The sequence below is a fragment of the Rhodopirellula sp. SH410 genome (genome assembly GCF_055811895.1).
On record NZ_CM147949.1, the window covers coordinates 6413871 to 6529213 of the forward strand.

The window sequence follows — 115343 nt, forward strand, 5'->3', positions numbered from 1 at the left end:
GCAAGTCCAGTTGTGGACGGAAACTCCATGCCGGGGACACAAGTCCCCGGACATGTGGGACAATCGCCATGACCTGCCCCCCACATAGCCCGAGAGCCGATGCCCTCCGAGCATCACGAAGTTCGCGGCGTGGAGACTGAATCGCTGGTCTGGCGAACTCAGGTTCATTCCGGTTGCAGTTCTTTCACGCGAACATTCTTCCACAGCACTTTTCCGGCGGTTCCCTTGTGGATCTGTAGGCCGAAGAAGCCGGTTGCGTAGGTGCCGTCGTCGTTCCAGTTCGCTACGGGAACGCCGTTGACCCACGTCTTGACGGTGTTCCCTTTGGCCTGGATCGTCAGGCGATTCCAACCCGCACGATCCAGGGCTGCTCGCGCGTCTTTGTGGTCGGTCAGCCACAGGGGGTAAAAGTATCCGCCACAACTCTGCCCATAGATACCGCCGTTCCAGTAGCGATCTCCGGTGATGCCTTCCATCTCGGCTTGCGGGCCGAATACCGTTTCCCTGTTTTTCTTGTCGTCGGTTTTGACTTGCGCGTGGAACATCACTCCGGAATTGCCGTCGACTTCCCATTTCATATCGCAAGAGAAAATGAAGTCGGTGTAGTCCGCTTTGTCGGTGCACAAGTAGGTACTATCGGAACCTGGAACGCATTGACCGACGACAAAATCACCCTTCACAACATAGGTACAGGTCCCCCCTCGCGGCGTCCAACCGGTCAAATCCTTGCCGTTGAATAGCGGAGTAAAACCTTCGCTCACATTCGGCTCGGGATCCGTGTTGAGCATCATCTCATCGGGTTGTGGTGCGTTCTGCTGGCCTTTGTACTTCGCATACCAAGCCGCCTGGGCTGGATCGATTTCCGCTGCACTGGCGCGGTGGTTGTCGGCGATATTGATCGCCGCGGTGCTCACGAGGACCAGTGGGCAGAGGGAGAAAAGCAACGTTCGCAACATGAAAGGGTTCCGATAGGTGTGAAGGGACAGGGTGAGAGAGATCGACTGGTTTGGCAGTCGCCTTGCGGGTGAACACGCTGATCTTAACTGGATTCAAATTCGCGTGTGCGCCGAATGAGGGGAGCCATGGGGCGGACTCTCACTTTGCTGGCGAGAGCTGAAGAGATGGCGTCTGGATCACCGATTGGGTGACAACCGAGTTGTCTTGAACGTAAGTCGCCTGGGTGTACGACGGAATCTGTCTCAGCAATTCGATCACGTTTCCGAACAGTTCGATCGTCTCGTCAATATTCGGTGCCTTCCCGGCCCCCGCGTCCTCTTTGGGTTGTTCCTGATAGCGATCGCTCTGTTTGATTATGGGCACGGCATAATCTAACCAAGCCTGCAACGCGTCGGCGAACTGCAGGAAATCGACGTGACTAGCCGCGATCAGCGGCCGACTGATGTCACCCAACGGCGGTGGGAGCTGGGGAGCATGCGGCTCGGCTAAGTCGATACCCTGCGAGGGAAACAAGGTGTAGATGGCCCACTCATCGGTGATGGCCAGTCCCGGTGCGAAACTGGGGTCGACACCCAGGGCAGAAACCCCTGGCAATTGCAGAAAAACGCCATCGGGTATCGACGTCTCCGTCGCCGCGGGCAACCCCTGCCCAGGGGGCAGCCCCATCACAGGGCCAAAGGGCGCAAGCAGGGGATTGATCGTATCATAGAACCGCTGCCACGCACGTCGATGCTGCTCGGCATCGGCAAGGTCATAGACGAGTGCGACGGCGGGCATCGGCAAGCCTTGCTGAGCGGCCGGCATGGCGGGATGCCACTGCTGGCTCCGGTGCTGAAAATCGAGCACGAATGCGGACTCGTTTCCAAGGGAGGGCAGCAGGTCATCCTTGGTCGCCCGAAAAAGCTCGGCGAGCCCCGCCGTCATCGCGGGGACAGGGCCGTCCGCCAATGGGGCACCCGACGACTCCGCATAGAGATCCATGACCTGCTCCGCCCGCCGCTCGATGCGGTTGAGCCACTTGTGCAGCGTACCATCGTCGTCCCAGTCCGCGACTGCGCTGAACAGTGCAGGATGTTCGCCGACGTGCTGCAAAGAAACCAGCGGTTGAGCCGAGACGCTGATGGGGTTGGTATGACGATGATAGTTATATCCGGCAATACCACCATTGAAAAAGAATGAGAACGCGAGTTGGTCGCCAGCGGGATTGTAGATCCGGTTCAAATCGGTGAGCATCATCTCCGTATCTTGCTCGACATCATCTAGAAACGGCTGATAGGACGATGGTTCCAACTCGGTATCTGAAAACACCGACGTCACCACGCCGGGTATCAGGCGTAGATAGACCGACAGCCGAGTGACCCACGACGTCTGCTGCTTCAGCAAACTGTTTTGATAGGCAATCGCTGAGAAGGTCTTGCTTCGATTCTCCAGCAACGGTTTGAACACGCCGCGTCGGTATAGCGGCCGGTCGGACTTGGACGGAGCGACTTCGTCGGGATCATGCCCAATCGATGCATACAGATATCCCTCGGCGAAACCAACGCTGACGACGAGCGACTTGTCAGCGACGAAATCACGAAACGCGGTGTATCGCCGCCGAATTTCGGCCGTTTGCTCCGGATCACCGTTGGCTTGAAGCCGTTCGATGGCCGCGTCCCAGGGATACTCGTCGCCTCGGAGATGCAGCACCCACCGCTGATCATTCTCTCCCGGGTTTTGATGTTGTAGCGAATCACGAATGTACGTGTTTTCAGCTTCGGAAAGATTCAGCAACTCGTTGCGGAACTTCGTTTCAAACATGCTCAACAGTTCGCTTGCCCGAGTTTGATCCTGCGGCCCTGATAGCTTGGCCCCCGCAACGATCCGGGGAATGTTCAAGTCACGGATGAACTTCTCGCTCCAGGGTGGGTCCACCGAGTCGTCTTCTGTGGCGACTCCATCCCCATCTTGTGACAGATCAAAACTCAATTTCGATAGTTGGGCTAGCAGTTCGGTGTTATAGGCAGTCAACTGCTCAGCAAAGTCTTGATCGGCCAAAATGAAGAGCTCGCCCGAAGCCAGGTTCGCCAGTGTGGGCAGATAAGATTGCCCCTTCTGTCCGGCCCAGAACCCATAGGACGATCGCAACCAAGCGGGAACCTCGCTGTCATTAAGATCCTGCTCGATATCAGCGGCAATCTGAGTGCGAGCATCCGCAATCGCCCGCTCGACGACAGGCATCGCAATCAAACGTTTGACGGCGGCGTTCTCGACCACCGCGTCCCACTTCAAGCGATTGTTCGTCAGCGCGTAGAAGAACGAAACGTCATCAGCGGCGAACTGCAAGGACGGCGGCAACCCAGCCTGGATTTTGACAGCGGTCGACTGAGCACCTGCGGTGGACGTCGCCAGCAGAGCCACGAGACATGAAATGACGAGCTTGGAAAACATCGACAGACATCCAGCAAGAGGGCAGTGGTGGTTACTCTGGGCGGCAAAAACTGCGGCGTCCCGAATCTCACGATCCAATGGCAGATTCGCCGCTCGGGAACGTCGCCGCTCGCCTGCCGATCGGTCTCGGACGGGACGAGGGTCCCATCCTACGAGATATCGGAAAGCCGGCCCCCAGTACAACCAAGGGATTCAAAAACACCTTCCCAGAGGACGATAAGATAAAACGACTGGCCCAATTCTAGCAAATCAGACAGCACGACAGGTGTCTGGGCAAAGTTGGTGCCTCCCATTATTCCGCACCAGGCCGCTGGGCGGCCAGAATTCAGTCCTCAAGAGGGGCGGATTTTCTTGCGTCAGACCGCTCGATCGGGTATATCTAAGCACAAAGATGTTATGTGTTTCCACACATTTCCCATCGCTTGTGAGTGAGTTCGTGCAAGTCTTCCGATCCCGAAGTCTGTTGACGCTCCTGTGTCTCGCCGTCTTGGCAGCGGCGATTCACCTACCGATCTCGGTGTACGCGGCGGATGGTTTCTCGTGGTCAACGCCCATGGGCTCGGTCACCCGTGAGACCGTAAACGATGCGTTAATCGTTGTATTGATCACCAATGATGTGGTTGCCGAGCCCACGACCACGCGACTCAGTGCGAGACGCGAGGCATGTTGGTGTGCGCGTCCGTTTCAGCGATCGGTGGCAAAAATCCCTGCCGGGTACTTCGATCCGTCCGCTCCGATTCAGTTTCAGCATTGGGCCATCGGGCTGCCGCCGATTGTTAACGGTGGTGACATCGCGAGCGATGCCGAGCGAGCGATTGTATTTGTGACGGATGGCCAATATCGAATTTTGGCAATGTCCGTGGGTGTTCCTGATGGCGAGGACCTCACGCATTTGATTGAAGACGCTGAGGACACGCGACTGCTGGTGCGGCGGCACCTCGCCGATCCGAATGAGATGATTCGACAACTCGCCGATCACACGCGTGGGCGACTGACCCGGATGTGGCAAATTGAACTCGATCAACAGCTCGCTGCGCTCGGTGACGCAGACATTGATCCGATCACGGATCTCTTAGAAGAGACGTCGCGGTTGACATCCAAAACAAAAGTGAAGCTCGGGCTGATCGCCTCGCAAGTGCAAGACGTCTACTTGAAAGACGTGCAGATGCGTTTTGGGTTGACCGACGCGAGTGATTTCAATCGACTCGTTATCCTGGAACAACATTCGGCCACGCGAGCGGCGTGGGTGACGACTTTACTGCCGTTCATCGTGGGCGCGGATCTGCGTTCGCTCTACACGGATCTCGTTGAGATCGTTTGGAATCGCTCGGTGATGCCCATCGAGCAACCTGGCGAGCTCGCCGAAGAGGAGACGACGTTGGCCGCGTGGGTGGCGCAGCGTGGCGATCAAAGCCCATTCGCATTTCGAATCAGCTCGCCGCTGCTGAGTAAACGCGATCAACCCCAGCGGTTTGAGGTTACCGATGTTGCCCGCCGCCGCGGCTTGGGTTGGCAAGACCTCGATGAGGTGATCAATGCGGGTCCCATCCGCCAGGTCACCCCCGGTGAACTGGCCCGCTGGTTGTCTCAAACCAATGGGAGGTCGCTGGATCTACGGCGGCCTAGCCGCGTACGCTTTTTGTATTTTCGATCTTCGAAAGATTCCCCTTACCCGATTCGTGATGGCAGCCCACCGGGCCGTGCGATCTCGATGATCCGACAGGTGCAAAAATGAAAGTCAATGTACTGGCAGGCGTCGTTCTTGCCCTCGTTCCAACAACTGGGTGGGCGGTTTCTCCGCAATCGATTGCAGGTGGCGCCCAGCTCTTCACGCAGCAGTGGCAGCCGCACAATTCCGCCCTCGGTGGAGATGGTTTGGGGCCGCTGTTCAATGCGGCATCTTGCGCCGAGTGCCACCAACAGGGAGGCATCGGCGGCAGTGGTGAGGCTGCATTCAATGCCAATTCCATCGGCATCGACACGATTGAGGTTTACGGAAATCGCGTCACCGCTAAGGTGCTCGCAAACCTGGTGTCGCAATTTCATCCAGGCTTCATTCAGTCCGGCAACAGTGTGTTGAATGTCCTGCCGCTGCCGCATCACGGGGGTACCTCAGCTTTCCGACAGCTTCACGACACACTGACGCAAAGCACGTCTGCCGAGTATGACGACGCCGGTGGAGCGACCTCAGCAGCCGAGGTTCGCATCGCCAACGGAACGTCCCTCAACTTCGATCGGTTTATCGATGGCTATCGAGTTCGGATCTCGGCGCGTTTATATAGCCGAAATACGACAGCTTTATTTGGCAGCGGCTTGATCGATCAAGTCACTGACAAGCAACTGGATCAGCAGGTGCGACTCCAGCAGCAGCACGCAGAGATCAGTGGCCGTCCTTCGACGTTGGCTGATGGCCGCTATGGCAAGTTTGGCTGGCGTGCCAACGTTGCCTCTCTGCATGACTTCAATGAACAAGCCTGTGCGAATGAGATGGGGCTGCAAACCAGTCGCAGGATGCAAACAAGCGATTCCACCAATCCCACCTACCAAAACAAGTCCGCTGACATCAGCGACAAACAAGTTCAGATGCTGACGCACTTCGTCGCTGCACTGCCGGCACCACGACAAGCCCTTTCGAACGATTCGCTATCCAACGCGTCAATAAGTCGTGGCGAGGTGATGTTCAATCAGGTTGGCTGTGGCGTCTGCCATGTTCGCAACATGCCGCCGGCAAGCGGGGTCTACAGCGATTTGCTGCTGCACGATATGGGGTCGGACTCGATCGATCTCAGTCACGCCGAACCCTACATCGTGCGCCGTGAGAGATTTACCGAAGAAGTCGAAGATACCCCTCCAGGATTCACTTTTCAAGTTGCATACTACGGCCCTGCGACGCTGGTGCCAATCGCCTCGAATGGTCCCGTGTTCAGTAGCCCCGGCGGCGCTCACTCAGACCGCCCCGCATTCACGTTCCGCGTTCCTGAAGGCCCTACGGACCTGGCTCCCACGCGGCTAATTGCGTCCAAGAAAAATCCAGATCTAGAGAATAACGCATTCACGATGGCCGCGACTGCTACTGCCCAGCAGAATGGGGGGTATGTAAACGAGCCAGAAATACCTACCAGAATCGAGCTCCGCGAAGAGATGCACCTGCAGCCGACAAACTTCAATCAAGAATGGCGAACCGCACCGCTGTGGGGGCTGCGTGATTCAGCTCCGTACTGGCACGATGGCCGGGCGGAAACCATTCTCGAAGCGATCGCGATGCATGACGGCGAATCAGCGGGAACACGCGATCGGTTTCTGCAGTTGTCCTATGAGGATCGACAAAATGTGTTGGCGTTTCTAGACTCTCTCGTGGCGCCATAGCCGTCACCCGTCCGCTGCACTCAACAGGTGCCTGAGCAATCACCGGACAGCGCAACTTTGTCATTCACCTCGGAAATGTTCATGACCACTCTCTATCGAAGTGTGTTCACCAGCCTGCTGGTTTTACTCGCATCGCATTCGCTGGCGCAGGACGTCGCGATTGCCGACCTCGATCCCGAAATGGCGGTGAGCAAGGAGACGGTCGATGGCCTGGATTGGTACGATGTGACTCAGTGGGGTGTCGAAGGACGCATTCTCCCCGACCAAGAGCGGCAGCAATGGTTCGATCGCTTACCCGCCTCAGCCCAGCAATCGGTGACCAAGAGCGTTTGGAGCCTCAGTCGCGACAGCGCCGGCATGATGGTGCGTTTCAAAACCAATTCGCCATCAATTCATATTCACTACAAACTCAAAAAATCAAATTTGGCCATGGTCCACATGCCCGCGACGGGGGTGAGCGGAGTGGATTTGTACGCTCGAGATCGCGACGGAAAATGGAGATGGGTTGAGGTCGCGCGCCCGAACTCACAAGAGGTGAAGGCGAGGGTCGTCAGTGGACTGGCAGCGGGAGAGCGAGAATATGCCGCTTACCTGCCGCTCTACAACGGCGTTGAATTCATGAGTATTGGCGTTGAGCAGGGAAGCGATTTCGAGGGCCTCGCCCCACGTCAAAATCCCATTGTGTTCTACGGAACCAGCATCACGCATGGAGCATGCGCCAGTCGACCGGGCATGGTTCACACCGCAATCCTGGGGCGACGATTTGACATGCCCATCGTCAATCTCGGTTTTTCCGGCAATGGCAGGATGGACAAAGAGGTCGGCGACTACTTGAATCAAATCGATGCCACCGCCTTCGTTATCGACTGCTTGCCGAACATGGGGCCTGCCGATGTCGCAGCAAAGTGCATTCCCCTGGTCAAGCAGTTGCGTGCTGCCCACCCGTCGACCCCGATCGTGCTCGTGGAGGATCGGCGCAACACCAACGACTGGATCCTGCCCAGTCGCCATGAACACCACACTCGCAATCATGCCGCCTTGCGAGCAGCCCATGCCGCCCTGGTCGAGGCGGGGATCGAGAACCTGCACTACATCCCCGGGGATCATCTCTATGGGGACGATGCTGATGGCGCGACCGATGGCTCGCACGCCAGCGACCTGGGCTTCATGCGACAAGCCAACTTGTTTGAGCCCGTCTTGCGAAACGCCATGGAAAGCACGGACGCCGATCGCAAAAAAACCAGTCCGAGTGCAGAGTAGTCATCCGGATGCACCCAGCCTGTTGGGTTCGAGAGGCATCGCGATCGGTAAAACTCACGGACGCATCCATTGCGGTACGTCGAAGCCGTACTCGCGATAGCGTGCCAAACCGTGATCAGGCGAGACCACGAAATCCACAAACTGCAAGGCGGCGGTGGCATGTTGCGAATTTGCGATCAGCCCCACGCCGAAATTGGATACCGCCGTGTTGAGTTCCGTCAGCTGCACGAAATCGAGGTTGGGATAGTTGTGTAGCACGCAGTCATAAACGATCGCTGCATCGGCCGAGCCGATCGCCACGTCGGCTGCCGCTTCGGTCACATTGCCGCGATAGGCTGCCGTCGCCGCATCAACGGCCTCCCATAAACCCAATCCCTGCAGAGCGTTTTTCGTGAGCTGACCGATCGCAGCCGCTTCCGGATTGGCTTGCACAAAACGCACGTCGTCGCGCAATAGATCGTCAAAGCGGTGGATCGATTTCGGGTTACCCTGCTGCACAAGGAGAACGGCGTGCATGGTTGCGATCGGAAACGTCTCGGAGATCAGCCCCTTGCTACGTGCCGCAGTGAGGTAGCTGTTGTCGGCGGGCAAAAACAGGTCTCCCGTGCGTGTGACTTCGATCTGCGATAGCAATCCCTGCGAAGGACCATAATTGACGAATACCTCGCGTCCCAACTCGTGTCGATAATCCGCCACAATCGCTTCCATCACGGCCTGGTTACTGGCAGCGCAAAAAACGGTAATCGCGTGGTCGCCTGCGTTGTCCCCATTGACCGCAACGGCTTGGCCGTCGTTTCGCGGAGGTTCGGTAGTCGCGAGCAAGTACAGCAGCGCCGGCACCACTGCGAGCAACCCGGCGAGAAAAATGATGGTACGATTCATGCCCGATAGCTTATCGCGAACCGAAGGTTTGTGAGATTGCGATACTGGTTTTAGGGGCCAAGGGTGGGCCACCAACACGTTGGTGGCTGCCGAGCCATCGCCATGGCGTTGGCTCCAACGCCTCAATGTCGTCGCGATCGCAACACAGGCAACCGAAACAAAATCACACCAAAATTGAAGCGAGTCCCCCAATCATGCCATTCCTTTCCCGTCGGCAATTCGTCGCCGCGTCCGCATCGACGGTGCTAGCATCTTCGCTCACCCATGCCAGCGAAAGTTCACCGAGTTTCACCGTCAGCGACATCAAAACCATCGGTTTCCAAACGGAACGCTACCATGGCTGGCCAACGCTTTGCCGATCTGCCAATGGCGATTTGCTGGTCGTTTGCTCGGGCGGGCGAGAGTCACATGTTTGTCCGTTTGGCCGCGTGGATTTCATTCGCTCTCGCGATGCCGGAAACTCATGGAGCTATGAACGTACCATCCTCGACGGACCGATCGACGACCGTGACGCGGGCATCCTCGAAACGGATCAAGGGACTTTGCTCGTGAGCACGTTCACGTCGCTGGCTTATGAACCCAGCCTGCAAAAGGCAATTGCGACGGCAGCGACCGCCACGCCCTCGATGTCGCCGCAGCGACTCGCTAAGTGGCAGGCAGCCCAACGCCGACTGCCCGATGGCGAGCATGCCAAACACCTCGGTTGTTGGATGCTACGTTCGGAAGATGATGGTTTGAATTGGTCACCGGCGTATCGCGTGCCGCTGAACAGTCCGCATGGTCCCATTCAGCTAAGTGATGGAAGCTTGTTCTATGCTGGCGTCGCCTTGTGGGAACCCGGCCGGAGCGTTGGCACCAGCCGCTCGGATGACGATGGACGCACCTGGACACCCCTGCAAAAGCTGCCCGTTCGTGAGGGTGATGATCCCGCGCAGTATCACGAACTCCACGCTGTCGAGGCCGCCGATGGTCGCATCGTCGTTCATATTCGCAACCACAACTCCGCGAATAAAAACGAGACACTGCAGACCCACAGCACCGATGGCGGCAAGACCTGGGCGACGCCGTACTCAATTGGCGTGTGGGGACTGCCCTCGCATTTACTGCGGCTGTCGGACGATCGCTTGCTCATGACCTATGGACATCGCCGTGCACCGTTGGGCAACCAAGCCCGGGTCAGCAGCGACCACGGCGAAACCTGGTCGGAGCCGATGGTCATCTACGGCGACGCAACGTCTGGTGATCTGGGGTATCCCTCTACCGCCGAAGTATCGCCCGGTAAGCTCGCTACGGTTTGGTACGAGCGACTCGAGGGTAACGCCAACGCCCAGTTGCGTCTTGCGACTTGGGAATTGCCGAAGTAAGACACTCGTCTCCTCTTCGCGGCGCCGTCTCACCGGGCCGAGGTCGTCGGGGCGATGGATTGATGTGCCAGCGGGGAGCCTTCCAGAGGGGTGAACTCCGCGTACACGGGCAGGAAGCTCGACACGGCTTGAGCCTGGGTGACGCTGAGATTGTACACGCGCAGGAAATCATAGACGCCGCCGCGACCAATCGCTTCCGCCGTGGTGTTGCGGTCGTACAAGATATTGCTGGTTTGATGCCGGCCAAAGACATCCGTCGGCGTGCTCGTGACCGTGGCCTGGATCTTTTCACCGGCGATGACGGGTAACAGATAGGCGTCATCGGCCTGGAATAATCCCGCGATGATCACGTCATCTTCGCCACGTCCATCCTCACGCACCGATTTGAACAGCTGCCCCAACAGCGCGACCTCTTGCGGAGCACGCGACAGGTCGACACGAACATTCACCAAACTGAATGTCCACGCCTCGTTGGCGTTTGGCTCGGAGGCGCGAAACCAGGCGACCAGCGGATCGTAGGCGAGTTGGTTGTCGGGGTCACTGATCGTATAAGTCTGTGTCCGATCAACGCGAACGCGCGCTGGATTAAACAGGACGACCATCAGTTCACGGTGGTCCTGGGGGCCGGTCGGTGGGCCCATCACATAATCATAGAGCGGGCCTCCACCGCCAAGCGAACTTTCATTGATGGCGTCGACTATCCGTGGCACAAGATCCATATGCAGCGACGAAACCTGCTGGAGAGCGATCACATCAAACTGCCGGACGACCCGCACCAGATTGGTCCGTGCCAAATCGCTAGCGAGCTTTGTGGGACCGAAGCCATCGAGCGCCCACGATGCGATGCGGATGTGATTGGGCGTGTGCCGCGAACCGCCCACCGCCCCAGAACTGGACCGTTGGGCGTGCAGGTCGCTCGGGCTGGAGATGATCGGATCGACTTCGTAGTCCGGATTGCCGGTCGCCGTCGAGACCAGTGACTTGATTTGGCTCGTGAACCAGTTTCCTCCGTCAGCGGCAGTTTCGGTGCTCGGCTTCGAACCACCGGCACCTTCCCCCTTGTTAGCGGTCGAGGACGCAAAGGTGAATGGATCTCCCATCTCCTCGATCTGGGGCGGCTGCTGAGCGGCCTGCTTTCGCATGATGGAGATGCCGTCGAGACCGTCGACATCGTAATTGCGAAGGAAATACCACCCGCCGCCGACCAGGCACAGCACGATCAGCCCGGCCTGAATCGGGTGTCCTCCACTGGATTCACTGGACATGAGATGGGATGGGTAGGTAGATAGGACAATAAGGTTTCAACCTCTTTATCGACTCAATCAGGCTAATCGATGCAACCAAATTTCATTAAAAAAACTCTTTGGCCCCCGGTACACTGACAGGTCGGCAGACGATCGTTATCCTAGGGGCGTCGTAACGAGCCCTCGCATTTTCCTTTTTGGTAGAAGACGTTTCCGTGAGCGAAATCATTCCAGTCGAAGTCCCGACCGTTGGCGAGTCCATCAGCGAAGTTCAAATCGGGACCTGGCTAAAAAACGATGGCGATTGGGTCGACAGCGGCGAAGATCTCGTCGAGATCGAAACCGAAAAGGCATCGGTCCAGATCCCCGCTCCGGCGAGTGGCTTCCTCACTGATATCCTCAAGCAGACCGAAGAGTTTTCCGCCGTCGGTGAGCAAATCGCCAGCATTCGTGCTGGTGAGCGGCCCGAGTCCACGGGTGGCGATTCCGGAACTCCGTCCGCGTCCCAAGAAAGCGGCCGTAGCAACGGCGCGTCGGCACCGCCGGCCGCTCCCGCCTCGGCACCTTCGGGTAACGCCTCAGCACCTTCGCAGCGGGGTGCAACGGGACCATCGTCACGACCTTCGGCCAGCGGGTTCGTGATGCCGGCGGCCCAGCGACTGCTCGATGAGCACCGGCTCAGCGCCTCCGACGTGCCCGCGACCGGGCCGGGTGGTCGATTGCTCAAAGAGGACGTGCTCGCCTATGTCCGCAGTGGATCCGCCCGAGCCCAGCAACCCTCCGCGCCTGCTCAGCAGCCCGCCGCAGCCCCCGCCCAACCCGCTCCGCGAGCCATCTCAGCACCGACCCCTTCGTATGAATCTCACTCGTTGGTCACCGAGGGAGCGTATCGCAGCGAAGAAATCAAACCGATGAGCATGCTGCGGCGGACAATCGCCTCGCGACTCGTCCAGGCTCAGCAAACGGCGGCATTGTTGACCACGTTCAACGAAATCAACATGCAGCCGGTGATGCAGATCCGCAGCAAGTACAAAGATGCGTTTGCAAAGAAACACGGCGTCAAACTCGGCTTCATGTCGTTCTTCGCCAAGGCTGCCGTGGAGGCACTCCGACGCTTCCCAGCGGTCAACGCGGAGATCCGCGGCGATGCGATGGCCTACAAAAACTACCAGGACATCGGCATCGCGATCGGTGGCGGCAAGGGCCTCGTCGTCCCCGTGCTGCGAAATGTCGAACGGATGTCATTTTCGCAAATCGAGGGCTCGATCGCCGAGTATGCCCGATTGGCGGGAGAGAATCGTCTGCAGCCAAGCGATTTGATGGGCGGGACGTTCACAATCAGCAATGGTGGCATCTACGGTTCGCTGCTGAGCACGCCAATCGTCAACCCACCTCAAAGCGGCATCCTCGGACTGCACACGATCCAAGAACGCCCCATCGCCGAGGACGGCCAAGTCGTGATCCGGCCGATGATGTACATCGCCTTGACCTACGATCACAGGATCGTCGACGGACGCGAAGCGGTCGGATTCCTGGTCGCAATCAAGGACATGGTCGAAGATCCATCGCGGTTGTTCCTGGAAGTCTAAGCCTCGACGGTTGCGATCCTAAGACAAACACGTGAGCCGATTGCCTTCTGGCATCGGCTAAGGAACGAGCGGAAAACAAGTGGCCGAACGCTTCTGCAGTTTGTTCAAAGCACAGGGCGGGAGCATTTGGATTCGATTCCGATGCTCCCGCTTTTTTTATTTCTCGCGAGAACCAGTGGGCCCCCGCTCCTCCTCTCTCTCTCTTGCAGCGCATCACGTGATACGGAATATTGGTAAATATCTCGCGTCACTGAACAGAGAAAACAAGAATTGAAAAGTGCGAAACACGAGTCCGATGGTGGACAATTTTGCATTTCTAAGTTTTCAATTTAGCTTTTTCATTTCACCAGTCCTGGGCCCAGTGCGTCCATGCCACTAACGAATTTGCCACCCCATGCCGACCACCTCCGTCGCTGACCTGAAGCTCCGCACCGATCGCTTGCTCGAGCGATTCCTTCGGTATGTCCGCCTCGATACTGCGGCGGATCCCAATTCTCAATCCTACCCGAGCAGCGCCAAACAACTCGTGTTAGGCAAACTTCTCGCGGACGAATTGACTGCGATGGGTATGGATGGCGTGGAGTTCACTCGTGATGGTTTGGTGATCGCGACCGTCCCAGCGACCGTTTCGGGCGATGTGCCGGTCGTGGCCGCAGTTGCTCACCTGGATACCTCACCCGAAGCCCCCAGCGATGGCGTCGAGCCGCAAGTCATCGAGAACTATGGCGGCGGTGACATCGAACTGCCGGATGGCTCCGTGATCACGGTCGCTGACTGCGCTGAAATGAAAGACATGATTGGCGACACGCTGATCACGACGGACGGAACGACCCTGCTCGGCGGTGACGACAAGGCGGGTGTTGCGATCATTATGGAAGTTGCTCACACATTGATGGAGCATCCTGAGATCCCGCACGGCCCGCTGCGAGTCGTGATGACCTGCGACGAGGAAATCGGCCACGGCACGGACAAAGTCGACTTGGCAGCGCTCGCGGCCACGGTCGCGTATACCATCGATGGTGGTGGTCGCGGTCAGATCGACGTGGAAACGTTCTCCGCTGATGCGGTCACGGTCACGTTCACCGGACACAACATCCACCCCGCGATCGCCAAAGACCGGATGGTGAATTCCACTCGCGCGGCCGCACGGTTCGTCGAATCTTTGCCCATCACTCATGAAACGCCGGAAACGACCGATGGCCGTGACGGCTTCATTCATGTCCACGATATCCACGGTGGGGTCGGTCAAACGCGAGTGGAGCTAATCCTGCGTTCATTCGATACCGAGCAGCTCGCCCAATATGCCGAGCGGGTGCAGCAACTCGCCGAGGCGGCGGCAGCGGATATTCCAGGGACGCGAGTGCAGTGTGTGGTGCGAAATCAATATCGTAATCTTCGGGACGGACTCGACCGCCTGCCCGAAGCCGTGTCGCTGGCGGAGATGGCATTCGCAAACATTGGCGTCGCGTGCTCTCGCGAGATCGTGCGTGGTGGCACCGACGGTAGCCAGTTGACTGAAAAAGGGCTGCCGACGCCAAATTTGTCCAGTGGCCAACACAACATTCACAGCGTCTTGGAATTCGCAAACTTGAGTGAAATGTGTGATGCGGCGAGACATTTGATCGAATTGTTGAGATTGTGGGGCGAAAAACGCTCCTGATTGGTCTGGTCACGCCCCCCCTCGACTTGATATCGCGGACATGTCTCGGATGCTTCTTCACGCAGGAGTCTTTTCACATGTTCGAGTTTTTTAAACGCTTGGTCTCAGGCACTAGTCGCCGCGGTGGCGACGACGTCGTGTTCCTGGTCAATCTGCCGGAAATTCCCGACCCTCCCACCACACTCGCGGTCCATCGCACCGCGAGTTCCATTGCGGCGGGCCCGGATGCAGCGGAGCGAAGCATTGCGACCCCGTCGAGTGCCCAGCATCTTTCTGCTCAAACAGGGCCGCCCGCTCGAACCCCGTCCCGGCACCGCAGAGCAGGTCGCCGCAAGATGGTTCTGACGCCCCATGAATCAACGCTCGCGTCGCACCGTGCCCGCTTGCTCGCCATGCAATTGGAGCATTTGAATCTGTGCCCGGCGACGCGTTGCCGCCAGCTTGCGGAGATCGGTATCCAGACGGCAGGTGATTTGATTTACGGCGATCTCAGCAAGATCGTCGAGAGCTTCCGTAGCCCGCAGCGCGCCGAGCGTGCGATTCGGCGATACCGGGCGGCGATCAAATTGGCCCTCGGCATCGAGTCCATGATGCCTCGCGACGCACTCCTCCTGGTGGCGATCCATCGTCGCAGCGTAGCCAGCTTGGCCCGCGAATCCGCCGCACAGTTGCACCGCGATCTCGAGCGGTTTTCGCTCAGCAGTCGTGGCAGCAAACTGATCGGCCACCGCAGCGTCCCAAGCCTGCGACGTGTGAAGACGTGGGTCGCCAGCTGCCGAGAGATGGTCGAATCCGCTTCGACGGGCCCGGCCCAGATCGCTCGGCAAGCAGCCTGAGAGTTGCGGCATTGTAACGTTGCCCATCCCGGGAAAATCGGAAACCTCTGTTTGCAACGCTGCTTTTAGATTTCCGAGGACTTCAGGGAGGGGCGATGGGAATCGCTCGGCTGCCTGTTGGGTCTGACGCCCGCATGTTGTTTCCGCATCTATCAGCACGACATTCGATCTAACAATTCAGTTTGGTGGTCGGGAAGCGGTTTGTGAGTCGCAAATGTCTGCTCCAGCGGGACCAACTCGCACCGACCGTTTCGTTGGCCAGCCATCGCGGCGGTCGCCCCGGTTGCCAACGAGCGCACAGCGAAGTCGCCCAAACGAGTCGCCAGAATCCGATCGGCGGGAACCGGCGAACCGCCTCGTTGGACGTGCCCGAGAATGACCGTACGTGTATCGTAAGGGCATCCGGTTTGTTTCAGTTTTTCGTTCAAGGCCACCGCACCACCTTCTTCGTCGCCTTCGGCCACAACGATGATGATCGACTGTTTCCCAAGCGATTTTAGATGTTGAACCCGAACGGCAATCTCCGCTGCGCTGACGGCGAACTCTGGCACACATGCGATCTCTGCACCAGCGGCCAACGCGGTGTAGAGCGCTAAGTGCCCACTGTGCCGGCCCATCACTTCGACCAAAAACATCCGCGAGTGGCTTTCAGCGGTATCTCTCAATTTGTCGATGCAATCGACCGCCGTTTGCACGGCAGTCGCAAACCCAATTGTCAAGTCGGTCCCGTTGAGATCATTGTCGATCGTTCCAGGACAGCCAATGACCTGACCGCTCCACGACTTCGACAATTCGAGCGCACCACGAAACGTGCCATCACCGCCAATCGGTATCAAGGCGTCGAAGCGATGCTTCTTCAAAACGGACGCAGCATGCTTCACTCCAGCGGCGGACATCAATTCTTGGCATCGCGACGAACTCAGGATCGTTCCGCCACGTTCCAAGATATGAGACACGCTGCGAGCTGACATCGCTCCGTCTTTGTCACCATAGAAATCTTCATCGAGCAATCCTTGATAGCCATGGCAAATACCAATCACGCGATGGCCATCACATACTGCCGCCCGCACGATGGACCGAACGCAGGCGTTCATTCCGGGGGCATCACCACCGCTGCAAAGGACGCCGATCTTCATCATTAGCCCATCACCTTGTCGCCACCGCTATCAAAACTTCTCGTCGCGCATTGGAACAAACCAACGACCACCTTCTTACCGCTACCGTCGGTCACTGTATCGTTCGCCAAGCAAGAAGTGTGCCGAAGAACACGAGCGTTTACGCATCGTTGCGTGAGTCTTGCCCGCGAACTGGAACCGCTCAACAGCGACGATGTGCGCCATATCGCTCGCCAGTGCACAAAACGCGTCAAAAACGCTCACCCTAATTCTAGCTTTGTCGCTGGCCGACGCACTGCGACTTCCAACGCACCGTTAGTTTGCATCGAATCACGCATCGAACACGATCAACGGCTTCAAAACACCGTCTTCCTTCGTCTCCATCAGGTGAAGCGCTTCGTCGACTCGATCGAATGCAAATCGGTGAGTCGTGAGCGGCGACGGATCGACGCGGCCTTGTTCGATTAATCGCAACAGTCGCGTCATGCGAACACTGCCGCCGGGACACAGGCCGGTGCGGATCACTTTGTCGCTCATACCGACACCCCATTCGACCCGGGGAATGTCGACGCTGTCGCCGTGGCCGAAGTAGCCTGCGACGGAGATCGTGCCGCCCGGACGAGTCGCTTTGACACACGCCTCGAAAGTCGCTTGCCCGCCCAAGCATTCGATCGCGGAATCGACGCCCACACCGCTTGTCAGTTCGCGAATCGCTTCGACCGGATCAACCTGTGTATAGTCGATCGTCTCATCGGCTCCGAAATGACGCGATAGCTCCAAACGCTTTGCGATTGAGTCGATTCCGATCACGAGTCCGGCACCGAGCAACCGTGCCCCGACCGTGGCCATCAGACCAACGGGGCCTTGGGCGAATACGGCGACGGTACCGCCCAGTGGGATATTGGCATGCTCGGCTCCCATGAATCCGGTCGACAGCATGTCGCACGCATAAACGGCAACATCGTCACTGATCGAATCTGGAATCGGCGTCAGGTTGGCATTGGCATCATTGACGTGAAAATACTCGGCGAAACTGCCGTCTTTGATATTCGCGAATTTCCAACCGCCCAGCATGGTCCCGCACTGCGATGGGTAGCCACGCTGGCAGTTCTCGCATTGAAAGCACGGCGTGATCGCGTTCACGGCGACTCGGTCGCCTTCGTTGAAACCACGCACTTCGCTACCGAACTTGGCAACCACACCGACCGCTTCGTGTCCGAGTGTTAAACCGTGTCGGTCACCGATGGCCCCCTTCAAGGTATGCACATCGGATGTGCACACGAGCGCGCGAGTGGTCTTGACGATCGCGTCGTTGGGTCCGGGCTCGGGAATCGGCTTGTCGGTGAACTGCACCTTGCCGATTCCTTGCATCACGAACGCTTTCATGGTTTTGGTCCTTGCGATTGCGGGGTTTCTCGAAACCACCAAGAGTCGCAATCGCTGTGCCGTGAGCCGCAAAAGCCGGTTCGATTCGGCGAGTCAAATCATTCGGACCCGTCGAAGGTTTTCGGATCATGCAGAACCGCTCGTGCGAACATACCACCGCGCCCCGTGGCCAGGTTCATGCAGGTGTGCTTTTCCTGTCCCCTCAAGACGCAGTTTGCAGAGAGGGAAAACGGCACAGAGATTGCGGTCAGAAATCCGTATCACAAACCGTTTCACCCAGGGAATCGCTGACATGAAATTCTGCTCCTTTGCCATTGGCTTGATAATCCTTGCCCAAGTCGGATGCATGCCCGACTCCAAATCCGGAAAAGGGTTCACGTTGCCCGAGGGTGACGTCCAACGTGGGCAGCAAACGTTTGCGAAATTGAACTGCCAGGCGTGCCATACCGTCACCAGTGTGACATTTGATGACGCCGAAACCTCCCCGGCTTCAGAATCACCGGATCAAAAGATGATCGCCCTCGGCGGTGCCAAAACGAGCGTTCAAACTTACGGCGATTTAGTCACATCGATCATTAACCCATCGCACCGCTTCGCCAAAGGATATGCTGAAGAAGACGTGGCCGTGGATGGGCAATCAAAAATGCGATCATATAATGACGAAATGACCATTCAACAACTGATCGACTTAGTAACGTTCCTAGAATCACACTACTCGGTCATCCAGTACCACCCCACGCCGTACGCACCCTATCACTATTGATTCAGCGAGTTTCCATACGAGGTGGACTCTCAAAATCACGCTACCGCTTCGCAGCTTTCGGAAACATTCGAGGTTGCTCCCTTGCCAGCGTGCAAGCAACGCTGAGCACTCGAACGGCCGTTAAAACCGTCTCCAAAGAACCGGCCAACGTCAGGGCAAAAAATCGTCGCGAGCATCGCAAGTGACGGCGCTCGGCGGAAGTCGGTCGCCTTAGTATCCCATGATGAATCGGTGGTTCATGATCTGGTGAATGTCCACAGGGAACCGCCCGCGGTCCCGGGTACGGTTCCAATCCTGATAGTAGATATCGACGGCTTTCAATACGTCGCGACGACTAACCATGCCGATCAGGTTTCCATCCTGGACCACAGGCAAGTGATGGAAGCGATGACTGGTGAAGATCGAAGTCAGCGTGAACAGATCGGTCTCGGGGCCGACACAGGTCGGATGTTTCCGCATGATGGTCGCGGCACGCTGCGGCGGACTTGGGTTTCCATAGAACAGCTCGTTGCCGACATATTCTAGACAGTCCCCTTCGGAGACGAAGCCGAGTAGCCGCCGCCCACCGTCCTGTTCCTCCACGACGGGCGCGCTCGATCGTTTATGTTCCAGCAAGAAGGTGATGATGTCGGCGAGTTTCACTTGCGGCCCGATGGTCTGCACATGGGAATCCATGATGTCCGAGGCAAGAGGCATGGGTTGAGTATGCATGAATGTCTCCTAAGTTGGATGCGTGAACTGCCTAAAGCAGGAGCAAACATTGCGCCAGAGCGGAAAAATGAGGCTCATCCGACGGAAGGGTGCGTGGGAGTACAGTGGAGGTTTTTTGGAGGCATAGCCAGTATCCAATCTGTTTTCAAAGAAGCGTCCCTGTCGAACGAACGTTCGGCAGGGACTGGCAACACCATGGGCGTACCATCGACCGGGAGATCCCTTGCCAACCCCGCACCTCTGCAGGGCTTCGCTCCGTTTTTCCCGGCAGGCCCCGTCTCATTTCCCGGCAGGCGCAGTCTCATTTCCCAGCAGACGCAGTCTAACGCTGTCAATCCAACCCCACCAATAAATCATCGGATACTTCAGACAGTACTCCAAAATCTCCGGCGCACGCTTCCGTCGGATGATCCAAAAATGAAAAATCCGTGAGAAATCGTGACGAATTCCGCGTAGAGCGGCATACTACTTCCACAATCATTCATCCTCACTTGTGGTACACCGATGCTCTGTATTCGCTTGGCTAGTCTTCTGATGTTCTTGGTAACGGCGACCGTGTGGGGGGCGGAGACGCCAGCGTTGCATCAACTGCTTGAGCGAGCGGACCCGGCTGATATCGCTACGGAGGCTCGTCGCCGTGGCGATCCGACCCGCGGAGCCCTGGTCTATTTCAAATCTGCTGCAGGCTGCGTTCAATGTCATGAGAGTACTGCTGACCCGATTGCGGGCCAGGATTCGCCACTCGGCCCTGACCTATCGCGACTTGGCCAAGACGTCACCGACGTTCATCTAGTGGAGGCGTTGCTGCAGCCGTCTAAGTCGATCCGCAAGGGATTTGGGACGGTTCAGGTGTTAACGGTGGACGGTGATATCCTGTCTGGAATGTTCGTTCGCGAAGACGACGAGACACTTGTGCTGCGTGACGCCGCGAACCTACAGGCTGAAATCGTGATCGCGCAGGATGATATCGAAGCACGCAGCGAGCAAAAGATTTCGATGATGCCGGGCGGATTGATGGCGACACTTAACTCCCAACGGGAGGTCCTCGACCTCATCAGTTACCTGTTTGCGATTCAGGCGGGCGGTCCTTCGCGTGCTAGTGAGTTGAAACCGAGCGCGGATCAATTGGTCGTTGCGGACGACACCGCCAACCTTAATCACGCCGGCATCCTGAGGAGAATCGAGAAGACAAACGCCAAAGGCGGAAAACAGATTTTCGAAGCGTCATGCGTGCAATGCCACGGAGCGGATGGGAACACACCATCCCTGGCCACGGCACGCGCGTTCGGGAAACAGACAATGAAGTTTGGTGCTGATCCCTACAGCATGTTCAAGACGCTTTCCAAGGGCAACGGCTTGATGGCTGCGACCACGGCGCTCTCACCGAAAGAGCGGTACGCAGTCATTGGCTACATTCGCAATCGTTTCATGAAAGACTCCAATCCCGGCTACCGACCGATAACGAACGAGTATCTGAAATCACTGCCAACGGGCACAGACATGGGTGACTTCAAACCGGATCCCGATCGGGACTATGGTCCTGCGTTGGCATCTCAACTGGGGCGTGAAGTCAACAGCGCTCTGACAGTCACGCTGGGCGACCAGACGATCGCATACAATTTGCATACGATGGATCAAGCCGGCCTTTGGACAGGCGGCTTCCTCGATGTCGATCAAACCCAACACAAACGGGGGCGAGGCGAAGGGTACTCTCAGCCCCAGGGGACTCGGATCCCCGGTTTGTCGACTTGGCGGTGGGGCCATGATGGGCTGCTGGACTATCCGACCGATGACGTGCTTCCACGTGGACCGCTACCACCGCATTGGCTGGAATATCATGGTCACTATCTGCATGGCGACCGGATCGTTCTTTCTTACGCGATTGATGGACGCAAAATCCTAGAAGTTCCCTCCGCGATCGACGGTGAAACCGCCGTGCGTCAAACGCTCCGAATCAGCGAGGGAAAGGCTTTGGTTTTGGCCATTGGCCCACACCAACCTCAAATCACCGGAGACACCACGGGCGTCACCGTCGCGTTCGATGATCAGCAGCGTTGGGTTGTGAAAATTCCACGCGATACCGATTCTCGGTTGCTCGACATCGTACGGTTTGCTAGCGCCGATGCGGATTCGCTAGAGCGTGCGAATCTAAATCTGGAGCAGATTGATCCGGCCGAGATGATCGCTGGCGGTGAACTACGTTGGCCACAAACGCTTAAAACGGTTGGATACCGCGGCTTTCAGGACACCGCCTACGCCGTGGACACCGTTTCGGTTCCTGAGTCGTCCCCGTGGAATACCTGGTTTCGTACGTCCGCAATCGATTTTTTCCCCGACGGCCGACTCGCCGTCGCCACCGTGGGTGGAGATGTCTGGATCGTTTCAGGTGTTGATGACGAACTGATGAATCTCAAGTGGAAGCGGTTTGCGGGCGGAATGTACGAACCATTCGGGATCAAGGTCGTTGACGGACTCATCTACGTGACATGCAAAGACCGGCTGACGCGATTGCACGATCTGAACAACGATGGCGAGGCCGATTTCTACGAAAGCTTCAGCGCTGACACGGATGTTTCAACCTACTTTCATGCGTTCAACTTTGATCTGCAAACGGACAGCCAAGGCAACTTTTACTATGCCAAGAGTGGTCAGTACACCGATTACAAATTGCCAGGGGCGGTCGTGAAGGTCTCGCCGGACGGCAAGACGCGGAGTATTGTTTGCACCGGTCTGCGGACGCCCAATGGCATGGGCATTCTGCCCGATGACCGGCTAACCGTTAGTGATAACCAAGGCACATGGATGCCGGCGTCGAAGGTCAACCTAGTAAAACCCGGCGGTTTCTATGGCTACGTCCAAAACAAAAAGGGTGGCGTATGGGCACCTGATGGTGGACGGATCGACGTCAAGAACGTGGTGCCGCCGGAGACGTTCGACCCGCCGCTGATTTGGATGCCGCAAGAGGTCGACAACTCGTCTGGTGGCCAAGTGTTTGTCGATGACATTCGTTGGGGACCGCTGGCGGGACGTCTTCTGCACACCAGCTTTGGGCAAGGCAGTTTGTTTTATCTGATGACCCAGGATATCGGTGGCGCCGAGCAAGCAGCGCTGATCAAATTCCCGCACGACTTTGGCACCGGAATCATGCGTGGCCGAGTGAACCCCGTCGATGGTCAACTCTATGTCACGGGTTTAAACGGTTGGAACGACAATGGTCGCGCGGGACTCGCCGACAACGGTATCTACCGCGTGCGGTACACGGGCAAGCCGCTTCGCATGATTGAAAATTGCCAAGTCGAATCGGGTGGACTTCGCATTCATTTCAACTTCCCACTTGATGCGGGCTCGGCCACCGATGCTGCCTCGTACGTCGCCCAGCAGTGGAACTACAAGTGGACCGAAAATTATGGATCGGACCATTACCATCCCGAAACCGAAGAGCTTGGCGAGCAATCAGTGACAATCTCTAGCGTCGAGTTATCAGAAGATCGCACGTCGGTGCTTCTGCGTATCCCGGGGCTTCGCCCGGTCGATCAATTGCGTCTGCAATTAGAAGTCATCGACGAATCCGGCTCAACATTCAGCGAACAGATTTATTGGACCATTCATCACGTCGTTCCACCCAAATTCTAAATGAGGGATCATCCGACGGAAGCGTGCGTCGGAGGTTTTGGAGTACCGTCTCAGGTATCCAATGATTGATTGGTGGGATTGGATTGACAGCGTTAGTCTGCGTCTGCCGGGAAATGAGACTGCGCCTGCCGGGAAATGAGACTGCGCCTGCCGGGAAAAACAGAGCGAAGCCCTGCAGAGGTGCGGGCTTGGCAAGGGATATCCCGGTCGATGGTACGCCAATCGTGTTGCCAGTCCCTGCCGAACATTCGTTCGGCAGGGACGCTTCTTTGAAAACATCTTGGATATTGGAGCTCTGCCTTAAAAAAACCTCCCACTGTACTCCCACGCCCGCTTCCGTCGGATGAGCCTAAAAGAAGGCCGGAGGTCGCAAAGAGACGTGCTCTTGATCGCAGTACCGTTCATGAGTGCATGACTTGACCGCCATCGATGTTTATTGTTTGGCCGGTGATATTGCGGGCTGCGTCGGACGCGAGGAAGACCGTCACAGCTGCAATCTCATCAAGCTCTTGCCAGCGTCCTAGGGGAGCAACCCTTTGAATTTTCTCGGCCGCCCATTCCTCGTAGGTTTGTTGCGGGTCAGCGGACAAGCCACGAAGACTCGATTCCCAGACGGACTGGTTGAGATCCGTCTTGACCATTCCAGGTGCGATCGCATTGACGCGTACACCGAAGGGTGCCAGATCCTTTGCGGCGCACTGTGTGAAATTGATCAGCGCGGCCTTCGAGGCACTGTAGGGAGGATCGGTTTGAGAACCGGTTTGTCCCGCGACGGAAGCAAAGAACAACATGCTCCCGCGACCGCGTTCGGCTAAACCCGGGGCGAAAGCGTGCGCGACATTGACCGCTCCGATCAGGTTAACCTCCAAAACACGCTGCCACTTGGCCGGAGGCACATTCCAAAACGGAAATCCATAATGTCCACTTCCGACACCGACGGTAAAGACGACATGGGAAACGTCGCCACACTCGCGGGCAAGGTTTTCGACTTCCTCCAAGCGTGTAACGTCGACAACTCTGCTGGACATGCCAGCTCGCGACCTCTGAGACACGCAGTGGTCCGCATCAGCTGCGATAACCGAGCTACCCGCATCGAGAAACGCGTCCGTGACCGCTCGCCCAATCCCGCGAGCGGCGCCTATGACGACCACGGATTTCATGTCTTGTCCAGTTTCCATTTTGCGACCTCTGTTTCTGATCAGATGCGGTTGGTTCGCTTTGCCGTCGGAGCGAAAGGGAGCACCGTACCGCGCGCTACCAAGCCGAAGTAGTCCAGTTTGCTCGGGCGCTAAATCGGGGAAGTCCGTTTTGGCGGCTGATGTCGTCGGTTTGTGGTGGCGTCACGAGTACTCACGCCTATTTTCTTTGCGTGCGATTGCCTGGCGAGCCGACGATGGCTGTTTGATTCTGCGTGAAACCTGCTGCATCGCGTTTGGCGATCAGTTCTGCCCGCAGCATCTTCACCACCGAGGCATACTCTGGATTTCCTGCCTGGTTTGTGAATTCGTCCGGGTCCTTTTTCAGGTCGTATAGTTCCGAGCCGTTCTCGCCGAAGCCCCACTGAGTGAAACGCCAGTCCGTTGTGCGAATCGATTCCCCGCCGTTGCGGCTGATTGTGAATGCCTGCTCCTTCGTCCAATCCGGCGATTCCGTATCGACCAGCAGTGGTTTCAGACTTGTTCCCTGAAGAGTATCCGGAACGGGAAGGCCAGCCAGTTCGGCTAGAGTCGGATAAAGATCGACCAGTTCCGTAATCTTTGTGGTGCCACGACCATGCTGATCCTCGAGCCACGGGACGCTGATGATAAACGGCACGCGTGTGGCTTCTTCGAACAGGTGCTGCTTCTGGAATTTGTGGTGATGCCCCAGGAGGTAGCCGTGATCACTGGTAAACACGACAATCGTGTTATCCGCCAACCCCTTTTCCTGCAGAGCATCGAGGACGCGTCCGACCTGTGCGTCCATGTAGGAAACACTGGCATAGTAAGCCTGCAACAGCCCTTTGTGCAGCTCTGGCGTCACCCCGTAGGTTGTGCTGTTTCGTTTGTAGCCGCGGATGATTCCCGGCACGTCGTCCAGGTCATTCTCCGGAACAAGCGGCGTTTTCATTGCGTCTCGATTGTATTGGTCAAAATATGCTTTGGGTGCGACAAGTGGCACATGCGGTCTCACGAATCCCACGGCAAGAAAAAACGGGTTGTCTTTCACCTGGTCAAGAATCTCGATGGCACGATCTGCTGCCATCCCGTCGGCGTGTTCGCTGTCTCCGCTCGATGCAATCACGCCAGTGAAGGTCTGTGACCCTTTGTTCTTGGGCGACCAGTTCGTCCGTTCGCCGGGAGCGTTTTGTTCCGGGGCTTTGATATTGATCGCTTCGTCCCATGAGAAGGGATCATCGCTTTCCGCGGTTCCATCGATGATCTCAAACGGAATCCCCATATGATAAATCTTGCTGACTCGTCCCGCGTAGTAGCCGTTATTGCGAAAAGTCTGTGGCAGCGTCACCACGTTGGGCATACTGCCTCGCAAAGTGCCTTCATTGCCCAGCGTCAAGTTCGAGTACGGATACAGGCCGGACATGATCGAAGCACGCGACGCACCACAAACCGGATACTGACAGTGCATGTTCTCAAACTTGACGCCGCGATCCGCCAGGCGATCGAGGTTCGGTGTTTTGCACTGCTCGTGCCCAAAACCACTCAGGGCGGTATTCAAGTCATCTGCAATCAAGAACAAAACGTTGGGCTTTTCAGCATGTGCCGGTGATTGCGGCATCAGCGTCGCTGCGATCAGGGCAAAAATCATCAGACAAGTCGTTTTCATCAATCCATTCTCATTTAGCGGGTCACAGGCTGATTGAGTTCATCAGGGGAGTTCATTCAGCCTACGGTTGAGGCTTAGATCGTGCGGTGTCGTCCCGCGTTATTTCTGGCAACAAAAAGCTTTTCAGCAGTTGCGGCGGCCCGCTGAGCGACTGGTCGTCATCGACTTCTTTCATCCGTTTGACAACCAGATTGCGAAGCTCTTCCAGTTTGCCACGATGCCCCGGTGACGTGGCCAAGTTGGTTTCCTCGAACGGATCGAGTTCGAGGTCGTAGAGTTCTTCAGCTGGATTGCTGTGATAGTCGTGCAAGAATGCTGCCGCCTGAGGGTCGGTTTTTGCTGCATCGATGTACGACTGCCAGTGGTGGCCGGCGTGTGCCCAGTGCCCGTCGACGCGTGGAACTTCCTTGGCCCAAACGTCCGTGTGTGTGGTGTAGGCGAACTCGGGCTGTAGGTTACGGATGTACTTCCATCGGCCCACGCGGACGCTGCGAATCGGGTAGACGTTCTTGTCATTGTCCCCTTTATGCGTTGCGTAGATCACGTCGCGGTGATTGTCGGTTTCGCCAACCAATACTTTGGCAAATGAACGACCGTCGATGCCTGAGGGAGACGCGCCACCGGCCAGGTCGATCAGCGTCGGCATCAGATCAATCCAACTGACCATCGCATCGGTGGATGAATTCGGCGTAATCTTGCCCGGCCAAACAGCGATCAATGGAGTGCGAATTCCGGTTTCGTACAGAGACCACTTCGCGAACGGCCATGGCATCCCATGATCGGACGTATAGACGACCAAGGTGTTGTTCACGTCCAGGTGCTGGGCGATCAACTCTCGAGTTTTCCCGACGCGGCGGTCGATGTCCTCGGCTCCTTCGACGTATCGCGTCATCTCCACTCGGGCTTCGGGCGTGTCGAAAATCTTCGGCGGAATGACGACGTCTGCGGGAGCAATCCGGGCTTCTTCCTTCGGCGGCCAGGCGGTGTGCGTGTCTGTCCAGCCAAGGAACAGTGCCAGCGGCGGCGCGTCTTCGGGGCGTTGCTGGAGAAATGATTCAACCAGATCGAGCGTCATCGTTTGTTGCAAACCGCCGCCGCCGAGAATCTTGACACCGTCGGGCACGTACCGGCCGAAATGCTTTGGACCGGCATGGCCGACTTTGCCGTGAAAGACGACTTCGTAGCCTTGTTCGAGTAGCGCCGGCAGCAGCGAACGGACACCGGGCTTGAGTTCAAATTCATGGTTGCCGACGATGCCGTTGCTGTAAGGCATTCGCCCCGTAAACAATGCCGCACGACTGGGCGCGCAGGCTGGCGACGCGACATAGGCATTGTCGAATCGAATTCCCTGTTCAGCCATCTTTTGCAGGTTGGGCGTTTGAAATTCGGGCGACCCGTAAACGGATGAGTGGTACACACCGTGATCATCGGCAATGGTGATCACAAAATTCGGCTTCGCGGCAACGAGCGTCTGACCGCAAAGCAACACAATCGCCAGGCTAATGCCAAATGCAATTGCTCGTGTGATGAAATTTCGATAGCAGGTATTCATGGAGACTGGCATTTGGGGGTCAATGGTGTACTTCATTACGTCACGAAATCGTTTATCGTTTTTGAACAGGCTCAGAGTGAGCCGTTATCAGCAATGTCCAATCTTGATCGGGCGCAGTCGGTGGTTGCCCGATTGGGACACTGCCACCTGCAATCAGTTCGACGCGGGTTCCTTCAAACTGTCCGCTGCGTGGACTGAACCAGCGGCCATAAAACTTCCCGGTTGCCTCGCCCATGTCGATCCGCCCCGTTTCGGTCGCGACGGGGAAATAGATCGCGTAGGTCTCGCCTGGTTTCCGAAACACCTGTGCGCCCAACTGAAACGACTTGCCAGATCCCAGGCCGACTTCAAGCGTTGCCTCGCCACCGACGAGTTCGTCGGCCGGTTGCATTTCCCAAAAAGGGAGATGATCCTGCATGAACGTTCGCGCGATCCCCAATGACTTCCATAGCTCCATCCGCTGCGGTGTCTTAAAGGATTCCGTGCCCAGCAAGTCTTCGAGGATGAATTCGATTTGACCGCCCGACATCAGCGTCGGCCAAATCTTCTGCTTGCGATGGAGTACCGGGCGATCGAACGGCTTCCAAGACTCTTTTTGCCCAACATCCAACACGAATTCGTCCATCGAAATTGGCAGCGGTCGACCAGCCATGGTTGTCGCTTCACGGAAATCTTCGACAAGAGCGTCGATCCTCCGCCGGTTCAACTGAATCGACGTCAAGCCAAATCGTGGATCGCCAAACGTAAATTCCAGGGCCGCCAGCGGATCATGGGCCGAGTGAACAGAGATCGGGTGGTCGTAGGGATCAACCGCCTTCACGTAGTCGGCAAATGACCGAACACGCTCGGGGCCGAGGTCGAAACCAATGTTGTACTCCTCGCAAAGATTCCAACTCAGAGCATTGTGGTGACCAAATCGAGCGATCATTTCTCGGTAGTAGAGTTTCCGCTCAATACCCAACTCACCCTCATCGAGTTCCTTCTTGTTGGCGACTTCCGCTTCATTGAATACAAAGTGCAAGTTGATCCCTCGCGTCTGAGCGTGCGAGAAGACGGTATCCCATTGACGCAGTTTGCTTAGATCAAAGTGCCGGTTGTCATCCTTCGGGCTACCTTTGCGTGCTGGCGTGCCCGACCACGGCCACACGTCGTCGCCGTCACCACCGATGTTCATGGTCAGGAAGTAAATGCTGTTGACCCTTTGTTCAGCGAGGCGATTCAAAACGCCGATGATGGCTTTGCCACTGCCGTCATTCCAGTCGGGATCGCCCTCACACCAATCGGAAGCATGATCGGCGTAGCGATGGCTCGCGGGCGTGTTATCGAAGCCTGCGTAAGCAAGGAAATTCTCTGGACTATCGACTCCGCCGCGAATCCAATAGGGACCGTCGCGGAACTTCAGGTAGTGACCGCCGATGTATTCCAAACGGCCCCACTTCAAAAACCCAACTGCGGAGGAATCGCGTGGTTTCACCAAGATCGTTCCACGGTCGCTATCGAGGTCCACGGCTTCGCCTGCATCGGCCTTCAATGAGACCGCGACGTTGGGGCCGTGTCGCAGCGAGGCTTGATACGTCCACTGGCCGGCTTCATCCGGTGTGAAGTTGGCTGTCCACTGATTGCCTGCTTCACCGCCCCTTGCATCACCATCGAAATAGCAAGGCACATCATAGGCTTGACCTGACGGACCAACGAATTGCACTTGCAGCCGGTAGTCGAGAAAGGGATTTGGATTATCGTCCGTTTCCGCAGCCATCGGACCGCTGAAAGAGAGGGACAACGGATGCCACACGATGTAGTCGTCGCGGCTCGCACCCGTGTGGTCGCTCGCGTTGGATACAGTCGGTTCAGTTGGCAGCGGATAGTCTTTCTGTAGCTGTGGCGGTTTCGCGATGCAAACGGTTGCCTGCAACACCAAACTGAAGAGCATCAGCGGTAAAAACGATCGTCGACGGACGGTTAAAATCATAGGGGTCACTTAACCTTCATTGTTGTTTCTTACATCACCGATTTGCCTTGGCCTTTGCCGGTGACTTGACACGAGTGGGCGTTTTGCCTTCCAAGTAGAAGTCGTAGTAGTCCATCCACGTCGGCGCCATGGGGCCGGTCGTCAGCCCGGGTGGATCAAGCGTCTCGGACCACGTCGTCAGTTTGCGTCGCAGTCGATCGGCGACGTCCGGATATTTCGTTGAGAGATTGTGTTTCTCTTCAATGTCCGATTTGAGGTTGTATAGATATTCACGATCCCCTCCACGCAGCAGCTTCCAATCGCCTTCGCGAATCGCAGCCTGAGCGATCCACCGCCACATCAATGCGTCGTGGGGTGCGGCCTTGATGTCGCCGCTCAAAAAAGGAATCAGGTTGACCCCGTCCAGATCACCGGGCTTGGTTTCAAGCTTTGCCAATGAGGCTGCCGTCGCTGCGACATCCAACGCGCTGATCGGATGGTCGTAAATTTGGCCCGCTGGAATTGTGCCGGGCCACGAGACGACGAAGGGCACATGCATGCCACCTTCGGACAGCATGCCTTTTTCACCATTGAGCGGATCGTTAAGCGAACCGTCCCAACCAGGACCACCCCCCGGAGCGTCTCGTTTGTGAATTTTCAGCGGTGCGCCGTTATCACCGATGTAGAAGATCAGTGTCTTCTCGGTCAGGTTGTGCTTTGCCAGCGCGCTTGTGATCAGCCCCACGCCATCATCGACAGCCGAAAGCATGGCGAGTGCCTGTCGGCGGCGTTCCGGCATCTCTCCCGGAAAGCGATTGAGATATTTTTTCGTTGCGTCTAGTGGCACATGGGGCGCTCGGTAAGCGACGTACAAAAAGAATGGATCGTCTTTGTATCGGTCGATAATCGCGGCTGCCGCTTGGCTGCAACCGTCGATGTGGTAGCTCGTGGCCGGAACAATGCCCATCTCGCGATCTTGGCCGTCTAAGCTGATGTTGGCCGCAAATCGTCCGCCGCTGTTCTGGCTATAGACGTGTTTGAAACCGTGATCGGTAATCCGTGATCCAGCGCCGAGGTGCCATTTCCCGAACTGCGAAGTAACGTATCCGGCGGACTGAAGTCGTTCGGCGATCGTCAGCTCTCGGTCAAAGCCTTCGAGCGATTGACCATTGGCTTCGACGCCAAACTTGGATTGAAATTTCCCGACAAGCAAACCCGCCCGAGACGGGATGCACTGCGGCGCAGTGCTGTATCCGTGTCGTGCCAGTACACCGGTCTTAGCAAGTGCATCCACGTTGGGCGTGCGGATGTCGTTAACCACACCCTGGCATGAAAGGTCGGCGTACCCGTGGTCGTCAGTATAGAAAACGATAATGTTGGGTCGGTCGTTGGCTGTTGCCGTTGCTGACACCAGCAACATAAGCAGGACGGTCTGTAGGGGCAGCGATTTCACGTGTTAACCTTTCGGGTGTTTCAGGTTGCTTGGTTTGTCAGGCCATCGATCGCAAGAACGAGAACGTTCAGCTTGAGCAAATCGACGGCGGCAGAGGAGCCCATTGCAGTTGTGATCCATGCGATGGTGAATCACAACTTCCATCGATAAACCTCCCGCCCATCGCCCGTTGTCAATCGAATGTTGGCGAGCGTGATCCGACCTTGCCCGGTGGCGGGATCGATGCGGACGGCAAGAACGGGGTGATCGACCGACCACTGAATGCTGTACTGATGAGGCTTGCCGTCATGTTTAACGTCAAAGGGCATGCTCCGGTCTCGCAAGAATGGGGGAGAAACGCCTTTCTCCTGCCAAAACACCTGCCCCGCTCCCTTTGCATCGGAGCTCATTGTGAATTTCAACTCGAGCGTCTTTTCAGTCACCGCTGTGGGAAGCGTGTAGCTCAAATAGGGATCGCCGCCATCACTCGACAAGATCAGCGAACCGTCTTCGAGCACGAGTTGGCAGGTGCCGCCTGGCTGCCAACCAGCAACTCGCTGCGGGGTTTTCTGAGGCCGATTCTTTTGGGCTTTTCCCCCGCCTTTGCCGATGCCTTTCAAGGAAGCCTTGCCGATCAATTCAGGACGGTACTTGGTTGGATCGAACTTGGGATTGGACAGAGGCACGATAGCGTTGGTGTCAGCCAGAAACTGGTCGATCAATGAGTCGAGATCGCGCACACGGCCGGGCTGTGCCGAGGCGAGATCATTCTCTTCTCCCAGATCGTCCTTCAGGTTAAACAACTTGCAATTGTGCTGACCATTGTCGCCGCCATAAAAATTGCGAATCAGTTTCCAATCGCCAGCGTGAACGCTGACGGATGGGGGCAACCAATCTGGAATGTTGGGCGAGTGCGGAAAGTACGTAAAGATCGCGTCGCGATTGAGTGGCTTGCCCTGTAACGCGGGGGCGATACTGATACCGTCGAACGACTGGTTCGGCTGAGGATCGATCTCGAGCAGCTCCAACAGAGTCGGATAGAAATCGCAACTCTGAATGACTTCGTCGCTGCGTGAACCAGCTTTCACGTGACCTGGGTCCACGACGATCGCCGGCCCGCGGACTCCGCCTTCGTACATCGTCGCCTTGCCACCGCGGAGCGGGAAGTTGCTCGTTGCCGACGTGCCGTCGACTTCGTTGTACATGTTGCCGCCGTTGTCCGATGCGAACACGATGATCGTGTTGTCGGCAATGCCGAGGCGGTCGAGCGTATCGAGCAGGGTGCCAACAGCATCGTCCATGCTTTGCACCATCGCAGCATAGGTTGGGCTGCGTTGTGGATCGTTCTCATCAACCTGTTTCCGATACTGGTCGATGAGGGATCGCTTGGCATCAAAGGGCGCGTGCACGCTGAACATCCAATAGTTCAAGAAAAAGGGTTTGTCGCGGTGCCGTTCCATGAACGCGACGGCTTCCTTCGCCATACGATCTTCGATGTGCTCGTCTGGGATATCCGGATCGTGGTCGAAATCTTTGAACTTCCACGGCGCGACGTAGCTGCCTGCCGGTCCCGGACCTGGGTGGTGAGGAACATCCACTTCAAAACCGTGTTCCAAGGGCGAATACGGCTCCGATCCCAGATGCCACTTGCCAAAGTGCCCCGTCGCATAGCCGTTGTCTTGGAACATTTCAGCCAGGGTGTAGTAGTTGGTATCCAACCGAGACACTGAATTCGGAATCGTGCATTTCTGATTCACGGGGCCGGTTTTTGTCGCGGTTGCTGTCAGAACGACTTTCGGCAAATGGCAATTGGGCGAAGTGATTCCATGACGCGCGGGACTTAGCCCCGTCAGCACGCTGGCTCTTGTCGGCGAGCACAGTGGACTGGCCGAATACGCTCGCGTGAACGTCATGCCGCGAGCGGCCAGACGTTCGACATGAGGTGTCTTGTAGAATGATGTCGTGCCGTAGAGCGTCGTGTCGCTCCAGCCAAGATCATCGGCAAGGATGAAAACGACATTCGGTGGTGACTCTGCTCTTCCGGTTGAACAAAGACAAAATGCGGCGACCACTGACAGCATCAGCAGCCGTTGGGACTGAGAATACGAATTTCGATTGCGTTGGAAATGCGGCACGACCGGCTCGGGGTTGAGGTGGGAAAGTAATTCCGACTCGTTTTAGATCTGACTCGATTTTAAATCCAGCCGACCAGCATTTGTATGCCTGCGAACGACGAATCTCACACAGGAACTTGACGAAATTGTTCCGCATGCGTTCTGTGATCCTGATCGTGTGGGTGTCCCGGAAAGTTGGAAAGTATCCTTCAAATTCGTGGCAGATTCCTGAGCGGGCGGCAAACAGGTTAGAAGCACGCGAAAAAAATGGAACCGTCGAACAAGGGGGATGTGCTGCTCTCTTGTCGGAGGGCATAGTAACATTGATCACAAAGTGAATTGAGACGATCGATGGGGAGTACTAGCGTGTTTCGGAGGTGTTAAGTTGACAGATTTAGCCGAAACGCAACGAGCCGTTTCCCAAGTTCTCGCGGGCGATCGTGAGGCTTTTCGGCACGTCGTGCGCGAACACAGCTTGATGCTCCGAAGCTATTTGGGCAGCCAGCTGCATCGTGCCGACGAGGTCGATGATCTGGCTCAGGAAGTATTCATTAAGGCCTTTCGCAATCTTGACCAATTTGATCCTGAAAAGGATTTTCGGGCATGGCTTCGCGGGATCGCGAAGAACGAACTCTTGATGCATTTCCGGAAAATCGGCCGGCGGAACGCGAATGAGGCAAAGTTTCGTGAGGAGGTGGTGGCGACCATTCAGACGGACATCGACCACGCCTTCAGCGGGCAAGCCGAGGGCGACATCGAATCTCTCCTGCGATGCATCAATCAACTTCCCGAACGAATGCGTTTGGTAGTACGCTCTGGACTCGATGGTATCAAAGCGGCGTCGATGGCATGTGAATTATCGACGACAGTCGGAGCCGTTTACAATCTTCACTACCGCGCCAATGCGATGCTGCGTGAATGTGTTCGTAAGGAGACCGACCAATGAATGCGGATCTACAGCAGCTGCTTGCCGCCTGGCTGGGAAACGAGTTTGATGACGTAACGCTCACACCGATTATCGAGCGGCTCAAGTCAGACGTCCCATTCCGCGAAGCGTTCGCCAATGAAGTCATCATGCATGGTCAGTTGAGGGCCGTTCAATCAAGTGAGCCGCGTTGGCTGGAGCTTGAAGACTTGATCGGTGCATCGGTGATGGATCATGACTCGGTTGATCTTGAAGCAAGGGTGATGCAAGAGATCACGACGCCTGGCTTTGTGACGATTGCACGGCGCGGCGATAGACACCGCTGGCAATCGCTCGGTTTGGTTGTGGGCGTCGCTGCATCGTTGGTTGGTTTCTTGGCATTTTTGTTTTGGCCGAGCGATCGTATCGATCCCAACCCACCAAACGTCCAACCAATCGCCTCGGACTCGGTCATCGTGGATTCCAATGCAGCTGATACGGGAGGGCGCAATGGCGTGGCGATACTCAGTCAAGCAGTCGATGTGGATTGGGGGGATGGGGAATCGATTGTGACGGGAAAATTGCTAGACACGGGCGACCTGGTGCTGCGTAGCGGCACAATTCAACTTGATTTTCTATCGGGCGTGCGATTGCTGGTGCGCGGCCCAGCAGACTTGGAACTTCGGGGCACCGATGAAATTCTTTTGCGACAAGGATCGGCGAGCTGCTTCGTCTCTGAAATGGGCCATGGATTTCGCATCGTCACCAAGGAGATGGAGGTCATCGACGTCGGGACGGCGTTCAGCATTGACGTGGGACGCGATCGGCAGCCACAGGTGCATGTACTGGAAGGTTCCGTCGAGATCAAAACACCCACGACCGCGATGATGGCCTTGCAGGAGCATCAAGCGATTCGCATGACCGATGCCGGGCCGGAGACGGTTCCGTATTCACCCGGCCGTTTTCCGAATCCCTCCGGGCTTCGCCAAAAGCGGAACGAAAGTGCGCAGCGACAATACACGCTCTGGCAAGAAAAGACGCGTGAGTTGAGCAAGGACCCTGCTGTTCTGTTGCATTACACCTTTGAAGTCTCCGATCCTGGTGCGTTAGAGGTCCGAAACACAGCCGCCGACACGACCCATGCGACCGACGGCGTCATCATCGGCTGCGACTGGACAACCGGTCGCTGGCCTTCGAAGCGAGCCGCTCGATATCGTAACACCGGAGACCGTATTCTGTTCCAGGTCCCTGGTGCACACGAATCACTCACCATGCTGGCCTGGGTGCGCATCGACGCTCTTACGCAACCCATAACGTCTCTGTTGATGACCGAGTCTCCACGCCGCCGAACCCGCTTTGCTCCGACGGGCGACCGGGTTGTAGAGGAAGCTCTCGCTCGGCGGTCCGCGTCCAAAGTACAGACCGTTCGTTGGGAGCTGACTCAAGAAAATGCGAACGCGACATTCAATGTCGGCTATGGAAACGTCGCTCCTAAGAGTTGGTCCTATACCCAAATAGCCGCGCGCAACCCGGCGACCCTCTCCGACAACTGGGGCCAATGGTCGTGCTTGGCAGTCACTGCAAACGTGACCACAGGCGAGGTTGCTCACTTTCTAAATGGCAAACGCATCGGCACTGGGAAACTCGAAGATTCTTCGCCGCTGCTGTTGGATTTTTTAGAGCTTGGCAATTTCGGAGCTTCCGCAGACGAATTGGAGCGTTCCTCCGGGCGTTCGCAGCGCCGCTTCTATGGAGTGATCGATGAGCTTCTGATCGCAAATCGCGTCTTCGAAGATTCGGAAATCGCGGAGATTTGGTCGGCAGGAAAACCGTAACCAGCGACACCGACCCCAGACCCCAGACCCCAGACCCCAGACCCCAGACCCCAGACCCCAGACCCCAGACCCCAGACCCCAGACCCCAGACCCGCCGCACGGCGGAGTAGAAGCAAGGTCCATCCGATTCGGCCGTGAGTTTCGCAGTGGTGAAACCAGTGTGCGGAATTCCCAAGGATGGCGGTGCCGACGAGAAGGATCGTCTCGTCGGCACCGGTTGAGATCCGTCTGATCCTATCTCAGCGAGCGTGCCAAGGCAGCCGTTTGCCCAACCGGGGAAACTGATGACGGCTCAGCGGCGAGAACTGCTGATCGTCGTCAAAGTAGGTGTGGTGGATGATCGTGAATAGATCGTCATCGAACTCGATGATGTTGAACGAGTTCTTTTCACTCTCAGGACCACGACCACGTCGGGAGGTCGTTGTGCCACACTGCACAATGACGATGCCGCGGTCGCGATGGGTTCCGGGGTAGAAGTTCAGCGAGTTTCCGATGTAGGAGCGGTGCAAGTGTCCACCCAGGATCAACTCGACGCCTTGTTCAACAAATTGATTGATCGCGCGTCGAGCATGGGGCATCGTTTGGTCGTGTAGGTAGTCCGGTGCCGGAGCAAAATGGTGATGGGCGACGACGATCTTCGCTACTTCGGGCGGAACATCCGCAAAAACCTGACGAGTATGTTCAAGCTGTTTCAGTCCGATGCGTCCATTGGAAATCGTTCGACGGGGCGATGTCGAGTCGATGCCAACCAGGACGGCCTGATCCGATTTCAAGACAGGGTTCAGGTCGGGTGTGATGATCTGCTGGTACAGTCCATGCGGATTAGACCACCGCTCTTTGACCCGATAGAGTGGCACATCATGATTGCCTGGTATGACGAGCATCGGGCGATCAGGGAGCCGGTCGAGAAAACTGCGAGCGGCAATGAATTGATCCCGCCGAGCTCGCTGCGTTAAGTCGCCACTGACGACGATCACGTCCGGCTCAAGCTGGGGAGCCAATCGCAGAAACGCCTCACCGACTTTCGGCAGATAGGGTGGGCCGAAGTGCAGGTCCGATAAATGCAGGATTCTGAACATCCGTTTTGGCATGCACGTTTCAAGGAAGGAGTGCGGGATCAACGACTGCACTCGTGAATGCACAACGCGTGCCAACGATGAAAAACTTACCTGCGGGTGAACTCGGGCGAACGGAGTCACTGGCGGTCACAGATGAGCGAACGGGCACAGGGCTCGGCGACAGAGGGCCAGAGGCTTGCTGACGAAACGCCGCGAGCATCGAACGCGACGCTGGACGTCGTGCCTGGTCCGCTGCGGATTGCGTCAGAACCGAATCCGTGAGATTTGTAGGCGGTCGGCCAGAAAACACGACTAAAATAAACGAAACTTGTCAGCATTTCGGGTCCTCCCATGAAACCAAGCAATCGAACCGTGCGACGCAGTCTGATCGTATCGCTCGCGATGGTTGCCTTGCTCGCACTGGCGTGGTGGACGCACGGTGAATCCATTGACTGGGAATGGATCACAGAGCAGGAAAAGTGGTCCCGGGAAGCGATTGTGAAACATCAGGTCGTTTCGCCTGTCGTCGGGTTGTTCGTCTATGTGATACTGTCGCTGATTCCCGGCACGGCTGGCAAAGCGATTGTCTACGGTTGGCTGTTCGGTTTCTGGATCGGATTGTTGATCTCCAGCACGGCGCTCACGATTGCCGCCGTCGTGAGCTGCTCCGCTGTCAGGTATCTGTTTCGTGACATCGCCCAGGCAAGGCTTTCGCGACTGACCCACATCATCGACCGATCCGTTTCACGCGATGGTGCGATGTGGCTGGTAACGCTGCGACTATTGCATTCGCCGTACACGCTTACCAATTATGCGTCAGGTGCCACGGCGATCCCCATGACCACGTTTGCATGGACGACGCAGTTTGGAATGCTACCAGGAACGATCGTCTTCGCGCTCGCTGGGTCACGGCTCCCGTCGCTGCACGCGGTTGCCGATCAGGGGATTTGGGGCGTCGTCGACATCCCCTTCATGGTTCTGCTTTCACTGCTGACATTCTTACCGTTCCTGCGACGGTTGCTGCGGCGGAAAACATCCACCAAGTCCCTGTGTTTGGAACATGACTTGCTCGATCAAGACAAAACGTTTCATCCTCGTGATTGAAAGTGGCGTTATTTGTTTCCGATGAACCAAGATGCCGTCGCGCCGAATGTCGCCTGGGCTGCGATCGCCGCTGTGTGCGTTCTCGTTGTGAGTACGTTCGTTCGCTTGGTGGCACTGCGTCACCAACCGCCGGACATCGCAGGTAGCCGAATTCGGAGTCTAAAAACTTGGTGGGTCGTCACTGGCGCTGTCGTCGGGGCGGCATTGCTCGGCCCGATCGCAATCATCAGCCTATCCGCTGTCGTCAGCCTGTTGTCGCTACGCGAATTCTCAGCATTTCCGTTCGAGCCGAGGATTCAGCGGCGGATGCTCTGGGCAAGCTACGTGGTAATTCTCGCCAGCTACACCGCGCTCCTATTGGGACAGACTGCCACATTCACCACCGTGCTTCCGCTCGCGGCAGTACTGATTCCCAGCCTCGTTGTCATCCTGTCGGGCGATGCATCGTGCTTCACGCAGCATATTGGCCGAATCGCATTCATCATATTAGTGACGACTTATGGACTGGGGCACGTTGGATTGCTCGCCTCACTGCCACACGAATCGAATTCAGTCGCAGGTCCAGCCGGGTTGTATCTGTTCGTCGTCGCCATCACCGAATTGAATGATATTGCCGCAGCCTTGTTGGGGCGCAAATTCGGTCACCGCAGACTGTCCCCCCTATCACCCAACAAGACGTGGGAAGGGTTTGCCGGCGGGATGGCAGCCACGATCATCGCTTCGATCTTGCTGGGCCCCTTGCTAACAACGATGACAATCGCGAATTTGATCGCTGTCGGAGTTCTCATGTCCGTGGCGGGATCGTTGGGCGATTTGAATATATCGGCTGTCAAACGCGAGGCAGGAGTCAAGGACAGCGGACGCCTCTTGCCTGGGCACGGCGGCATTCTCGACCGAATTGATAGCCTGACATTCACCGCGCCGCTGTTCTATTACTACTGGTTGTGGTGTAGCCCATGAGTCAACCAAGGCCCGACACGACCACTCGGCGTGACCGTTGGCTCACCGTGCCCAATATACTATCGGTGATTCGTTTTCTTGGATCGTGGCTGATGCTGTGGTTTGCCTATCAGACGCAACCGCAGTGGGTCGCAGGTGCGTTTCTGTTCCTTGCCGCAACCGATTGGGTGGACGGAAAATTGGCAGTGCTACTGGACCAACGCAGCCTAATCGGTCCCCGACTGGACACGATCGCTGACGTCACGATGTACGCCTGCTTGTTCGGTGCGACACTACTGCTGCACCATCGCGTGCTGCTGGCCGTATCCCCGTTCCTGATCGCCGCGATCGGCAGTTACTCCGCGTCGGTTCTGTACAGCCTCTCCAAGTTTGGATGCATTCCGAGTTACCACACCCGCGCGGCCAAGACGTGTTGGCTATTGATGATCTTTGGCGTCATGGCATTGTTCATGCAATGGTCAATCTGGCCACTGCGAATCGGGTTGGTCGCCGTGACGCTGACGAACCTCGAAGCGATCCTAATCACGCGTTTAGCCAAAGAACCACTATCAGATATCGAACACGTCGGTTGGGTGTCGCGACAGACCGGACGAAGGCGGCGTCAATGAAAATGAAGGTGCCGAGTCGACACTGGCCTGGTCGCCGGTGCCAAACCCAATGCTGCTTCGTCCCGTTGGCGGCACTGCTGCGACAACGACCTCGTTCGCCAATCGAAGGACGATGCGGCGATGACGAAGGTTCCGATCGCGAATACGCCCAGCACGTCATGATCTCCACCGTTTCAGTATCCACATCCATTTCTTTTCGGCTGATGCCGGATTCATCAGACGAACGCTCATTCGAAGCCCACGAGCGAATTTTGAGATCGTTGATAAACGCCAAAACTGCCCCCAGAAAGGGTCTCGGAATCGCGGCGACCGAGGCGGCGACCTGGAAAAAAAAGAGGCACACGACTGGTACTATCAATGACAACGAGCGCAGCAAACGCACACCTGTGCGGACGTGGCGTGACGAAACGCGCGCGTTGGAGTCAGTGGGATAGACGTTCCAATGCGAGTGGGAAATTTCCTCGCAACAAGCCTGTCCCATGCTGCCTCGATCGGACTGCCATGCGCGATCGCGCGGGGCTCATCGGCGACCAACGGGCGACCAATGGATACGCCCGAAGGTGGCACAGAAGTTGCACGTCCGAGACCTGAAAGCGCTCCTCTTTCTAAGTCGTCATCGCTGTTCTCCTCGACGACTTTTAGACCGACAAGGATGAAGCTCTTGACGAGTTCTGCTACAAGAACGAAACTCTCGCGAGTTGCCCTCCACTAAGTCATCTGTACTTTGAGCTTATCGACCAAACGCATTGTCATTGTTGACGACCACCTTTCGGCACGAGATGGGTCGGTTACTCGTGTCGAGTTAGAGGGTGGCTTGGAATTCGTCGGTGAAGCGTCTGATGTTGATGAGGCAATCACCGTTAGTGGCGAACTGCTGCGAGACGGTGCCCGCATCAAAGAGAAATTGGAGATCGACGACATGGCGTCTTTGACCCGCGAAGCAACCCAGTGGGTCTTGGAAAACGGCTAGCATGACATTGCTTTATTACGATCCTGTGTTCATGGAACACCAAACCGGCGACCATCCTGAGCGACCGGGGCGGATCTTGTCCGCAGTGCGCTACTTAAACTTCGTAGCCCTCGATTCGGCGTGCAAGCGTCCCGGTTGGGAACCGGCGACGATCGAACGATTGTCGTACGTTCACGATCGAGCCTACGTCGAATCCATCCAAAAATTCGCCGAAGCAGGCGGTGGAAACCTTGACGCGGACACGGTTGTCTGTCGGCGTTCGTACGAAGTCGCCATCCAAGCGACCGGAGCCGTCTGCGATGCGACCGCGCGAGTGGTCGGTGGCGAAGACAACACTGCGTTCTGTCTCGTGCGTCCTCCTGGTCATCACGCGATGCCAGATCATGCGATGGGATTTTGCTTGTTCAATCACATCGCTGTGGCCGCCAGGGTCGCGACGAACGAACTGGGCATCGAGCGCGTGCTGATTGTTGATTTCGATGTCCATCACGGAAATGGAACGCAAGCGATGTTCTATGACGCGAGCGATGTCGCCTATTTCTCGACACACCGATCGCCGTTTTATCCTCACACCGGCGACGCGGGCGAAACCGGCAAGGGCAAGGGCCTCGGGATGACGATGAACCTGCCGGTCAAAATAGGAACGCCGCGCACCGAACAACTTGAACAGTTCGCACTACGAGTCAATGCCTTCGCCGACCACGTTCAACCACAACTGTTGTTGGTCAGTGCTGGTTTCGACGCACATAAAGACGACCCGTTCGGTTCGCTTGGTTTGGAAAGCGAAGACTTCCGTACGATCACGCGAGTGCTACGGGATGTAGCCGCGAAGCATTCCGATGGGCGATTGGTCAGCGTTCTCGAAGGCGGCTACAACGCCGAAGCCGTCTCGGAGTGCATTGCGATTCACCTAGAAGAATTGCTGGCCTGAGCGATACTTCGCCTGAGGATCACCACGTCGCGGTCACTCATTCGGTCAATTTCAAAACCGCGATGCCTGAACACTTCAAGCATGCGATGGTTTTGTGGTGCGGTCTCAGCGACGACCGTTTGGATTCCCCGCTGGTCGGCGATTGCCAAACAGAAATCGGTAAGCGCCGAACCAATCCCTTTTCCCTGCCAACGGTCAACCACGAGGACGGCGTACTCGGCTTGCTGATGGTCGGCATCGGCCACCAATCGACCGACGCCCGCAATCTGCCGTTTACCATCCACCACAATTTCGACGACAATCGCCAGCTCGCGGTCATAGTCGACGAAGCAGAACCGCGTCGCCATCGCGTGTGTCGGGCTTCTGAACAGATAGCGGAATCGAGCGGCAATCGTTTCTTCGGAACAGGCTTCAATCATCCGCTTCCACATCGGTTCGTCTTCGGGCCTGATCGGCCGCAACAGGACCTCTTGTCCATCGGAAAGCTGGTACTGGCGAACGAGCCTCTCAGGGTACGGGCAAATCGCTAAATGCTCATATCGCTCCGATGGTTTGGTGTCATTGACAATCGTTCTAGCGTCGACCGCAATCGCCCCCTCCTCGGTCACGACCAGCGGATTGATATCCAGTTCCGCGATTTGGGAACATTCCGTCACCAAGGCGGAAACACGCAGCAACACCTCCACCACCGCCTCGACATTCACTCCCCGACGACCGCGAAAACCGCTCAGTAAGGGATACATCTTGAGCGACTCGAGCATCCGTCGGGCCAGCAGTTCGTTGAGCGGAGGCAATTCCAATGCGTAATCTTGAAAGAGTTCTGCGGTCACGCCCCCGGCTCCGACCAAAATCACCGGACCGAACACCGGATCGCACTTGGCACCGACAATGAGCTCGCGACTGAGCGGCTCCATCAGCATCGGCTGCACGGTCACCCCTTCGATGATTGCAGCTGGTCGATCCCGCTTGGCACGGTTCGTAATGACATCGTAGGCTGCGACAACCTCATCCGCATTTTGCAGATTCAATTCAACGCCCTGGACGTCCGTCTTGTGAGTGATCTGACGCGAACAGACTTTCATGACGACGGGATAGCCGATCCGATTGGCAATCTCGACGGCATCATCTTTCGAGCAAGCGACCTCAGTGGCTGTGGTAGGTATCCCATATGCCTGCAAGACAGACTTTGATTCACTTTCCGTCAGCAAGGACAGGCCGCTCAAATCAGCAACGCGTTTGCAGCGAGATTCACGATTATATTCAAACTGAATGGAAACCTCATGTGGCGTTTCAGAGAGTGTCTCGCAGTTGCGATGGTACTGAACCAAGTGCATGAACACTCGCACACACTTCTCCGGCGTCGAGTACGTCGGGATACCAGCCGCGGTGAGCAATCGGTCACCTTCGGCAATGCGGCGGCCACCCATCCACGACGCCAGTATCGGCTTCGATGTCTTTTTCGATGCCTCGATGACCGAACGGGCAACTCCGGTCGGGTCCGTCATCGCTTGCGGTGACAAAATCACCAGCACGGCGTCAACGCCTTCGTCACGGATCACCCCGGCCAGCGCAGCGGAAAATCGCTCGGGCGTCGCGTCGCTGATGACATCCACGGGATTCCGACGCGACCACGACGCCGGTAATTCTGTGTCCAACGCGGCAATGGTTTCCTCGGATAACGACGCGAGCTTGCCTCCGAGCGACAACAGCGCGTCGGTCGCCATCACACCTGGCCCGCCCGCGTTGGTGACGATCGCAAGGCGTTCACCACGAGTCTTCGGGTGGCGAGCTAGATATTCAGCGCAATCGAATAAATCTTCGATTTCCAGCACGCGAACGATGCCCGCACGAGTAAACGCTGCATCGTAGACGGCATCGACGCCGGCCATCGCCCCCGTATGCGACGCAGCAGCCTGAGCCGACTCCGCGAACCGCCCCGCTTTGTACACGATGATCGGTTTCGTTTGCGAGAACGCTCGCGCCGCCGACATGAAAACGCGAGCATCGGTCAGTGATTCGATGTAAAGAATAATCGCTTTGGTGTGACCATCATCGGCGAAGTAGTCGATCAAGTCCGCGATGGTGACGTCCATCATGTTTCCAACGGACACAAATTGCGAAAAGCCGACCTTCCCTGTAATCGCCCAGTCCAGGACCGACGTGCAGAGCGCGCCCGATTGCGAGATGAAGGCGACATTACCGATTGCGGGCATATCGCTGGCAAAGCTGGCACTGAGCTTCCGGTGCGGTGACAGGATTCCGAGACAGTTCGGACCCACGATTCGCATCCCAGGAAAGGATTCCGCAACCACAGCAAGAGCATCTTCCAAGTCGCGTCCTGCCTCTCCGGCTTCACGAAAACCCGCCGTGATGATGACCAAACCCATGATGCCAGCTTCGCCGCACGCCTGAACCACTTCGGCTACGGCCACCGCAGGCGTGCAGATGACTGCCAAATCAACCGCTTCTGGCAAATCGGCTACCGAATCAAAGCAGTGTCGCTCTTCAACGCTCTCGTATTTCGGATTAACGGGATAAATGTTCCCGCGAAAACCGCTGTCGATCAGATTCCGTAACACCGTGTTGCCAACACTGCCAACGAGCGTGCTCGCGCCAATCACCGCTGCGCTGTTGGGGCGAAAGATTTTATCAAGATTCATCGTTGTCATTGGTTTCCTTCAACGCACCAGCACGCCGTTGTATGGGTGACTGCTTCCGTTCTGAGTGTTCTAAAACCTCATCGCCCATGCGAAACATCGGCGTTCCGGTGGAAAGCATCCGCAGCGTAAAGAAGTTTTTCACACATTGCCATCGGTTTCGTACCACTTCCTCGGGGGCGCTTCGGATTGCCTGCCCAACCACAATTGTCACTGAAATCGTTCGCCCCGTCTGCGTGTCTTCCTGGTCTATCCGGGTTTATCGTGGGTAAATCCCGCCTGCTGAATTTCCGAGGATCCCGCACACCTGGCTCACCGCTGCGAAATCCGTGGTAGAACCGGATGGACAGGGTGTGCCGACGAGCGCGTCCCACGAAGCGATCGAGGTCAGATCACGAAAAGCGAACAATATGCTCGGATCAGGACGCTGCCTCGCCCGGACGGCTAGCCCTGGCTGCCTCGTCGTCAGGCGTGACGGTGGGGGGTGAGGGTGGAATGTGATTGGACTCACCGCCTACGGGCCTGAGTGCGGATCCGCTAAGCTAGTGGGCATGAATGCACCCGAACCATCGCCGATTGACCGCGAACCGATTCCTGACCGTGATGCGCTCGCGGGGGAGTATTTTGAGACTCTGCCGTACGAGCCCTATGCGGTTCAAGAGGAAGCGTTGCTGGCCTATTTCACCGCGGATCCGGACAAGACGGGTGGGCATGGGGTGCTCGTTTGCGCACCGACGGGCACGGGCAAAACATTGATCGCCGAAGCGGCCGTGTACGAGGCCCTACGTGCGGGCACGCGGATGTACTACACCACGCCGCTGATCGCGCTGACGGACCAAAAGCTCGACGAGCTTCGCGCATCGGCCGTGCGGTGGGGATTCTCGGCCGATCAAGTCGGTTTGGTGACGGGCAATCGGACGGTCAACCCGGACGCCCCCGTGCTCGTCGTCGTGGCGGAAATTTTGCTGAACCGTTTGCTCAATCCAGAAAAATTCTCCTTTGACGATGTGTCCTGCGTGGTGATGGATGAATTCCACTCCTTCAACGACTACGAACGCGGGATCGTATGGGAACTCACGCTCGGGTTATTGCCCAAGAGCGTGCGGTTGCTGCTGCTCAGTGCCACGGTGGGCAATTCGCTCGAGTTCACATCATGGTTGCGGCGTTCCCATGGAAAAAACCTGCAGCTTGTGCAGGGCACCGAGCGGAAAGTTCCGCTGCAATACGCATGGGTGGAAGACGATCTGCTCAATGACTTTGCCGAAAAGATTGCAGCGGGGGACACCGTCAGCCGTCGGACGCCCGCGTTGATGTTTTGTTTTTCACGTTCGCAGTGCTGGACGACCGCCGAGATGCTCAAGGGCAAATCGCTGATCGACAAATCCAGGCAAAAGGAGCTCGCGGACATCCTCAACGAAGCCGATTTTTCGACCGGCGTCGGTCCGAAACTGAAACAGATTTTGATGCGTGGCGTCGGCGTCCACCACGCGGGTGTGCTCCCCAGATACCGACGCATCGTCGAAGACCTGTTCCAGCAAAAACTGTTGAGCATTTGCGTCTGCACGGAGACGCTCGCAGCCGGGATTAACCTCCCCGCCCGAAGTGTCGTGTTACCGTGTCTGCTGAAAGGCCCCAAGACCAAGCGGAAGTTGGTCGAGTCCGCAGCTGCGCACCAGATATTTGGCCGTGCCGGTCGCCCGCAGTTCGATGACCGCGGCTACGTGTTTGCGCTCGCTCACGAAGACGACGTGAAGCTACATCGATGGCGAGAAAAATTTGATCAGATCCCTGAGGACACGAAAGACCCTGGCTTGTTGAGGGCGCGTAAGCAGCTCAAGAAGAAGATGCCCAAACGGCGTGCTGGCGAAACGTACTGGACCCAGACACAGTTCGAGCAATTGCAAATCGCCAAGTCCGCCGACTTGGTTTCGCGCGGTCGGTTACCGTGGCGACTGCTCGCCTATTTGATCCTCAAGGACAACGAGCTCGTCCCGATTCGCGATCTCGTCGGCCGACGACTCATGCACGCCGGCGGGATCGAAGTGGCACAGAAAGAACTCAATCGGATGCTGATCACGCTGCACAACTCCGAGGCAATCGTGCTCGCCCCGCCGCCGCGAGCGCTGCAGGAAAAAGCCCCGGTCGACAAGGGGCCGCAGAAACCCGGCGACGTCGTGCGGGCACTCGAGGCCGCCGCCGCAGCACCGCCGGCCACCGGAGGATTGTTCGGTGAGTTACTCGACAACATGCGACCCGACGAGCAGGAGTCCGGTAAGGGCGGCAACGAAGACGAGTCGGCATCGGAGATCGGTGATGAGCAGGCAAACATTGCCAAGCATGGGTATGAGCTCGAAGACTATCGACCGATCACCGCAACCCCGCGAAATCGCTTGGAGCGGATCGTGCATCTCAAAAGCATGAATCCGCTCTTTGGAGTCTTCGTCGCCGATCACTTGGCGATGGCGGATGAGGAGGAACGGATCGCCGTCATCGAGAGCATCCTCGACGTACCCGGCACAGTCGCGCGGCACGCGCGGATGCCTAAGATCGAAGACATGCCGCCGGGTACTCTGGCGACGACCTACCTCGATCCTCTCCTGCTGCAACGCGGTCTGGCGTCGCCCGAGGAACTGGGCGGTGCCCGCGACGAAGAAGAGGAAGAGGTTCGCGACAAAGGATTCGGCCGCGTGATGTTCGAGGAACCACGTGTCTGGCCGCTGACCATCGGCGAAAAGCTGCTGCGACTGTTTCGTGATGACTACCCGCGAGTGGACGACGTGCGCGTCCAACCGGTGTGGATCGTGGGCGAATTGCTGCAATTCGGTGGCGACTTTGACAAGTATGTCGTGACGCGAAAGTTACAGAAGGAAGAAGGAATTCTGTTCCGCCATTGCCTGCGGATGATCCTGTTGCTCGACGAACTGGCTAACATCCCGCCTGAGAACACGACCGTGGAGACCTGGGAGGATTGGCTTGACGATCTCGCCGATCGCTTGACCGAGACGTGCCGAAAGATCGATCCGCAAAGTACCGACGAGATGTTAGAAAGCCCCGCCGCCCAAGCTGAGGAGTTATCGCTCCCGAGTGGACGGCGAAACAAAACGCCCCAGTAAGGCTGGCTAGTCATCCAGCCGGTCGGAAACGACTTTTGCCGTCAGTGGATCAACATGCAGCTCGTGTTCTTGGCCATCCTTGTAGACCTCGACCTCCCAGTACCGACGCTCGAATGAGACATCGTCGATCTCCTTGTAATGAGTGTCGTCAAGGATCTTCTGCAGGACTTTCGAGAGCGGCATGGCGTTCTTAGGCGGCTGCGTGTCGGGGTCATCACGGTACTGCGACAGCACTTCCCCGGTCTTGGCATCGACGGTTAGTTCGTAGGAAACATTGTCCTGATACGCTTCGACTTCCCAACTGCCGTGATCCATCGAGATTTCATTGAATGGTCCATAGCCCTTCGATTCGAGCTCTTGGACGATCTGGACAATCGGCTTGGCCTGGCTGTTTGCGGTCTCGCCAATCACGTCGCCGAGGGGGAGCAGTGCGGCCAAACCGGGAATTGCGTAGAGCATGAGCGACTTCATCATCATTCTCCTCTGTTGGATGTGGCCCACCGCACGAGATGTCCGGCAGGGCCGATGTCGTTGAGTGACGGTCAACTTGGCCGTCGTGTAGAGGGATACTAGGTGAACTTGCTAAAGTCTTGATGAGAGGAATCTAAAGTTTTCTTTATCTGCCACCTGAACCTGCTTTCCCGAGCAACGCTGCCTGCAAAAAGATCCCTTTGCCTCCCGAAGAAGTGACGTCGCCCAGCGTGCTGCTACGGTTGCAAGTTCTCGGCGAAGACGGTCGATGAGCAACCGCGTCGCTACTTCGCCAACTCAAAAATGCGCCGAGCTGCGGACGCGCCAAACTCCATCGTCTGAAACGGTACGCTGTTTGCGACTCCACTGGTGCAGGTACGACACTTCGTTGTGCTTGATCTCAAAAACCGCAACGTGGAGGAGCAAACATGACTCTCGAAACCAAGACCGACCTCAGCGACGAAACCATCGAAAAGCTGCAGAAGCTGATTCGTGCTAATATCGATTCGTTCGACGGCTTTCGCGAAGCAGCAGAGGAAGTGGACGATAAAGCGATCGCAGTGTTGTTCACGGAGCTCAGCGATCAACGCTCAGCGATGGCCAGCAAACTGCAGAAATTCGTTACGTTCAACGGGCGAGAGGCTGAGGAGGACGGCAGCGTCGCTGCCGCAACGCACCGCATCTGGATGAACATTCGCAGCAAGTTCAACGGTGGTGACGCGTATGCGATTCTCGCCGAAGCCGAACGCGGGGAAGATCATATCAAAGCGGCCTATGAAGAGGTCCTTAAGGAGACCGCCGGCAGTGCGATGAATGATGTGCTCACGGACCAATATCGGGCCGTGAAGGCGGGTCACGATAAAGTCCGCGACCTTCGCGATGCGTACAAAACCAAGTAGGCACTCGCACCTCCACTCTGTCGCGTTTGCGTTCGGCGAGGTCGATCAGCAAGCAGCGTCCAATCGCCTGAATGGAAACAGCACTACGGTGCGGCAGCGTTCAAGGCCCCAAAATTCGCCGAAACACGCCTCGTTGAGAGAGCAGGGCCAAATTCACGGAGTGATGGCTGCGACTGGCCCGCGAAATGCTAATTCATCACCTCCGCGAAACGGCCGCATTCGAACCAAAACGGCGGCCTTCATTCTTAACCCTAACCGAAAGAGCAGTACGATGAACTGGGATCAAATTCAAGGCAAATGGAAACAAGTCAAAGGGCAGGTTCAACAGCAGTGGGGAGACCTCACTGATGATGATCTTGACAAGGTCGACGGCAAGCGAGAAGAGCTTGTCGGCCGGGTTCAAGAGCGATATGGGATCGCCAAGGAAGAAGCGGAAAAGCAAGTCAAAGCGTTTGAGTCTTCGTGCCAATCATGCACTTCCTAACCCTGTGAGGAACTCCGCACCACTCGTTCCTCCCCCCCCCCAAAAAAACACCTTCCCCACACATTGATTCTTTTGGAGAACAATCATGAAGCGCACTACCCAAATCTTGACCACCTCCGCAGCGGTCTTGTGCCTCACCTATGCAACGGCAACCGCTCAGCAACCTGCCCCGCAGGACGGCGCACGCCGCGGTGCGGCGAACGCGGGCAAACTTGATAGTAAAACCCGTGGTTCGAATATCCGAGCGAGCCAATTGCTGGGGCTGAACATCCAAAATCCGAAGGGTGAAAGCCTGGGCGAAATCAATGATCTCGTGATTAACGCCAGAACCGGAAAAATTCGTTATGCCGCGGTTACCTATGGTGGCTTTCTCGGCATGGGCGACAAACTCTTTGCCGTTCCTTTCGAGGCCTTGAAGGTGCAGGTGGATCCTGAAGATCGGGACGACTATGTCATGGTCCTTGATATCACCCAGCAGCAGCTCGAAGGCCAGCAAGGATTCGATCAGAAAAACTGGCCGAACATGGGTGACCGGCAGTGGGCGATGGATCTCGACAAGCGATATGGTGTCGAGCGCAAGACGCCCGCCAACAAGCCGATGAATAGAAAAACCCCGTAGCCCGGCACCGCTGCGTATCGCATTGGATACCTGGATGTCCTTGAGGGGCGAGGTCGCTGTATGGCGGCCTCGCCTTTTTTTCGCATGCCTACTTCAGTTCAGTCACATCGATGTAGCGGTAGCCACCGCCGCCGCGGCGGACGAGTTGTTCGAGAAACGTGTGAGCCGGTGGCGGGCCGGTGCCGAACTGAATCGCATGGATCGTTGTCCCTGCGTCCTGAGCGCGTCGCGTGATGTCATCGAGTTGCGTTGACGACATCGTTTGGATTTTCGCGTCAGTCAAAAAGAAGATCACGTCCGGGGCCAGTCGCAGCGCCAACCTCAGTGCGGCCTCGTGCTCAGTTCCGCCCGTGGCGACGGTTCGCCGCACATAGTCGCGTGCCCGCGCAATGGTGGCTGGCTCGCCGGTGACCAATCCGGTCGCATCTCCCTCGCTGCGGAAGACGTCGGGCGTGTCATTGTAAAAAATAATTTGAAACTGCTGACGCTCGGTGAGTGTATCGAGACTGCGAATGAGTTCCGTTTTCGCCGCCCGCAGCGGCGCCGACCCCGCCGCACTCATGCTATCGCTCCGGTCGAACACGTACACGAACGTGCTACCGCTACCCGAGACACCGAACACCTGCGTGGTCGTTTGGCCCGCTCCTTGGCCGGTACGGGTCATGCCCGGCACCAATTCGCGATCGCCCAGTTCATCGGGTGACCGTCCATCGGCCAGTCGGATCCGACCTTGAACCAGCGAATCCGACGTGACTGCCGATGCGCCCGCTCCGGTTTGTGCGGAGTGAGGATTGCTGGTGCCGTTCATTTCAGCCAGCACCGCGGCCAAGTCGAGCGGTGGTTTCAAACCGAGCGGTGTGGTCGAGCGGGAGGCGGACGCTGGGTCGCCAGGGGCCGCCGGGGCATCGCCCGCGGATTGGCGAGACGCCGTGGAACTGGCCGACTCACTCTGTGCGGCGGCGACATTCCGTTCCGGTTCGGTAACGTAGCGGGTGTGATCGGGTGTCCGGTGAGCGATCGCCATGCCCACACTGCGCACCGTCGGCGGCGAAGTGGTGCCTTTGCCCAGTCCAGTGGCGAGTAGCCACAGCAGACCGAGGATCACCACCACGTGCGTCATGAGCGAACCGACCATCGCGGGCCACCGCGGGCGTGAGGGTGCGAACTGAGCCAACCTCGAGCGTTGCAGGGGTTGTCGTTGTCGGAAAAAATCGCTCATCAAGGGAGTCAATCTGGCTGTGCTGCTCAGCGGGTCGAATAGAATAGGGGGGGATCTTTTTTCTCGTCCTGATCATATATCCGCTATCATGGGATGGCATCCCACCTCCTATACGAAATTTAACATGAATCAGCTCACCCCCAACTTGGAACGTCTTCAAACGGACTGGGCCCGACGCACGTTTCTTTCCAAGTCCTTTGCTGGCATCGGGACCTTTGCGTTGGCGAACTTGCTCGGCAATCAGTCGGGGGCTTGCGCCAGCCCAGTTTCCTCGGCACCCGCCGGTGAGCATCCGTGGCCGCCATTGCCTGGCCTGCCCCACTTTGCTCCTCGAGCAAAGCGAATCGTCCACCTATGCATGGCGGGTGGCCCCTCGCATGTTGAGTCGCTGGACCCCAAACCGGAACTCGATCGGCTCGACGGCAAGCCGTTTCCTGAATCATTCACTGCTGGTCAACAACTCGCCCAATTGCAAGGCGCGACCTTGATCGCGCGGAAGTCGTTCACAAAATTTCGAAAATGGGGCGAATCGGGAATTGAGATGTCCGAGATGTTCCCGCTGACCGGTGCCCATGCGGACGATCTGTGCGTCATCCGTAGCATGACGACCGAACAGATCAATCACGATACCGCACATGCGTTCATGAATACCGGGTCGATCATCAAAGGCCGGCCCTGCATGGGTTCATGGTGGTTGTATGGACTCGGTGCCGAAACAGAAAACCTGCCTGGCTATGTCGTCATGACATCATCCGGTCCTGGGGCTCAGCCCGTGTCGGCGCGGCAATGGAGTGCGGGTGTGCTGCCGAGCAAGTTCCAAGGAGTCGCATTTCAATCCTCGGGCGCTCCGGTGCATTACATTGGTAATCCCGACGGCGTTTGTCAGTCGACTCAGCGGCAGGTCATCGACGAAGTCCAGCGACTCAACGGGATCCTGGCCCGAGACGTGATCGATCCTGAAATCGAAACAAGAATCGCACAGTATGAGATGGCGTTCAAGATGCAGACGGCCGTTCCCGAACTCGCCGACATGAGCACTGAAACCAAAGAGACCTTAGCGAACTACGGCGTCAAGCAGCCCGGTGACGGAACGTATGGCTCGAACTGCCTACTGGCCCGCCGCCTGCTCGAGCGTGGCGTGCGGTTTGTACAGTTGTATCACCGTGGCTGGGACCACCATAGCAATCTCGTCCCCGGTTTCACGCAATCGGCCAATGACACCGACCGGCCGACCGCGGCACTACTCAAAGACCTAAAAGATCGGGGGCTCCTCGAAGACACCTTGGTGTTGTGGGGGGGCGAGTTTGGACGCACACCGATGGCGCAGGGATCGGGACGCGATCACCACATCAACGCTTTCAGCGTGTGGATGGCCGGTGGAGGCGTGAAAGGGGGCATGACCTATGGATCGAGCGATGAACTCGGCTACGGGGTCGTCGAGAACGAAGTTCCCGTCCGAGATCTGCACGCGACCATGCTGCACCTGTTCGGTGTCGATCACGAACGTTTGTCGGCTCGGGTTCAGGGTCTCGATCTGAAACTCACCGGAGTGAAACCGTCCCGAGTCGTTCAAGAGGTTGTGGCGTAGCGGCTCTCGTCGACAGCTCCGGTCAACTCCTCAACCCTTCGCCCATCCAATGCTTTCCGCCATGCATCGCTATCTCTTCCTCACATCGCTACTGCTTTCCGTTGCCGTTTTGCGAGCAGACGAACCGACTGCTGAGCCCGCCGCGACGCAGTGGATCACGACCTCAAAACCCCGCAAGCTGCCTGAGCACGTAACCTTCAACGCTCACATTCGGCCGATCATGTCCAACACGTGCTTCGCCTGTCACGGTCCGGATGTCGAGAACAACCAGAGCGAATTCCGCATCGACTCGTTTGCCTCGGCCACGGGCGTGCTACCGTCCGACGATGAGGTTCACGGGATCGTGCCCGGTGCCCCCGCGCAATCGGAGGTGTACCAACGGATCATGGGTACGGGAAATGGCGAGCAGATGCCGCCCGCCGAATTTCGTCATCAATTGACGAGCTACGAGCGGGCACTCTTCGGTAAGTGGATTGAGCAAGGTGCTCAGTATGAACAGCATTGGGCGTACGCCCCCGTGACGCGTCCGAACGTCCCCCCAGTCAAGGATCCTACTGGAAAAGTCGAGAACGATATCGACGCCTTTATCGTCTCACGGCTGGAACGCGAAGGGCTCGAGCCCTCACCGATCGCGGATAAAGCAACCTTGCTTCGTCGATTAAGTCTCGATTTAACAGGGCTGCCACCGACCCCTGCCGAGCTCCAGGCATTTGCCGCGGACTCGTCTGACGATGCGTACCCCAAACAAGTTGAGCGGTTGCTCGCGTCACCACGCTTCGGCGAGCGGATGGCAAGCTCATGGCTCGATATCGTCCGTTTTGCAGATACCGTTGGGTACCACGGCGATCAAAACATGCGGGACTTTGCGTACCGCGACTATGTCATCAATGCTTTCAATGAAAATAAACCATTTGATCAGTTCACCCGCCAACAGATCGCGGGCGACCTGAGTCCAAATCCGACGACGGAAGATCTCATCGCGACTGGTTTACTGCGACTCAATATGGTGACGAGAGAAGGCGGTGCCCAACCGGGCGAGTATCTCGCGAAATACAAAGCCGACCGTGTGCGGATGATCGGGACGGCATGGTTGGGATCAACGATGGCCTGCTGTGAGTGCCACGATCATAAATTCGATCCGTTCTCCGCCAAGGATTTCTACTCCATGGGGGCGTTCTTTGATGACATCCGCCAGTGGGGTGTGTACTCGAACTATTCCTATACGCCCAACGAAGATCTAAAGGGCTTCAACAACGATTACCCGTTCCCCACCGAGATGCGTTTCTCTTCGCCATCGCTGCGAGCTGAGATCCAAGCGTTGATCCGGGAACGTGACGCCGAACTGCTGAAGTCGCTCGGAGACGAGGTGCTCGCCACGAACGAGTTCGCTGCATGGCAGACGTCAATTCAAGACGTGCTCGCCGCACATGCCGACGGTTGGGTGCCGATGGATGTCAATCGTGTTGAAACCTCCGCCCAGACCGCGCATCAGATGCTCGATGACGGCAGCGTCCTGCTGTCCGGGAAACCAACCCGCGGGGAAACCGTGGAGATCATGGCAAGGCCGCAAGCACCAACGGTCATCAAAGCGATTCGCGTGGAGGTGTTGCCCGATGAACAAAATGGTGGCAATGTCGGCCGCAACGACGATGGAAGATTTGAACTGGAGTTCTCTGCGGGTGTCATTCGTTCAGAAACCGACCAACCAAAGATGCGTCCCAATCGACCTCGCTTCGTGCGAATCGAACTGTCGGGAAAGCAAATTCTGTCACTCGCGGAAGTCGAGGTGCTCGCTCGCAAGCACGACGCGGACGGAAATCCAATCAACCTAGCCCCACAGGGCAGCGCGACGCAGTCCTCTGTCTATAAAACCGCAGCAGCCTCGCTGGCCATCGATGGGAATACCGAAGGCAACTACTACAAAGCGAACTCGGTGACGCACACCGTTCTCGACAGTGAAAACCCATGGTGGGAAGTTGACCTCGGTAGCGAGCAAGCGGTGGATTCCATCGTGGTTTGGAATCGCACCGATGAAGGCTATGCGAGCCGGCTGAAGGGTTTTCGCTTGATCCTCATGGACAAGGATCGCAATGTGCTGCAGCGTGAGACGCCTGATACGCCCATGCCGTCGACAACAGTCGCTCTGAATGAAGAGGTGATGATCGAACCGGAAACCCCCGTCAGTATCGCCTGGGGTGAAGCCGATCGAGAGGATCCGCTGCGATACAGCAGTGGCGCACCGCCGCGAACTCTCGGCCAGGTTTGGCGGAGCGGCCCGACGCGGTGGCAGTTACCAGCCAACGAAAACCAACTCGCCCATACAGCGGTCTACCATTTGGAAACGCCACTCCAGTTGGCGTCCGATCAGCAGCTCGTCGTGCGTTTGAAGACAGGCAGTGTCGGTCGTGTGCGACTGGCGGTCACCCCGATCGGTGGTGCCATCGCGGGTTGGCCAGCAGCGTCCGAGGACCTCGTCACGGCATTTGAGAAGCCTGACGCGGAACGCGACCAAGATGATCACGCCGCGCTGGCCGGGGCGTTTTATGTTTCGACGACCAAGGTCGGCAAACAGGATCGCCGGACCGTCCACTTCCGCAACGCGATCCAGGATCGGCATTCGGGAATGGCGATTACCGTAGTCACGCAGGCCGTGCCCGCTGACCAAATCCCAATCAGCCGCGTGCGCCCGCGCGGCGAATGGCAAGACGATTCCGGCGCCGCTGCACCGCCAGCGGTACCACATTTTTTGCCGCAGCCCGACGTCGGCAGTGACCGTCGATTGACTCGCACCGACCTCGCCGATTGGCTGACGTCGCCCGACAACCCGCTCGTTCCGCGACACTTTGCCAATCGCACTTGGGAACACTTCTTCGGCACGGGTTTGTCGGCGAAACTCGATGATCTCGGCAGCCAAGGTGAATGGCCGAGCCATCCGCTCCTACTCGACCGACTGGCCAACGAGTTCGTCCACAGCGGCTGGGACATCAAACATCTCATCCGCATGATCGTATCCAGCCGCACGTACCAACAAGCAGTTACCAACCGAGCTGAGCTTGTCGAAGCCGATCCATACAATCGGCTGTTGGCGCAAGCGGCACCGCGACGTCTGGAAGCGGAGGTCGTGCGTGACAACGCGTTGGCGATCGCGGGACTGCTCAACACGGACTATGTCGGCGGCCCAAGTATTTTCCCCTACCAGCCGACGGGGCATTACGGCAACCTGCAGTTCCCCAATCGGCAATACATGCCTTCAGAAGATGAACGGCAGTATCGGCGAGGTGTCTACATGCACTGGCAACGCACCTTCCTGCACCCCATGCTGGTGAACTTCGATGCGCCTTCGCGAGATGAGTGCACCGCGGATCGGTCACCGTCCAATAGTCCGCAGCAGGCACTGACGCTGCTGAACGATCCGACCTTTGTCGAGGCCTCCCACGCGATGGCGCGGTCGCTCCTGAACGAGCATGGCGATGCATCGTTTGAAACTATTTTGGACGCCGGCTTCGTACGTGCCCTCGCCCGCGAAGCGATGACGGAAGAAATGCAGTCGTTGCAGTCCCTATACGAGCGGCAACTTCAGTATTTTGCCGCACACCCTGATGATGCTGCGAAATTCATAGCCGTTGGCGACGGGGATGAGACCTTTGCGGACCCTGCGAAGCTTGCCGCGTGGTCACAGATATGCCGGGTGATTTTAAATCTGCATGAAACGATCACACGGTATTAAACACCCCTCACGCTGCCCGCACCCATTTTTTCATTGCGTTCACATAGAGAGTATTGATGTTGCGGGCAGCGAGGGCCTTCCATACGCGTCGGCGGGTGAATCCACGGTTTGTCAGTTTGCCCGCTTCGGCGTGAATGTATTTTAACTCGTTGCCATCACGCAGCACATAGTATGCGAGTTGCGCGGCGCCGACGCGGTCTTTTGCGTCGAGATGATCGCGTTCGAGCAAGTGCCAAAATTCATCGACGTTCGGCGGTGTGTACGCCACACCGAGCGCATCGTAGAAGGAGGGGCCGAGCATGATCGATGGTTTTCCCGCCCAACACGCTTCGACACCCACGGTCGAGTTGAATGCCACAATGATGTCCGACCGGTCAATCATCTCGTACGTATTGGCCACGTCCGTCGGCCCGTAGACCCGTACGTTCGGCAGACGTTCCACCGGAGTGAATCCGCTACGAATATCACTTTTGATGCCCGCCTGATTGGGGTGAAAACGGATCAGGAACAGGGTGTCAGGAAACCGGAGGCACGTCTCTCGCATGATCTCGTGATCCGGTGGAAACGGCGATTTCCAGTTCTTTCCCAGAGATTCAAATTCATCTTGGCTGCTCAGGAAAACGCTGACCACGCGTCGGAATCCATCCGCCGAAGGCATTTGAAATGAATTGCTCTGCGCACGAGCAAACCGGTTATTCCGCGGCCTACGTCGACCTTCATAAAACTGCGTCGCCAGGTCGATATCCACGGGCAAAGATCGAATTCGAGCTTGCACACCGTGGCGGTCGTGGGGCGTATGCCCCGCAAAGACGATGGGACGTTTATTCGCATTGACCTCCATCGTCGTAAAGGGAATCCCCAACTGTCTCGCGATCAGAAGTCCTGCTTTACTACACGCATGCCGCCCATTGAAGACTTCAAAACGATCGGGACCGATCGATGACATCAGGCGAAACAGGTCCGCATGCAATCGCAGCGCGGTCTGATACGTTCGCCGCTTGAGCCGTTTCAGAGACGCTATCTTTTTGATATCACGGGGCAGAATCCGGTAGGTCGAAATCAGTCCGCTGAGCACGCCTTCGACAAGTTCTTTGCGTTGTGAAAGGGGAAACTCGCTCGGTGAGAGCGACTGGGTTTGGGTGCCCTTTGCGTCTTTTCCTGCCAATCCAATCGCGTGCAGCTGCATGCCCGCGGCGGTCTCTTGCACCCACGATCGGCAAAGCCGACAGACAAGCGGGTTGCCCGATTGGTTGCAAATGCAGGATCCACCCTCGGCAGCGCAGTAGGTCACCGTAACGTCGTCGCCGCCATCCTGCAGTTCTTTGGCACGAGCTAACGCCACCAGCATATTTTTTCGCCACAACGGATAGGCGATGTGAACGACAACCTTGTCCATATTTATCCGTTCCATTCGTCGGAGTCATTCCAGCCAAGCCGGATCCACCACGCAGTTAAAATCGACTACGAACGATGCACCATGTCTTCCGAAATGCAACAAATCGTCGGTTGACGATCCTGTTGATACAGAATTCCGCCGATCACGGGAAGGCGGTTTTCCTACGAAACTCAGTCCCGTCGAACAGGCTGTTGATGGAGTCCGAGTTCGACCGGCAAGAGTGAGTCCAATGGCATTGAGTAACGCGATCACGCCGGCCGCTGACGCGACTCGGCTCATGAAATCAACACGCGTCGAAGCCCGAAAAGACGCGTCCTCCACCCCAGGGGCTCCGTGCCGGTTGGTGCGACTGCGGCCAAACGACGATCGTCGCAGTCAGTGGCAACCGGACTGCATTGGGACGCCTACCGCTGCTTCATCATATCAGCGTCTCCTTTCGATTCCTGGAATTCGCTCTCCATGTCGTTGAGTCGCTTACCCCCCGATGCCCTTGGGATACTGCCTCAGGAGTTCCTTCGCAACATCGTAGTCTGATCCCGCCGGGAAGACTTGGATGTTCTGCATCACAGCGTTGTCATGACCGCTGGTCGGTTGCAGAGGAAGCATGTGTTGCAGCCACTTGATGGTCCTGGCCCGCGTGCGATGAATCTCTCTGCCGATGCTTTCACGCCAGGGCCGACGATGCTGTTTCCTGCCTCCCATGCCCGAGATAAAATGGGCGTGCTGTTTGATCAATCGTTCAATTTCATCGGCAGTTTGATCGGATGAAGTCGTCAGGTGGGTCCGCAAACCCATTTCGTATCGACGGGAAAGAGCCTCAATCTGATCTTTGTTGAGCACACGTGGGACGATGCGGCTTTCATTTTCCCCGTGCGTTTCCTGGACGTACTGGACCTCAGGGAGAACCTTGACCTTTCCAGAGATCACACTCAATGAGAGCAGGAAGGCTTCGGTAAAAACTCGCCCCTGCTGATAATTGGTGTACTCGATCACTTCGGAAAAGGAATGGGCCAATTGCGGGGTGCGATAGACGCCATAGAACGTCGAGAAGGTACGCGTCGCGATCTGGCGGAACCGCTCAGCGGGGTCGGAGTCCTCCATGTCATACGCATCGAGCAGGTGACAGTCAAAGACCGCGTGATGTGCCGTACGCGAATTATTGGCGTGGATCACACGTCCCTGAGCCAAAGAGTAGTCGTCGTGCTGAGCAAGGAAATGCACACATTGCTCGACGACAGCTGGAAACTGAAAATCGTCATCGGCACAAAACGAGACGTAAGGTGTTTCAACTTCGGTGAGCCCTTGATAGCACTTCAAATCGAAGGCGAGATCGTAGTGCACGTAACGAATATTCAAGTGAGCGGCAGCATCCGAGCAGACCTCTCGGTTCTGAGCCGCTCGGCCTGGATCACTCGAATCAACCACCAAGATCGGATGCGTGAGTGCGATTTGCTCCCAAAAGCGAATCAACCGGCGCAAGAATGGCGTGCGATTGTGCGTCGGTGTCAGCAGGGTCAAAGTGCCTGGCATCATGCGGGCGACTTCCAAAAGGAGCAGAAATAAGAGCCCGACGCGACGGCATGGCTACCGCATCACACGGTTCACACGCGCGCAGTGTACGCTGGCGCCTCATTTTTCGTTGAGGCTCCGTCGTGGTCAAGGAGTCACTCGCTGCCGTGAACGCTAATCAATCTACGATTCCAAACCGGCTCACGCTCCGACACTGTGTAGTCAAGGTTCCGTCGACCCTCCATCGAAGGAGTTTGAATCTGGTCAACTTTGCCGCTGTGGTAGTCGAAACGGCTGCTCTCGAGATCCAGCACCGCCGGCCTCCTTTGCGATTCCTGCCCTCTCTTTGAGTTGAGCCAGAATCTCGCGGGAGAGCGTCGCGAGCCGATGAATCGATCATCGCACCCGGTGCAAGTAACCTTGAGGGGCCACACTAATCAGGAGTTGGTGATCGATTTCATGGTCGATCTCAAAATTTGAGTGGCTCGCCAAAAATTCCTTCACGGCAGATTTGGGGCTGTTGCCAGGACCCCAGCTGCGATCCGGATACATTCCACTCGGCAAATCTTCGACGATGGTGTCGAACACAACGCAGTAGCTGTCCACACTCGTCAAATCAGCGTAGGCATTCAGTTCGGCAAGCACGTGTTCGTGGGTATGATTACTGTCGAGGCATACCAAGACACTGTCTTTTCCCTCGGCGTGGAGTTTGACTCGCTCGACGATATCCGGCGCCACGCTGCTGCCTTCAATCATCTTGATCCGTTTGGCCAATGGATGTTCCAGAATGGCACGTCGATTGTGCTCTCGGATATCAATATCGATGCCGAGCACCTGGGCGTCTGCGTTGCCACCGCAGGCAGCATTGAGTTCGAGCATCGCAGCGGAGAAGATCAGGGAGCCCCCGTGAGCGATTCCGGTTTCAATAATCAAATCGGGCTGAATGCGCCAGATCAATTGCTGCATGGCGATCATATCCTGCGGATATTGGATAATCGGTCGCCCCATCCATGTGAAGTTATACGAGTACTTTGGCTCCGTACTGGCGCGCATGAACTCACGTCCAGCGTCGGCGATCGGGCCGCTCGCGTAACCCGCCACACGTTGCTTGCATTCACTGCGAAAGGTTTCGTTGGGATCGTTGGATGTCAAGATGATCGCTCAATTGATTGGAGAAGAGAATTGTCGCCCCACATTGCCAGGGGCTCGTAGTCGGGATAGGGATAGCGTCCAAGGTCTAGCTTTATCACAGCGTCTCGTGCAGCGCAGTGCTGCTCGACGAGACGGCGAACCGAAATGGGTTGGCCACTGCACACGTTCACAGTACCGTCAAAATGTATCTTCTCGGCGAGGGTTGCCAAATGGCTGGCAACGGCTTGAATCGGCAGAAAGTCTCGTAGTTGCTCACCACCAGACATCGCGAACGAGCCCTCGCCCTGGTCGATGGCCGTATCGAGCTGCGCGATGAGGCTGCGCGGATGTTGGCCGGGTCCGTAGGTATAGAACAAACGCGCCCATGTCAACTGAAACGGAACTGAGTTTTTTAGAATCCGCAGAAAACGATGCAAGCAATCCTTGGCGAGCCCGTATGCATTGGTAGGCTCGACGGGCATATGCTCACTGAGTTTCCCCTCGCGTGCGCCATACTCAAAACAGGTGCCCGTGACCAAGACATTCTCGCATCCCGCCTGGACGAAGGTCTCGATCCATCGATACGCGGCAGGAAGATTCTCTTCAAAATGGAACGGATCTTTGTAGTTGGGAAGGCCCGGCCAAGCCAAATGGACCAATCGATCGGTTGCCGCCAACCGCTTCCATAACTCAATATCTGGCTGATGAATGTCAACCCTCACAAACCGAACGTCCGCTGCCCAGTCCATTGTCAAAAAGTGCTCGTGACTGCGCGCGATCGCCGTGACGTCATGACCGCGCCGGAGCAGTTCCGAAACGAGGTGTCGACCGATGAACCCTGTCGCGCCCGTGACAACCATCCTCATGATCTTAGTCGTCCTAACTGCTCGTCTTTCAGCGACACAACGGTGACAGGCAGCGGCCATGGGATGGCAACCTCCGGGTCAGCATAATGGAACCCGCGAGCTGAGCTGGATTCAAAATGCTCACTCATCTGATAGTAGACCTCGGAATCCGCCTCCAAGGTCTGAAAGCCATGCGCGAACCCCTCCGGGACATAGAGACCCAGGTGGTTATCTGCATTGAGTTCGAAGCTGGCGTACTGCCCGTAGGTTTCCGAGCCAGGACGAACATCCACGATCACATCGAAAATACTGCCACGGGTACAGCGGACGAGTTTGGCTTCTTCGTGTGGGGCAGCCTGATAGTGCATTCCTCGCAATGTGCCCGCCTGTTTGTTGAATGAGACGCTGCACTGTACCAACCGACTGTCGAGCCCCTTTGCCGCGAACTCTCGTTCACACCAGGTCCGCGCAAAGAAACCACGCTCGTCCTCGTGTCGCTCTGGTTCGATCAACCAAGCCTTGTCGAAACAGGTGGGAATTAATCGCATGCGATCACTCCGATGCGGTGTATACAGAGTGATTCAATCGCCGACCACTTGAGTCGCAAGGAGGTTTCTGTGAGCACGTACATTCTAGGCTACTTTCGGCTGAATCCAGTCATTGGGTTCGGATGCGTAGAAGCGGATGGCCGGATGACGGAGCCGCATTTCACTTGCAATCTGATTGCACACAGACTGAATCTGATCGAAGGAAGGTGAGCCCGCAAGTTGCCCACATGCCGTTGCCGAACCCCACAGATGGTATTTCCAAACGTAACGCAGACAGCGACCGAACAGGCGCCGTCTCAGTCGAGCAATTAAGTAGGGCAGCGGCTTGAGTTCCAGGGCGTTTTGCAGCACCGCTAATCCGCATAGCAGTCGATCATGATGGAGCTGCGCTGAGTTGCCCGAAAGATGTTCAACGGAGTCACCCGTATTCGCAAAGTGCGTGTGGCAACCCAGGCGGAGGTAATCCGTGAGGATCAATGACAACATTTCAGGAATGGCATGATCCTGGACGGCGATGGGCGGAAAACGCCCATGCAACTCAAGCAGGGCTTGTCGAGGACAGATCAACGAACTGCCACCGGTTTTTGGTTCTAAAGCCAATTTCCACGCGGGATCCAATCGAACCGGTTCCCCCACTCGTTCGATGGAGGTAGGCGACTCCAGACGTCCGCTGCTCTGATGGATGCGCCCGTGCAGAAAGCGATCCATGCGGAGAAGCCGCGAACCGGCCAAGACCTCCAACAGATTCTCCGCCACCACGTCGTCGCCATCGAGCGTGACAATGTACGAACCGCGAGCGACTGCGACGCCAGCCAAAGTAGAGATTAACGCTCCACAATTGCGAGGGTTTTCGACCACTCTTATTTTCGAGTGGTAGTTCGAAAGTATGCTTAGCGAATGATCTGTTGATTTATCGTCGACCACGACCACTTCGAACTTCTCGCAGGCAATCGTCTGCTCAATTGCTGAACGCAGGCAGGCTTCTAGCAAGCCTGCCTTGTTGAAGTTCGTGATCACGATCGAAAATTGCGGTGCTGACATCATCGAATTTGACTAGGCGACGGCCTTGAATGCAGAGACTTGCGACGTCTCCGTTGCCAATTGATCGGCGTTCATGCCATCGGGAAACCGGCCAGTGAGTTCGATTGCGAGTCGCCACGCATCGCCCTGAAAATACTCGTGGTTTGCATTGAGTCGCCGCTTCGTCCACACCTTCGTCGGATGGTTCGAAACACCGTCTCGGATCTTGGCGATGCTTTGGCGTAGCTTGCGAGTGTATCTGCGTAGCCCCTTCGGCCGATGATCTCGCTGCATCATGGCTCCTGTGCGCCAGTGGCCGTAGCAACCTCGCACGGTACGGGTCGCGTTCTCGATCGTCACTCCATCGGCAACGGATAATTCGTTAGCGAGTGTTCTCTCGAACCGATCGTAGAGTTCGTTCGCTCGATCTCCGTTGGCGATGAGAGGGAGCTGCGAACTGTCATTCTGACCATGCAGTTCAAATAGATAGTGCGTTTGCGGCAAGACGGCCATCTTGCCATACATCACCCCCAGATGACACAGCATCAGCTCCAAGAAGATCCGCGCACTGGCGTAGTCACTCGCATCACCGGCCACCTGCCATGCACGCTTCAATGTTTCCGTTCGGTAGACTGAATAAAAATTCGAGAACCAGTTTTTAGCGAGCTTTTGGAATCGCCGCGTGACGGAATCATCGTTGATTTGGTCGCAGCGAATTTGCGTGCATCGGTTGTTTCGGTTCGCTTCGACCTGCACCCAAATCCCCGAGGCACAGTTATAGTCGTCGTGCTCCTTCAAATATTCGACGCAACTGCGTACCGATTCCGGCATCAAGAAGTCATCGTCAGCGCAGAAGACACTGAACGGAGTCTCACTCGCCGAAATGGCTGCGACGCACTTCTCGCCAAAACCCAGTGAACTGTGTTGATAACGAATATTCAGTCGCGAGCGGTATGACTCGATCAACTCCTTTTTTTCTCGTGCAATGGCTGGCTCACTCGAGTCAGCAACGAGTATGGACGAGCGAAATTCCTGCCGATCGATAAAATGCATTAGCCTTCGTAGAAAGGCAACGCGATTGTGAGTGGGCACAATAAGGGTTAAGTCGTCAGTCATGATCGATACTTGAAATGCTCCCTTTGGAACGATCGAAAAGGAAGTGCCCGAAGGATGGTCGACCGCAGAGCATTCGACACCGATTCAGCCAGTTATTTTCACTCGTTCCTTAGGCGACGCGGACGTCCGGTATGGGGATGATGAATTTGCCGCCACGGTCACGATAGGTTTGCTGCTGCTGCATGATTTCTTCCGCAAAATTCCAGGTCAGCAACAGGCAATAGTCGGGCTGGTCCGCCACTAATTGCTCAGGGGCGCGGATGGCCAAATGCGTGCCAGGGGTATAGCGTCCCTGTTTGACGGTACTTCGGTCGACAACATAATCGATCAAATCGCGGCCAATGCCGAAATAGTTCAGTAGCGTGCTGCCCTTCGCCGAGGCACCATAAACAACAATTCGCTTGCCTTCGGATTTTAGCTTGGAGAGGCATTCGAGCAGTGATGTCCGAAGTGTTTCGACGCGGCTAGCAAACTGGGCATAGTGTGCCTCGTCAAAAACCCAACCGGCTTCCACGGCAAGCAGATCGCGAACGGTGGTTTGGACCTCGGCCGTGCCAGCGTGAGCGGCGAAGATGCGTAGCGAACCGCCGTGAATCGCCAGTTGTTCGACGTTGACAACGTCCAATCCATGTTTGGCGAACAGTTCGGTCAGCGCGGTCAGCGAAAAGTAGCAGAGATGCTCATGGTAGATGGTGTCGAACTCGGCATGATCGATGAGTTCACCGAGGTAGGGGGCTTCCACGATAACACGGCCGTTCTCCTTTAGGAGTGCAGCGAACCCCGCGACCACTCCGTTAAGATCCGCCACGTGCGCGAGCACGTTATTCGCATGGATCACGTCGGCCCGCTTTCCCTCAGCGGCCAAGCGAGTGGCAACCTCGATCCCGAAAAACTCCGAGAGGGTGTCGACCCCGCGATCTCGAATGGCAACCTCCGCAATGTTCTTTGCCGGTTCAATACCGAGTACGGGAACGCCTGCTTGATGGTACCACTGCAGGAGGTACCCGTCGTTGCTGGCGACTTCAATGGCAAGGCTGTGTTCGTCCAACTCGCGTTCCTCGACCAGGCGCGTAGCGATCTGCTTTGCGTGGGCCACCATCGTGTCGGAAAACGATGAAAAGTAGGCGTAATCGCTGAATAGGCTTTCCGGTGGAACGGTTTCAGTGATCTGCACTAATGAGCAGTCTTCACAGCGGACGAGGTCAAGCGGCCACTGTTTTTCAGGTTTGGCCAAATCCGCCTCGGCGAGTAAGGCGTTGGCCAGCGGGGTACAACCAAGCGAAAGAACCGGTTTCAGGCGACCCTCTCCACAGCCCCGACAGCAGGTCTCTGTGGTGCTGTCTGCGTCGGTGCCGTCTGCGTCGCTGAGCGGTGGTTGATAAAGTTGGAGTACCATTGGATTGTTCTCTGTAACCCTTGATCAAAAGTATATAGCGGTCGCCAGTTCAGCACGTCGCGTGCTTTGGCGGCGTCGAGGTATTGGTGCTTGATCTCGTGCGAAGCCTGCCCCAACACAACGGGCTGCAAGTCACTACCAAGCTCGCCGAGCACTTTCTTCACCACGTCGAGCACGGATACTTGAATCTCCGTCGAGAGATTGAATGCTTCGCCAGCGAGCTCAGGATGCAACGCCATCTGTTCGGCTAAGTGCATGTACGCAGCCGCGCCGTCCTCGACGTAGAAGTAATCACGCACGAACGAACCGTCCGAACGAATGATCGGTGCCTCACCACGCAGTGCGCTGCGAATCGTCCCGGGGATGATACGGTTCCAGTTCAAGTCACCCCCACCGTAAAAGTTGCCGCAGCGCGTGATACAGACGGGGCTGCCGTAAGTGTTCGCGTAGGTTTGGGCGATGAGATCGCCACACGATTTACTGACGTCGTAGGGATGCATCCCTGCCAGCGGTGTTTCTTCGGTGTAGGGAAGCACCTTGGCGTCCCCGTAGGCTTTGTCGGAGGAAGCCATCACGATCTGTTTGACGAGCGGCGATCGACGGCAGGCTTCGAGTAGTTTCCACGTGCCACCGATATTGGCTTCGAACGTAGAGACCGGATTGCGGTTGGCGATGCCAACGATCGTTTGGGCGGCCAGGTGCATGACCGTTTCGATCTCATGCTCACCCAGGACACGTTCGAGGCATTCTTGATCGCAGATGTCTCCGCGAACGACGGTCACCTGATCGATCGTTCCATTTTGAACGAGTTCTGCCTGGGGCGTCCAATCACGGATTAAACAAACGACGTCAGCACGAGCTGCGAGCAGACGTTTGATCAGCCAGCCACCGACCAACCCCGTACCGCCGGTGACCAGCACACGACGATCCTGCCAAAAACTGGCATCAAAGGACTCACTGTTTTCGAGATTACGATCCATTGCGGAGAATTCGCTGGTGGAGGTGAATCGCCAAAGCAGGAGCGTGGTCCCGAGGCGGCGTGGGTTGAGTTCGCGTTACGATAGAAAGGTGGAGTGCTCGGCTGTGACTCTTACGCGACCGCTCGTCGCACAGGCATCACTCGCAGACGCGTGTGGTGTTCCTCGAGGGTGTTCAGCCAAGGAGCTTCACCGGAGTCCCACAGTCGCTGCAGATAGTGTTTATCACGCAGGGTATCCATGCATTGCCAAAACCCATCGTGTCGATAGGCAGCGAGTTGCCCAGCAGCGGCGACCTGTTCGAGGGCGTTGGCCTCGAGACTGCATTGATCACTCTTTAAGTAGCTGAAGATCTCGGGCTCAAAGACCAAGAATCCGCCGTTGATCCAGCCTTCCCCGGCAACGGGTTTCTCGGTGAAGTGTTCGACGGAATCGCCGTTCATGATCAAGCCGCCGAAGCGGGCCGGCGGACGCACTGCGGTCACCGTGGCGAGGCGTCCCTGCTGGCGGTGAAACGCCACTAATTCGTCGATGTTCACGTCGCTGACACCATCACCATAGGTCAACATGAAGGTCTCGCGACGAAGTTTGTCCTGCAGCCGCAGCAAACGTCCCCCCGTCATGGTGTGCAAGCCGGTATCGACCAAGTTCACGGACCATGATTCCATGTCCGCCTCGGATCGCTGCATCATGTCGCGACCGAAATCAATTTTCAGATCGCCGCTAAGATTGTACTGATCCAGAAAGTACTTTTTGATGAAATCGCCCATGTAGCCACACGCGACGAGGAAGTCATCGTGCCCGTAGCGAGCAAAGCTCTTCATGATATGCCATAGAATCGGCCGACCGCCGATTTCAACCATGGGCTTGGGGCGCGCGGTCGTCTCCTCTTGAAGTCGAGTCCCGAGTCCGCCTGCAAGGAGTACTACTTGCATGGAATCCATCCCTGTCGAAAGTGGCAAAACAAGCCGCCTCAGTGCGACTGAATTGCAAAAATAGCCAACTCCGCTTCATAGAGCAAGATGAATTCCTGTGGCAATCTCTTGACATCGCGTGCCGATTTAGAATACCTGGACCTCCGGAGGCGAAGCCCTCGCCAGCGCTGGACGCCTCCTCAACGGATGCCAAAAACCGTCTGGGCCCAATCAGTGTGCCATGCGACGGGTCCCCTATGGAATGATGCATGAGGTTTGAATCGACAGCCATGAACACGACCATCCGTATCAATACCTGCGTCGAAGGCACCGCAAATCGCAGCCGAACCCACTGCCGGATCGCCTATGTGGGAGATGTCCCCGTGGAGGAAACCTTCCATGGCTCGGCAGTTTTGCATCGGCTGTTCAGCGTGAATGCGGCGCAGTGTCGTATCATCGAGCTCGGACGAGCCTCCCATCCCGAAAATCGCGTCGCAGGGGCGCACTACGAAAACGTCAAGTACGTTTCTCAGAAGTTCCTTCGCAACGGCTTTGGTGGCGTGGGGAGGTTAGTCAACTACGCACTCTTGGACTCGACCATTCGACGGGTTCGGCGATCGTGCGAGAATGCCGATGCAATCGTGACGGTCGCACACGGGCTGGGGTGGTACGTCGCCGATGCCGTCGCGACGCAGTTGAACATCCCGCTGCATCTCATCGTTCATGATTCCCCACGCCAAACATTCCCGAAAACACTGACGAGAATGCTAGCGATTGAGAACGCTTTCCTCGGCGTTTACGCCGCCGCGGCATCGAGAATGTGTGTCTCGCCGTATATGGAAGCGTATTTCCGAGAACGAACCGGCGTCGCAGGAAGCGTTCTGTTGCCGGGACGTTCCCAAGTCGTCTCGGGGCTGCCCCATGCACCCATCCGAGTCCGCGGCGATGCCCCATTCACGATCGGGCTATTCGGCAGCGTGTACTCCAACTCCTCGCTGAAAATCATCCGGACTCTCGCACACTCGATCCAGGAAACGTTTGGAGCGGATTCTCAAATCAACATCTACGGGTTGTCGCCGGGTGTGAATCTGCGGGCCACCCTTAGCAAGGACCTCCCCCTTCGGTTTCGCGGGTACATCCCCACCTCCCAATTTGTCCCGTTGTTGCGTGCGGAGTTGGATGCGTTGTTTCTGCCTGTTCCGTTTGAGGAGAGCAGTTTCAATATGACAATCCATTTCCCGAGCAAGCTGACGGACTATACGGCAACGGGATTGCCGATTTTGGTATGCGGCCCACCCTCGTCGTCGGCGATTAAATGGACGTCACAGTTTCCAGATGCCTTCATCACGTCTGACTCGCCCGACGGACTCCCCGCCGCGGTTGCGCGCATGAAGAACGATGGTGACTGCGCCTCTTTAGGGGCCAAGAGCTACCTTCTGGGGGCGCAACACTTCGACTACTCGCGTATTGGCCATCAGTTTTGGGGCATGATTCAGACTTCGGCTTCGAGACGCTTGGCAGGCTGAGTCGGGACGACTCGAACCTCAGTGATTCGCTCGCCTCATAAACATTCCCATCACGACCGAGAGCGTTTCCGGAGGGTGGAAAGAGAAGCACCCCATCCCGATTGAATCGGTGACGAAATACTGATTCCCCCACGCCGAGAGGTCAGTGAGTCAGCCAGATTCGCGGGCTGAGCTGGCACCGCGCGTTGCATCGGACGGTCCGACGCCAGCCATTCAGGGCTGAAGAGCCTTGTTTTCTGGGCTGGTTCTCATCGGATGAACCGCGAGGGTGGCGGTCCATGTTCGCTAACCGAACGCGGCCGCCGATGGGCACGCGTTGGAATGATTTAGGAACGTGCGGAAAATTATTGTCTGAAATTGCGGCCGAACGCTCCGCAGTCGACTATTCCGACCGCGGAGCGCCCGGCCATTTATTTTCCGAACGCTCCTCTTAGCGAGCAGAAATTCAATGATTTGCCGCTTGGCGAATCTGCCGGACCAACTGTGCATCAGGCTGGTGGAGGGTGAGAACTTGCTCGCGGCTGTTGCCGTTGCGATCTCGCAGGATCACGATCATCTCGGTATCACCCGTTTCGGCGGCGAATGCTTCGGCGGCACCCGTGCTGGCGAACTGATCCATCGGCGACTGGAGCGAACTCGGCGCGTCAGGCACGCTGCGATCGAGGGAGCCGATCTGATCGCTGGCCAGTGTTTCGTTCGGGTCAGCCTGATAGAGGCGAGCCAACTGCACGCGGTCGAGTTGCCAGTGAATCGAGCCTGGGCCGGTGTAGATGCCGATATCTGATTTGTAATCCGCGGCGTTGCAGACACCGATCAAACGTCCACGCTCGTCGAACAATCCACCACCGCTGCGACCGTCGATCGGTGCACCGGAAATTTCGAGATTCGATCCGCCAATGTCCTGATTGTATTTGTTCACTCCCGTGATCCGGGTGTCACGCCGAGAAGGAGGGTCACCACGATCGCAACCAAAGCTAAATGCCGTCTGGCCAACTTTCAAGACATCGTTTTCGCGTACGACATCGACAGGCTCAATGGGCATGCCGGGGCGAATCGCTACCAGGCCGATGTCACGGTCGCCTGCGTCGTAGTCAATCAATTGACCGGAAACGGTTTGAGGCTGACCCCCGACAAAAATATCAACTTCGATTTTGCCTTTGCCATCGCCGTCCCGAAAAAGGTGACCGCAGGTGAGCACGAGGGCTTCTTCACCATGAACGTCAATGATCGTGCCTGTGCCAGCGCCGTAGCCACGGCCGTCATGCACTCGCAGTCGAACGGTCGCGGCTTGGGCACGCTCCACAGCATCGGCCAACGTGGCACTCGGCATGGCTTCGACGACGCGTCCCTGGGATGGGCTGGTGGGGCCAACTCCCGCGGAAGTCAGTGACGCCAATGATTGCCAAGAATCGCCGCTGGGAAGTGGGTCGTTTTCGTCAGGGCGATCGTCTTGTTCGCGTCGAACGGTTCGATTGGCCGATTGGGCCAGCGCGTTGGTAGGGGCGTTGAGCGGTGCCAGCCGAGTTTGCGGGTCCTGGATGCTCGAACTGCGGGCCGGCGGAGCAGCGATCTGGCTGCGCGTGGGGACGATCTCGCCACCGGGGGATTGCTGCAACGCCTTGTACAGACTCGCAGCGGATTGGGCTCCGATCAGTCGTGTGACCTCACGGCCTCGTTGCACGACCACATACGTGGGTGTGCTGCGGATGTGGTATCGCTCGGCGAGCCGCGGCTCGGCTTGCACATCGACTTGGCGAACCGGCACGCCGCGGGCGATGAGTTCCGAAACGACGGGCTGCATGGCTCGGCAGGGCGGGCAGTTTGCCGAACTAAACTCGAGCAAAATCGAATCTGCCGTCGCGGTTCCCGCACAGGCGAAAAACGCCAGCAGCAAAGGGACGGAACACGCCAGAGCGCGTGTTGTTAGGTCGCGTAGATTGAATGAGCGAATCGGCACAGTTCGTCCCTCCTTGGACGCTGAGAAAAGGCGTGTCGCTGGCGAACGGGATCCAGGTGTGGTGGTCGCGGTCGTGATCCTTCACATCCGCTTCACCGGGCGTCCGCCGTGGCGAGCTGGGATCGTCCGCAATGGGCAACATCGATCACAACCCCAAAGCATTCGCGTGATCGCAAACTTGAGACTTTTTTGAGTTTCACGCGAAAAAAACACAAAAAAGTCGGTGTTTGCCTTCAGCGCCAGTTGGGGCGAACCTCCCCCGCCCCGGCTTCCTCCGCCTTCCAGCGAGCCTCCGGAATGATCCGCCGAAATTCACCGGGTTTGCCGCGAATCGATGCACTCATCAGCAACAACCCCAGCCGCACCTCTTCGCGTTTGCGAATCGGCACGTCGATCACGCCGGGGGCCAGCGATGCCGCCCTGCCACGCAAAAAAACGGTCACATTGTTGAGCCCGTCGCCCAGCCCCACACCCGCGTCGCCGCCCACGACGATGGTGCCCGCCAAGGCACCCGCGCCGGTGTCGTCGCCGACGTCGCCGCGAACAAAGATACTCCCACCACGCATCGCCGCACCGACCCGGTCCCCCGCCGAACCGTAGACGGCGAGCGTGCCGCCCATCATGGCGGCGCCCAATCCGCACCCCGCATTGCCCGTGATCCGCACGACGCCACGCCGCATGCCCTCGCAAGCACCATCGCCGACATTGCCTTCTAGATGCACATCCATGCCAGCAAACGACGCGAACGCATAATCACCAAGGTCGCCCACAGCATGCACTCGCACCCAGTTTGCCCATCGCATGCACGCGGCGTCCTGACGCTGCAAGCCGGTCAATCGCACCAGTGGAAAGATCTCCTCGGCGGCCGAGGAGTCCAGCATCGCGGTCGGGGGCGCCACATCGATTGCCGCAATCGCTTCACGCAGTTCTCCATGCGACATTTTGAGTAAGTCGAATGTGAAGTCGGGTTTTTCGAGTTCGTTCATGCCAATCCATTCCCAGCGTGATAAGACTGCCCCTGACGCGGTTGATCGCGACCGAGAGACGCGGCGATGGCGGCGACAATCCGCTCTAATTTTGCACCGGCCCGTGACGAGACCGCCAAAACGTCTGCGTGACTCGCCGTCGTCGGTGCATCGGGGACGGCCATGTTCGTCACCACGCCAATTGCGATTGTCCGCAATCCCGCGCGACTCGACAACACGACTTCCGGGACCGTGCTCATTCCCACCAGGTCGGCCCCCCAGCCGCGCATCATCCGGCACTCGGCGCGAGTTTCGTAGTTCGGGCCACTGACGGCCAAGTACGTCCCCCGATGGATGCGACCCTGCTCTCCAGCGGCGTGATCGACCTGGCTGGCAATGTCGGCGAAATACGCGTCACAGGTGGGACGCCCGCTACGCAGCCCTGCCGTGTCGCCCTCTGTCACCGCCGCGATCCCCATCTGACCATGCAGGAGGTGGATGTGTTCGTCAATGATCACAAGGTCACCGGTTTGGTAGCGAGGGTTCAGCCCACCGGCGGCGCAGCTCACGATCACAGCAGCGGGGTGCAAACCGGCCAATATCGCCATGCCTCGCGAGAGCGCATCGATGCCATGGCCCTCGTAGCCATGCAGTCGCCCCGCCATCGCGATGATCCGCACGCCCGCGAATCGCCCCAACAGGAACTCACCTCGATGCCCAGATGCGGTGGCCGCGGGCAGCCCCGGCAGTTCGTCAAAGCGGATCGTTGCGGCACATTCAATCGCGTCCGCCAACCCGCCCAGACCGCTGCCCAACACGACAGCCAGCAGCGGCGTCCCGGAGTCAGTAAACCAGTCTGCGGCCCTCCCGCGAAGACAGCCAATGGCCTCACTCACATCCCCCGAACAGGTATCTCGTGCGTTGGGTGTCATGCAGCTGGGGCTTGTGGGTTGAATGAAAAGACGTGATAGCGGAAATATTTTCCCACCGTGGATGATGTGGCCTCCCCCCTAGACACCCGGCAACAGAAACCGCCCTCGACCGCAGCCAAGGGCACGCGTTGGTGTCTTGTCATGGACACTTGGTGAAATATCCAACCACAGACACCACCTTCCGGCCATGCCCCTTGCTGCGGGCACTGCCAAGACCAGCAATCAAGCGGTCTTCTAGCGGTCGAATATCTACCGGTGGCCCGCCGATTGCAGACAATCTCAGGCTGATTCACTCCTTTTGGGCTTTTCGATTAGCCCCACCTTTGCGATATTTCTGCTTCGCGCACCTAATGGTGAATTGAATTTTAACCTTCCATACCACGACGATCGAGGCGTTCAGCCTCGCAAGCCGCCGGTTTTTTCTTGATGCAGACGTTTGCTGCATCCCGGGGTTTCAACGATCGAGTGTGTGCGTCAGCCTAGGTGAATGTAGCATGAAGTTGGAGAAAATCAGGAATCTTGGTATCAGTGCCCACATCGATTCGGGGAAGACCACACTGAGCGAACGCATCCTGTTCTATACCGGACGGATCCACAAAATCGAAGACGTCCGCGGTGGCGGTGACGGCGCGACGATGGACCATATGGAGCTGGAGAAGGAACGCGGGATCACGATCACCAGCGCCGCAACCAGCGTTCAGTATCACGGCTACCACATCAATCTGATCGACACCCCTGGCCACGTGGACTTCACCGTCGAAGTCGAACGCAGCCTGCGAGTGCTCGACGGGGCAATCCTGGTGTTGTGCAGCGTCGGTGGCGTGCAGAGCCAGTCGATTACCGTCGACCGGCAAATGAAACGTTATCAAATTCCGCGTTTGGCATTCATCAACAAGATGGACCGCACCGGTGCGAACCCGCGCCGCGTCGTCGAACAACTGCGCACGAAACTCGGCGCCGACGCATTCTTGGCTCAAATCCCCATCGGCGGGGAAGAAAACTTCCGTGGCGTCGTCGATTTGATCGAGATGAAGGCATACACCTTCGACGGGGAGCAAGGCGAGAAAGTCATCACCTCGGAAATCCCAGCTGACTTGCAAGACGAAGCCGCTGATGCCCGCATCGCGATGCTTGACTCGCTGTCCAACTACAGCGATGAAGTCATGGAACTTCTGCTCAGCGAAGAAGAAGTCTCCAAAGAGATGATCTACAAGACCATGCGTCAGGCCGTCCTCAACGGAGCCACGCCCGTGTACATGGGCAGTGCGTACAAGAACAAGGGCGTTCAGCCGTTGCTCGACGCGATCACGCAGTACCTCCCCAGCCCGCTGGACCGGGAAATCTACGGGCGAGACCCTTCCGACGAAACCAGGAAGATCGAACTTCTTCCCGATACCGAGAGACCTTTCGTCGGCATGGCGTTCAAGATTCTCGAAGATCCGTTTGGTCAATTGACCTTCATGCGAGTCTATCAGGGCACCATCAAGAAGGGCGAAACCTACACGAACCAGCGGACCAGCAAGAAGGAACGGTTCAGCCGCATCGTGCGGATGCACAGCGACAAACGCGAGGAAATCGACTGCGCCTCGGCCGGTGACATTGTCGCCGTCATGGGCATCGATTGCGCCTCGGGCGATACCTACTGCACCGAGCGTGACTACGCCACACTCGAGTCGATGTTCGTTCCCGAACCCGTCATCAAGATTGCTGTCAATCCGCTCAACCGCGGCGACGGCGACAAGATGAGCAAGGCCCTGCAGCGGTTCCGCAAAGAAGACCCGACGTTCAGCGTCTATACGGACGAAGAAACCAACGAAATCTTGATTTCGGGCATGGGCGAACTTCACCTGGAAATTTACATCGAACGAATTCGTCGCGAATATGGCGTCGAAATCGAAGTCGGTGCGCCAAAGGTGTCCTACCGCGAGAGCCCAACCAAGACCGTCAGCTTCGATTACAAGCACAAGAAGCAAACCGGTGGTTCGGGTCAGTTCGCTCACATCAAGGGCACCCTGATGCCCATCGAATCGGACAGCGAAGACAGCTTCGAGTTCGAAGAGAAGGTCGTCGGTGGACGGATTCCCAAGCAGTACATCCCTGCTGTTGAGAAGGGCTTCCGCGATAGCCTCGGCAAAGGCCCCGTGGCCGATTACCCCGTGGTCGGTACCCGTATTGAATTGACCGACGGTAGCTACCACGAAGTCGACTCCAGCGAAAAGGCGTTCTATACGGCCGCCCAAGGCTGTTTCCGTGAGTACTTCAAACAGGCCGCTCCGAAACTGCTCGAACCGATCATGAAGATCGAAATCGAAGTTCCCGAAGGCTTCCAAGGTACCGTTACCGGTGACGTGATTCGCCGCCGTGGGCTCATGCTCAGCAACGATACCAACGAAGGCATGACCGTGATCATCGCCGAAGTCCCCTTGGCCGAAACATTCGGCTATGCGACCGACCTGCGGAGCATGACTCAGGGCCAAGGTACCTTCACGATGGAACTGGCCATGTATCGCCAAACGCCGAGTAATATCCAAGAGGATATTATCGCCGAACGCAAGAAAGACGAACTCGCCGCAGCCCGCTAACCACGGACTGCCGAACGTTCAGAGATCGAAAGCCGGGAACGCAAGTTCCCGGCTTTTTTTGTGCCGCACGACCTCCCCGGTGCGAAATTCACAACGGGCGAACCGCACGTTCGGCAACCGAAGAATCTCGCCGTCGAGCACCTCACTTCCCAACATTCTGGCGATGCTCGATCGCAACTTTTAAGAGAAACCCCACGCACCCGTTCACGCGGGCGGCCGATCGCGAACCCAGCGAGAGAGATGGAAGACCCAGCACTCAATCGAGTGGTCAATTTTCTTTCGTGGGCGGAGCGAGCTCGAGCGAGCCACTGCTTAAATAGGTGGCCCAGAACAGCGGCTCGTCGCCACTGAGTTCGATTGCCTCACTGTCCGCTTTTCCGAGCAGGGGCTCGCGGGACAAGGACAGCTCGGCTTGCCGCAGCATCACGGTGCCCCGCCGAATCGCAGCGGCCAGCGACGTGTAGGGGACTTCATTGACGACCTCGGACAAAACCGTTGCCACCGACGCCCCGCCGGTGGCCCAACGGCTCAGGCCCACCTCCCGAACGCCCGAGGCCTGCAGTGAAATCATCGGGAAAAACAACTCGGCGCCGTCACCGAGCTTGGGCGTTGCCGCACTGGTGCGCAGCCCCGGAAGGAAGACGGACTGGGGACCACTCGCTGGGAACTGAATCCAGTCGCGAAGGGAATCCACACCACCTCCTCCCCGTCCTGCAGTGCTATCGACCGGCACGATCTGGGTAGAGAGCGGGCTGTTCAGGTTGGGCGTGACGGGAGCCGCCACGATGAGATGGCCGATATTGAGCCCGATCCGATCCGTCGGAGGCGCGTTCGCCAGGGAGCTGACGAGTGCGTCATCGGCGGTCTGCATGACGTCGCGGACCATCGACTCGTTGGCCTGCGCATCTCGAACGGCAAAGAAATTCCCCACGATCATCGCGATCCGCTCCGCGGAGGTTGCGGCTCCGGTGTTCCTGAGGGCGAGCCCCGGCGTGGGTGCGTACTGCACTTCAACGGCATCGGCCCATAGCGATCCAGGCTTGGGCTCACCGGGATCCTCGCCCGCGCCCTCGCCGTCTTCGCCATCCTCGGCGCTACCGGTACCGTTGCTCTCGGCAATGGTGCCGAGCGGCAGGAGCTCAAACGGGAGATACCACAGAGGGCCATCAGGGACCACAATAATCTTCTCCAGCCCCTTTTCGGACCAGCCTGAATCCGGTGGCAAGAGGAATCTGTGAATCTTAGCTGCCGTGGCTTTCCAGTTGGTGTCATCATCGGGCAAGCGTTTCCCGCGTGATTGCGAGGCGCCGATATCCAGCAGCAAGCGGCTGATCATGGCGGGCAAACGGCTCGCCCCCGGAACCACCCAGGTCCGCGTGGCGCCGTCGCGAGAAGCCGACGCGATAATGCGGCCGGAGTCGACGACGAAGGTCAGCAGCACCGTGCCGGCGGGAATCTCGGCCGCGTCGGTGGTGGCGACGCGCGGCGGATTGACTTCCGGCACCCCGATGCGAGAGAGCGCCAAATCGCTCACGAGGGCTTCCATCACCTGGGCATCGGCGAGTGAACGCACCGCTCCCCATTCCGCCCCCATCGCGGCTGGATCGCCCTTGGCTGCCGGCGCGACTGCCACCGGTGCGGGAACGATGAGCGACGCCTGTGTCAGCTCGCGCACTCGCTTGAGGGCGGGCACCGGAGCTGCCATGGATTGACGGACCGACGGCCACATCGATTCGGTCGATACCGACGCGAGCGTCTGCAATTGCAACAAACGCCCCTGCAGGGGAAGCTGGCTGGTGAACCGCTTGGCGAGCAACCGGTCGGTCTGCTGCAGGACTCCCGTCCCATCATTCTCGAGCGATGCCAGTCTCAGCAGGGCCGCGTGGAGAGCCGAGTCGTCAAAATTGATCGCTGCCAGAGCATTTAGCGGATCAAGACGCCATAGCCCGATCCCCGTGGGGCTCGCGTAGGCACCGAGAATCCGCTTGGCCGATTGATTGCCGACGTTGCCGCTCATACTCGCCATCACAATGTCGACTTGGTAGAGAAAGGGCATCGATATGATCGGGCGGCGTTGGTTTCGTCCATTGAGTATAAAGCTGTTCATCGCCGTGAGCGCCGAGGTCATTTCACCGCCCATGACCATGCCGATCGATTGCCCCTGTTTGGCAGCGATCCTCGCGCCAATGTATGCACTGTAGGCTTGCAACCGCGGCATCTGGATATCGCGTCGCCCCGTCAGCGCCAGAGCGGTCTGCAGATGCTCGGCAGCGGGCTCCACGCGGCCCGCCGAAACGGCTGCATCGGCGGCAACGAGGTAACAGTGCAGCGACGCCAGACGCGAACGCTGGACCAGCGCTCGCCCCGCCATCATCGCCGTCTGCTCGACCCGGCTGAGCTGCACGTCGTCGGCGACACCAACGGCCACTTGCAACGCCTCGCCAATCCATTCGTACTGCCCCAGAGCGGCGGCGGCGTTCACGATCTGTTGTGTGGCATTGACGAGCGACCGACGCAAATCCCCACTCAGCTCACCAAAATCGCCACCCGCTGCAGAAACCTTCAAGGCGCACAGCATCGACACCGGCGTGAGCGGATGAACCCCGCCGGGGGAAGCGTATTTGCTCGCCCGGTCGATGGCCGTTTTGTCTTCCCCGGTCGCAAAGTACTCACAGCCGCGCATCGTGTTCAACAAACTCTCGGCCAACGGATGGCTCAGCCCGGTGGGCCGTTTCGTTGCTTCGAGCAGTTCACTGCCACTGATGTCGTCCGCGGCGAGTGGCCCCAGCAAAACGCGCCGACGGTGCGACGCAATCGCCAGGCAACGCATGATCTCCACAGCGTCAATGCTCTTGATATTCGGCGGGGTGATCACACCGCCGGCAGCGAGTGATTGTTCCGTGACGGCCTGACCGGCGCGCAAGGGAAGCTTCGTCGGCACGGATAGAATCTGCACGGCAGCCACCTCCGGCCACAGATTTCCTGTCGCAGCGACCCGTGCGCCTGTGTTGAGGGCCGAGAAATCCAAGCTACCGATCCAGCCGCGACTGCGGATCGCAATCCCGGTTGCGGCATCAAGGTTGGCGCGACAGGCGGGCAGATGGCCGAGCTGCCAATAGCACTCGGCGAGCATGACGCGAGCGGGAATCGCATCAATCCACTTGCCGCCCGGGTCGGTGCGGGTCCCCCGCTCGGACGCCTCAAAGCCACGCACCGCGTTTTCAATGTCACCATCACGATACGCCTGTAACGCCTGGTAGTAGGTGACCATCGGGTCGGAGCCCAACTGCCCTTGGGCCATCGATGCGCTCGGCGCAGCACTTCCAATGATCAGGATCGTCCACGTCAGTAACAGTGCGGCGAAACTTCGGGACATGAGATGCAGACGATTTAAGGGATCAAGAGCGGCGATGTATCGTTTTCGTTGCCGCCGAGGACGGCGACAACCTATTCTAATGTAGGTAACCGGACAGCAGGACACGAATATTCCTTCCATGATACGGACGCATGTCAGCGGTGAGTAGTTCCGTTTGCGAGGGAGATAGCGATCCTACGCCCAGCATCGCGAAACAGCCGCCCGGTGACCCGAATCGGACACGTCTCGTTTCCTGGACACTGCGACGAATCGGGTCCCGCCGGGCATGGGCAGCCGCCACCTTTTAGCGTCCCCATGCCGGTCGCAGTCGCTTCGCACGACCTCCAGCGATTGGCGGAGACGCCTTCATTGGAAAGACATTGGTGTATAACTGACAGCATCTTCGCCCGGGGAGGGTGAATTTGTGGAAACCATTGCCGACAAATGACTCATCACTCACCCAACCTTTTTTCTCACCAGGCCCATGCTAGGCGCTGTCGTTTTCACCGCCGTGTTGCTGTGCCTCGGCGTGGGGCTGCGCTCACGGTTTCGCGTTTTTGCGACCGCGAGAATCCCCGCTTCGCTGATCGCTGGGGCGATCGGGCTGGTCATTTCCCAAATCCTCGCCGGAGTATTTGAGGCGGAGTTTCCGGCGACCGCGTGGCCTTCGGCGATCGAGTCATTTCACCTCGATTCGATGACGAATCTGCGGTCCTGGCCGAGTTGGTTGATCGCGGTCGTGTTCGCGGGGATGCTGCTGAGCAAATCACCTCAGCGGGCTGTGACTGGACGACCAGGCGATCGTCAAACGGACACCGATCAAAACCTGCACCACGGCGACCGCGAGGGATTCTCGCCTGTCGCCCGCGAGGCACTGATGGTTTGGATAATTGTGATCGGTCAAACGGCGATCGGATTGATGCTGGTGTGGTGGTGGATCGGCCCCCAGTTTTCGCTACCAGCCTCCGCAGGCATGTTGATTGAAACCGGTTTCGCGGGCGGCCATGGCACCGCGGCAGCCATGGGCACCGTACTCGCTCACCCCAGCATCGCGATGGACAACGGCTTGGATCTGGGCGTGCTGATGGCGACCTCAGGGCTGGTCTACGGCTTGGTTTCGGGGATCCTGTGGATTGAGGTGGGCGTGCGCTGCGGCTGGGTAGCCTCGGCGTCGCCGCCTGATCCGTCAGCGCCAGCGGACATGCGCCGCGAAGAAGTCGCAGAAGTCCCCTCGCCCCGTGGCCGAACCAGCGTTCCGCCTCGCCCGCTGCCGCCTTCGGACGCCATCGATCCGCTGTTACTGCAACTGGTGTGGTTGATGCTCGCCTTTGCCGTGGGCGTCGGCCTGCAGTTTGCCGTCGATCAGGTGGCCACGCTGGTCGATACCGCAGGCTGGTTCAGCAGCGAGCGAGCGGGCACCGCTGGAGACGAAGTCCTGCGAGATCGGCTTCGCGTGGCGTCCGTGGTGGGCTCATTCCCGCTGTTCATTTACACCCTGTTCGGCGGCGCGATCGTGCGTTTCGCAATCGTGCGTGCCGCCGGGGAGCACTGGATTGACCACGAACGCATCCAGCGATTGGTCGGTTCGAGCATGGATTTACTGGTCGTCGCTGCGGTGGCGACCCTGAATTTGGCCGTGGTGGCGTCATTGTGGGCGCCGATGTTAGGACTTTTCTTGGGCGGTGCGATCTGGTCCACGATCTGTTTGCTCGTGTTATCGCGAAAAATCCTCCCCGAGAGCCACTGGTTCGAGCTGGGATTGATCAATTTCGGGATGTCGACCGGCACGACGGCCACCGGATTCGTGTTGCTGAGGGTGGTCGATCCCGACCTGGAAACGCCGGCGGCCAAGCAGTACGCGTTGGCCGCCCCGCTCTCAGCGCCCTTCGTCGGCGGTGGCATGATCACGGTGGGGCTGCCGCTCCTGCTGCTCGAAAGAGTCCCCGTTGGCGTTTCCGCGGTCGGCATGACGGTGGTTTTGTGTGGACTCGTGGCGTGGGGGGTGAGCTGGAAATCACGACGCACAGTTGCTGCTGCGTCCGCAAACGCTAAAACCCGGTCTGCAGATGAGACCGTGTCCGAAAATAGGTAGTCTAGGCAGCAACATTGAATTGCGTTCTATCGCAATGCCGGTAAACTCAATGGGCTGTTATCGAACTGTCAGCCATCCGCTTATTTTGCGAACACTTGTTTCATGGCCGAACTGAACCACGAATGTGGCGTCGCCGCGATTTATCACCTGTCCGGTCGCGGGCGCAGCCCGATCTGCACCGACGACGGCCCGCGACATATCTCGCGTCTATTGCCGCGGATGTTGCTCGACATCCAAAACCGCGGCCAACTCGCTGCGGGGATGAGCACCTACGACCCCGATCGTCCGGGGCTGCTGAAGACCCGCCGCGATGTGGGTACCGTCACCGAGGTATTCCGACTGAACCATCGCGCCAAGGCCGAGGCGCTCATGAAATCGCTGGCCGGTCGGGCAGCGATTGGGCACGTTCGCTACGCCACATGCGGCAAAGACGACCGAAACTACGCTCAACCGTTTGAACGCCGACACATCCACAAACGAAAATGGTTTAGTTTTTGCTTTAACGGTCAACTAGCGAACTACTCGCTGCTCAAGCAAAAACTGCTCGCCGATGGTGATCATCACCTCACGCTGGACACGGACACTGAGATTTTCCTGCATGAATTTGCTCGATTGCTGTCGGCCAATCACGGGCGACTCGAGTGGATCGAAGTGCTACGCGAGGCGACCAAGGGCTTTGACGGTGCGTACTCGCTGGCGCTGTTGACGGCCGAGGGCGAAATGATCGTTGCCCGCGACCCGATGGGCAATAAACCGATGTGCTACATCCACGAGGGCCCACTATTCGCGGCCGCGAGTGAGAGCGTGGCGCTGTTGAATCTGGGTTTCGAAGCCGATCAGATCAAATCGCTGCCACCGGGCCATGCCATCATCATCGACCCTGAAAATGGGTTTCGGATGGAGGCCTTTGCTCCTCCCCAGGAGCCCAAACACTGCTTCTTTGAATGGGTGTACTTTGCCAACGTGGCCAGCACCCTGGATGACCGGAGCGTTTACCTCACGCGGACGAACCTCGGGCGTGAACTCGCCACCGCCGAGCGTTTGCTCGGTCGCGTGCCCTTAGACGATCCCGATACGATCATCGTGCCGGTGCCAGACACGAGTAAAGCGGCAGCCGATTCGATGGCATACGAATTGTCGATCCCCTGCCGCGAAGGCTTGATTCGCAATCGCTATGCGGGCCGGACCTTCATCGAAGGCGGGCGGGCACGCAAGGCCAAAGCGGCGGCCAAGTACACGCCATTGCGGGAAGTACTCAAAGGCAAACGGGTCATCCTGGTCGAAGACTCGATCGTCCGCAGCACGACCATGAACGCGTTGCTCGATCGCATTCGCGATGTGGGCGGTGCCCGGGAAATTCACGTTCGCGTGGCTTGCCCGCCCATTGTGGCACCTTGCTTCTACGGGATCGACATGAGCACGATCGACCAATTGATCGCGCCAAAGTACTTCTCGCTCAATGGTGAGTTGACCGACGAAGCCCAACAGCGACTCGCCGACGACCTCGGCGCCGATTCGCTACAATACCTTCCCGTCGAAGCACTCGCCCGTGCGATTAACTTGCCGCAGAGCCAACTCTGCCAGGCCTGCGTGACGGGCAAGTACCCGACCCCGATCGGCCAGCATTTATATCAAATCGCCTGTGACAATCGTGGTTCGCGAATCGATAACCAACGCACCTACGAGCAACTCGCCCACGCCGTCGGCGTGACTTAGTCCCGCTCTCTGGACCGTCAAAAAGGCCGAAGACTCATCGGATTGCGTGATACGGAATCTCGGTGAGCGAGCGAATCATTGAAAAGTTAAAAAGAAGTTTTTAAGAATGCAAAATACCAAGGGATCATTTGCAGTTTTAAATTCTCAACTTAACTTCTCCACTCTCCAACTCCCCCTCCCCCACTCTGCTTCCTCGTAACTCCATGCGTGTACTCTCGGGCATCCAACCTACCGGTCAACTTCACTGGGGGAACTACTTTGGTGCCATCCGCCAATACATCGACCTGCAAGACGACAACGATGGATTCTATTTCATTGCCGACCTGCACGCACTGACCACGGTACGCAATCCCGGAGAGCTTCGCGCGAACACGCTCGATATCGCCCTGGATATGCTGGCCCTCGGTCTCGATCCCGGCCAAGCGACGCTATTCGTGCAATCGCATGTTCCCGAGGTGACGGAACTGACATGGCTGTTGATGACCGGCACGCCGATGGGATTGCTCGAGCGCTGCCACGCCTACAAAGACAAGAAGGAGAAAGGGCTCAATGCGGACGCGGGCTTATTCAATTACCCCGTTCTCATGGCAGCGGATATCCTTGCCTACGATTCCCAAATCGTGCCGGTCGGCGCCGATCAAATCCAGCATATTGAAGTCTGCCGGGATCTCGTGGGCAGTTTTCACCACACCTTCGGTGAGACCTTCGTCATGCCCAAAGCGAAAACGCTCGACGTGGGCGCCCGGGTCCCCGGCACCGACGGCCAGAAGATGAGCAAGAGCTACAACAACACGTTGCCCCTGTTTGGTGACGTCAAGAAGATCCGCAAACAGATCATGCGAATCGTGACGGACAGTCGTCCGGTTGAGGAGCCGAAAGATCCCGAGGGCGATCACCTCTTTGATCTCTATCGCTTGTTCGCCTCGCCCGATGAAATCGCCGCGATGGCGGCCAAGTATCGGGCCGGTGGATTTGGTTATGGGGAGATCAAGAAAGCGGTTGCCGACGCCAGCGAAGCGTATTTCGCGGAGGCGAGGGAGCGACGCGAGGAACTCAGCAAGGACCTCGATACCGTGCGAGACGTCCTCTCAGCGGGTGCTCTGCGGGCCCGCGAAGTTGCGGGCGGTGTCCTCGATCGAGCGCGTTCGGCATGCGGGCTAAGGTGACGTCATGGCGATTGTGGCGGTCGGAACGGAAATTGTGCAATGCGCGCGGATTGCACAGATGATCCAACAGCACGGCGAGCAATTTCTCGAACGCGTCTACACGCCGTCCGAAATTGATCACTGTGCCCAACTGCCCGACGCGACCAGCCATTTCGCCCGCCGGTGGGCAGCCAAGCAAGCGGTATACAAGGCGCTGCACTGTCACCGCAAAGGGGTCCGGTGGACTGAGATTGAGATTCAAACTCGCCCACCATGCGGACCTGTCATCTCGCTATCGGGGACCGCCCACGAGCGTGCACTCGATGCCGGTGTCGATACGATCCACCTCAGCCTCGGTGGCTGCCGCACGCAAGCGATCGCCTACGTGATCTTATGGCAGGACGATACACCGGAGGACGAGAGCTAGCCCTCACTCCTCGGGCGCATTGCGCCGGAAGACCGCGACGATGTCATCGACCGGGACGACGAACAGTTGATTGTCGTGCTCCAGGTCCACGGGGATCGCATTCTTAGGGTGAAACAGGATTTTGTCGTACTGGCGTAGCGGCAGCTCGTCGTCGTGCTCGACCACGGCGCTGATCGTCACAATCCGCCCGGTAATCGTGGGGATTTCGGCGGCGTCGGGCAGTGCAATCCCACCGCGGGTTTCGCGTTTGGGTTCGTCCTTGCGGACGAGCACCCGATCGCCGATGGGTTCCACGTATTCGAACGTCGAGGGAGCTACTTTTTTCTTGGACATGAATTCAAAACCTATCCGAAATGGGGGCGGACCTTGTGCGACAATCTTCTGAATAAAGGCAAAACACGAAGTCGCATAAGGGGGCAAATCGCTCGTCGATGAGCGGATCAGTCGACCTTGGCAAAAATCATCTTGCCTGCGTTGGTTTGCAACGTGCTCGTCACACGCACATCGAGCTCTTGGCCGATCTTGTTGCGTCCACCTTCGACCACGACCATCGTGCCGTCGTCGAGGTATCCGATGCCCTGCTCGGGACCTTCGCCGGGCTTGATCACCCGCAACCGGAACGTTTCGTCGGGCAGGAAGACGGGGCGAAGCGCGTTGCTGATCTCGTTCAAATTGATCACGGGAACGCCCTGCACCTTCGCGACTTTATTCAAATTAAAATCGCCCGTGACGACTTTCCCTTCGAGATGCTTGGCCAGCAAAACGAGCTTAAGATCGACCGTCTGGCCTGCGAGTTCGGGCAGTTCGCGATCAAAAATTTGCAAGTCAACGTTCTCGTCAGCCCGCAAACGGTTGAGCACATCGAGCCCTCGCCGGCCGCGCGTGCGCCGCAGTTTATCGCTGCTATCGGCAATCGCCTGCAACTCGCTCAAGGCAAACCGTGGCATGATCAATTGATTGTCGAAAACGCCTGTGGCCACGAGGTCGGCGATGCGGCCGTCAATGACAACACTCGTGTCCAAAATCAGAGGCTTGAAACCCTTGACCTCGCGTACGAACTCGACGTACGGGATCAGAAACCGAAAGTCGTCCTTGGTTTGCAACAGCACCGACGTGCAGATGTAACACAGGCAGATTCCCAGCACCAAGCGAGCTTGATCCACACTTCCCAAATACTCGAGCAGAGGAGCTGCTGCGATGCTCAAAATATAGGTCAGCAGCACGCCGATCAGCACGCCGAAATAGATCGAGGTGATCGTGTCGATGCGTTTTCGAGGGAGATAAATATCCACCACGACCATGATCACCGACAAACCCATGATGGCAATGAAGTTCAGCCACGGCAGAGCCGCTGGTCCCCCGCTGGGAAGCGAGGAATTGATGATTGCTGAGACGCCGCCGGCGCACAACAAAAAGAACAGTCGCAGAACGATCAATGCCATGGATGCCTGCAGCCCACGTGCGAAACGCGGGCCGACCTGTAGCGAAAAGTGAAGGGAAACGGTGTGACGAGCCACCAGACAGTGTAAATGCTCCCGCCGAAACGCCCAGGGGTTTATCTGCACTTGGACTCGACAATGTAAAAAAGATCACCAATCGGCCAGCGGACCCGCTGCGGAGTGATCAAGGTTCACAAATTGCTGGTCACAGAAATGGTCGGTCATCCCGGCAATGTACTCGCCAACAACCCGCACCAACGGAATCGATTCCGCCCGTCGCCGAAATCGAAGTGGCAATCGACTCGGGTTTCGAGTCAACGTGTCGAATAACACTCGCACTCGATGCGCGGCGGACTCGCGCACCGGAAGCAATCGCGGGTGCCGGTAGACTGCATCGAAGAGATAACGCTCCAGTTCTCTCCGCTCGTCGGCCACCTCGTCGCTGTGATGGACGCGAAGCCCGGCGTCTCGGACATGGTCCGCCGACATGCCCTGTGCGGTTTGCAGTAGCTCAACGGACAGGTGCAACAAATCACTGACCTGCAAGTCAATCAGTTCGTGGACGAGCAGTTGCCGGGTGGGCCCGATCGGCAGATTTCCCGCCTTGTCGCGCACCCGCTGCAGGGCGCGGCGGATGATGGCGAGTTCGGACAAGCCGTCGATCGATAACAGCCCCATCTGCAACGCGTCATCGACATCGTGGGCGTCATAGGCGATCGAATCCGCTGCATCGACGATCTGGACCTCCAACAGGGGAGCACGGCCTACGGAAGCTTCGGATTTATGCGCCCGGATGTCCTGCCCCGCAAGCGTTTCGGCCGACAGATTCAATCCCGCAAAAGCGTGGTAGCGTTGCTCGAGCTGCTCGACAATCGTCAACGCAAATTGATTATGAGAAAACCCGCCCACGTCGACCATGCACTCGGTCAACACATCCTCGCCGCAGTGACCATAGGGCGGGTGCCCGATGTCGTGCATTAACGCAAGCGCCTCGGTCAAGTCTTCGTTGAGCCGGAGGACGCGGGCGAGCGTCCGGGCGACCGAGGCCACCTCGAACGTGTGCGTCAATCGCGTCCGGTGATAGGTCCCCATCTCCCCCGTAAAAACCTGCATCTTTCCCGACAACCGCCGAAACGCACTGCTATGCAAAATCCGATCCCGGTCGCGTCCGTATGGGCCCCGATATGCGTGTGGATGCTCGTGATACGCCCGTCCAGCGGAATCACTGCTGTGCATCGCGTACGATGCGAGCAGTAAGTGCTCCCGATCGGCATATCTCCGCAAATCGATCAAGGGGCCGCCGGTCGACATGATGGTTGCGGGTGGTCTTGGCAAAGGCGAGAGGCATGGGAACGAACAATTAGGGTAACTTGCAACGGCAGAAACGCCCAGGCCAACAACAACCGCCCCCCGGATCGGTTCCCCCCTAGAACACGGCAAGAAAGAGGGAGACGCCGCCGAGCGGTTACGGCAGCGACGCGACTTCGTGGCCGGCCTTGGTCCCGAGTGCCCCCCACAACCCGTACGGACTCTCCTCACCCGGGACGCCCGCTTTAGGCAGCGTCGCCCGACTTTGGTTGCCTGATTCGATGCTTTCGGTCGTGAACCGGACCGCACCATCGGCCATCAAAATATGGCATCCTCCCTGGTGGCGACTGCCCATCGTGAGCGTGCCGTCGGCGCCGTCGCCGCCCCACAGGCAGCTCTCCTTGTTGGGTGGGCGAACCGTATTGACGCTACTGTACATCGGTCGCCCGTCCGCCCAACGCTTGCCACGACGCTGATCACTACCGCCCGTATCGTCGGCGTTGGTCCAAAACTGCGGCCGCTGCGCGCTGACGTTGTCGCGATAACAACGCTGCGGGTCGAAAAAGAAAGGATCTTGCTGGTTGAACTTTGGCTGACCGATAATTTCCAAGTTCCCCAAATCCGTCACGATTTCACCACACATCAGCGTATTGGAGGTACCATCGAGAATGTCCCGAAAATGGGTTGTGTAGCGAGGCTCGAAGACGCCCCGCAGGCGGGTTTTCACACTCGCGTCCGTCACGATACCGATGGCGTTGACGCCCCCGTCGTGAGTGGTCTGCATCGCATCACCGATACAGCACGCGTAGTTCGACAGCCCGGTTTGCCCCGCTGTTGCGACGCTCGGGTCGCTGGGACAACGAAAGGCCCCGACGGTGGTCAACCACGGGGTGTAGTTGGTGTCCCAGGGCACCGGTCCCATCGCCGGGAAGGGTGGCGACCTGACCGATCCGTCGGATTTCAGAGCGAGCGGGTTGCTGATCTGCTGCCACAGAGCTTGCTGCTCGACGAAGGGCAAAGTTCCAACGATCCAGCTCAGCGTGTTTTGATTGCTAGTGGGCGAAAAGAAATAGGTGCCCGTGGATTGCTGAGGGAATTGTTCGTAGGCGGAGTGATAGTTATGGAGCGACAACCCGATTTGCTTGAAGTTATTACTACAGCTCATCCGGCGTGCCGCCTCCCGCGCAGCCTGAACAGCCGGCAGTAGCAGCCCCACAAGCACGCCGATGATCGCAATGACGACCAGCAGCTCTACGAGGGTGAAGCCGCCTCGACTCCCTGGACTACGATTCATAGAAACACCTGAACTGGACAAGAATTGTGGCAATCGCCATGACCGCAATCTTAATCTATCGATGGGTTGCAAGATTCGATTTTCATTCCATCGCCAGACGGGCCAAATGAACTCGCAAAACTAAGATTTTTCAATCTACCTTACGCAGGAAATTCACAAGTAGTTCCTCAGTTGCGACGGTCCCGCTCCCGCAGCTTTTTCTCCTGCGCAGCATATTCCTGGGACTGGGCCTCTAATTCTTCCGCAGTCGGCGGGTGTTCCGGGGGCGCGGCGACACGATTCTCCGTCGAGCCACCACAACCAATGATGCCCAAGATCCCACTGAGAACCAACGCCGAGACGGCCTTAGGAATCAATCGTTTCATGACGTAGCCGTTCCAAACCGGGAGACAGGAAAAACGGCGGAGAGTGCCCGCCGCACAGGCCGAAGCCCCGTTGCGGCGATCCGCCCAAGAAGTCCGTGCCACGTTGTGGCCAACGTGCAGCACGCTAAGGCAGTCATCCTAATCAAAACCACGTGATCGCACACGCCAAGAATAGGATGGCGCACGAAAAACGGGACAAGCTTTTTCCAGCTTGTCCCGTTGTCGTATTCATAAAATATGAATGTCTGAGTAGGGGGGCCTAGTAGCGGTCGCCACCGCCACCACCGCCGTAGCCACCACCGCCGCCGCCGCCATAGCCGCCGCCGCCACCGCTGCGGCCGCCACCGCCGCCGCCGTAGCCGCCGCCACCACCGCTGCGGCCACCGCCGCCGCCGCCACCGTAGCCGCCACCACCACCACCGCCGCCGCCAGTGCGGGGAGCGCGGGGACGAGCTTCATTGACGGTCACGTTGCGACCAGCAATCGATTGACCGTCCAGGTGTTCAATCGCTTCTTTCGCACCCTCGGCTTCCGCCATTTCGACAAACGCGAAGCCACGGCTGCGGCCCGTTTCCCGATCCATGATGATGTTGACAGCCGACACTTCGCCGTACTGCTCAAATGCCCCCCGAAGGTCATCTTCGGTTGCTGAGAACGACAGGTTCCCTACATAAATATTCGTCACAAAACTAACCTTACGAATCGTCACCAACGAGACAAAATGCCTCTCGCATTCAAGGCGGAATTACTGGAAAACACTTCCAAAAGTAACACACCGCCGAGAGTGTGGTGCTCCACTAGCAGGCAAGCGTGAACCAAAGGGGGGCGTCAGTCAATGCCGGATTCTTCAAAATCCAGCCCTTTCGCGTCGACAGAGTATTGAATGTGGGCGCTCGCGGCCCGACAATCAGGCTGCCCGGCGACACCCCTGTTCGTCCGTGCAGCTGGGATGCGAGCTCATCGAGTCAAGGTTGACCCCCCAAATCCTCCTCTGCCCCAAGCAAATCCCATGGACGAATTGATCAAACTCATCAGCAGCCAACTGGGCGTCGACCCCGCGACCGCCCAAGCGGCTCTGAGCAAAGTCATGGCGCTGCTCAAGAGCCAAGCGGGGCCCGAATTGTTCGGCCAGGTTTCAGACGCCGTGGCGGGCGCCGATCAAGCCGCCGAGGAGGCCCCCGAACCAGCCGCCGGTGACGGCCTGCTCGGCAAACTCGCCGGCACGGTTTCATCCATGCTCGGAGGCAAATCAGGAGCGGGCATCGAAATGGCCACTGCCTTGGCCAGCACGGGCATCGATGCTGACAAAATCGGACCGCTGCTCAAGATGGTTTTCCAGTTCCTCCGCGAGAAACTCGGCGACGATGTCGTGAACCAACTCCTAGCCAAATTGCCCATGCTGAAACCCCTGCTGGGCGGCGCCGATCGCTGATCGATCGCTGATCGATCGCTGATCGATCGCTAGTCGATCGCCAATGGATCAACCGCGTTGCGTCGTTCCCCAGAACGAGCACCCCACGCCCTGGCGAGCGTCGCGATGTTCCATTCAGCGTGTTTCGTGGGCTCGCGCTGCCGCTAGTCGTCCAGGCGTGTGGCCAGCGGAAAGGCGAGCCCCGCAATCGCTGTCGCCACCATCATGGCCGCGGCGGCCTGAAATGCACCGCCCAAACCGATGCGGCCGGCAATCTGGCCCCACAGAAACGATCCCGCCGCCATCGAACCGGCCATCATCGTCAGATAGCAGCCCATGCCGCGGGCTCGCAAACGCGGCGGCAGCGTGATCTGAGCCGTCGCATTGAGTGTCGTCAGGGTCGCCATCCAACCCGCACCCATCACCAACACCGCCGGAAGTAGGATTTCCCAACGCGGTGACCAGCCCATCACGAGCAACCCGGCGGCGAACAGCCCCATCGCGGCAGCAACCAATCGATCCGAACCAAAACGGTGTCGCAGTCGCGGTAGCAGCGCCGCACCCGCGACGGCGCCTGCCCCCACGCACGCCACCATGACCCCAAAGCCGCCCGACCCCCAACCCAATTCCCGCTTGGCAAACAAGGGCAGTAGCGACCACAACGAACTACCGGGCAACACAAAGAATACGACACCAATCATGACGTTCCGCATCACGCGATGCACCGCGACATAGCGAACCCCCTGCCGTAGTGATGCCGCGAAGGAGCGTCCACGACTGCTTTCGATCGCGGTCCGCTTCCATAAAAACAGCACAACCACCACGCCCGCAAATGTGCATGCGTTGATCGCGAACGTACTCCAAATCCCCAACAATGCGATGAGCACGCCGCCAATGGCTGGCCCGAGCGTGCGGGCCAGGTTGAAACTGATACTGCCCAAACCAACGGCGCGCGAGATCTGATTTCGCGGTACGAGCTCGGGAATCGCTGACTGCCACGTCGGCACGTGCACGACCATCCCCAGTCCCATGACGAACGTCAACGCGAGCAGCCCCCAGGCCGTGATATGACCGCTCCAGGTGAGCACCGCGAGCGTCGCTGTGACGAGCAGCAAGAGCGACTGCGTCATCATCAACAAACGTCGTTTGTCAAAACGATCCGCCAGCACGCCCGCTGGAATCGCCAGGAACACGATCGGTAGCGACATCGACGTACGCACCGCCGCCACCATCTCGGGACTGCCCTCGAGCGTTGTCATCAACCAACCGGCACCCACCTCGTGAATCCACGTGCCGAGATTCGATGCTAGCGACGCGAGCCAAAAAAATCGAAACAGACGCAGTCGCAGTGGTTCCCAGAACGGTTCAGGACGCTGCAGAGCTGTGATCGCTGGCGGCGTCACGCCTGCGGAAGCCGGCGCTGGCGATAAAGATTCTGTGGATGGGCGAGGGCGAGCGAGTTTACGTTCGGCGGGGCCAGGATGAAATGGGATAGCGAGTTTCATATCATTCAAGGGTCGATGACAACGCGATCGCCGTCAAGTGCATTCATGCGGCGGCGATGACTGGGGCAGTTTGCGGGATGGTCGAACGCCTTGATGCCGGAAACAGGACCGCATCGCATCACGTGCCTACAACGCTGAGACCACTCAAAACTCGAGTTGGCCGCAATGGCCCCCGTGAACGATCCTCATGCAGCAGGATCTTTCACTGGATTCACGCCCCCATCATTCGTCGGTCGCCCAGCACTCGTCCGCTAACCCGAACGGCGGCGGTGTATACTCTCAGCATCAATTTGACTTCCCACTCCCACCCCACCCACTGCCCGAGATAACGCACGTGAAATTCCGGCTCCCTATTCCGCGATGCGTGCGATTGAGGTTCGTCGCAGTGACCCTGTTTTCAGTGACAGGTTGTCTGTGGCCGGCAACGGCTCGATTGCACGCGGGACTAACGGGTGAAAATGTTGCTCTGGTCGTCAATGGTTCTTCGCTCGACTCGCTCACGATCGCGAATCACTACGCGGCCCTGCGGCACGTGCCCCCGCAAAACATCATCGTGCTCGACGACGTTCCCGATGGCCTGAGCGTTTCGCTCGACACGTTTCGCGATACCATCCTGAAACCAGTCCTGGAATCGATCAACTCCCGCCGCATCGCTCCACAGATCAGCGTCATCGCCTACTCGGCGGGCTTTCCGACATCGGTCGATATCACCCCGCTCACAAAACGCCTCGACGACGCGGGGCAGGACAAGTACCGCAGCCCGACCGCGTCGATTAACTCGCTGACGTATTTCTATCGTTGGGTGCTAAGCGATTCACCCGATTGCCTGGGGTGGGGAGCCAACCTCTATGCACGCGGGGCCTTCCATCGTCACTTCGCCAACCCGTTCGCCGGCGAGAAGGGCAAGCAATTTGACGCCGCCGTCGCCGCCAGCACAGCGGAGCAATTTGACGAAGCCGCCGAGAAATTCGAATTGCTTGCCGATGAGTTTCCGGCATTTTCCCCGCTGCATATCCTCGCCGCAGAAAATTGGCTGCGCAGTGGCGATGAGGACAAATCGCTCGCGCAGGTTCGCAAGGCCATTCAATATGGCTGGGCCAACCGGCGGTATCTGACCGAAACCGAACCGCTCTCACAACTTTTCGGCGCGGAGTCCGACCTGCCCGCCGATCGCCGCAGTTTGCTCGATCGCTTGCAAGATGTCCCTCGCGCCGTGCAAGGCCCCATCGCATTCTCCGCCCTTAGCGGGTGGACCAACGATGGGCACGCCGTGTCCCAAGAACAAGGCGGCATGCCCTACCTGCTCTCGTGCATGCTCGCCGTCATTCACAAAAACGGCAGCACGGTGCAAGACGCTACCGAATCGCTCAACCGCGCCGCGACTGCCGATCGCACCTACCCCGACGCAACATTTGGATTTTCGAAAACCGGTGACGTCCGCTCCACCACCCGGTTCCCCGTCACCCCAGATGCCCTCGCGTGGCTGCTAGCTCGCGACCAAAAGGTGGAGATTTTCTCATCGGCATTGCCCACCAAGGCAGAACCCTATATCGGCCTGATGCTGGGCTCCCCGACACTGCCCTTGAGTGGCCGCAAATGGTCATTCGCACCCGGAGCGATCGCCGAAAACCTAACCAGCTTTGGCGCCGTCTTTCAAAACGCATCCCAAACGAAGCTCACCGCATTGTTGGATGCCGGCGCCGCGATGAGCAGCGGGACCGTTACCGAACCGTACGCACTGCCACCGAAATTCCCAACCGCCATGATGTATCCCTTCTACAGCGAGGGTGTGACGGCGATCGAAGCGTTCTATTTAACCGTGCAGTCACCCTTTCAATTGCTCATTGTCGGTGACCCGCTGTGCCAACCCTTTGCTCAGGCACCGAACGATTTCGTACGTTTCGATGCGATCCCGTCGACGTCAAGTTCCGCAAGCAGTTTGCAGATCACTTGGCAATCACTGCCAAACACCCCTGTGAGCGCAGCGACGGCGGCGATGGAATTCTATCTCAACGGAAAGCTGGCGGGCCGCCTGCGCCCGGCACCGAGCATTCGCGTCAATCTCCCACCGGACACCCACGGGATTGTGGATGTTCGTGTCGTGCTCATCGGTGACCACCCCACACAACCTCGTATCGGAACCCGCGAAGAGCTTGTCATAGGCGAAGAATCACCCTTGCCACAGATCGAACATTTGCCCAGTGACCATCCGGACGAGATGTCCGTTTCAGTCGCATGCGAGGGCGCTGACCGCATCGATGTGATGCACCTCGGGCGCGCCGTCGGTACGATCGAACAATCCTCCGGCACGATCACACTCACCGCAAAACAGATCGGCCGCGGCCCCGTCCACCTGCAAGCCATCGCCACGCAATCGGGTCGCGCCATGCTCGGCCGCACGATAGAAATCGAGTGGTAGTGAAGACGGTTCCAACGCAGTCCTCACCGCTTCTTCATCCAATGCCTCTGAAACCACTTCGTAGGATCGTACTGAATGACATCTCCTCCCAAGACATTCGTTTTCGCTTGCTGCGTTGCTCTCCTGGCACTTACCGGTGGCTCGCCGGTGCTCGGACAGGAATCGCTATCCGAGAACGCCAAACCTCCTCAGCGGAGCGTTCTCCCCGCGCAGACGGATCTGGATCGCTACGTACAGCAACCGGATGCTGCGTTTGAATGGAACATCGTCAGCACGACGAAAACGAATGAGACGACGGTGGTGGTCGTCGACATGGTTTCCCAGACTTGGCTGACGCCCGCTGAAGTCAATCGGCCGGAGTGGCAGCATTGGGTTACGATTGTGATTCCAGACGAAGTGCGATCCGACATTGGATTCCTCATGATCGCTGGAGGCGGCAACGACCGCCGAGCCCCGACTTCGGCCTCTCCCGAAACCATCAAAATGGCGGAGGCGACCGGTACCGTCGTGACGGAATTACGGATGATCCCCAATCAACCGTTAGTCTTCCATAACGATGGCGTTCCCCGGAAAGAGGATGACCTGATCGGCTACACATGGGCTCAATTCCTCCAGACGGGGGACAGTCGCTGGCCCGCTCGCAATGCGATGGTCAAAAGCGCTGTCCGGGCGATGGATACCGTTAGTGCGGTTGCCAAGCAAATCGGAAATCACGATATCAACCGGTTCGTCGTTGCAGGAAGCTCGAAACGTGGCTGGACAACTTGGTTGACCGGTGCGGTCGACGACCGGGTCGTGGCCATCATTCCCATCGTGATCGACGTGCTCAATTCCAAGGAGTCGTTGCGTCATCACTTTGCCGCGTACGGCTATTGGGCACCATCGATTGGCAACTATGCCCAGCACCACATTTTGCAGCGGATGAATGAACCGCGGATGGACGAACTCCTTCAACTGGTCGATCCGTTCTTTTATCGACACCGCTTGGAGATCCCCAAACTGATCCTCAACGCAGCCGGTGACCAGTTCTTTCTCCCCGACTCGTCTCAGTTCTACTATGCGGATCTGGAAGGCGAAAAGCACCTGCGATACGTTCCCAACACGGATCACAGCATGAGGCAAAGCGATGCTTTGGAAACCGTTCTCGCGTTCTATTCATTGATCGTCTCAGGACGAGAGCGACCACAGTTTTCCTGGCAAGTGACCCCTGATGGAGAGATCAATATTGCACCAAACGAGACACCCACTGAAGTGCGATTGTGGCAAGCGACCAATCCGGAAGCCCGTGACTTCAGGCTGGAAACGTTCGGGCCTCAGTATTCCAGCACACTGCTGTCCGCTGAGCCCGATGGAACGTACGTGGCCCGCGTCGAACCGCCTTCAGCGGGTTGGACAGCGTATTTTGTCGAACTCACCTTTGACGTGGGGCTGCCGGTTCCGCTCAAGTTGACGACGGAGGTCGTCGTCACGCCCAACACGCTACCTTTCGCCGATCGGGATGGGTCGCAACCCCTGACGATAACGCTCAAGTGCGTCACCGAATCGGAAGCGATTGCCGCCCAACTGATGTCCGCCGCGCAGCAGCTAATACCGTCCAGGCTTCCCCTCAAAGACCTGGTCGCGCGGCAAGCGGGCACGACATTTTATCTCAATTGGTCGCCGCAAGATTTCCAACTGGAAGCGGGGTCAATTATAAAATGGCTCGAAACCCAGCCCTGCAAGCAGATCAATGTTCAGCTGGAATCCGGGCCCAACTTGACCATGACGCCATAGAACTCGCTCTTTGAACAAACGACGGTACTCGTCGAGAAGACGAAGCCAGGACGACGATTGACAAACGGCATGATGCTTTCGAACGTCAAAAACAAGCTAGAAATCGTCAATATGCTGGTAAAGTCTGACGTCAAGAGACCGCAAAAATGGCTCCTCTCGCAGTCGATGACCGAGTAACCCGTGACACACGGGGAACATCTGCCCTTAGGGATCTGGGCGACGATGCAAGCACATCCGCTCCAGTCTTACCGTTGAACCCCATCGGCATCCTCTGGAGAAAGCGTTTCCCGTGCACTGCGATCAATCGCTTCGAGGGCCCGGCTTCGTGACGAACCCATGAGCGGGCGAATCCTTCCACATTGGGAGTGATGGCCCGCAGTGTGTTTCGCTCCACGCATGCGGAACCCCTGTTCGCGTCTACCCGATCGCGGACAGGGAACTGACTAGGGCAGGACGACCGCGTCTATCTGCATATCGTCGATGTAGATTGAGTTGTCGGTCGCAATCTCCGGGTGTCGATACATGCCCACTTTCAGGTAGTGCTGGTAGTCATTGTTCATGTTCGGCCCATTGGCGGACATGACCGGATCTACCTTCTCGTCGAGGAACACTCGCACTTCGCCTTCGGCTCCCTGGGACCACCGAATCTCCGCAGTGATCTGATGCCAACGCCCACGCTCCAGGAGGACTGGCCCCACCGAGCGTTGTTGATGATCTCCATGTGTCGTGCCGTACCTCAGCCCCATTGCCAAGGATCCGTTGAGTTCGCCGAGACCGATCAGCACTGGAGGACTGCGTGATTCAAAGTCATCCCACGACTCGCCATCGACCGCGTTGGGCTGATCGTGCCACTGCCCAATCACCCACCATCGGTTTTGAGGAGCATCGGACACGAAATCGATTGGCAGCATGAATCGCCACGAGTAGCGGATCGTGTCACCTTGTTGAAACGGATAATCAACACTCACCTCCGCACGAATCCCCCCAGAGACCTTGCGCTGCCCACGAAACACATGCAGCCCCAAGTATTGAGATTGCCCATTCTCATAAATTGCGACGCTCTGCTCCGATGGGACCTCCAAGTGAGCCAACTCGACGAGAGAGTCCGGTAGCACACAACGGAGATAGCGGCGTTCATCGACGCTGGGAGTGCGTTTGTCGCAGCCACAGAAACCTGCACTGGCAATTCCAAGGATAATAATGAGGAGTTCACGCAAGGGTGTGTGCCCGAAGAACAGTGACGAACCGAGTCGCAGGAGTTGGTTGCCGATCGTAAAATCGCCCGGCGAGCGAGACCTAGGTGCATCGCATGGCGGTCGCTGCCACGTTGGATGGCCACGCCACCGGATCCATTATCGCGAATGATCCTGTCGGCCGCGACGACAACGCGTCGACGTTTGAGAACGTAACCGCCGATCTTCGCGTTGTAAACAAAATTGTCGTTGAACGGCCCCTCAGCAACAAAAAAAAAGCTGCATGCCGCCCGAGCGGGAACGCTCCAACGGGCAGCCACACACCGCAAAGTCATCGACGAAGTACATGGCAACAAGCCCCCATCCCTTCACGCTTTGATCGATCATTGCAAAGTGGCGACCACCGCTTCGCAGCGACCGGAAACCGAGGTGCCCCTCTCCCAAGACAGGAGAACCGGCCTAAGAGGAGCTCAATTTCGCATACAAATCTCGGTAGGCAACAACCATTCGCTGCACAGAAAACTCTTGAATCATGCGTTCTTGATTTGCCGCACCGATGCGAGTGGCGAGGTCCGCGTCGCCTAAAAAACGATTCACCTTTGCAGCGAATTGATCGTCCTGTTCAGGATCGAAGCCTTGATCGGGATCCTCGCCGATCAGTTCACGACTGCCCTCAACACGGCTGCACACGACCGGTTTCCCGCCCGCCATGGCTTCGAGCACGACGTTGGGCATCCCCTCGTAATGACTTGGCAGCACAACCACACGGCTCGCCGAGATCAGAGATGCGACGTCGGGACGCCAGTCGAGCACTCGTACGCGGTCGCCCGGTACCTCGCCTGCCCACTGCTGCAACTCAGAGGCGAGCGGCCCACGACCGACGATCACCAGTTTGCGATCCGAACCGACGGCCGCGAACTGGTCGAGCGTCCGCTGCAGTAGCTGAATGTTCTTCTGCGGATGCAGCCGACCGACAAACAGCACCACGTTGGCACCAGCGGGCCAATCGAGACTCCGCCAATCCACAGGCAACGCACTGGCAAACCGCTCCGTTTCGACCGCATTGCCGATCACGCTGAGACGGCTCGGAGCGATTCGGTATTGCTGCTGTGCGAACGACTCGACCGCCGAACTGACGCAGACCACATGCCCGGCGCGCCGTAGTGCGTGTCCCTCGATCGCGATACGGAACCGGTCCGGATCCGCTACCCGGACCCCGCCGATCCACCGCCCGCGGCAGCTCGATGGGGTGGCATGCATCGTCAGCACATTGGCGTGAAACAAAAAACTTTGACGCACCGCGGTCGGCCGCTCTTTCAACCAACTCCGCAGCCTGCGATAGACCGCCGGGAGATTCCCCACCCCCGTGCCCTCACCGCTGGTGAGCTCAATATCACGACATCGCAGGTCAGTGACGAGTGAATCGGATCCGGGCGAATCGGATCCGGGGGCATCCGATCCGGGTGCGGGGAGCGCCCCCAACGAGAACACACGAACAGCGTCTCCTCGCTCTTGCAATCCGGTTGCCAAACGAGTCAGCGCTCGCTCGGCGCCACCCACGTCGAGCTCGGTAATGACCAGATCAATTTGCAAAGCTACCCCTCCCGGAGCGCCTCGGAAATTCGCATCGTCTCTTTCACCAATTCATCCACTCGCCACGTGATATCCTCATCAGCCAATTGATCGCCTTCGAAATCGACTCCGGTCGCATAGACAAATCGCGGCACGATCAAACAGCGAAAATCCAACATCAAGCTATTGGCCAATCCCATCGCTGACATGTAGCTACCATGTCCGCCCGCAGCCAACATCAGGGCCACGATTTTGCCCGTCCACGCTTTGCCTGTCAGCTCAACTGCGTTCTTGATCGCCGCATTGACGTCATAATTGTAGACCGGTGAGGCGACGAAGATGGATTCTGCCTCGCGAATCAATTCGGCCAACGCCTTCACTTCCGGATTCCCATACGCCGCCGCACCATCACAGGGCGGCAGCACACGTTGCGACAAATCGAACACCTCCACATCGCGCCCCTGCGTCTTCAATCGCTGGGCAACCTCGCGGGCCAGAATGCGACTGCGGCTATTCGGATGAAGAGACGAACTGAGAATCAAATGCATGCGGTCAATCTGCGGCAGGGCCGGTGATCAAAAGGAAGGGCTAAGTAAAGAAAAAGCGGGTCACGTGATAGAAGATGGGCGCCGCGAAACAAATATTGTCGATTTGGTCGAGGATCCCGGCATGGCCCTCGACGAGCGTGCCCGTGTCCATCACCCCTCGGTCGCGTTTGATGGCGCTCATCGTTAGCGTCCCGACGCTGGCCATGATGGTCACCACGACGCCCATCAACAACGCTTCCCACCAAAAAAACGGAGTCGCCCAGCGCAACATCGCTGCGATCAATCCCGTGGTCATGACGGAGCCAACGACCCCCTCCCAGGTCCGAGAGGCATTGATATTCGGGGCGATCACATGGATCCCGATCCAGCGACTCCAAACCCGCTCGAGGGTCAGCGAGAGCTGTGAAATCAGCACAAAAAACATCAACAGGTTGGTGTTGCCGTGCCATGGCGTGCCGTCGGTACGAACCAGGTCGAGGTGCAGCAGCGCGGGTGCGTGCGAGAGACAATACACGCAAATCATCAACCCGTACTGAATCTTCGCACAGCGTTCCAGGAATCGTTTGGCATCGCCCGCGATCGCCGCTCGCGCGGGGATAAACAGGCTCGCGTAGACCGGGATCATGATGCTGTAAAATTCGTAATAGGCGCTGCCCAGACCGATCAGGATGAACTGCAGTGGATGAAAGATGAAGAACACCCAGAACAGCGTCCGATGATCCCCCCGCCGCGTCGGCGTCATCGAGATGAACTCGCGCAGGGCCCAAAACGAGGCGGCCGCGAAGATCACGACCAGTGTCGTGGGCCCGGCGAGTGTGCCGATCACGAACACGCCCACCATGATCCACCAGACACGCAGTTTGGCCTGGAATCGTTTGACCAATGCCGCGTCGGTTCCCGGCGCGTTGCCACGCCCCATCACAACCCCGACGAGGGTCGCGATCGAAAGCGCCGTCAGGATGACGCCGATCAGAATATAGGTGGTGAAATCGGGCACGCGGAGTCGTCTACCTCAGGGAAGGATGCAGTGGGGAGGTCACCTAGGAACGAGCGGAAAATGACTGTCTGATCTGGTGGCCGAACGCTCCGCGGTCGACCATTCCGACCGCGGAGCGTTCGGCCACTTATTTTCCGCTCGTTCCCTATCAGCCGACAATTTTCTTCACCACGGCCGCCCCCATGGCTTCGCATGAGATCGCCTCGACATCGCCACGGGCCAAATCAGCGGTCCGCAACCCATCGGTTAAGACCCCAGCGACGGCGGCTTCAATCGCTTCGGCCTCGGTATTCAAGGACAAAGAATGCCGCAGCATCATCGCAGCGGCTAAGATCGTCGCCAGTGGATTCGCGATCCCCTTGCCAGCGATGTCGGGGGCACTGCCGTGGATCGGTTCGTACAGCCCCGGGCCGGAAGCACCCAACGAAGCGCTCGGCAGCATTCCCAATGACCCTGGCAACATCGAGGCTTCGTCGGTCAAAATGTCACCGAACAAGTTCCCCGTCACCACGACATCAAAATCCGCGGGGCGGTTGATCAGGTGCATGGCCATGGAGTCGACCAGCACAACGTCGTAGTTGACGTCGGGGAACTCCTGCTGCATGACTTCCGCGGCCACCCGCCGCCACAACCGGCTCGGCTCGAGCACGTTCGCTTTGTCGACGCTCGTCAAGCGATTGGATCGCTCCCGCGCCGCGGCGGCCGCCATGCGAACAATTCGCTTAATTTCTCGCCGCGAGTACGTCATCGACTGGAACGCCGTTTCGTCATCGCCCTCGCCGCTGGTGCCGGACTCGCCGAAGTAAACACCACCGGTTAGTTCGCGAAAGAACAAGATATCTGTCCCCTTCACGATTTCCGGTCGGAGGGGCGACGCGTCAGCGAGTTCATCGAACAGTTTGATCGGGCGCAAATTCGCAAACAGCCCGAGCTCCTTGCGAATTCGCAGCAAACCTGCTTCTGGCCGCGTCTTGGCCGAGGGATCGTCCCATTTCGGACCGCCGACCGCACCGAGCAGGATCGCTGACGCGGCGCGACAGGCTTCGACGGTTTCGGCGGGTAGCGGATCACCGGTTTCGTCGATCGCAATCCCACCGATGCGATGCGTGCTAAACGCAAATTCATGGCCAAAACGGCTGGCAACCGCTTCGAGAACACCGCGGGCTTGGGTGACGATTTCAGGTCCGATCCCGTCACCGGGCAGCAATACGATGGAGTGATTCATGGTCGAAAGATGTGAGGATTGAACGGAATAAGGAACGATTTTGCCTCACAGATTAGCGGAATCCCCGCGTCAGCCCCAGGGTGCCACCGCGATCCATGACGCCCATGCCCTACTCCTCAAACTCCAATTCGACTCCGCCGAGAAATGTGGCACACAGATTGTACAGTAACGCCAAAATGATCCCGCTAATGAACCCCATCACACCGTAAATAAAAGGCGCCAAGATGGCCATTATCACGCCGCCAACCAGCCCCGCTGCCCATGCATTGCCAGCCCCATCCATTCCGCCACCGACGATTGCCATGAACGCAAAGAATACGCCAGGGATCAATCCCATCAGGGCGAACAAGGCTCCTTGCATCAACCCAAGCGAAAGTGGCTCGATTCGCCTGAGCTTTTTCAAACGTCGCTGGCTGCCGACGTACGCGGTTTCATTCGTTGAAGCCAACGGACTGCCATAGGGATTGGTGGGAGGCATACTCATGGGTGGTTTCCGTTCAAGAAAAACTGAATGCTGATGGGGCCGCGCCGAGCAATCCGGTGGAGCAGGATGCCGACGGACATGATGGATCGCGGTAACCATCGCTGCGGTCGATCGCTCGAAGTCGCTCGGAGATCGATTTTACTACAGAAGTACTTCGCGTAGTGGATGGGGCGGTGCGTCCTGCACGCGGGATCGTGGACCGGCGATTAAGTGAAGCTGGGTACGGAGTGGCCGGGCTGGCCGAATCGCCGGGTGCCTGCGACGCGCCGCTCACCGGTACGTCACCAAGAGCGTCACGTCTTTGTCATGGTCCTGATCGCCGAGCGATCAGCAACGATCGCCGGGGTCCATCGCTGGTGAATTCGTTATCGATTGCGAATGTTCGAGTTCTTCCACCGCGTAAGCTTCGATTTCAAACGGATTCTCTCGATAGCCGTCCCGTCGGCGCGCGTACAGCCATAGCGACGTGCCAAGATAGGCGGGCAAGAAAAAGGGCCCCCAGATCTCGTACTGCCGCACGTGCACGCGTTCGTGCACGCGTGTGACGGCCAGTGCGTCGCGATCACGACCCAAGACGATGTGCCCCATCGTGAGCGCACTGGCGGGAACAAGCATGCGTTCCAACACCCGCGACACGTGTGGACCATGGACTTCCAAGACACCATCGACGCATTGGAATCGTCCGCCCAGCAACAACCCGATCGCGATGCCGAGCACCGTGTTCGGTCCCGCCCAGAGATAGCCGATGATGCGGACGAAGGTGATCGGCATGCCTCAGGAGACTCGTCGGAGTTGCATCGTGTCGATGATTTTCGCGTGTGTCAGAGCGTTGGTAATCACGACCAACCAAGCACCCGAGGGGCACCATTGGTGGTTCCGCAACCGTTCGAGTGCGTTGCGAATCGTCACCTCGGGATCATCCGAGAACTCCATCAGGAATGGCTCGGTGCCCCACGGTGGCCCACGGTGCCCCACGGTGCCCCACGGTGCCCCACGGTGGCCACGTCTAGCGATAGATTGGTTCGATGTCAGTGAAGGCAAAAATCGGCACACCACGTGGGCGGAGTGCCCCGAGCGAGTCGGCCTAAAACCCACTCCGTGTGAAAACGAGAATACCCGATTGGCCAAGGGCCTGCGCGAGAATCGCCGACGAACGCAGCATTTTGTCGTCCGGCTCGACCTGATTGATCGGATCGGTGAGTTGCCTGCTGACGAACGGCTCAGGACTTCGCAAGACGCTCTCATAGCACGCCAACCGACTCGCGCCTGCGACGGTGGAGTCCCGAGGCTTTCTAACACTCCTCCTGCGAACCATGCAGTTCCCGCGGGATGAAACGCCCGGGACCGTCATCACCGTAGTGCGTCGCCATGGCCTGTTCAAAATCATCGCGAGTTTTCAACCTTGGGAACGCCAACCGCACGGCTTCGTAGTTGGGATGATTCTGGGAATACTTGATGCAAAACTTTCTCATCAAGAGGGGTGCCCGCTCAACCGAATAGGTTTGCTCGCATAGATCAAAATGTTCGCGCATCACCGCTGCCTGCTCGGCCAGGGTCGGTGGCGGCAGCAACGGTTTCCCCTGGGCGAGCCGCCGCGCCTGGTCAAAGATCCAGGGGTTGCCGATCGCTCCCCGCGCAACGGTAACTCCGTCCACGCCGGTTTGCTCGATCATCCGCAGGCAGTCCTCTGCAGAGAACAAATCACCGCTGCCGAGAATTTTGAAATCGCCACTGACATGCTGTGTGACATCACGCAAAAACTCCCAGCGACTCGGACCAATGTAGCGTTGCACGACGGTGCGACCATGGACGGTTGCCCCCGCCAGACCAGCGGCCATCGCACCATCGAGTATTTCGAAGAAGTGATCACGCGCCTCGGTACTGTCGTCGATGCCGCGCCGCATCTTGACCGTGACCGGGATCTCCGGCGGCACGATGTCACGCGTTCGTCTCAAAATATCGATCGCCACAGCCGGCTGGGATAGGTGAAACCCACCCCGACAGCGACCTAAGACTTTCCTCACCGGGCAGCCAAAGTTCACGTCAATGATGTCGAACCCAGCTTCGACCAACTTCATCGCGCCGAGTGAGAACTGCTCGGGCTCGGCGCCCATCAGTTGACCGCCGACAGGATGCTCTTCGCTGGCAATGTCGAGAAAATGTTTTGTCTTCTGGCGCTTCGTCAGCGACAGCAAGAATTGGTCGAGCATCACCTCGCAGACGCTGTAGCTGGCACCGTGCCGCCGCGCGATCACACGCATCGGCAGATCGCTGTATCCGGACAACGCTGCCTGGACAACAGGAAATCCGATTTCCACATTGCCAATTTTCAGCCCTGGGAGCTGGGTTCGTGGTTTGCAGACGGTATCGATTGGAGGAGCTTGATTCATGAGCCTGAAGTGACGGGCAGATAGCGAAACGGGTGTTCATCACCCTCGACGAGCAAGTATTCCGCACCGCCGACGAGCGGCGAGGTAGGGTCAATCGCAAATACCTGCGTCGTTCCGGAGGGCCAGCGTACACGCAATTCATTGATCGTTTTACCAGGGGCAATTCCAAACGACACGCATCGCTGCGACGCGGCTTGATAACCACTGCCGGTGGTCAGTTGCTGCGACCGCTCGACCCCGTCCACCTCGATCGTGACCAACGCACCGATCGCATTGGGGTGCCCGGCGGTACCCTCCAGGAAAAATGTGACGGCGCGAGCCGCGGTCTCGCTGCGGTTGATCAATAGTGAAATGGGATCAAACAGGTGGGTCACCAAGGCATCCATTCGACCGTCGCGATCAGCATCGAGCGTGATCAAACTACGACCGAGCCGAGCCGTTTGGAAATACTCACCCACCGACGCGGGATCCGGCGGCGACCAGGTCCCGTCCGCTTGCCGGCGGAATAACTGCATCGGCATGCGGTACGCCTCACCCCGCTTGCGGTGGTCGCTCAAGTGCCCATTGGCAACCATCAGCTCGGGCGTGCCATCGTTGTCAGCGTCCAACCAAGCCGTCCCGAACGCCAGCATCGCATTCGTTGGCGCGGCCAATTGCACCTGCGAGGTCAGGTCGGCCCACATCCCTGGTCGAATCTGCTCGTAGTACGTGTTGTACTCACCCGCAAAATGCGTCAGATAAAAATCGGTATCGCCATCGGCATCGGGATCGCCCACGGCCATGCCCATCGAGGCTTGCGGCAAGGAGCGGTTGTCCACAGCGAGCCCGCGCATCTTTGCTTGTTCATCCAATTGAAAATGGCCGTCTTTGTCTGTGCTAGCCGACCAAAAATGATTGCCCGACATATCGTTAGCCACGTACAAATCGAGCCCTTCGTTCTGATCAAAGAACCCGGCCACGATGCCGAGACCGTGGGCAATCGAGTGGGGTCCCAACCATGACGTGGTGCGTTCAACGAAGCGACCATCGGCTTGCCCCTCCCACACCCGATCGGGCTCGGCGGCAAATGATTTGGGCAAACACGCCACCACTTCGCCGTCAAGTTCGCAGGGGAGCGTCAATACACGATCGCCGGAACAGTAGCCCACATCGAACAAATCTAAGATGCCGTCTTGGTTGATATCCACCATCGCTACCGAACTGGTCCAGTCATTGCCACCGATCCCCATGACATCGGTCACGTCGGCAAACGTGCCATCGCCGTTATTTCGATACAAGCGGTTACCGCCGATGTTGGCCACATACAAATCATCAAACCCATCGCTGTTGAAATCGCCCACCGCAAGCCCCTGCGAAAAACCTGTGTCGCCTGCCCCGGCCGCTGAAGTGACATCACGGAACTGACCAGAATGATTTTGAAACAGCGCATTGGGCCCCGAATCGCGTTGCCTCGGCGTCCCATCGACGACTGTCAAATACACGTCCGGCCAACCGTCGCGATCAAAGTCCAGCGTGGCGGCGCCGCCTGCACCAGATTGAAAAACCCACAATCCAGCTTCACCGCCTCCGGCGGGCGCTTTCACCTTGCAAATGTGATTGAGATGGCGACGGGCGGCTTCGTCGACAAAGTGGACCGGCGACGTCGCATCGGCCCGTCCTGAGGGTGGTCGTGTGGTGAACCCTCGATCGACGGCGCTGGTTTTCCAGTCAAAATTCGGTAGGTCCGAGAAATCCATCGAGGCCGACAGCAGTGCGTCTTCGACCTGCCAAGGTGTACTCGCCGACAAGTCTTCATGGATCGAGAGATAGAGATCTTTGAGTTGTGGATCCGCATTCTCGGGCATCGATGCACCGACCCGTAGCCACGACGCTGCTTCCCACAAACGCCCCAGGCCGCGCAGGGTGCGGGCCACGCCAACGGCGTCGCGTTGGGACCGGTTGTGGTTGGTCCGCAATTGGTCCACTCGCTCGATCAACTGGCCAATCTTGCCGGCTTCGACCGTGGCGGTCTCGGCCTCGTCAACGTAGCCCGCCTGAGCCAAGGCAGTGGCGAGTTTGCCAAGCACCTCACCGTCGTTGGGATTGAGTTGATAGGCCTGCCAATAGGCCGCGACGGCTGGTTGGAACTCACGATAACGATTGGCCATCGCGGCGGTGGCAAGCCAGTACTGAGGTTGATTTTCGATGCCATCGGGCAATTCACTCGCCCACACCTGAGCTGCCTTCTCATCGCCCACCTCGACGAGGCCGCGACCGTAGTAAGCCGACGCGGGCGTGAAGTCGGGATACTTCTGCACGATCGGTTTCAACGCCTTGACGACGGCTGCCCAGTCTCCTTGATAGGCGTCTTGCCGGGTTGCCGGATACTGCGAGCGGAGATCGTCCGGAGCATGCTTGGCTGCGTACTCGGCGATCGCCACATCGCTTTGTGGCCGGGTCAAATCCGACACCATCACCAATTCATTCAGGCCTGCGTAGCCATGCATGACCAACCATCGAAGGTGCCCACCGGCCTCCTGTTCCAAGCCCAACGCTGCCAGCAGCCCCGCCAAGTCGGTGCGGATCTTGCGATCATTCGGGTAGTGTTTGACCGCCGTTCGCAGGACCGCAACGGCTTCGAACGGTTGCCCGAACTGCATCCACGCTTGCCCCGTTTTGTCGAGCAGTGCCTTCGAGGGCGGCGACGAATTCTGGATTGCAGCCTGGTACATCTCCAACATCTGCTGACGCCGGTTCATTGCCGCGTTCACATCACCCGCCAATTCCAGCGTGGCGGGATCGGTGGGGCGGGCGACCAAGCACTCTTGGAGCAATGCCGCGGCCGCGGCCGGGTCCCCCCGGCGCAGCAACCGCGTGGCCGCAGCGAGTTTGTCGACGCCCTCGTCCGGGATGCCATCCTCGGCACGGGGCACCGCAGTCGGCGGACCGGCCGGCGGGCGAGCATCACAGCCAACCATCAGCCCACCTGCCATCGCGAGCAATAGCAACGGCAACGAGAGGCAAGATCGTTGCATCGAGTTATGAATTCCACTAGCGAACATGCATGCGCTCTTCGTTTTCGATCACCAAATAACTCGCATCCGCTGCGACATCTACAAACGATTGTACCGCACCCGAGGGCCAGTGAATTTCGATTTGATCGATGTGACGGTATCCACCCAGCCCCATGTCGATCGTAGGCTCGTTGGCACCCATGTACCCACCCGCCAACATCCAGCCATGGAATTCTTGATCCCCGCACCTCGCGATGACTTCCGCTCCGATCGCATCCCGTTCGCTCGTCGTGCCCACCAGATCCAATCGCACCCAGTGTCCTGTGTCGGTGCGGTTTTCCAAAACGGCAACGGGAGCATCGAGCGAATTGGCAACCAGATCGGGTTTCCCGTCACCGTTGAAATCGATTCGCACGAGCGTCCGGCCGAGTGTTGGTTGGTTCCAAAATGACGACTTGGGCGATGCATCTTCCACTTGGGCATGAGCCACCAGCTCAAAACCTGCCGGGCTCCCCTGGAAGAGTTGTGGCAACATTTGAAACGGGATCTCCGGCGTCCCATTTTCAGCAGGGTCGAAGACGTGGCCGTTCAGGACGGTCAGATCCAACCAGCCGTCCCGATCCAAATCGACGGCTTGAATTCCAAAACCCACCGTCGCTCGACTCGGCTCGGCGATACCGAACTGAGACGCACCATCGATAAAAAAACCGGGCGCCCGCTGCAAAAACAGATTGGATGGTTGCTGCCAATAGTTCGTGACACACAAATCGAGCGAGCCATCGTGGTCAAAGTCGCCGCCCGCAACGCCCATGCACCCTTGAAACTGGGCGAGATCGCCGGCCGCGCAGCCGCGCAGCTCCGCCTGGTTGTCCAATCGAAATCCACCGGTATCGGTGTCTGCCTGACTGATCCAAAAATGATTGTCCGTCGTGTCATTCGTGATGAACAGATCGTTTCCATTCTGACGATCAAAATTGGCGATCAGTCCGGCAAAGCCATAGTTCGGCTTTTGGTGGCCTGGATTCACACTTTTCATGGACACCCAGCGTCCCTGCACAGTTCGCTTGAGAAATCGGTCCTGGCAACGATCAAAAATGCGAGGCGAACAATCGAAACCTTCCCCCCAGCATTCCGTTGTGAAAGCGGAGGGATCGTCGATGTAATTAATCTCCACCATCTCCGGCAATGCATCCCCATCGAGATCGGCACACACGCAACCGCTCGTCCAACCTCCCGAGCCCTCAATGCCCTGACGCGTGAACGTCCCATCGCCATTGTTGAGATACAACCAATTCTCGCCAATGTTTGCGACGATGAGGTCTGCGAACCCATCTTGATTCACATCCGCCGCGGTCACCCCTTCGCCGTACGACCGATCATCCGTGGCCGACTCCAGTGCCGATTCGACCATCGACCTGCCATCCCGATTGCGATACAAGCGGTTGGGGTAGGAATCGTCGCTGTGGTTCGGTCGTCCTCCCGCGTCACAAAAATAGAGATCCGTCCAACCGTCGCGGTCGTAGTCCAATGCCGCGATGCCGCCTCCATTGACCTGAGACATCCGCACCCGTTTGAGTTCCTGTTCACGACTGTTGTGATAGCGAAAGCGGATGCCAATCTCTGCCGCAACATCGACGAGTTCAATGGAACGCTGCTGCGACGGGAAATCGGTCGCTCTGTTTCTCGCCAGGCTCCCTGTTGAACCACGCGACAGCAACCCTGCATCGGGCAATGGCCAGCGAGACTTGTCGATGTGACACAGGCGGTCATCGACGGTCGCACCGGCGTCCGACTGCGCAAGTGCTTCACGCACTTGCACCAATTCGGGCAATGACTGTTCGAGGCCTCCGGATTCATGGGCGGAGACCATGCGCCAGGAGACAGCTTCCCAGGGACGCCCTAGCTGATCGAGCTTTTCCGCGAGTGACAGCATGTCAGCGGCGCGTGTCTCCCGGCTCAGCCCCACATTGAGAGCGAGTTGCCAGGCATCATCGAGGAGTGTTTTTCGCGCCGCGACTCGCTCGGCGGCCGCGAACTCACCGACCGCAGCCAGGGCTTCGGACAGACGCAGGTACGCCACGCGGTCGGTGGGATCGAGCGAGACGGCTTCGCAGAATGCACGAATCGCGGGCTCGGGCTTGGCGGATCTCAACATCCAAGCCCCGATCGCGGTCCAGTATTCCGGTTCGTCCTCGATCCCCGCAGGCAGCGAAGCACTCCACGCCCGCAGTTTATCATCGTCTTGCAAGGCTTCGTAAATCCGCCCCGCCAACGCCGCCACGGGGGCGGATTGCGGGAACTGCTTTCGCAACCGCCGAACCCAATCTTCGGCGGGGCCAAGTTCGCTGCGGACGACCAACTCTTTGGCAACTGCCAAGTCACGCATGTCGACCGCTTGCGGGGGCTGCGCTTCGGTTGGCAATGCCCGACGAATGTCGTCTCTCCGTTCATCGTGATAGGGCACACTCAACGTCGTCAGGCCGAGCAACTCCTTCTCGGTCACGTCGCCCAGGCGGATCAACGCGTCGACATGCTCCGCCGCTTCGACTCGCCGGGATTGCGAGTTGTATAAATTCGCCAACCTACGATGCACGGGCACGAGATCCCCAAAGTGCTCGAGCATGGCCTCAAACGCTAACTCGGCCTCGGCCAACCGATCTGCTTCGAGCAACCAATCGGCCGTCTGCCCCAGGGCCGGTAAACCAGCCTCGGGGTGGTCGACGGGGATCAACCTCAGCGACTCGATCGCCTCGTCGAGCCGACCTTGGCCGTGAGCCGATCGCGCGGCCATGAATAACAGCGACGCATTGCTGGGGTCGCCGGCCAGCATCGAACGTATCTCCGCGTCCGCCTGCTCAAAGTCGCCCCCCGCAATCAGTCCGCTGATTTCATTCACCGTCAACGCTTGTTGGGGGAAAACTCGAGCGGGTGACGCCTCTGACTTAGCAAGGCCCTCCGTTTCCATATCCGTCGACGAACCCGAGCAACCGGCCAACGCCAGTCCCAAGACCAACAGCATCGTACAGAGAAAGTCGCTGATCGCTCCGCGATCAGAACAATGAATCGCCGAACTATGAAGCACAGAACAATGACCCATCGAACGATCCGCGACATGAACGCTCTCCGCGCCCTCAATCAGCGGCGAATGAATGATCCGTGTCATCTTGCGGACGCCCCGCCACCGCTCGGGAGCCTGGAGTACGGGGCCTCATTGATGGATTCGTAGGTCCTCAACGCAAAGCTGAGTTTGAGATCAGGCATCGAACGGGCTCGCCAAGATGGAGCGGACAAGCGTTTTTTACGAGTCCAAAGAAAGGTTGGATCGAAAGAAACGTGGCGTGTACGCGAATAAACCACAAACGGCCGCTTCGCCTCAAACGCGGCGGAAGCCACCGGTTTGCAGCAGATGAGCCCGCAATCGCTCGCGGCACGCCATCGCGAACTCGGCCACCTCATCGGTGCGGTAGTCGGGATAACTCCAGCGATGGTGAATCCAGCGGCCGCCCATGTAGTTCAGCGTCACTTCGGCAAAGATGCCATCGTGCAAGTATAACCGATGGTCGCGATCTTTGATGGTCGCTAGCACCAATTTCGCTTGGGTGATGTAGCCGGGGTCGAGATTCAGGGGCCGTTGCTCGGCATGGTCACTCAACTGAGCGTATTCGCGTTCCCATTGGTTGGTGAGGAGTTTCCAGTCGGCCAGCCCCCCCGGATCGGACAACGGATCAAACGCGACGAGAACTTTAGCCAGCCCCACGCCCATTTCGGAATCGTAAAACCCACCGGCGGTGAACGCCGTCGGCGAAGAGACCTCCGCGGCCGCCCCCCAGTGCTCGCACAACCGTTCCTGAGCCCACTGACGGGCATCGTCGTGCCGCGAGATCACGGCGCAAAACCGCACCACCGGTTCAATCAAACGAATTTTAGCCATGGCAAAATCTTAACGCTTTGGCGGATCCCCGGTAGCCGTCGGGCGGGGACAGCAGCCCGTTTGGGATTGGGGCACCTTTTTCGGCTGGTGCACCCAGGCCCGCTCGCTTATTGTTGGGACCAACCATTTATTGTTGGGACCACCCATTTCATGGGATTTCAACGGTCTTTTCCGCCCCTCGCTCTGCTGCCATGTCTTCGCTGCCCGTTCTTCCCCAAAATCAATCCGCGACCGCTGGCGATGAGTCGAATCGGCCTCGTAAAGAGCATTTGCTCGACACCTCCGATGAAGCCCTCGCCGCATGGTTAGCCGAACGTGGCTATCCGGCGTTCCGCGTCAAGCAGATCCGCCGCTGGATCTATTCGGGCCGAGCGAAATCGTTCGACACCATGTCGGATCTGCCGGCCAAGCTGCGTGGTGAGCTAACCGATGACTTTGACTTGTTCAACGCGGTCGAAGCCCACGTTTCGACGTCTCGCGACGGCACCGAGAAAATCCTCGTGCGGCTGATCGACGGCGGTGAAGTCGAGTGCGTGCTGTTGCGTGACGGGGATCGGCGGAGCATCTGCGTCAGCAGCCAGGTCGGTTGTGCGATGGGCTGCGTGTTCTGCGCCAGCGGTCTCGATGGCGTTGACCGTAACCTCACCGGTGGCGAGATTCTCGAACAGATGCTGCGCCTGCAGCACCGCTTGCCCGACACCGAACGGCTCAGCCACATTGTCATGATGGGCATGGGCGAACCGCTCGCCAATCTACCGGGCGTGCTCGCGGCGCTCGATGTTGCACGAAACCCCGAGGGTCTCGGCATCAGCCCCCGACGGATCACCATCAGCACGGTGGGATTGCCACCGGCGATCGACAAATTGGCGGCGACCGGAGTCCCGTACAACCTCGCCGTCAGTCTGCACGCCCCCAACGACGAACTCCGCAGCGAACTTGTCCCTGTCAATAAGAAAATCGGCATTGAACCCGTCCTGGCTGCCGCCGACCGCTACTTCACCAGCTCGGGACGCCGGCTCACCTTTGAGTATGTCTTGCTCGGTGGCATCAATGACTCGGAAGCCTGTGCTCACGAACTCACCCGCTTGCTGCGCGGACGCTCGGTGATGATGAACGTGATCCCCTACAACCCGGTGGCGGGTCTTCCCTACGCGACGCCGAGCAAAGAATCGATTGCGAGATTTCGTCAGATCCTCGAGGCCGCTGGCGTCAACGTGATGTTTCGCCAACGCAAAGGCGACGAAATCGACGCCGCCTGCGGCCAACTTCGCCGCCACCGCGGTCAGCAGGTCGCCGCAGGGAAAAGCGAAACCCCGGTGCCGCTGGGCAGTCCCGACGGCGGCCTATAAGGACCTCCCGAAAGGTCCTTTGACAACAGGAGCCGTTCGGGCGTGCGCGGCCGGTTGATCCCATCGGGCTTCAACCGGCAATCGTGATTGCTGATTGCCGTCAGGCATCGCGTGCCAGACGGCCGCTTAGGAACGAGCGGAAAATAAGTGGCCGAACGCTCCGCCGTCGGAATGGTCGACCGCCGAGTGTTCGGCCACGATATCAAACAGTAATTCCCCGCTCGCTCCTTATGCGACACGGCTCATCCGACCAACGCATGGGGCACTCAGGGCAGTTCGATATCCAAGCCGTGATTGATGCGATTGGTGAAGTTCGCCAACGCCACCGTCGCCGCTAACGTGACGAGCTGAGTGTCGTTTAGGAATTGCTTTACCTTCGCCGCAGTCTCCGGCTCAACGTTCGCCGTCTTGGTCAGCTGCTCGGCATACGCCAGTACGGCTTTCTCCTCATCACTGAAGGCATCACTGCCTGCATAGTTGTCGATATCAGCGATCTGTGCGGCCGTCGCCCCCGCTTTCTTTGCCGCACCCTTGTGATAGTGCGAGCAATATCCGCAACCGTTCAGAGTCGACGCCTTGTAGTACGCAAACTCGCGGAGTTTCGCGGGCAAATCGTTCTGAATACCGTCATTGAGCTGGACTGTTCCACCGAGCACACCGGGCTGGTACGCGAGTGTGCTGAAGATATTCAGTGACTGACCAAATTTCTCCTCGATTGCTTTGAGGATCGGTTGGGACTCGGCCGGTGCGTCGGCTTGCTTGAGAGGTTGCACGAAGGGCATGAGGGTATCCTATTGAGGGGAGAGGGCTGACAGACGTTTGTTTTAGTCGAAATTCGACCGGCAAGGATGATCCGCATGCCCAAGGCGTCGGGCAACACGCGTCACGCGGTCGCTCACGCGGCTCGGCTCATGAAATCAACACGCCGCGATGAGTTCAACTCGCATCCCGGCGTCTGAGCGGCACGGGAACACTTCATCGTCCACGCAGTGCAAGTCTCGCGCCGAGTCAGGCCATGCCATCTTGCGAGCCCACGCGGGGCAGCCGAACGGATTCGCAATCGCCATTCAATTTGAACGAATCTCGCTACGAAGCGTGATTTCTCGCTACGAAGCGTGATTCGAGCCCTGTTTCGCGTTGTCAACCAATTCCGCTACGGTTTTCCGCAGCAGCTCGGCACCGCCAAACTGCATACCAAGGGACTCGATTTTGTCCGTCACGATCTGATGCTTGGGTTGTTTTGACTCACCGGATATTTGCGATGAACTTCCCGAAAGCTCTTTGGCTAACGTCGCGACTTCGAATTCCGAGATGTACCGATCGCAGCAATTGAACGCCTCACCCTTGATCCCATCGGCCTCCAGAAGGATCCCGATCGCCTTGGCCACGTCGGCGGCGTGGACCTCTTTCCCACCGCGCGAACATTCTACGTTTTCCCCACGAACGACGGCGGCAATCAAATCAAACCACTTGCTTTTTTCGACCGGACGAGCGACTCCGTAGACACCGGTGGGTCGCACTGCACAGATCGGATAGTCCTGACCGAGGCCGAAACTATGCACGAACTTTTCGATGGCTGCCTTATGGGCTCCGTAGTGGCTCGCGGCCCACAGTGGGTGCGTCTCATCGAGCGGACGATCCCCGAGAATCTTGTCATGAACGGCACAGGAGGAGACCACCACGAACCGGCCCACACCGGCGCTGCGTGCGGCCTCGATTAACTTCAGTGTGCCTACCACGTTTTTCTCGACGAACTCGATGAGATCGCCTTCGGCACCCATAAACCCCGTGCCCGGCCGATACAGTGCAGCGTGCACAACTGCATCGCAGCCTTCCACGAGAGCATCGGCTTGCCCTCGGTCACCCAGATCGCCGGCCACCCATGTCAAGTCGCCGATGGACTCGAAACCTTGCCGGTCACTCGACGGGCGGTGCCAGCATCGCAGCGAATGGCCTTCGCCATCGAGTTGATGGACGATGTATCGGCCAATAAACCCCGTCGCGCCAGTCAGTGCTATCTTCATCTCGGTGTCCTTTTTTTGCGTGGGCATAAAATCGATGAGTCTCGCCGAGACTCCGACGCGTGCCTCGGAGAGGGATGTCTTCTTAGAAATTGTGGCCGAACGCTCCGCGGTCGGAATAGCCGACCGCGGAGCGTTCGGCCACAATTTCAGCCAGTTATTTTCCGCTCATTCCTTATTCGGCGCGAGGGCGGGCTTCAAGTCGCCAGCCTCGGCCGTTGGTGTGGCATCGGCCGCGAGGTCGCCGATGGCGTATTGGATGCCATCGAGGATGTGTTGCAGCATCGCCGGGTTCCAAAATGTCTCGTTGCGGTGGCCAAAGTTGGTGTAGAAGACCCGGCCCTCGCCGGCGGTCCGAATCCAAGACACCGGCACCTCACGCGGTCCATCGTCAATTCGCTGGGAAACTTCGTCCTGGTTCATGTCCAGACTCACCAGCAACCGCAGCACCTGCGGTCCTTGATAGCTCGCGGGCTGGTACTGATAGATTTCGTCGCTATGCCAAAACCCTTGGCCGTCAAAGGCACCGTTCAAAACATGCTCGGGATCGTCGAGCTTGAACGCCCAGGTACCGCCCGCTCCCCAAGGGTGACCGCCGAACTGACCCCCGACCAGAGCGCGGCACTTGGGGAAATCGCCAAAGTTGTCACTGGCCGCATGGATGCCTGCGAGCCCTTTGCCATCGGCGATGAAATCGAGCAATGCGTTCTGCTGCGATGGTTCTTGGAACTGCATCCCGGTCGTGTTGTTCAACAGCACGAGGTCGTACTGCTGTAGATTTTCCTTCGTGAACACGTCGTAGGTATCAGCGAAGTCAACGTCGAAGGCACCCGTCTTTTCGGCGATCGCCTTGATCGCCTCGTTGGCGTACGGAATCGAACCATGAACATATCCTTCGCAGCGATAGAAAACGAGAATCTTACGGGCCTGGTGCGGTTGGGCCGTCGGTGCCTCGGGGGCAGCGTCGTGGATCGCTTGTTTGGTGTCATCGCTTAGCGGCTTGAAAATCTCTGCCTTTTTATTGTGCCATGGATCAACACTGTCCTGGGCAGACACCCATCCAGCACAGAACGTGAGCGAGCATAGCGCGACGGCAAACAGATGGTGAGAAAGTTTTGTCATGAGAGAGCACGGTGAGGGGTGGGGATGGAAACGGATTCAAGCTTAGTCGCGGAGGGAGCCGGGGCGCTCAGCGGCGTGTTGATTTCGCCAAAGTTCGATCGGCAATGGACAGCCCAATAGCAGCCAGGCATCTGGTAGCGTGAGCCACCCGGACGCTCACGCGACTCGGCTCATGAAATCAATGCGTCTGTTCGGAGACACGCGTTCACACCGGAGAGGATTCCCGGACGAGGAGTTGATCGA

Annotated in this window: 87 protein-coding genes (1 of these 87 only partly in view); 33 read left to right on the forward strand and 54 right to left on the reverse strand. The window is 57.9% G+C overall.

All coding sequences use genetic code 11. The features are described from left to right. Positions 1-164: 164 nt before the first annotated feature. Positions 165-956 carry a 3-keto-disaccharide hydrolase gene (locus tag SH410x_RS23415; RefSeq protein WP_473671247.1) on the reverse strand — a complete coding sequence of 264 codons (792 nt, stop codon included), beginning with the start codon at positions 954-956 and terminating at the stop codon, positions 165-167. A 139-nt stretch (positions 957-1095) separates the two neighbouring features. Further along, positions 1096-3387, reverse strand: coding sequence for a hypothetical protein (locus SH410x_RS23420; protein ID WP_473671249.1), 2292 nt, complete (start codon positions 3385-3387; stop codon positions 1096-1098). Positions 3388-3811: 424 nt separating this feature from the next. Here SH410x_RS23420 and SH410x_RS23425 point away from each other — a divergent pair, with 424 nt between their 5' ends. The 3 genes from SH410x_RS23425 (at position 3812) to SH410x_RS23435 (ending at position 8013) form a co-directional block, all read left to right on the forward strand. Beyond that, the gene (locus SH410x_RS23425) at positions 3812-5122 is read left to right on the forward strand and encodes a hypothetical protein (protein ID WP_473671251.1); all 1311 of its coding nucleotides are present in this window, start codon (positions 3812-3814) and stop codon (positions 5120-5122) included. Continuing rightward, complete coding sequence (locus tag SH410x_RS23430) at positions 5119-6753, forward strand: di-heme oxidoredictase family protein (protein ID WP_473671253.1); 1635 nt, start codon at positions 5119-5121, stop codon at positions 6751-6753. The genes SH410x_RS23425 and SH410x_RS23430 overlap by 4 nt, the downstream gene beginning before the upstream one ends. Before the next feature lie 81 nt (positions 6754-6834). Next, positions 6835-8013 (forward strand): SGNH/GDSL hydrolase family protein, encoded by a 1179-nt coding sequence (locus tag SH410x_RS23435; protein WP_473671254.1) that lies wholly within the window; start codon positions 6835-6837, stop codon positions 8011-8013. 54 nt (positions 8014-8067) lie between these two features. Here SH410x_RS23435 and modA read toward each other — a convergent pair whose 3' ends face one another. Then, positions 8068-8895: a molybdate ABC transporter substrate-binding protein gene (gene modA, locus SH410x_RS23440; RefSeq protein ID WP_473671256.1), complete on the reverse strand. Its 828-nt coding sequence runs from the start codon at positions 8893-8895 to the stop codon at positions 8068-8070. 194 nt (positions 8896-9089) lie between these two features. On the opposite strand from modA, the gene SH410x_RS23445 reads away from it, so the two are divergent. Then, entirely contained in the window at positions 9090-10259 is a 1170-nt protein-coding gene (locus SH410x_RS23445; RefSeq protein ID WP_473671258.1) for a sialidase family protein, read from the forward strand. Between the two features lie 29 nt (positions 10260-10288). Here the strand turns inward: SH410x_RS23445 and SH410x_RS23450 are convergent, their stop codons facing one another. After that, complete coding sequence (locus SH410x_RS23450; RefSeq protein ID WP_473671260.1) at positions 10289-11524, reverse strand: exonuclease/endonuclease/phosphatase family protein; 1236 nt, start codon at positions 11522-11524, stop codon at positions 10289-10291. 194 nt (positions 11525-11718) lie between these two features. Here SH410x_RS23450 and odhB point away from each other — a divergent pair, with 194 nt between their 5' ends. The 3 genes from odhB to SH410x_RS23465 all read left to right on the forward strand — a co-directional run bounded on the left by odhB (position 11719) and on the right by SH410x_RS23465 (position 15588). Next, positions 11719-13092 carry a 2-oxoglutarate dehydrogenase complex dihydrolipoyllysine-residue succinyltransferase gene (gene odhB / locus SH410x_RS23455; RefSeq protein ID WP_473671262.1) on the forward strand — a complete coding sequence of 458 codons (1374 nt, stop codon included), beginning with the start codon at positions 11719-11721 and terminating at the stop codon, positions 13090-13092. A gap of 394 nt (positions 13093-13486) precedes the next feature. Beyond that, positions 13487-14752, forward strand: coding sequence for a peptidase T (gene pepT, locus SH410x_RS23460; RefSeq protein WP_473671263.1), 1266 nt, complete (start codon positions 13487-13489; stop codon positions 14750-14752). A 77-nt stretch (positions 14753-14829) separates the two neighbouring features. After that, positions 14830-15588 (forward strand): DUF4332 domain-containing protein, encoded by a 759-nt coding sequence (locus tag SH410x_RS23465; protein ID WP_473671265.1) that lies wholly within the window; start codon positions 14830-14832, stop codon positions 15586-15588. Between the two features lie 152 nt (positions 15589-15740). Here SH410x_RS23465 and SH410x_RS23470 read toward each other — a convergent pair whose 3' ends face one another. Together SH410x_RS23470 and SH410x_RS23475 are read right to left on the reverse strand one after the other, a co-directional pair. Then, positions 15741-16727 carry an ATP-dependent 6-phosphofructokinase gene (locus SH410x_RS23470; RefSeq protein WP_473671267.1) on the reverse strand — a complete coding sequence of 329 codons (987 nt, stop codon included), beginning with the start codon at positions 16725-16727 and terminating at the stop codon, positions 15741-15743. Positions 16728-17033: 306 nt separating this feature from the next. Then, complete coding sequence (locus SH410x_RS23475; RefSeq protein WP_473671269.1) at positions 17034-18089, reverse strand: NAD(P)-dependent alcohol dehydrogenase; 1056 nt, start codon at positions 18087-18089, stop codon at positions 17034-17036. 292 nt (positions 18090-18381) lie between these two features. Here SH410x_RS23475 and SH410x_RS23480 point away from each other — a divergent pair, with 292 nt between their 5' ends. Further along, positions 18382-18852 (forward strand): c-type cytochrome, encoded by a 471-nt coding sequence (locus tag SH410x_RS23480; RefSeq protein WP_473671271.1) that lies wholly within the window; start codon positions 18382-18384, stop codon positions 18850-18852. Positions 18853-19062: 210 nt separating this feature from the next. Here SH410x_RS23480 and SH410x_RS23485 read toward each other — a convergent pair whose 3' ends face one another. Next, positions 19063-19563, reverse strand: coding sequence for a CBS domain-containing protein (locus SH410x_RS23485; protein WP_473671273.1), 501 nt, complete (start codon positions 19561-19563; stop codon positions 19063-19065). A gap of 504 nt (positions 19564-20067) precedes the next feature. Between SH410x_RS23485 and SH410x_RS23490 the strand changes: the two genes are divergently transcribed. Continuing rightward, positions 20068-23196, forward strand: a complete 3129-nt coding sequence (locus SH410x_RS23490; protein ID WP_473671275.1) for a DUF6797 domain-containing protein — start codon at positions 20068-20070, stop codon at positions 23194-23196. 401 nt (positions 23197-23597) lie between these two features. Here the strand turns inward: SH410x_RS23490 and SH410x_RS23495 are convergent, their stop codons facing one another. The 6 genes from SH410x_RS23495 to SH410x_RS23520 form a co-directional block, all read right to left on the reverse strand. Next, entirely contained in the window at positions 23598-24374 is a 777-nt protein-coding gene (locus SH410x_RS23495; protein WP_473671277.1) for an SDR family NAD(P)-dependent oxidoreductase, read from the reverse strand. A gap of 178 nt (positions 24375-24552) precedes the next feature. Next, positions 24553-26019, reverse strand: a complete 1467-nt coding sequence (locus SH410x_RS23500; RefSeq protein ID WP_473671279.1) for a sulfatase — start codon at positions 26017-26019, stop codon at positions 24553-24555. 61 nt (positions 26020-26080) lie between these two features. Beyond that, entirely contained in the window at positions 26081-27571 is a 1491-nt protein-coding gene (locus tag SH410x_RS23505) for a sulfatase family protein (RefSeq protein ID WP_473671281.1), read from the reverse strand. 52 nt (positions 27572-27623) lie between these two features. Further along, positions 27624-29540 (reverse strand): DUF5060 domain-containing protein, encoded by a 1917-nt coding sequence (locus tag SH410x_RS23510; protein WP_473671283.1) that lies wholly within the window; start codon positions 29538-29540, stop codon positions 27624-27626. Between the two features lie 34 nt (positions 29541-29574). Beyond that, entirely contained in the window at positions 29575-30972 is a 1398-nt protein-coding gene (locus tag SH410x_RS23515; RefSeq protein WP_473671285.1) for a sulfatase family protein, read from the reverse strand. Between the two features lie 131 nt (positions 30973-31103). Next, positions 31104-33086 carry a sulfatase gene (locus SH410x_RS23520; protein WP_473671287.1) on the reverse strand — a complete coding sequence of 661 codons (1983 nt, stop codon included), beginning with the start codon at positions 33084-33086 and terminating at the stop codon, positions 31104-31106. Positions 33087-33450: 364 nt separating this feature from the next. Here SH410x_RS23520 and SH410x_RS23525 point away from each other — a divergent pair, with 364 nt between their 5' ends. Beyond that, positions 33451-34011 (forward strand): RNA polymerase sigma factor, encoded by a 561-nt coding sequence (locus SH410x_RS23525; protein WP_473671289.1) that lies wholly within the window; start codon positions 33451-33453, stop codon positions 34009-34011. Beyond that, positions 34008-35804 (forward strand): LamG-like jellyroll fold domain-containing protein, encoded by a 1797-nt coding sequence (locus tag SH410x_RS23530; RefSeq protein ID WP_473671291.1) that lies wholly within the window; start codon positions 34008-34010, stop codon positions 35802-35804. The genes SH410x_RS23525 and SH410x_RS23530 overlap by 4 nt, the downstream gene beginning before the upstream one ends. 239 nt (positions 35805-36043) lie before the next feature. Here SH410x_RS23530 and SH410x_RS23535 read toward each other — a convergent pair whose 3' ends face one another. Beyond that, positions 36044-36883 carry a metallophosphoesterase family protein gene (locus tag SH410x_RS23535; RefSeq protein WP_473671293.1) on the reverse strand — a complete coding sequence of 280 codons (840 nt, stop codon included), beginning with the start codon at positions 36881-36883 and terminating at the stop codon, positions 36044-36046. 330 nt (positions 36884-37213) lie between these two features. Here SH410x_RS23535 and SH410x_RS23540 point away from each other — a divergent pair, with 330 nt between their 5' ends. From SH410x_RS23540 to SH410x_RS23560, 5 genes are all read left to right on the forward strand, one after another. Continuing rightward, positions 37214-37966, forward strand: coding sequence for a TVP38/TMEM64 family protein (locus SH410x_RS23540; RefSeq protein ID WP_473671295.1), 753 nt, complete (start codon positions 37214-37216; stop codon positions 37964-37966). A gap of 21 nt (positions 37967-37987) precedes the next feature. Then, the gene (locus SH410x_RS23545; RefSeq protein ID WP_473671297.1) at positions 37988-38926 is read left to right on the forward strand and encodes a phosphatidate cytidylyltransferase; all 939 of its coding nucleotides are present in this window, start codon (positions 37988-37990) and stop codon (positions 38924-38926) included. Beyond that, positions 38923-39534 (forward strand): CDP-alcohol phosphatidyltransferase family protein, encoded by a 612-nt coding sequence (locus SH410x_RS23550; protein WP_473671299.1) that lies wholly within the window; start codon positions 38923-38925, stop codon positions 39532-39534. The genes SH410x_RS23545 and SH410x_RS23550 overlap by 4 nt, the downstream gene beginning before the upstream one ends. Positions 39535-40258: 724 nt before the next feature. Next, positions 40259-40504 carry a response regulator gene (locus tag SH410x_RS23555; RefSeq protein ID WP_473671301.1) on the forward strand — a complete coding sequence of 82 codons (246 nt, stop codon included), beginning with the start codon at positions 40259-40261 and terminating at the stop codon, positions 40502-40504. 1 nt (position 40505) lies between these two features. Next, the gene (locus tag SH410x_RS23560) at positions 40506-41435 is read left to right on the forward strand and encodes a histone deacetylase family protein (RefSeq protein WP_473671303.1); all 930 of its coding nucleotides are present in this window, start codon (positions 40506-40508) and stop codon (positions 41433-41435) included. On the opposite strand, the gene SH410x_RS23565 is transcribed toward SH410x_RS23560, so the two are convergent. Further along, a complete protein-coding gene (locus SH410x_RS23565) occupies positions 41411-44095 on the reverse strand; it encodes a bifunctional acetate--CoA ligase family protein/GNAT family N-acetyltransferase (protein ID WP_473671305.1) in 2685 nt (894 codons plus the stop codon). The genes SH410x_RS23560 and SH410x_RS23565 overlap by 25 nt on opposite strands. Before the next feature lie 548 nt (positions 44096-44643). Here SH410x_RS23565 and SH410x_RS23570 point away from each other — a divergent pair. Then, complete coding sequence (locus tag SH410x_RS23570) at positions 44644-47205, forward strand: DEAD/DEAH box helicase (RefSeq protein ID WP_473671307.1); 2562 nt, start codon at positions 44644-44646, stop codon at positions 47203-47205. A 6-nt stretch (positions 47206-47211) separates the two neighbouring features. Here the strand turns inward: SH410x_RS23570 and SH410x_RS23575 are convergent, their stop codons facing one another. Further along, positions 47212-47676 carry a PepSY domain-containing protein gene (locus SH410x_RS23575; RefSeq protein WP_473671309.1) on the reverse strand — a complete coding sequence of 155 codons (465 nt, stop codon included), beginning with the start codon at positions 47674-47676 and terminating at the stop codon, positions 47212-47214. 428 nt (positions 47677-48104) lie between these two features. On the opposite strand from SH410x_RS23575, the gene SH410x_RS23580 reads away from it, so the two are divergent. The 3 genes from SH410x_RS23580 to SH410x_RS23590 all read left to right on the forward strand — a co-directional run bounded on the left by SH410x_RS23580 (position 48105) and on the right by SH410x_RS23590 (position 49678). After that, a complete protein-coding gene (locus tag SH410x_RS23580) occupies positions 48105-48575 on the forward strand; it encodes a PA2169 family four-helix-bundle protein (protein ID WP_473671311.1) in 471 nt (156 codons plus the stop codon). Between the two features lie 271 nt (positions 48576-48846). Continuing rightward, the gene (locus SH410x_RS23585) at positions 48847-49059 is read left to right on the forward strand and encodes a CsbD family protein (RefSeq protein WP_473671313.1); all 213 of its coding nucleotides are present in this window, start codon (positions 48847-48849) and stop codon (positions 49057-49059) included. Positions 49060-49165: 106 nt separating this feature from the next. Further along, positions 49166-49678, forward strand: a complete 513-nt coding sequence (locus tag SH410x_RS23590) for a PRC-barrel domain-containing protein (protein WP_473671314.1) — start codon at positions 49166-49168, stop codon at positions 49676-49678. 88 nt (positions 49679-49766) lie between these two features. Here SH410x_RS23590 and SH410x_RS23595 read toward each other — a convergent pair whose 3' ends face one another. After that, entirely contained in the window at positions 49767-50897 is a 1131-nt protein-coding gene (locus tag SH410x_RS23595) for a vWA domain-containing protein (protein ID WP_473671316.1), read from the reverse strand. Between the two features lie 124 nt (positions 50898-51021). On the opposite strand from SH410x_RS23595, the gene SH410x_RS23600 reads away from it, so the two are divergent. After that, entirely contained in the window at positions 51022-52485 is a 1464-nt protein-coding gene (locus SH410x_RS23600) for a DUF1501 domain-containing protein (protein ID WP_473671318.1), read from the forward strand. A 61-nt stretch (positions 52486-52546) separates the two neighbouring features. After that, positions 52547-56212, forward strand: coding sequence for a DUF1553 domain-containing protein (locus SH410x_RS23605; RefSeq protein WP_473671320.1), 3666 nt, complete (start codon positions 52547-52549; stop codon positions 56210-56212). A 7-nt stretch (positions 56213-56219) separates the two neighbouring features. Here SH410x_RS23605 and SH410x_RS23610 read toward each other — a convergent pair whose 3' ends face one another. From SH410x_RS23610 to rfbF, 10 genes are all read right to left on the reverse strand, one after another. After that, the gene (locus SH410x_RS23610) at positions 56220-57623 is read right to left on the reverse strand and encodes a capsular polysaccharide export protein, LipB/KpsS family (protein WP_473671322.1); all 1404 of its coding nucleotides are present in this window, start codon (positions 57621-57623) and stop codon (positions 56220-56222) included. Between the two features lie 459 nt (positions 57624-58082). After that, positions 58083-59141 (reverse strand): TIGR00180 family glycosyltransferase, encoded by a 1059-nt coding sequence (locus SH410x_RS23615; RefSeq protein ID WP_473671324.1) that lies wholly within the window; start codon positions 59139-59141, stop codon positions 58083-58085. Between the two features lie 372 nt (positions 59142-59513). Continuing rightward, complete coding sequence (locus tag SH410x_RS23620) at positions 59514-60269, reverse strand: cephalosporin hydroxylase family protein (RefSeq protein WP_473671326.1); 756 nt, start codon at positions 60267-60269, stop codon at positions 59514-59516. Continuing rightward, positions 60266-61114 (reverse strand): NAD-dependent epimerase/dehydratase family protein, encoded by an 849-nt coding sequence (locus SH410x_RS23625; RefSeq protein ID WP_473671328.1) that lies wholly within the window; start codon positions 61112-61114, stop codon positions 60266-60268. The genes SH410x_RS23620 and SH410x_RS23625 overlap by 4 nt, the downstream gene beginning before the upstream one ends. Then, entirely contained in the window at positions 61111-61641 is a 531-nt protein-coding gene (rfbC, locus tag SH410x_RS23630; protein ID WP_473671329.1) for a dTDP-4-dehydrorhamnose 3,5-epimerase, read from the reverse strand. Before rfbC ends, SH410x_RS23625 begins: the two co-directional genes overlap by 4 nt. A gap of 84 nt (positions 61642-61725) precedes the next feature. Further along, positions 61726-62682 carry a glycosyltransferase family 2 protein gene (locus tag SH410x_RS23635; protein ID WP_473671331.1) on the reverse strand — a complete coding sequence of 319 codons (957 nt, stop codon included), beginning with the start codon at positions 62680-62682 and terminating at the stop codon, positions 61726-61728. A gap of 12 nt (positions 62683-62694) precedes the next feature. Then, complete coding sequence (locus SH410x_RS23640; RefSeq protein ID WP_473671333.1) at positions 62695-63777, reverse strand: TIGR00180 family glycosyltransferase; 1083 nt, start codon at positions 63775-63777, stop codon at positions 62695-62697. A gap of 109 nt (positions 63778-63886) precedes the next feature. Further along, the gene (locus tag SH410x_RS23645; RefSeq protein WP_473671335.1) at positions 63887-65173 is read right to left on the reverse strand and encodes a class I SAM-dependent methyltransferase; all 1287 of its coding nucleotides are present in this window, start codon (positions 65171-65173) and stop codon (positions 63887-63889) included. After that, the gene (locus tag SH410x_RS23650) at positions 65071-66153 is read right to left on the reverse strand and encodes a GDP-mannose 4,6-dehydratase (protein ID WP_473671337.1); all 1083 of its coding nucleotides are present in this window, start codon (positions 66151-66153) and stop codon (positions 65071-65073) included. The genes SH410x_RS23645 and SH410x_RS23650 overlap by 103 nt, the downstream gene beginning before the upstream one ends. A gap of 110 nt (positions 66154-66263) precedes the next feature. Beyond that, entirely contained in the window at positions 66264-67085 is an 822-nt protein-coding gene (gene rfbF / locus SH410x_RS23655; RefSeq protein ID WP_473671339.1) for a glucose-1-phosphate cytidylyltransferase, read from the reverse strand. A 269-nt stretch (positions 67086-67354) separates the two neighbouring features. On the opposite strand from rfbF, the gene SH410x_RS23660 reads away from it, so the two are divergent. Continuing rightward, entirely contained in the window at positions 67355-68590 is a 1236-nt protein-coding gene (locus SH410x_RS23660; RefSeq protein ID WP_473671341.1) for a glycosyltransferase family protein, read from the forward strand. Positions 68591-69035: 445 nt separating this feature from the next. On the opposite strand, the gene SH410x_RS23665 is transcribed toward SH410x_RS23660, so the two are convergent. The 3 genes from SH410x_RS23665 to SH410x_RS23675 form a co-directional block, all read right to left on the reverse strand. After that, entirely contained in the window at positions 69036-70547 is a 1512-nt protein-coding gene (locus tag SH410x_RS23665; protein ID WP_473671343.1) for a trypsin-like peptidase domain-containing protein, read from the reverse strand. 233 nt (positions 70548-70780) lie between these two features. Continuing rightward, entirely contained in the window at positions 70781-71533 is a 753-nt protein-coding gene (locus SH410x_RS23670; protein ID WP_473671345.1) for a tributyrin esterase, read from the reverse strand. Next, the gene (locus SH410x_RS23675) at positions 71530-72444 is read right to left on the reverse strand and encodes a purine-nucleoside phosphorylase (protein WP_473671347.1); all 915 of its coding nucleotides are present in this window, start codon (positions 72442-72444) and stop codon (positions 71530-71532) included. The genes SH410x_RS23670 and SH410x_RS23675 overlap by 4 nt, the downstream gene beginning before the upstream one ends. Positions 72445-72938: 494 nt before the next feature. Between SH410x_RS23675 and fusA the strand changes: the two genes are divergently transcribed. Beyond that, the gene (gene fusA, locus SH410x_RS23680) at positions 72939-75026 is read left to right on the forward strand and encodes an elongation factor G (protein WP_473671349.1); all 2088 of its coding nucleotides are present in this window, start codon (positions 72939-72941) and stop codon (positions 75024-75026) included. A 268-nt stretch (positions 75027-75294) separates the two neighbouring features. On the opposite strand, the gene SH410x_RS23685 is transcribed toward fusA, so the two are convergent. Continuing rightward, positions 75295-78402: a hypothetical protein gene (locus SH410x_RS23685; protein WP_473671350.1), complete on the reverse strand. Its 3108-nt coding sequence runs from the start codon at positions 78400-78402 to the stop codon at positions 75295-75297. A gap of 463 nt (positions 78403-78865) precedes the next feature. Between SH410x_RS23685 and SH410x_RS23690 the strand changes: the two genes are divergently transcribed. The 4 genes from SH410x_RS23690 (at position 78866) to acpS (ending at position 83761) form a co-directional block, all read left to right on the forward strand. Then, a complete protein-coding gene (locus SH410x_RS23690) occupies positions 78866-80473 on the forward strand; it encodes a sodium/glutamate symporter (RefSeq protein ID WP_473671352.1) in 1608 nt (535 codons plus the stop codon). A gap of 102 nt (positions 80474-80575) precedes the next feature. Continuing rightward, positions 80576-82189 (forward strand): amidophosphoribosyltransferase, encoded by a 1614-nt coding sequence (locus SH410x_RS23695; RefSeq protein WP_473671354.1) that lies wholly within the window; start codon positions 80576-80578, stop codon positions 82187-82189. A 203-nt stretch (positions 82190-82392) separates the two neighbouring features. Beyond that, positions 82393-83355 (forward strand): tryptophan--tRNA ligase, encoded by a 963-nt coding sequence (trpS, locus tag SH410x_RS23700; RefSeq protein WP_473671356.1) that lies wholly within the window; start codon positions 82393-82395, stop codon positions 83353-83355. A 4-nt stretch (positions 83356-83359) separates the two neighbouring features. Further along, positions 83360-83761 (forward strand): holo-ACP synthase, encoded by a 402-nt coding sequence (acpS, locus tag SH410x_RS23705; RefSeq protein WP_473671358.1) that lies wholly within the window; start codon positions 83360-83362, stop codon positions 83759-83761. Positions 83762-83764: 3 nt separating this feature from the next. Here the strand turns inward: acpS and SH410x_RS23710 are convergent, their stop codons facing one another. The 6 genes from SH410x_RS23710 to SH410x_RS23735 all read right to left on the reverse strand — a co-directional run bounded on the left by SH410x_RS23710 (position 83765) and on the right by SH410x_RS23735 (position 88852). Beyond that, positions 83765-84094 carry a co-chaperone GroES gene (locus SH410x_RS23710; protein WP_473671360.1) on the reverse strand — a complete coding sequence of 110 codons (330 nt, stop codon included), beginning with the start codon at positions 84092-84094 and terminating at the stop codon, positions 83765-83767. A gap of 107 nt (positions 84095-84201) precedes the next feature. Beyond that, positions 84202-85203, reverse strand: a complete 1002-nt coding sequence (locus SH410x_RS23715) for a PIN/TRAM domain-containing protein (RefSeq protein WP_473677385.1) — start codon at positions 85201-85203, stop codon at positions 84202-84204. 147 nt (positions 85204-85350) lie between these two features. Further along, positions 85351-86493, reverse strand: coding sequence for a dGTP triphosphohydrolase (gene dgt, locus SH410x_RS23720; protein ID WP_473677386.1), 1143 nt, complete (start codon positions 86491-86493; stop codon positions 85351-85353). A gap of 172 nt (positions 86494-86665) precedes the next feature. Next, the gene (locus SH410x_RS23725) at positions 86666-87802 is read right to left on the reverse strand and encodes a DUF1559 family PulG-like putative transporter (RefSeq protein ID WP_473671362.1); all 1137 of its coding nucleotides are present in this window, start codon (positions 87800-87802) and stop codon (positions 86666-86668) included. Positions 87803-87969: 167 nt separating this feature from the next. Continuing rightward, positions 87970-88167, reverse strand: coding sequence for a hypothetical protein (locus SH410x_RS23730; protein WP_473671364.1), 198 nt, complete (start codon positions 88165-88167; stop codon positions 87970-87972). A gap of 259 nt (positions 88168-88426) precedes the next feature. Next, a complete protein-coding gene (locus tag SH410x_RS23735; protein ID WP_473671366.1) occupies positions 88427-88852 on the reverse strand; it encodes an RNA-binding regulator in 426 nt (141 codons plus the stop codon). A 324-nt stretch (positions 88853-89176) separates the two neighbouring features. Here SH410x_RS23735 and SH410x_RS23740 point away from each other — a divergent pair, with 324 nt between their 5' ends. Next, entirely contained in the window at positions 89177-89599 is a 423-nt protein-coding gene (locus tag SH410x_RS23740) for a DUF2780 domain-containing protein (RefSeq protein WP_473671368.1), read from the forward strand. Between the two features lie 143 nt (positions 89600-89742). On the opposite strand, the gene SH410x_RS23745 is transcribed toward SH410x_RS23740, so the two are convergent. Then, positions 89743-91083 carry an MFS transporter gene (locus SH410x_RS23745; RefSeq protein WP_473671370.1) on the reverse strand — a complete coding sequence of 447 codons (1341 nt, stop codon included), beginning with the start codon at positions 91081-91083 and terminating at the stop codon, positions 89743-89745. A 385-nt stretch (positions 91084-91468) separates the two neighbouring features. On the opposite strand from SH410x_RS23745, the gene SH410x_RS23750 reads away from it, so the two are divergent. Together SH410x_RS23750 and SH410x_RS23755 are read left to right on the forward strand one after the other, a co-directional pair. Continuing rightward, positions 91469-93502 (forward strand): hypothetical protein, encoded by a 2034-nt coding sequence (locus SH410x_RS23750; protein WP_473671371.1) that lies wholly within the window; start codon positions 91469-91471, stop codon positions 93500-93502. A 75-nt stretch (positions 93503-93577) separates the two neighbouring features. Then, a complete protein-coding gene (locus SH410x_RS23755) occupies positions 93578-95275 on the forward strand; it encodes a PhoPQ-activated pathogenicity-related family protein (protein ID WP_473671372.1) in 1698 nt (565 codons plus the stop codon). A gap of 443 nt (positions 95276-95718) precedes the next feature. Here the strand turns inward: SH410x_RS23755 and SH410x_RS23760 are convergent, their stop codons facing one another. The 11 genes from SH410x_RS23760 to SH410x_RS23810 form a co-directional block, all read right to left on the reverse strand. Further along, positions 95719-96492, reverse strand: coding sequence for a polysaccharide lyase family 20 protein (locus SH410x_RS23760; RefSeq protein ID WP_473671373.1), 774 nt, complete (start codon positions 96490-96492; stop codon positions 95719-95721). A gap of 435 nt (positions 96493-96927) precedes the next feature. Further along, positions 96928-98061 (reverse strand): glycosyltransferase, encoded by a 1134-nt coding sequence (locus SH410x_RS23765; RefSeq protein WP_473671375.1) that lies wholly within the window; start codon positions 98059-98061, stop codon positions 96928-96930. A 2-nt stretch (positions 98062-98063) separates the two neighbouring features. Beyond that, positions 98064-98588, reverse strand: a complete 525-nt coding sequence (locus SH410x_RS23770) for an NADPH-dependent FMN reductase (protein WP_473671377.1) — start codon at positions 98586-98588, stop codon at positions 98064-98066. A 40-nt stretch (positions 98589-98628) separates the two neighbouring features. Then, a complete protein-coding gene (locus tag SH410x_RS23775) occupies positions 98629-99585 on the reverse strand; it encodes a phosphatidate cytidylyltransferase (protein ID WP_473671379.1) in 957 nt (318 codons plus the stop codon). A gap of 148 nt (positions 99586-99733) precedes the next feature. Beyond that, complete coding sequence (leuB, locus tag SH410x_RS23780; protein ID WP_473671380.1) at positions 99734-100810, reverse strand: 3-isopropylmalate dehydrogenase; 1077 nt, start codon at positions 100808-100810, stop codon at positions 99734-99736. A 109-nt stretch (positions 100811-100919) separates the two neighbouring features. After that, positions 100920-101294 carry a hypothetical protein gene (locus tag SH410x_RS23785; RefSeq protein WP_473671382.1) on the reverse strand — a complete coding sequence of 125 codons (375 nt, stop codon included), beginning with the start codon at positions 101292-101294 and terminating at the stop codon, positions 100920-100922. A 327-nt stretch (positions 101295-101621) separates the two neighbouring features. After that, on the reverse strand, positions 101622-102065 hold the full coding sequence (locus SH410x_RS23790) for a hypothetical protein (protein ID WP_473671384.1): 444 nt from the start codon (positions 102063-102065) through the stop codon (positions 101622-101624). A 3-nt stretch (positions 102066-102068) separates the two neighbouring features. Further along, positions 102069-102227 (reverse strand): hypothetical protein, encoded by a 159-nt coding sequence (locus tag SH410x_RS23795; protein WP_473671386.1) that lies wholly within the window; start codon positions 102225-102227, stop codon positions 102069-102071. 359 nt (positions 102228-102586) lie between these two features. Continuing rightward, positions 102587-103684, reverse strand: a complete 1098-nt coding sequence (locus SH410x_RS23800; RefSeq protein WP_473671387.1) for a tRNA dihydrouridine synthase — start codon at positions 103682-103684, stop codon at positions 102587-102589. Next, the gene (locus SH410x_RS23805; RefSeq protein ID WP_473671388.1) at positions 103681-106698 is read right to left on the reverse strand and encodes an FG-GAP-like repeat-containing protein; all 3018 of its coding nucleotides are present in this window, start codon (positions 106696-106698) and stop codon (positions 103681-103683) included. Before SH410x_RS23805 ends, SH410x_RS23800 begins: the two co-directional genes overlap by 4 nt. A 16-nt stretch (positions 106699-106714) precedes the next feature. After that, positions 106715-109759, reverse strand: coding sequence for a CRTAC1 family protein (locus SH410x_RS23810; RefSeq protein ID WP_473671390.1), 3045 nt, complete (start codon positions 109757-109759; stop codon positions 106715-106717). Between the two features lie 6 nt (positions 109760-109765). Between SH410x_RS23810 and SH410x_RS23815 the strand changes: the two genes are divergently transcribed. Next, positions 109766-109903 (forward strand): hypothetical protein, encoded by a 138-nt coding sequence (locus SH410x_RS23815; protein WP_473671392.1) that lies wholly within the window; start codon positions 109766-109768, stop codon positions 109901-109903. 147 nt (positions 109904-110050) lie between these two features. Here the strand turns inward: SH410x_RS23815 and SH410x_RS23820 are convergent, their stop codons facing one another. Further along, a complete protein-coding gene (locus SH410x_RS23820; protein WP_473671394.1) occupies positions 110051-110608 on the reverse strand; it encodes a DUF4416 family protein in 558 nt (185 codons plus the stop codon). 191 nt (positions 110609-110799) lie between these two features. On the opposite strand from SH410x_RS23820, the gene rlmN reads away from it, so the two are divergent. Further along, the gene (gene rlmN, locus SH410x_RS23825) at positions 110800-111957 is read left to right on the forward strand and encodes a dual-specificity RNA methyltransferase RlmN (RefSeq protein WP_473671396.1); all 1158 of its coding nucleotides are present in this window, start codon (positions 110800-110802) and stop codon (positions 111955-111957) included. Between the two features lie 266 nt (positions 111958-112223). On the opposite strand, the gene SH410x_RS23830 is transcribed toward rlmN, so the two are convergent. The 4 genes from SH410x_RS23830 to SH410x_RS23845 form a co-directional block, all read right to left on the reverse strand. Then, positions 112224-112739: a carboxymuconolactone decarboxylase family protein gene (locus tag SH410x_RS23830; RefSeq protein ID WP_473671398.1), complete on the reverse strand. Its 516-nt coding sequence runs from the start codon at positions 112737-112739 to the stop codon at positions 112224-112226. A 324-nt stretch (positions 112740-113063) separates the two neighbouring features. Continuing rightward, positions 113064-113981: an NAD-dependent epimerase/dehydratase family protein gene (locus SH410x_RS23835; protein WP_473671400.1), complete on the reverse strand. Its 918-nt coding sequence runs from the start codon at positions 113979-113981 to the stop codon at positions 113064-113066. Between the two features lie 165 nt (positions 113982-114146). Then, the gene (locus tag SH410x_RS23840) at positions 114147-115100 is read right to left on the reverse strand and encodes a ThuA domain-containing protein (RefSeq protein WP_473671402.1); all 954 of its coding nucleotides are present in this window, start codon (positions 115098-115100) and stop codon (positions 114147-114149) included. 205 nt (positions 115101-115305) lie between these two features. After that, positions 115306-115343, reverse strand: the final stretch of a protein-coding gene (locus SH410x_RS23845; protein WP_473671404.1) for a phytoene desaturase family protein. Its footprint extends 1408 nt past the window's final position; 38 of the gene's 1446 nt are visible here — the last part of the coding sequence; its start codon lies beyond the right edge, outside the window — the gene reads right to left on this strand; the stop codon is at positions 115306-115308.

Excerpts from the sequence above, each read along its gene's own strand:
- SH410x_RS23625 (WP_473671328.1), bottom strand. The coding sequence starts at position 61,114 with ATGAGGATGGTTGTCACGGGCGCGACAGGGTTCATCGGTCGACACCTC.
- SH410x_RS23820 (WP_473671394.1), bottom strand. The coding sequence starts at position 110,608 with ATGGCTAAAATTCGTTTGATTGAACCGGTGGTGCGGTTTTGCGCCGTG.
- SH410x_RS23645 (WP_473671335.1), bottom strand. The coding sequence starts at position 65,173 with ATGGTACTCCAACTTTATCAACCACCGCTCAGCGACGCAGACGGCACC.
- rfbC (WP_473671329.1), bottom strand. The coding sequence starts at position 61,641 with ATGCGATTAATTCCCACCTGTTTCGACAAGGCTTGGTTGATCGAACCA.
- SH410x_RS23745 (WP_473671370.1), bottom strand. The coding sequence starts at position 91,083 with ATGAAACTCGCTATCCCATTTCATCCTGGCCCCGCCGAACGTAAACTC.
- pepT (WP_473671263.1), top strand. The coding sequence starts at position 13,487 with ATGCCGACCACCTCCGTCGCTGACCTGAAGCTCCGCACCGATCGCTTG.
- rlmN (WP_473671396.1), top strand. The coding sequence starts at position 110,800 with ATGTCTTCGCTGCCCGTTCTTCCCCAAAATCAATCCGCGACCGCTGGC.
- SH410x_RS23570 (WP_473671307.1), top strand. The coding sequence starts at position 44,644 with ATGAATGCACCCGAACCATCGCCGATTGACCGCGAACCGATTCCTGAC.
- SH410x_RS23545 (WP_473671297.1), top strand. The coding sequence starts at position 37,988 with ATGAACCAAGATGCCGTCGCGCCGAATGTCGCCTGGGCTGCGATCGCC.
- SH410x_RS23475 (WP_473671269.1), bottom strand. The coding sequence starts at position 18,089 with ATGAAAGCGTTCGTGATGCAAGGAATCGGCAAGGTGCAGTTCACCGAC.
- SH410x_RS23615 (WP_473671324.1), bottom strand. The coding sequence starts at position 59,141 with ATGATGCCAGGCACTTTGACCCTGCTGACACCGACGCACAATCGCACG.
- SH410x_RS23795 (WP_473671386.1), bottom strand. The coding sequence starts at position 102,227 with ATGGAGTTCTCGGATGATCCCGAGGTGACGATTCGCAACGCACTCGAA.
- SH410x_RS23560 (WP_473671303.1), top strand. The coding sequence starts at position 40,506 with ATGACATTGCTTTATTACGATCCTGTGTTCATGGAACACCAAACCGGC.
- SH410x_RS23610 (WP_473671322.1), bottom strand. The coding sequence starts at position 57,623 with ATGGAACGGATAAATATGGACAAGGTTGTCGTTCACATCGCCTATCCG.
- SH410x_RS23595 (WP_473671316.1), bottom strand. The coding sequence starts at position 50,897 with ATGAGCGATTTTTTCCGACAACGACAACCCCTGCAACGCTCGAGGTTG.
- SH410x_RS23505 (WP_473671281.1), bottom strand. The coding sequence starts at position 27,571 with ATGAATACCTGCTATCGAAATTTCATCACACGAGCAATTGCATTTGGC.
- SH410x_RS23435 (WP_473671254.1), top strand. The coding sequence starts at position 6,835 with ATGACCACTCTCTATCGAAGTGTGTTCACCAGCCTGCTGGTTTTACTC.
- SH410x_RS23535 (WP_473671293.1), bottom strand. The coding sequence starts at position 36,883 with ATGTTCAGAATCCTGCATTTATCGGACCTGCACTTCGGCCCACCCTAT.
- SH410x_RS23730 (WP_473671364.1), bottom strand. The coding sequence starts at position 88,167 with ATGAAACGATTGATTCCTAAGGCCGTCTCGGCGTTGGTTCTCAGTGGG.
- SH410x_RS23660 (WP_473671341.1), top strand. The coding sequence starts at position 67,355 with ATGAACACGACCATCCGTATCAATACCTGCGTCGAAGGCACCGCAAAT.
- leuB (WP_473671380.1), bottom strand. The coding sequence starts at position 100,810 with ATGAATCACTCCATCGTATTGCTGCCCGGTGACGGGATCGGACCTGAA.
- SH410x_RS23450 (WP_473671260.1), bottom strand. The coding sequence starts at position 11,524 with ATGTCCAGTGAATCCAGTGGAGGACACCCGATTCAGGCCGGGCTGATC.
- SH410x_RS23600 (WP_473671318.1), top strand. The coding sequence starts at position 51,022 with ATGAATCAGCTCACCCCCAACTTGGAACGTCTTCAAACGGACTGGGCC.
- SH410x_RS23540 (WP_473671295.1), top strand. The coding sequence starts at position 37,214 with ATGAAACCAAGCAATCGAACCGTGCGACGCAGTCTGATCGTATCGCTC.
- acpS (WP_473671358.1), top strand. The coding sequence starts at position 83,360 with ATGGCGATTGTGGCGGTCGGAACGGAAATTGTGCAATGCGCGCGGATT.
- SH410x_RS23715 (WP_473677385.1), bottom strand. The coding sequence starts at position 85,203 with ATGGCATTGATCGTTCTGCGACTGTTCTTTTTGTTGTGCGCCGGCGGC.
- SH410x_RS23690 (WP_473671352.1), top strand. The coding sequence starts at position 78,866 with ATGCTAGGCGCTGTCGTTTTCACCGCCGTGTTGCTGTGCCTCGGCGTG.
- SH410x_RS23485 (WP_473671273.1), bottom strand. The coding sequence starts at position 19,563 with ATGCATACTCAACCCATGCCTCTTGCCTCGGACATCATGGATTCCCAT.
- SH410x_RS23800 (WP_473671387.1), bottom strand. The coding sequence starts at position 103,684 with ATGAATCAAGCTCCTCCAATCGATACCGTCTGCAAACCACGAACCCAG.
- SH410x_RS23580 (WP_473671311.1), top strand. The coding sequence starts at position 48,105 with ATGACTCTCGAAACCAAGACCGACCTCAGCGACGAAACCATCGAAAAG.
- SH410x_RS23575 (WP_473671309.1), bottom strand. The coding sequence starts at position 47,676 with ATGAAGTCGCTCATGCTCTACGCAATTCCCGGTTTGGCCGCACTGCTC.
- SH410x_RS23495 (WP_473671277.1), bottom strand. The coding sequence starts at position 24,374 with ATGGAAACTGGACAAGACATGAAATCCGTGGTCGTCATAGGCGCCGCT.
- SH410x_RS23650 (WP_473671337.1), bottom strand. The coding sequence starts at position 66,153 with ATGGATCGTAATCTCGAAAACAGTGAGTCCTTTGATGCCAGTTTTTGG.
- SH410x_RS23710 (WP_473671360.1), bottom strand. The coding sequence starts at position 84,094 with ATGTCCAAGAAAAAAGTAGCTCCCTCGACGTTCGAATACGTGGAACCC.
- SH410x_RS23500 (WP_473671279.1), bottom strand. The coding sequence starts at position 26,019 with ATGAAAACGACTTGTCTGATGATTTTTGCCCTGATCGCAGCGACGCTG.
- SH410x_RS23605 (WP_473671320.1), top strand. The coding sequence starts at position 52,547 with ATGCATCGCTATCTCTTCCTCACATCGCTACTGCTTTCCGTTGCCGTT.
- SH410x_RS23420 (WP_473671249.1), bottom strand. The coding sequence starts at position 3,387 with ATGTTTTCCAAGCTCGTCATTTCATGTCTCGTGGCTCTGCTGGCGACG.
- SH410x_RS23465 (WP_473671265.1), top strand. The coding sequence starts at position 14,830 with ATGTTCGAGTTTTTTAAACGCTTGGTCTCAGGCACTAGTCGCCGCGGT.
- SH410x_RS23685 (WP_473671350.1), bottom strand. The coding sequence starts at position 78,402 with ATGTCCCGAAGTTTCGCCGCACTGTTACTGACGTGGACGATCCTGATC.
- SH410x_RS23830 (WP_473671398.1), bottom strand. The coding sequence starts at position 112,739 with ATGCCCTTCGTGCAACCTCTCAAGCAAGCCGACGCACCGGCCGAGTCC.
- SH410x_RS23670 (WP_473671345.1), bottom strand. The coding sequence starts at position 71,533 with ATGAACGAACTCGAAAAACCCGACTTCACATTCGACTTACTCAAAATG.
- SH410x_RS23770 (WP_473671377.1), bottom strand. The coding sequence starts at position 98,588 with ATGCATTTGATTCTCAGTTCGTCTCTTCATCCGAATAGCCGCAGTCGC.
- SH410x_RS23840 (WP_473671402.1), bottom strand. The coding sequence starts at position 115,100 with ATGACAAAACTTTCTCACCATCTGTTTGCCGTCGCGCTATGCTCGCTC.
- SH410x_RS23740 (WP_473671368.1), top strand. The coding sequence starts at position 89,177 with ATGGACGAATTGATCAAACTCATCAGCAGCCAACTGGGCGTCGACCCC.
- SH410x_RS23415 (WP_473671247.1), bottom strand. The coding sequence starts at position 956 with ATGTTGCGAACGTTGCTTTTCTCCCTCTGCCCACTGGTCCTCGTGAGC.
- SH410x_RS23470 (WP_473671267.1), bottom strand. The coding sequence starts at position 16,727 with ATGATGAAGATCGGCGTCCTTTGCAGCGGTGGTGATGCCCCCGGAATG.
- SH410x_RS23490 (WP_473671275.1), top strand. The coding sequence starts at position 20,068 with ATGCTCTGTATTCGCTTGGCTAGTCTTCTGATGTTCTTGGTAACGGCG.
- modA (WP_473671256.1), bottom strand. The coding sequence starts at position 8,895 with ATGAATCGTACCATCATTTTTCTCGCCGGGTTGCTCGCAGTGGTGCCG.
- SH410x_RS23585 (WP_473671313.1), top strand. The coding sequence starts at position 48,847 with ATGAACTGGGATCAAATTCAAGGCAAATGGAAACAAGTCAAAGGGCAG.
- fusA (WP_473671349.1), top strand. The coding sequence starts at position 72,939 with ATGAAGTTGGAGAAAATCAGGAATCTTGGTATCAGTGCCCACATCGAT.
- SH410x_RS23480 (WP_473671271.1), top strand. The coding sequence starts at position 18,382 with ATGAAATTCTGCTCCTTTGCCATTGGCTTGATAATCCTTGCCCAAGTC.
- SH410x_RS23530 (WP_473671291.1), top strand. The coding sequence starts at position 34,008 with ATGAATGCGGATCTACAGCAGCTGCTTGCCGCCTGGCTGGGAAACGAG.
- SH410x_RS23725 (WP_473671362.1), bottom strand. The coding sequence starts at position 87,802 with ATGAATCGTAGTCCAGGGAGTCGAGGCGGCTTCACCCTCGTAGAGCTG.
- SH410x_RS23445 (WP_473671258.1), top strand. The coding sequence starts at position 9,090 with ATGCCATTCCTTTCCCGTCGGCAATTCGTCGCCGCGTCCGCATCGACG.
- SH410x_RS23510 (WP_473671283.1), bottom strand. The coding sequence starts at position 29,540 with ATGATTTTAACCGTCCGTCGACGATCGTTTTTACCGCTGATGCTCTTC.
- SH410x_RS23790 (WP_473671384.1), bottom strand. The coding sequence starts at position 102,065 with ATGCCGATCACCTTCGTCCGCATCATCGGCTATCTCTGGGCGGGACCG.
- SH410x_RS23640 (WP_473671333.1), bottom strand. The coding sequence starts at position 63,777 with ATGACTGACGACTTAACCCTTATTGTGCCCACTCACAATCGCGTTGCC.
- rfbF (WP_473671339.1), bottom strand. The coding sequence starts at position 67,085 with ATGCAAGTAGTACTCCTTGCAGGCGGACTCGGGACTCGACTTCAAGAG.
- SH410x_RS23695 (WP_473671354.1), top strand. The coding sequence starts at position 80,576 with ATGGCCGAACTGAACCACGAATGTGGCGTCGCCGCGATTTATCACCTG.
- SH410x_RS23430 (WP_473671253.1), top strand. The coding sequence starts at position 5,119 with ATGAAAGTCAATGTACTGGCAGGCGTCGTTCTTGCCCTCGTTCCAACA.
- SH410x_RS23550 (WP_473671299.1), top strand. The coding sequence starts at position 38,923 with ATGAGTCAACCAAGGCCCGACACGACCACTCGGCGTGACCGTTGGCTC.
- SH410x_RS23805 (WP_473671388.1), bottom strand. The coding sequence starts at position 106,698 with ATGCAACGATCTTGCCTCTCGTTGCCGTTGCTATTGCTCGCGATGGCA.
- SH410x_RS23755 (WP_473671372.1), top strand. The coding sequence starts at position 93,578 with ATGACATCTCCTCCCAAGACATTCGTTTTCGCTTGCTGCGTTGCTCTC.
- SH410x_RS23785 (WP_473671382.1), bottom strand. The coding sequence starts at position 101,294 with ATGAGTATGCCTCCCACCAATCCCTATGGCAGTCCGTTGGCTTCAACG.
- SH410x_RS23565 (WP_473671305.1), bottom strand. The coding sequence starts at position 44,095 with ATGAATCTTGATAAAATCTTTCGCCCCAACAGCGCAGCGGTGATTGGC.
- SH410x_RS23675 (WP_473671347.1), bottom strand. The coding sequence starts at position 72,444 with ATGACACCCAACGCACGAGATACCTGTTCGGGGGATGTGAGTGAGGCC.
- SH410x_RS23635 (WP_473671331.1), bottom strand. The coding sequence starts at position 62,682 with ATGTCAGCACCGCAATTTTCGATCGTGATCACGAACTTCAACAAGGCA.
- SH410x_RS23815 (WP_473671392.1), top strand. The coding sequence starts at position 109,766 with ATGACCCATCGAACGATCCGCGACATGAACGCTCTCCGCGCCCTCAAT.
- SH410x_RS23835 (WP_473671400.1), bottom strand. The coding sequence starts at position 113,981 with ATGAAGATAGCACTGACTGGCGCGACGGGGTTTATTGGCCGATACATC.
- trpS (WP_473671356.1), top strand. The coding sequence starts at position 82,393 with ATGCGTGTACTCTCGGGCATCCAACCTACCGGTCAACTTCACTGGGGG.